Raw genomic sequence first — 115,343 nt, 5'->3', positions numbered from 1 at the left:
TTACTGCCGAAGTTATTCCCTGTTTTAATGGTTGCAGCATTAGCAATGCCCGTAGCCAGCATATAGGTAAATGCTGCCAATGATAATGCTGTAAAATGCGCTGCTTGTTCTACCTTGCCTATGGTGCCAATTAAAATGCCGGCTCCACTAAACGCACTGATTTCGAATGAATATTGCATAGCAACTGGAGCACCAAGTTTGGCAATCTTTTTAATCCGCGAAAAGTCGAAAGAGAGCAATTTAAATTTTGAAAGATAGTCTTTGAAATTTTTAGAGTTGAAAACGTAGGCACCCATTGCAATCGCCATTAAAATACGATCTACTAACGTACTTAAACCTACGCCACTTACACCCATCGGGCTAATCCCAAACATCCCCCTAACGAAAATAATTCCTAAAATAACGTTTACAACATTTCCCCAAATGGAAATCATCATGGCTTGTTTGGTAAAGCCTAAACCTTCTGTAAACTGCTTAAATGCCTGGAAAATCATTAATGGAAAAATAGAAATCCCCATAAACTGCAAATATGGTTTTGCATGTAAAACAACATCAGGAGACTGCCCTAAATGATCTATCACTTTGTAATAAACCAACAGCACCAATCCATATAAGATGATACTAGCAGCTATGTTAATTAATATGCTATTAGAAAGTAACTGTCCGCATTCTTCTTTGTTTTTACTGCCATTAGCTTGTGCTATAAGAGGTGTTAATCCGTATGAGATACCCAAGCCAAGCACCAAAATGAGCATAAACAAACTGTTCACTAAAGAAACTGCTGCTAACTGAACTGTGCCGGCAAAGTGGCCTACAATCATACCATCGGCCATGTGTACCAAAGTATGCCCCAACTGCGACAAAACAATAGGCAAAGCTAAAATAAGATTATCTTTATAGTACGATTTGTACTTGGCAAACGAATAAGTGAACATACGCCTGCAAAATTACGATTTTAGATTTACGAATTACGATTTGACATATTGCAAAGCAGTTTTCAATTGGAAATTTTCCGTTTAAATGCACGATAGATTGTTCACTCTGCTTAAATCTTTTGTGCTATCTCCCCTCCTTTGGAGGGGTTGGGGGAGGCTTTTAATCTGCCAAAACATAATACTCTTCTTTTTCTGTAATGTGAGGTAAAATAATGCCCGATAAAATAAGGTTAACAATAATTTTCTGTGCTTTTTTATATGCACTTCTAGTTAACTTACTAAACTCTTTTAAAGTAATACGGCCATTTTCGCCTAGATATTCGAGCAGCAACTTTTCCTGCTCAGTATAAGCAATAAGCGTCCCTTCGTTGTCGCCGTCTTTTTTGAGTACTTCAATTAATATTTTGCTAGCCAACACACTTTTATCTTGTACCCTAAAATAAACCCACCATTTGCCTTGTTCATCTAAAGCATAATGTGGCTTGGTATCGCTTCTAGGTATTTCCGCAACCAAAACCAGCTTATCATCTACCATATATTCCTCAAAAATTGGCTCGATAGCTGGTTTACAAAACTGATGAGCCGCTTTGTTGATCATGTATTTTTCTTCCTCTTCAGCCTTTACACCTTTAATAGTTCCATCATCGGCTACGCCAATTAAAAGCTTGCCACCTTTATTATTGGCAAAGGCAACTAAGGTTTTTGCAATTTTCTCACAATTGCTAATCGTCTTCTTAAAATCAATGTTTACGTTTTCGCCAGCAAGTATCAGTCTTTTAATGTTCATTTTAGGCAATTCATAATATTAATAAAGCACTTAAACTTACTCTCAGCCTTAGCCTCAATCTCAACTATATGGCTACTCGCTGTTTCTCTCCCGGAAATTTAAGTCGTAAATAAACTTCATTATTCACCGTTGCGCAAAGTTCGCCTTGTTTATTGTAAAGTTCCATAGGGTAAGCCTTCACAAATTTGCCATGTTCGTTTAGCGCTTGTTCCGCCTCTGCAATCATTTCATCAGTTATTCTTATGGTAAAATATAGAGCGGTAAGTCCAGGTTTTAGGTATTGAATAGAAGCACTTTTTAACCAAACCCTACATTTATAACCTTTACGCTGCATTAACTGATCAAACAAAATGGCATAAAATGGGTCGGTGGCTGCGTAAATCGTTCCGCCGAAAATTGAACCATTGTAATTTCTATTAAGTACACTGTTACTAATTTTAACATCGACCCCTCTAAATCCCTCATGGAATTTTTTGACCCAAATGCGTTGAAATAACAAAGGAGGATATAAACTTAAAGCCCATTTTAGGGTACGCTCAGAAACTATCATTATTTTAAATATCAGCTTTTGTATTGATGTAAAAAAGTATTGTGTAAAACTTAAATGAGTGTAACTTCTAGCTACACATGCAAAGATTTTATTTACACGGCAATTCATGAAAATTTTTGACAGTATTAAATCTGCACATGTACGGCTTTTTTCAATCTCAGAGCTATATTTTGTAACATTTATAGCATTCCTAAAACTTTTCCACAATGGTCTTTAAAGTGTATCTTATTTTACTAAATTCGCAAGGTTATAATAAAACATAATAATCTTGCGGTGGTGATTAGCAAATAGCGAATAAAACGCTTAACGCATTACTCCAAACGCAAAACACAAAAAACTTATGGCAGAAGATTTAGAAAATCAAGAAGACGATAAAATTATCCCCATTAATATTGATGAGCAGATGCGAACTGCTTATATCGATTATTCGATGTCGGTAATTGTGAGTAGGGCATTACCCGATGTGCGTGATGGTTTAAAACCAGTGCACCGTAGGGTACTTTATGGTATGCAAGACCTAGGTGTAGGCGCTGGTAAACCATACAAAAAATCAGCACGTATTGTGGGTGAGGTTTTAGGTAAGTATCACCCTCACGGAGATTCATCTGTATATATGACCATGGTGCGTATGGCCCAACCTTGGAGCTTACGTTACATGATGGTAGACGGACAAGGTAACTACGGTTCTATTGATGGCGACTCGCCAGCGGCAATGCGTTATACCGAGGCTCGTTTCCAAAAAATGGCAGAAGAAATGTTGGCCGATATCAATAAAGATACGGTAGACTTTCAAAACAACTTTGACGACTCTTTGCAAGAGCCAACAGTATTACCAGCAAAAGTTCCTAACCTTTTGGTTAACGGATCATCGGGTATTGCGGTAGGTATGGCCACTAATATGGCGCCACACAACTTAACGGAGGTAATTAATGCAACAATCAATTATATCGACAATAGAGAAATTACTATTGCTGAATTGATGAAGTTTATTAAAGCGCCAGATTTCCCAACAGGAGCCATTATTTATGGCTATTCTGGCGTACAAGAAGCGTTTGAAACAGGTAGAGGTCGTATTGTGATGCGTGCCAAAGCCGAAATCGAAAATATTAACGATCGTGAGGTAATTATCGTTACAGAAATTCCTTATCAAGTTAACAAAGCCATGATGATTGAGCGTACTGCTGAATTGGTTGGTGAGAAAAAAATTGAAGGAATTTCTAACATTAAAGATGAGTCTAATAAAGACGGTATCCGTATTGTTTATGAAATTAAGCGTGATGCAAATGCAAACATCGTTCTAAATAATTTATTTAAGCAAACTGCGTTACAAACCTCATTCAGTGTAAATAACATTGCATTGGTGAACGGTCGTCCACAGTTGTTAAACCTTAAAGATCTTATTCATCACTTTGTTGAGCACAGACACGATGTAGTTATCCGCCGTACTCGTTTTGAGTTAGCAGAGGCCGAAAAACGTGCGCACATCTTAGAAGGTTTATTAATTGCTTTAGATCATATTGAAGAAGTAATTAAATTGATCCGTGCATCTAGCACTCCAGATGAGGCTAGAACAGGATTGATGGAGAAATTCGGTTTATCTGATATCCAAGCTCGTGCTATCCTTGATATGACCTTACGTAGGTTAACAGGACTAGAGCGTGATAAGATCAAAGAAGAATACGCAGAATTAATGAAAACTATCGAATGGTTGAAATCTGTATTAGCAGATGAAGGTCTTCGTATGAAAATCATTAAAGATGAGTTGACAGAGATTATGGATAAATACGGTGATGAGCGTAGAACGACCATCATTCACTCGGCAGATGATATGAGCATGGAAGACTTCATCGAAGACGAAGAAGTTGTAATTACCATTTCTCACGAAGGTTATATTAAACGTACACCAGCTACAGAATATCGTACGCAGGGTAGAGGTGGTAAAGGTTCAAAAGGCAGCAACTCTAGAAATGAAGATTTTATAGAGCACCTATTAGTTGCTACTAACCACAATTACATGTTATTCTTTACAGAAGCTGGAAGATGTTTCTGGTTAAGGGTTTACGAAATTCCGGAAGGTACGCGTCAAAGTAAGGGACGTGCTTTACAAAACATCATCAATATCCCTAAAGAAGAAAAAGTTAAAGCATATATTAAAGTTAAGAACCTAAAAGATCAGGAATATTTAGAGAATAATTTTATCATTATGTGTACTAAAAAAGGTACCATTAAGAAAACTTCTCTAGAGGCTTATTCTCGTCCACGTGTTAACGGTATCAATGCAATTAACATTAATGAAGGCGATCAGTTATTAGAAGCTAGCTTAACTACTGGAAGCAGTGAAATTGTAATGGCATTGCGTTCTGGTAGGGCAATTCGTTTCAACGAAAGCACAGTTAGACCGATGGGTAGAACTGCAACTGGTGTTCGTGGTGTAACTTTAGGGCACGATAAAGATGAGGTTGTTGGCATGATTGCTGTAGACAGTAGCGATGCAACTATCTTGGTAGTTTCTGAAAAAGGTTATGGAAAACGTACCGATATAGAAGATTACCGTGTGACCAATCGTGGTGGTAAAGGTGTTAAAACCATTAACATCACCGAAAAAACCGGAGATTTAGTTGCAATTAAAAACGTAACTGATGCAGATGATTTAATGATTATCAACAAATCGGGTATTGTAATTAGAATTGCAGTAAGCGAGTTGAGAGTGATGGGTAGGGCAACACAAGGAGTGAGGTTAATTAGCTTGAAAGGCAATGACGAAATTGCTTCGGTTGCCAGAATTGACCACGAAGATGAGGAAGAAGAAAACCTAGATCAAACAACTAGTGGTGAAGAAAATACTAACGAAGCTGATACACAAGAAAATGCTTCAGAAGAATAAAATAAATATTAACTAAATTTAAAATTAAATCCATCGTGGTAACTAAATAATAATATCATGATGGATTTTACCGTTTAAGAACAATAAATTTATAAGTAAATGAAAAAGTTAATTTTAAGCGTAGGTATCTTAAGTTTATCAGTAGCTGCTTATGCCCAAAAATCAGAAGTAGCAGAAGCGAAAAAATCTTGGGATTTGTTTCAAGCAATGAACAGCGCACAATCTCTTAAGAAAAACCTTGAAAACTTGAATAAAGGTTTAGGTCATACCGATTTAGCTATTGCTCACGAGAAAACGAAAAATACCGTAGAACCTTGGGCTTTAAGAGCTTCTATGTCCTCAGCAATTGCTTTATTAGATACATTAAGTGATGCTAATTCTGTAGCAAAGCAAAAAATTGCAGAAGAGGCAATTGCTAAAGCTGAAGAGTTAGATAAAAAAGGTGATCAAAAAGACAATATTGCCAATGCAAAAATCAATATTGCTAATGCCGTACAAACTAGAGGTATTAAAGCCTATAATAAAAAGGACTTTGCTACAGCCTTTAAAATTTTCACAGAAATTACAGAAAAGAACCCAACTGACACCTCAATGTTTTTAAATGCCGGTGTTGCAGCTAAACAAGCAGGTAATTATGCAGGTGCGGTTAAAAACTTTAAAAAGGTAGTAGAGTTTAATACTCCAGACGCTAAAAGCTTGATGCTAGAAGCTGTAAACATAGAATTAGCAAATTTGAAGGATACAGCTGCTGCAATGGCATCTATCGATCAAGCTTTAAAGAAATTTCCGGATGATCCTGATTTTGTAGGTACGCAAACAGATATCTATATCATTAGAGGAGAAATTGAAAAATCTCAAGAATCTTTAGGAAAGTTAATAGCAAAAGATCCAAATAAAGCAATTTATCACTTTTTATTAGGCGAAACGTACTATAAGCAAGCACTTGCGGTACAAGCGGAAAGACAAAAAATTGATTCGAAAAAAGTAAAGGAATACAATGCTGTAACGGCTAAGATGACTGCCTTAATTGACAAATCATTACCTTTCTATAAAAAGGCACAAGAGTTAGATCCAAAAGCGGTACATACTTTAGAAGCTTTAAAACAGATTTACGGTTTCAAAAATGACACTAAAGGTTATGAAGAAACTAAAAAACTTTTAGATGCTCTTCAAAAGAATTAGTATTGTTTAACAATCTGTAACCATATAAAAAAGGGAGATAATTAAACTTTGTCTCCCTTTTTTAGTTACTTTGTATAAAGTTTTTTTGATGATGCGTAAGATATTCTTTAACATTTTCGTACTGCTTGCAACCAGCAACTTATTATACGCTCAAGGATCGCAAGTAAAAATTGCCAATAATAGTTTAGCAAAATTGCAAAATAGCATTGCAGAAAAGGCCGACGCTAAAAAACAATTAACCATCATAGGAGAGGGGATTAAGGCAATAGAACTTGCTGAAAAGGATAAAAAAACAAAGAATTGGCCAGAAACTTGGGCTATTAAAGCATATATGTGCTCGTACATTGCTTTAATTGATGAAAATGAAGCAAATGCTGATAAATATTTCCAATTTGCTCAAGACGCACTTACGCAAGCTATTAAGTTAGATAAATTCCAGTCAAATACGGAACTTATCAAAGCATCAGATCACAACATTCACGTTAAAAGACAGCGCAAAGGAGCAGAGGCTTTTCAGCAGAATGACTTTGCAACCGCTTATGAATTATTGAAAGATGTAAGCGATTTCTTACCTACAGATACACTTTTGGCTACAAATACTGCTATCTGTGCGCAAAATCTACAGCAATACAATGATGCACTTGAGTATTTTTTAAGAGCAAAAAGCAACGGAGCTAAAAATCCAAGCTTGTATCAGAACATCGCCAATATTTACGCATCAAAGTTTGAGAATGAATTGGCTATTAAAACATTAGAAGAAGGACTAGCACAAAATGCTTATCATCCATTACTCACTAATGATTATATCAATATATTATTAGATACTGAACAATACGATAAGGCTAACAAAGCCATAGAAACTTCGCTTAAAACAGATAAAAGAAGTAAATTACTATTTTTCTTATACGGTTATTTACAGCAAAACCAAGCTAAAAATATAAGTACAGCAGAATTGTCTTATCAAAAAGCTTTAGAGGTAGATTACAATTATTTCGATGCCTTGTACCAGCTAGCCGTCGCATACGTCGAAAATGCTAATGAAGCTTTAAAGCAAAAGGATAATAAAAAGTTTGTTGCTAATATCAATCGTGCCGAGTATTCTTTATTGAGAGCCCACGATATCAATATTAATCACAGAAATACCGTTAAGCTGCTCATAGATATTTATACTAGAAAGAATAGGCTAGATAAGGTACAAGAGCTTAAACGTAAGTTAAACGAATTTTAAATTTCTCAAATTATACAGTAAAAGTATAGGTATTTAAAAAAACAACTTAACATAATGTAAATTATATGACAATTAGAAATATCATTGAAATTGTTAATTTAGCCTAATTCTAACTCAAAATATAAAAATGAAGAATATAGCTGTTATAGGTTCTGGAACTATGGGCAACGGTATTGCTCATACCTTTGCACAATTTGGTTATGCTGTAAATTTGATAGATATCAACGCCGATGCGCTACAGAAAGCTTTGGATACAATTACGAAGAATTTAGATCGCCAGGTTGCTAAAGGAACAATTTCAGAAACGGATAAAGAAAATACGCTAAAAAATTTAAGCACACACACAGATTTAAAAGCTGCAGTTGCTGATGTAGATTTGGTGGTTGAAGCAGCTACAGAAAATATCGAGTTAAAGCTTCAAATTTTTAAGGAATTGGATGCCTATGCCAAACCAGATGCAATTTTAGCAAGCAACACATCTTCTATTTCTATTACAAAAATAGCATCAGTTACCAATCGTGGTGATAAAGTAATTGGTATGCACTTTATGAACCCAGTGCCAATAATGAAATTGGTTGAAGTTATCCGAGGCTACGCTACTAGTGATATAACTACAAATATAGTTATGGAATTATCTACGAAATTAGATAAAGTTCCTGTTGAAGTGAATGACTATCCTGGTTTTGTAGCTAATCGTATATTAATGCCTATGATTAACGAGGCAATTTATTCACTTTATGAAGGTGTTGCAGGTGTTTATGAGATTGATACGGTAATGAAATTAGGCATGGCACATCCAATGGGACCGCTACAATTGGCAGATTTTATTGGTTTAGATGTGTGTTTAGCCATTTTGAATGTACTGCATCAAGGATTTGGAAACCCGAAGTATGCCCCCTGCCCTCTCTTGGTAAATATGGTAACAGCCGGAAAAAAAGGCGTTAAATCTGGCGAAGGCTTTTATGATTACAGCAATGGCGTGAAAGAAGCTAAGGTTGCTGGGAAGTTTACCAAGCTTGCACAGAATTAGCCAAAATCGTCATTGCGAGGCACGAAGCAATCTTAAAGCTAAATAGATTGCTTCGTGCCTCGCAATGACGCACAAAACCTACTTTTTATTATCTTTGCCTTATGAACGAAAACCTTGATCCTTCTTCAGAAAACCTTAGTCCAACTGAGCGTGATATTGAAAAAGTATTACGCCCGCAGGAGTTTGAAGATTTTGCTGGTCAGGATAAAATTCTTGAAAATTTGAGGATTTTCGTGAAAGCGGCCAAATTACGTGGCGAAGCTTTAGACCATGTGCTTTTACACGGCCCTCCAGGATTAGGGAAAACCACGCTTTCTCATATCATTGCAAATGAAATGGGCGTAAATATCAAGGTTACTTCTGGTCCGGTGTTAGATAAGCCTGGTGATTTAGCAGGACTCTTAACTAATTTAGAAAGTGGTGACATTCTTTTTATCGATGAAATTCATCGTTTATCGCCTTTGGTAGAAGAGTATTTGTATTCGGCCATGGAAGATTTCAAAATCGATATCATGTTAGAAAGTGGCCCAAATGCCCGTTCTGTGCAAATTGGTTTAAATCCGTTTACTTTAGTTGGAGCCACTACCAGATCTGGTTTGCTAACCGCACCACTGAGGGCTCGTTTCGGCATCAATTCTCGTTTGCAGTATTACGATGCAAAATTACTGACTACCATAGTTTTACGTTCATCAGCGATACTGAATACACCAATCTCCGACGAAGGCGCTTATGAAATTGCTCGTCGCAGTCGTGGTACACCTCGTATTGCAAATGCTTTGTTGCGCCGTACCCGAGATTTTGCACAAATTAAAGGCAATGGAAATATCGACACCGAAATAGCCCGTTATGCTTTGTCTGCTTTAAATGTAGATGAACACGGTTTGGATGAAATGGACAATAAAATCTTACTGGCCATCATCGACAAATTTAAAGGTGGACCGGTAGGTTTAAAAACTATTGCTACGGCTGTTGGGGAAGATGATGGAACGATTGAGGAGGTTTATGAACCATTCTTAATTCAAGAAGGGTATTTGATGCGTACCGCTCGTGGCCGTGAGGTTACAGAGGCTGCATACAAGCATTTAAACAGAGTAAAATTCGGACAAACTGGGAAATTGTTTTAGTTATACTTCTCTTCATTTTGCTGTGTTCTCTATGCTCTTCCAGATTTGCAATCTGGAAGCATTATCTTAGGATTTTTAATCCGATTTATTAATACTTATGAAGTACGGATTGCAAATCCGTAGATATCAATTCGCGATTACAAATCACGAATAGCAGAATTAATTACGTTCATCTCTAAAAACTTACGAAGTTTTTAAAACTTCGTAAGTTTAATATTTTGCATCAATATGGTATTAGAAAACTGTGCTCTTCCAGATTTGCAATCTGGAAGCCTTATCGCAGGATTTTTAATCCGATCTATTTAAATGTTTATCTGGTACGGTTTACAAATCACGAATAACGGAACATAATTCACTGCAGCAAATAACGTTGTATTTAGCAATGGCCTATGTTAAATAAACCCGGTAGCAGCGATATACTTTTGTGTTGCGTCATTTCGAAGGAGGTACGACTGAGAACTGAAAGAAAGCAACGCTAAATCTGTTAAATAGAAGCTAATCATTCGAGATTTAGCTTCGCTTTCTTTCAGTTCTCACATACGTTCGTATGACGGCAAAAGAAGTCACAAAAGATTAAGCGGATTACGGGACTTCATTTTCCAAAGTATTACTGACATTCTTTTTCTAAATCATTACTCTTATTTGAAGTTAGATTTCTTAACGCTGGTTTAAGCTTCGCTAAACAATCAGTTTGGTTCTTTGTTCTTTAAATATGAATATAGAATTACGTAAACTCACCATCGAAGATTACAACGACCTTAGAGAATCAATGCAGCAAGCCTACTTAGACAGTGGCAACGGCATTTGGAGTAGAGCAAAAATTGGCGATTTATTAAGGATTTTTCCTGAAGGACAATTATGTATTGCTGTAGATGGCAAAGTGGTTGCCTGCTCGCTTTCTATTATTGTAGACTACGACTTATTTGGTGACACGCACACTTATGAAAAGATTACTGGTAAATACAGCTTTTCTACCCACACGCCGCAAGGAAATGTATTATACGGAATTGAAATTTTTGTGCATCCGGAATATAGAGGACTGAGGTTAGCGAGACGTTTGTACGAGGCGAGAAAAGAACTTTGCGAGCTTTTGAATTTGGAAAGTATCATTGCTGGTGGCCGTATTCCGGGTTATCACGAATATGCCGATAAGCTAAGTCCGAGGCAGTATATCGATAAAGTTAAATCAAAGGAAATTTACGATCCAACGTTGAGTTTCCAAATCGCTAATGATTTTCACGTACGTAAGGTATTGAAGAATTATTTGCCTGGCGATGTAGAATCGAAGGAATTTGCAACCTTGATTGAGTGGAACAACATTTATTACCACGATAATGTATCTCCACGCTCTGCACAAACTATTAGATTAGGTTTGGTGCAATGGCAAATGCGTTTGTTTCCAGATATGGACGCTTTTTTTGAACAGGTAGAATTTTTCGTGGATGCCGTAAGTGGCTACAAATCTGATTTTATCATGTTCCCAGAGTTTTTTAATACTCCCCTCCTACAGCCTTACAACCATTTGCCAGAGCAAGAGGCTATGAAAAAGTTGGCAGATAAAACCGAGGAAATTGTGCAGCGACTTCAGGAGTATGCGGTATCTTACAATGTAAACATTATTGCTGGTAGTATGCCTGTAAAAGAGAACGGCAAGTTATACAATGCTACTTACTTATGTCATAGAAACGGATTAACGGAAGACTATCGCAAAATACACATTACGCCGAACGAACAGCGATACTACGGAATGAGCGGTGGTGATAAAATTGGTGTATTTGATACCGATTGTGGGAAAATTGGAATTTTGATCTGTTATGATGTGGAATTTCCAGAGTTGAGCAGAATTTATGCCGACCAGGGAATGCAGATATTATTTGTACCATTTCTGACTGATACGCAGAACGGCTATACGAGGGTAAGACATTGCGCACAGGCAAGAGCGATAGAAAACGAATGTTATGTGGCTATTGCGGGTTGCGTGGGAAACTTACCTAAGGTAAATAACATGGATATTCAATTTGCACAGTCGGCGGTATTTACACCATCAGATTTTGCTTTTCCAACCAACGCCATTAAGGCAGAAACTACGCCAAATACAGAAATGATGCTGGTGGTTGACGTTGATTTGCACCTTTTAGATGAACTTCACCATTTTGGAACCGTGAAGATATTGAAAGATAGAAGGAAAGATTTATACGAAGTAAAGCTGCTTAAATAAGCAGCTTTACACTCAAAATAATAGATTGTTGGTTCTACAAGACCCTACTTTCTATTGTGTGACGTTATTTCTGAAGAAGATAAACCAAACGACTAACAAGATTACCACCACGATCGGAATAATCCATTTCATGGCTTGTCCAGCACCTTTGTTATCAGGTTCGTTTACTGTTGGTGCTGGTTTTGGATTATCTTGATGCGCTTCGTAATCCGTTTCTACATCAGCTGTAGTATGTTTGTTTTGCTCTTCTATATTTCCTGATTGATTTTCCATAATTCCGAGATTTAAATTTAGTAGTAGTTCTCAGCAACCTTTGCTGTCATCATTTAAACAACTAAAGAAGATAAAAGGTTTTTAGCCAAATAGCTATCTTTGCAACATCAATGTTTAGCCAAGCCGCAAAATACAGTCAAATGATTAAGCAAGAAGCCCTGCGGTTGGGTTTCATGAGCTGTGGCATTGCTAAAGCAGATTTTTTGGAAGACGAAGCTCCTCGTTTAGAAAGTTGGCTAAAAAACAATCATCACGGCGAAATGGGCTATATGGAGAACTATTTCGATAAACGCCTAGATCCAAGGTTGTTGGTTGAAGGTTCAAAATCAATAGTTTCGCTAACTCTGAATTATTACACCGAAGAAAAACAAGTTGATTTAGATGCGCCGAAAATATCTAAGTATGCTTACGGAACAGATTATCATTCGGTAATTAAGGAAAAAATGCAAAGTCTGATGGCTTTCATTAGAGAAAATATTGGCGAAGTTGATGGTAGATGTTTTGTAGACTCAGCTCCAGTAATGGATAAAGCTTGGGCGCAAAAAGCTGGCTTGGGCTGGCGAGGAAAAAACTCAAATTTGATCAGTAAGCAAGCGGGCTCTTTCTTTTTTTTAGCAGAGCTGATTATCGATTTAGATTTGGAGTACGATAACCCATTTCCTACAGATCATTGTGGCTCATGTACGCGTTGTATTGACGCCTGCCCTACCGATGCCATTGTAGCGCCTTACACCGTTGATGGCAGCAGATGTATTTCGTATCTTACGATAGAGCTAAAAAACGAAATACCAACAGAATTTAAAGGCAAAATGGACGATTGGATGTTTGGCTGCGATGTTTGTCAGGATGTTTGTCCATGGAATAGGTTTGCCACCCAACACCAAGAAGAAAACTTCTCTCCAAAGGAAAATTTACTTGGTTTAACCAAAAGTGAGCTAGTAGATATGACAGATGAAGTTTTTAAAAAAGTGTTTAAGAACTCGCCAGTAAAGCGTACAAAATTTAATGGTTTGAAACGTAACATCGATTTTTTGCAGCAGCCATGAAACAGTTTTCTATATTCTTCTTATTACTATTGCTTAATCTTGTTTCTTACGGACAAGAACTGAAACTTAAAAAACGTAGCAACAATGCTTTAACTGGAAGCGAGTTCGCTAAATTCATCAGCGATACCACTTTATCTCTTGTAGATAGAGAAGAATTGATATTTAAAGAGGTTAGGAAAGGCAATATTCCAATTTTTTTACAAAGGTTAAGCTCGATAAGAATAGAGAAGGTAATTGATGGAACTGATTATAAGTTAACCTTATTTGTACTACCAGATTATTTAGCTATTGGTGATGATGAAGATTACTTTTACGTGCCGACTACTCCTATGCTGGCGCAACGAATAGCAAACGCTACTAGAACTATGCTGCCAACTAAACTGATGGTTGATGAGATTTATAAACAAGCAAAAATCAAATTCGAGCCCCAACCCATTCCCCCAACCAAAGCCATGACAACTGTGCCGGTTTTTATTGTGCATAACAATATCGTTTTACAACAACTGAAAGATTTTAAGGTACAGCATCTTCAATCTTATTTAACTGCCGGTAACAAGAAAGACATCATTATTTCTAATAAAATTTACGGACAGCCAACAGCTAGAGTAGTCATTTACGGTTGGCACAAATTAGATGGCAAAGCGATACAGCCAGTTTACAATAAACACACCAACACTTGGGCAGATTATAGCCATGGCGTACGCTTAGTAAGCGAAACTGCAATTTTAAATGGCAAAAAAGTTAAATTAGCGAATCTATTAAAACATCCATTATTGCATCAACTAGTTAGCGACGAAGGGGTGATTTTGAATTCGAAATATCCAATTAACTAAAACTGTTTAAATTTCTTTTGCAAAAAATGCGGTTGCAAAGTTGAGCTTCGCAAAATTCGGGACGAAATAGTCTTCGACAAACTCAGACTGACAAGTAAAAAGCTTGATTGAAATTTAAGAAATTTTCAATTATAGCCGTATAAATAAAAAGGTCCCGATAAAATCAGGACCTTAATTCGTTAGTATTCGTCTTCGTTAAAGAAGAAATCATCCTTTGTAGGATAATCTGGCCAAATTTCTTCGATAGTTTCATAAGGCTCACCATCATCTTCCAATGCTTGAAGATTTTCAATTACTTCTACAGGCGCTCCAGAACGGATAGCGTAGTCTATTAATTCATCTTTAGTTGCAGGCCATGGGGCGTCTTCCAAATGCGATGCTAATTCTAAGGTCCAATACATATCTTTAAACAATTATTAATTCGTCAATTATTCTATTTTCGCAAAGCAGATAAAAAAAAACGAGCTATGCAAATATTTTTTTCAACTATTCACACGAGGTATCCAAATATTCTCCTCAGTGTTGGTGTCATTTCCTAATTTTCGCCCTAAAATGAACAAATAATCACTTAATCTATTCAAGTAAACAGTAATTTTAGTGTCAACAAAACTGCTTTCAGCTAAAGCCACAGTTAGTCGCTCTGCTCGTCTACATACACATCTGGCTAAATGGCAATAAGAAACAATGGTATTTCCTCCAGGTAAGATAAAATGTCTCAGTTCTGGTAAAACTTCATTCATTTTATCTATTTCTGTTTCCAATAAGGTAATATCTTCTTCCAACAAATCTGGGATTTTCATTTTAGACTTTTCAGGATCAGCAGCTAAAGACGAGCCAATCGTAAACAACCTATCTTGAATTTCTTTTAGGATTGCTTTGTGATGCGGGTCAATTTCTTGGCAGCCAATTAAGCCGATGTAAGAGTTCAACTCATCTACAGTGCCGTAAGTTTCGATACGGATATGATGCTTGGCAACCCGTGTACCTCCAATTAAGGAAGTAAGTCCTTTATCTCCAGTTTTGGTGTAAATCTTCATACCCCTAGCCCCTAAAGGGGATTTTTTTATGATGGATGCCCAAGTCCCCTTTAGGGGATTTAGGGGTTAATTTATATTCTCAAAATCGTTGCCACTTTCGCGGATAGCCTGCAGACGAGGCGAAACAGATTTGACATCTTCGTTATCGTAGTCCTTTTCTATCAAACCGTCACGCATACGCACAATACGGTGTGCATGTTGCGCAATATCTTCCTCGTGGGTTACTAAAATAATGGTGTTTCCTTTACTGTGTATTTCCTCCAATAGCCCCATAATTTCTATGGAAGTCTTAGTGTCTAAGTTCCCGGTAGGTTCATCGGCCAATATAATAGATGGATTATTGATTAATGCCCTAGCTACAGCCACACGTTGACGCTGACCACCAGATAATTCGTTTGGTTTATGATGTACCCTATTGCCCAAACCTACATTTTCTAAGGCTTGTTGTGCTCTTGTATCGCGTTCTTTTTTACCAGCACCTGCATAAATTAAAGGTAAGGCCACATTATCTAAAGAAGTAGATCTTGGTAAAAGATTAAATGTTTGGAATACGAAGCCAATTTCCTTATTACGAACTTCGGCCAACTCATTATCCGTCATGTGGCTTACGTTAATGCCATTGAGGATATAATCTCCTTTGGTAGGTGTATCTAAGCAGCCTAAAATATTCATTAAGGTAGATTTCCCAGAACCCGATGGCCCCATTAAAGCCACAAATTCGCCTTCGTTAATGGTTAAACTTACTGATTTTAACGCATGGATAACCTCTGTGCCTATCACGTATCTACGGCCAATATCTTTAATGGTGATGAGTTCTTTTTGCATCGCTATTTTTCTTTTTTAGACGTTAGTTTTTGGCCTAATGTTACAAACTAATTTAAGATTGTACCTATTGTTGTCTGGTTAACTGCTTAATTGCTTTTACAGTTTGAGAAAACTACAGGCTGGCTAATTGTAAACTGATAACTACTTCTCAATAATCTTAGGTACCAAGAAGAAACTTTCATTGTGCAAAGCCGAGTTTTTTAATCCATCAGCAACGCTAATTTCGTTTTTAGCTAAATCTTCACGCCACACATTGGCCTCTTCATTCATATAAACTAAGGGCTTTACTCCTTCTGTATCTAGCTCATTAAGTTTCTCCATAAAGGTTAAAATCTTGTTCATTTCCTGTGTCAAATGATCAACTTCGTTATTCTTTATTTCAATTCTAGCTAAATCAGCTACTTTATAAACTGTGTTTTTGTCAATTACCATCTCTAAATTTTAGGATTTACGATTTTAGATATAAACTTTCAGTTAACCAATTAAACAATTCATAAAGCTAACCATCGCTACAACTTACTGTTAATCCGTTTGTAAACCTCGTTCTTTAATACTTCATCATTTTCAACGGCTAAGATACTGGTTAAAATTGGTTCATGCACATAAACATCTATAATACCAGGCCTAGTGCCGTACTTTGCACCATCGTCCCACATCACCTTCCATAAATTTACAATACTAACTGGCACAATAGGGATATTTTTTTCGATAGCCAACCTAAACGGACCAGCTTTAAAATCTTGCAGCACTGGTGGGTATGCATCATCTATCTTTCCCTCTGGAAAAATAATTAAACTCATTCCATTTTCCAGATTTTCAGCTGCTTTTTTAAATGCCCTAAACGACGAAATTTTGCTTTCACGAGATACGGCAATATCAATAGTTTTAAAGAAAATACCCAAAATTGGGTTCTTGGTCAATTCTTCCTTACCCATAAAATGATACCTACCCTTAGCTAAAATGCAGAAAATAATGATATCAAAATTGGAAGTGTGATTAGCACAAAAAATATAAGTTTGGTTCTTATCCAGTCTTTTTTCGAATTTAAAATTGAAAAAAATACCCGAAAGCGCCGATGCTAAGAATGAATGTGCGGTTCTGAATTTATTTAAGATGCCATAATAGCGAGGATGCTTTGTAAACCAATAATAAAATGGTAAAAAAAGCACAAAAAACAACAATAAACAGAAGAGGCACCAAGCCCAATGCAATTTGCGGAGCAATTTAATCATCGAAATCAAAAATACAATTTTAGCGGAAAGCACAAATATTTTTTGAAAACGAAATTGTTGTACTCCTTAGCAGCATACAGTCCTGCTATCCGCTTTATCCCGAAAAAATCGGGATGCTCGCTCCTATCAGGTTTATTTCACGCTAAACAGTGCAAAGCACATCCAGTTCTCACCTTACATTTGTCAAGCAGGAATAATTTAAAATTCCAACTTTCAACATTCTTCACAGTTTTCAGTTTTTTACTTAATTTCGGCCATTATGAACCCGACGTTCTCAAAATTGTATTTTGAGAGCCAAAGGCTCCATCTGACAGATGATAAAAAATAAAAATACACAGATGAAAGAAACAGTTGTTAGCGGAATTAGATCCACAGGAAAATTACATTTAGGTAATTATTATGGTGCGGTAAAAAACTTCATCAAAATGCAAGAAGAGTATAACTGCTATTTCTTCATTGCAGATTGGCACTCGCTAACAACGCATCCAACACCAGAAAACCTACACGGCAATATCAAAAACGTATTGGTAGATTATTTAGCTTGTGGTTTAAATCCAGAAGAAAGCACCATTTACGTACAATCTGATGTTCCAGAAATTGCCGAATTGTATTTGTATTTGAATATGAATGCTTATTTAGGTGAGTTGGAAAGAGCTACTTCATTTAAAGATAAAGTTCGTGCTAGTCCTGATAACGTAAATGCTGGTTTGTTAACCTATCCAGTGCTAATGAGTGCTGATATCTTGATACACAAAGCTACTAAAGTGCCTGTTGGTAAAGACCAAGAGCAGCATTTAGAGATGGCTCGTACTTTCGGTAACCGTTTTAACCGTTTGTACAATCAAGAGTATTTTCCAGAACCTTACGCTTTTAGCTATACCGAAAAGTTAGTGAAAGTACCAGGTTTAGATGGTAAAGGAAAAATGGGCAAATCGGAAGGAGATGCCAATTGTGTTTACCTTTCTGATACACCTGAAGCTATCCGTAAAAAAGTATCTAGAGCGGTAACAGATAGCGGACCTACCGAAGAAAACCAAGCAAAGCCAGAAGCCATTCAAAATTTGTTCGATTTAATGAAAATTGTTTCTCCGGCAGATACCGTAAATCATTTCGACGATTTGTACAATAAAATGGCAATACGTTATGGCGATTTCAAGAAGCAATTGGCAGAAGATATGATTATTGCAACAGATCCAGTAAGAGAAAGGATCAACGATATTGCAAACGATAGCGCTTACTTACAAAAAGTTGCCCGCTTAGGCGCCGAGAAAGCTAGAGAAAGCGCTCAGAAGACAATTAAAGAAGTGCGTGAATTAATAGGTTTTAAAAGTTTTTAATTTTGTAGTATTGTGTACTGCGATTTGTGTAATTAGATAAAACGCCAATCGCAATACGCAATACTCCATACTCAATACAAATATGCATATAGCAGTAGTAGGCAACATAGGTGCTGGAAAAACAACATTAACTGGCTTATTGGCCAAAAATTACGGATGGGAAGCACTCTACGAAGCTGTAGATAACAACCCCTATTTAGAAGATTTTTATAGCGACATGAAGCGTTGGAGCTTTAACCTACAGATTTACTTTTTAAACAGCCGTTTCCAGCAAATTGTTGATATTGAGAACAAACAACGCAACGTTATCCAAGACCGCACAATTTACGAAGATGCGCACATTTTTGCTGATAACTTGCATGAAATGGGCTTAATGACCAGTCGCGATCACGATAACTACCGAGCTATTTTCGATAATATCACTTCATTCATTAAACCACCAGATTTACTGATCTACTTGAGAGCTTCGGTACCAACTTTGGTCAACAATATTCAACGCCGAGGTAGAGAGTACGAAGCGAGTATCCGTATCGATTATTTATCTAAATTAAACGAGAAATACGAAACTTGGATTAAAAATTACAAATTGGGCAAACTATTAATCTTAGATAAAGATAAATTAGATTTTACTAATAATCCGGAAGATTTAGGAGCGGTAATCCAATCTATTGAAGCGGAAATTAACGGTTTGTTTTAAATAAAAAGCATGAGTAAAGATTTCTTTCATGAAGATCCAGAGAATTGGAAATGGGGATTTCTTTACTTCAATAAAAAAGATCATAGGATACTTGTGCCCAAACGAAATCCAATAATGGGTTGGACATTTAATTTTGCGCATCCCGCGGGCTATATCTTTTTAATCATCATTTTGTTATTGATTGTTTTACAAACAGTCTATTCATAATTGCTTCATTTGTATTATTGCTACAAGTCAAAACATCTTCAAAAACTAACGAAATAATTTATTTATATTAAAGCCATAAATACGTTGCTATGAAGAAAATTATTCTACCTGCTTTATTCATCATCTGTTTACTATATGCTTGCAATTCTTCTACAAAAACCAACTCTAACAGTACTGAAGGATTAGAGAAAACGACAACATTTGCGTTTTCTGATACCATTAAACTTGATACTTTCAAGGTGGCTTTGGTAGGAAAAGATACTAAAGACATGCAGTTGTTGTTTACCATTAAATCTTTTGAAGGCAAGGAAATTTACAAACAGGAAATTAAGGCTAGTGAACTGCTTAAAAATTATCTGGCAACTGCCGAAATGAAAAAGGAAAGTGAAAAAATTAAATTCCTAAAAGAAGAAATCGCTTATTTTTTTGAAGAACATCATTTTCTAGAACCTGCAGTTACTTCGGACGAGCAACCAGACAAGAATGTGCCAGATAAGGCGTTTTATGAAGAATTAAAACAGAGCAGCTTAAACGGTTTCGATTATCGCTTAGGTAAAGATCATAACGTTTACATTGCTTGGTCGCCAAAAGAGCAAAAGGTGAAGGTTTATTATAAATGCTGTTAGGCGGTTGGTTATTTGGTTGACTGTTTAAATTGGTTAATTGGTTAATCGTCTCGCAGATTTTGGGGATTTTTACGCTGATTACCACAGATAACTTAAGTCAACCCTAACTAAAATCTGCGGTTCAATCTGCAAAATCTGCGGGTAAAGTTTATCGTTATTAACGCTCGTTTTACTTAAAATTCCTTTGAATAACCAACGTTGTTGCCTACCTTTGCGGCAATGAAAATCTGTAGAAAATTAGTCGCAGGGTTATTGTTGGTTGGTATTTTAGCCAACTGCTTTAACTATTGGATTATTTCTACCTCCTACCATTTCAACAAATCTTACATTTCATCAGTTTTGTGTACCAACAAAGACAAGCCAGAGCGTCATTGCGAAGGTAAATGTTTCTTAGACATCAAATTGAAAGAGCTTGAGCAAAAGAACAAACACGAGCAAGAGCACATGAAACGTGTAATTGAAACGGTAGCTCCGTTAAGAGCCTCATTGGTTTTCAAAACCTTCGAAACTGAGGTAGAAACTACAATCCCAAACTACTTACAGCAAAAACCTGTAGGTAAAACCAGCGTGATTTTTCACCCTCCCAAACAAGCCTAGTTAATTTCTTGGTGGCTTAATAACATTGTCTCAAATTATTGGGATGACTGTGTTATACCCTAAATTTTCATATTTCGTCATTGCGAGGAACGAAGCAATCTTACTATGTGTGAGTTTAGTGTATCGTTTTAGGATTGCTTCGTTCCTCGCAATGACGGATCCAGTCACCCTATTTATTCAATTATCCATAGTATGCACTATCGGTGTCATATTGAGCTTCCCGAAGTTTCGGGACAAGTAGTCGAAATGTAATCTTAGAAGAGGCTTCGACGGGCTCAGCCTGACAACCTGTGTGCTATACATTGTTCCCAACTATTTAAAAAAATGAAAAAGATTTTAACTATCATCACTATAACATCTATCCTATTTTATGCTTGTAAAAAAGATAACCCTACGCCAGAGTTCGACGAACAAAACTTAGCTTCACTATCTGTAGAGTTCGATAATATTGTTGGCGGAAGAACATTTGCTTTAAATAACACAGCCGTACCTTACACTAATGCCAAGGGTGAGAAATTCACCATCAGTATGGTGCAGTATTTTATCAGCAATATTCAAGTAACTACCACAGCAGGCAAACAATACACCGTTCCGCAAGACAGTTCCTACTTCCTCATTAAAGGAGCTGATAAAGCTACTCGGTTTGCTAAAGTAAAAGTGCCAGAAGGCGATTATAGTAAGCTAACCTTTGTTTTAGGAGTGGATAGCCTGCGCAGTACCATGCCTGTAGACAAAAGAACTGGCGTACTAGACCCAGCAATGGGTGGCGGTCATGGTGGAGGCGGTATGTACTGGGGCTGGAATTCTGGTTACATTTTCTTCAAATTCGAAGGAAATTCGGAAGTAATTAGCGATGACCAACAAGGCGACCCAACGGGTAAAAAGCAGTTTAGGTATCACATCGGTGGGTTTGGCGGCTACAGTGCTCCAACCATCAACAACATCAAAACTATTACTGTCGATTTAAACAACGCAGGCATTGCAAAAGTTAGAAAAGATAGGCAAAGTAATATCCATTTATTTGTTGATTTGATGAAGTTTTTTGACGGCACTAATAGCTTCAGTATCAAAGATAGGCCTACGGTAATGTTTAGTGAATATTCAACTAACATCGCTAAGAATTTCAAAGATTTATTTACTCACGACCATACAGAAAATTAATCATGCAAACACGATATATCAAATATCTTTTGGTGATTGTGATTTTTGTATACGCTTGTAAAAAAAGTGAGGATATACACGAAAAAGTAGAAACATTCTTGGGCTTTCAAAAGCCCAAGAATTTCCCTGAAACAGTTTACAACTTTGCAAATAATCCAGTTACGAAAGAAGGTTTCGAGCTAGGAAGGATGTTGTTTTATGAACCTAGATTGTCGAGAGATAACACCATTAGTTGCGGGTCTTGTCACATCCAATCTTCGGCGTTTACCCAACATGGGCACGATGTAAGTCACGGAATTGACGACCGACTAGGTACACGCAACTCTCCTCCTATTATGAATTTAGCCTGGAACAAAGCTTTTATGTGGGGTGGTGGCATTTACGATTTGGATTTATTTCCTATCTCTCCTATTACGGCACACGAAGAAATGGATGAAAGCCTAGAAAATGTGCTGAATAAATTGAAAGCAATGGACAAATACAAAAACAAGTTCAAAGCTGCTTTTAGTACAGAAGAAATTAGCACTGCAAACTTCTTAAAAGCACTATCGCAATTTATGCTAATGTGTGTAAGTAGTAATTCTAAGTATGATAAAGTGATGCGTAAAGAGGATAATGCCAGCTTTACAACAACCGAATTGGAAGGTTACGAACTCTTTAAACAAAAATGTGCCAGCTGCCATACCGAGCCTCTTTTTACTGATAACGGCTTTAGAAACAACGGCCTTGCTCCCAGTCCAATCAACGATTTAGGTCTGTACACTGCTACATTGTTAACTGCAGATAAATACAAGTTTAAAGTCCCATCGTTGCGTAACCTCAAATACACTGCGCCTTTTATGCATGATGGTAGGTTTTTAACGCTGGATGCTGTTTTTACCCATTACATTCACGAAGTACAGGCAACAGAAAACCTCGACCCTTTATTGAACAAGAACGGTGTAAGAGGAATTGCAATTAATAATGAGGAGAAAACAAAGTTGATGGCTTTTCTAAACACACTTAACGACGAAGATTTCATTAATAACAAACTTTTAGCAGAACAATAATGAATTATAGAAATACAATCATACTTGCAATTTTACTCAGTCCTTTAAGTTTGCTAGCTTGTGATATTTGCGGTTGCGGCGTGGGCAGTTACTACATTGGTATTTTGCCAGAGTACAATAAACGTTTCATTGGTTTGCGATACCAGCACAAACAACTGCAAACACATTTAGGTGCGCAAGGCAATGTTACCCCCCTAACCACCGACGAAACCTACCAAAGCACAGAACTTTGGGGCGGTTGGAATTTAAGTAAGAAGTTTAGGGTATTAGCTTTTGTACCTTACAATTTTAACCAGCGAAGTTCGCAGGCAAGTTCTGGTGCCAAAGATGGTTTAGGCGATATTGCTTTAATGGGTTACTACAACCTCTTTACCAAAAGCACAAGCTTTAATAGCAAGCTGTTGGCGCACTCACTTTGGCTGGGTGCAGGTATAAAAGCACCTACAGGAAAATATGAACCAAGTGAGCGATTAGCGGTAACAGAAACACCAAATAACTTTCAGTTAGGCACAGCTAGTACAGATTTTACCCTTAACGCTGCTTACGATGTCAGATTGAATGATTTGGGTGTGAACCTGAATATTAATTACAAAATCAATACTGCTAACAAATACGAGTACCGTTACGGAAACAAACTGACTACCAATGCGCTGATGTATTATAAATTCAGGTTGTTCCACCAATTAACGTTTGCGCCAAATGCAGGTATTTTGTACGAAACCGCCAATAAAGACATCGAAAATAGCAAGTACGAAGTTGATGTTTCTGGCGGTCATTCGGCTTCTTTAGTTACTGGCTTCGAATTGGCAATGAGCAAGTTTTCTTTAGGTGCCAACTATCAAACAATTGTATCACAGGAACTGGCAAATAAACGAGCAAAAGCAGGAAATCGCTTGATGCTTCATATTTCTGTTCCATTTTAATTATCAAGACAATGAAAAAGAATATTTTAAACAAAGAAACTACATCGCAAGGTCGCAGCATTGCTCCTTTTCGCGTCATTGCGAGGAAGAATGACAGCCTGCCCCGACCTTTCGGGGAAGCAATCTATCTTTACAAGTCAGTTCTTCCCTTTTTTACGCTGTTTATTGCAATCATTTTCGCCGCTTGCCAACAAGAAAATAACGAGCAAGCCATCAAGAAAACTATTGATGATTTGCATAACGAAGCGATGGTCATCAACGAAAAAGCCATCAAAACTACGTTCAAATTAGATAGTTTGTTGAAATACAAGCGTGAACATAAAGACCATGATACAATTGAATTAACGCAATCTATCCATCAACTCAACTTAGCAGATGAAAAAATGATGGATTGGATGCACGATTTTCAACTTGATTTTAAAGGTTCTAAAACGGAAGCACTGAAATACTTTCAGAACCAACTGGACAGTGTAAAGCAAGTACAAAGTCAGTTAGAGAAAGCCATTGAGCAAGCAAAACCTTTTTATAAATAATTAGCCAAAAATGCACAGATAGTTTTGAAATAGCTTAAAGATTGCTTCCCCGAAAGGTCGGGGCAGCAATCTTACAACGTTTAAAGTTAAAGAGATTGCATCTATGGCATAAAACCCAGTCAACAACATGAAAACAACTTTAATAATCTGTATTTTTGCCCTAAGTTTTGGAGCATTATACACAAGTAAGGATACAGAGGCAAACAGCTTGGTTATGCTTACCGACAGCGTTAAGATAGACCCTGTTTGCAAAATGAAAGTAAAAACATCTAGTAACCTTAAAAGCACTTACCAAAAGCAAGAATATTTGTTTTGCGGTAAAGGATGTAAATTGAAATTTGATAAAAATCCAGAACAGTATTTAAAAAAATAGAAATGAAGAAGATTTTAGGATATGCAGCCGTTGCTTGCTTAATTACACTCGGTGCAGCTTGTACACAAGAAAAGAAACTCCCTTTTTACGGAGATAGAGAAGCAAAAATCACTAAAGACGCTAATGGAAACGAAAAAATCGATACTATTTACAAGACCATTCCAGATTTTAAGTTTTTAAACCAAGATAGTGTAGAGGTTACGCAAGATGCCTTTAACGGGAAAATTTATGTTGCCGATTTCTTTTTCACGTCTTGCAGCACTATTTGCCCCACCATGCACCGTCACATGAAAACGATTTTTGATAAGTATAAAGACAATAAAGACGTAATGTTCTTATCGCATACCATAGATTTTAAATACGATAAACCTTCTGTATTGAAAAAATATGCTCAAAAATTAGACGTAGACGTGCCGCAGTGGCAGTTTTTATATGGCAGCAAAGAAGAGGTTTACAAATTAGCAGAAAAAGATTATTTGGTTGCTGTACAAGAAGATAACGAAGCTACAGATGGTTATGTGCACCAAGGTTGGTTGGTTTTAATAGACAAGCATAAGCGCATTAGAGGCGCTTATGACGGCACAAAACCGGAAGAGGTAGAAAAGCTAAAAGCGGATATGGATATTTTGTTAGCTGAAAAAGACTAACAGATATGGTTTAAGTGTCGGCTACTACACTAACACCAAACATTGCTCACGTTGGCGTCCTCGCCAACGTGTAATTACGTTCGCTTCCAAGAGGATGAGTGATAAAAATCGATTTAAAGTTATGACAAAACAAAAATTCTTTGTTTACAGCCTATTTTTCGGAGCTATTGCAATGGCTATCAACGCCTGCCAGAGCGCCAGCGAGATAGAGATGTCAAAATACATGTCGAATGGTAAAGATATTTACCAAGCTAGATGCCAAAATTGCCACGGACAAAATGGTGAAGGTTTAGGTGAGTTAGCTCCCCCATTAACTGATACGGTTTTCCTTAAGACCAACAAGCAAAAGTTAGCTTGTTATATTAAAAATGGTGTTAACGAGCCAATGGAAATTCATGGTAAAACCTATCATGAGAAAATGCCTGCGCTAAGCAATATGCACGATATAGACATTGCTCAGGTGATTGTATATATTACCAATTCGTTTGGAAACCAGCAAGGTATGTACACTTACAAGCAGGTGGCAAATGATTTGAAAAACTGTGGTCAGTAGGCAGTTTACAGTAATCGGTTTTCATCAAGCCTCCCTATTTGTTGTCATTGAGGAGCAAAACTTACGAAGTTTAACTTAATTTGATATTTTATCTTTAATAAAGTTGAGGGCTTGGCCGTTTAAAAACTTCGTAAGTTTGATATTTTGTATCGATCTAATATTCGAAAAGCAATTGATAATTTCAATTTACGGCAAGTCGGGCTATCCGCTCAAAGTCCTCTTTTCGCTGCGCTACACTGCGGGCTTTCCGCTGCTATCCCGTTTAGAGAACTTAAAGCACTGCACTAAACAACGTTGTATTTAGCAAAAGCCTATGTAATATAAACCCGGTAGTAGCGATATACTTTTGGTGTACCGCATTAACGCGAAACTTCGTAAGTTTTACAAACTTACGAAGTTTGTTTTTGTAGCAACATACACAAAAGATTAAGCGGATAACGGGACTACCTCTAAAAAGGGCGAAGAATGTGCTTTTCTAAAATCAAATAGAAATAAAAGCGTTACCTTTGTGCTAATGCAAACTGTTCTATCGCCCCGATCTCGCATCGGGGAGGAAAGTCCGGGCAACGCAGAGCATCTCGCTTCCTAACGGGAAGGGGTTTGGGATTGAAGACCTGAACCACGGAAAGTGCCACAGAAAATATACCACCCAGCGCAAGTTGGGAAAGGGTGAAAACGTGAGGTAAGAGCTCACGAACTTTGTTAGTGATAGCAAGGTTGGTAAACCCCGGGAGTTGAAAGACCAAATAGGCTAACGTACGTAGGGCTGCTCGTCCGATGTTAGTGGGTAGGTCGTTAGAGGTAAGCGGCAACGCTTGCAGTAGATTAATGATAGAAACCTAACCTTGTGTTGGGAACAGAACCCGGCTTATAGGTTTGCATTTTTAAAGATTTTAGCCTCGCCTTTTGGTGGGGCTTTCTTGTTTTGCGTATTTCTACTTGAGATATTGGGTATTTAACTTAAATCTATTTCAGTAATTGGCTGTTATAAAATCAATTAAGTTAAATAGAAGTGTTATAAAGCTGTTATGGTTTCAAATAGCAGCTCATTATTGTTAAATCAAAATTTTATAAGATGAAAAAGTTAGCATTATTATTGTTCGCAATGGGCTTGTTTGTAGCTTCATGCGGCACAAGCAGAAGTACAGATTCTACAACAACAGACTCGGTAGGTACCGATACAGTGGCTATAGATACCACCAGAATGGAACGCTAGTAGTAAAGATTAAGCTGTTTAGAAACCAATTTTCTGAACAGCTTATTTATACAAAAACCCAGCTGAGGGGCCGGGCTTAGTTAGAGAGGTTATTTAACTAATTTTTTGTACTTATAAAGTATAATTTTTCTTTGTAGGTGTAGAATCAACAATTGTAATTAAATGCTTTTGTTACAAATATATGGGAAAGTCACCAAATGGTGACCATATTAAGTAATTTATTTTTGTAACATTGCAATCTTTAAGCCAATTGATGGAACAAAAATCGCCCAGTTCTAAGGAACAGAGTAAAGAGAAAAGCAAAAAGAAATTACTGGCTGCTGTAGGTAAAATCCTTAAAACAAAGGGTTTTTCTGCATTGAAAGTAAATGATATTGCTGCTGTAGCAGGACTAGACAAAAAGCTGATTTACAAATACTTTGGCGGAACCGACCAATTGTTAGACACTTACCTATCTACTAAAGATTTCTGGAGTAACGTTAAAGGAGATCGAATACCGAAAGATATTAAGGACGGTGGACAAGAATTTTCAAAGGAATTGGTTTCTGCACAATTCGATTACATGTTTCGAAGCAAAGAATACCAGAAAATTATATTGTGGAGGCTGAGCGAACAACGCAAATCGTTACAAAGATTAACTACTACCCAAGAAGAAGTTGGAGAAGTAATTTTGCAGCATATTACTGATCCGCATTTTGGAGATAACGCAGACTTGTATAGAGCCGTTATGGCGATACTGGTTTCTGGAGTTTATTATTTAAATTTAACTACCGATGTAAACGGGAGTATATTTTGTGGCCTAGACTTGAATGAGAAAAGTGGAAGAGCAAAAATTGAAGAAGCGTTACACTTTTTGATTGATCAAACTTATGCCATTTCAAAAGATTAGTGGTTTTGCATTAACTATTTAAATTTAGTTGGCAGTAACCGGAATGGTAAAACTGAAAGTAGATCCTTTCCCCAGTTCGCTATCTACCCACATTTTACCGCCGTGGTCTGTCACAATTTTTGATGCAATATAAAGGCCCATGCCTAATCCAGAATGAGAGTGAACCACATCTTCGGCACGGTAAAATTTATCGAAAACGGAGCGTTTAGTTTCTTCGCTCAATCCCATACCTTGGTCGGTAACCTTAATAATCACGTTTTCATTTTCGAGTGTACTTTCTAGCAATACCAACGTTTGTTTATTAGAGTATTTGGCAGCATTTCCCAATAAGTTTGAAATTACTTGTTCTAACCTTAGTGGGTCTATTTGCACCATCACATCATCAGCTAGTAATACTTGTAATTGGTGCTCTGGCAGAATGTGTTTCATCATTAAAGCCACATCGTTAATAAAACCATTTAACTGAACCTGTTTCATTTCGTAGGCCATTCTGCCGTTTTCCATATGGGAAATATCTAGCATTTGCTGTACCAAATTAGACAACTTTGCAGTTTGAAAATCTATCTTCTCTATCAAATCTTTAATACGGTCGCTACAATCGTTTTTAGACATTCCAACCAATTGAGTGTATGCCTTAATAACAGTAAGCGGTGTCTTTAATTCGTGGCTTGCCATAGCGATAAACTCATTTTTTTTCTCGTCTATCAACTTTGAGCGTTTAATTTCTTCTTCCTTTTCTTCGCTAATTCTATTTAATTTTAAATTCTTCCTTTTTAATGTTTCATAAGCATTTATAGAGGTGGCATGTTCGGCGTTGGCAATTAGCTCGTCAATTTTAATTTTATCTAAACGAATAGAACGTGGTATACCCATTACCATGCTAATTTTTTTGGTGCTATCTTGCTCCTCTAATTTAAATTCTGGTACCAAGCGTTGCGCATAATGATAGCCCTCATCGTCGGCGGTAAGCATAATGCCTACTGGAAAATTAAGTTCGGCTTTAATGAAATATCGATCTTCCTTTTTGTGCAGACCAATGAACATAACGCCAGAATCGGTATGTTCAATAATGGAACGAGAAATTTCTGATACTGCAGTTGCAAAAGTAGTTTGTGTAGAAATAGTCAGTCCAATTTCCTGTGCTAAATTGAGGCTGCGCTTATAGGCCAACACCAGGTCCATCTCATTTTCGAGCGCAATTTCTAGGATTTTTATCATTTTATTTTGATAACAATAACTGACATATCATCTGTTCTTCTGCCCTGATCTTTATACAATGCCGCTGCTAATATACTAGGATCGTGGTTAAGTACCTGCGGATATTTTGTCAAATCCCATCTGGTTTTTATCCCGTCTGAACAAATAATAGCTGTATTGTAATCTAAACTCGTATAATACTGATCGTTAAGTGTATTTGGAATATTATGTCCAACAATGCCATTATAAGACATGTGGTTTTTATGTAGATGAGGGCCGTGAAGACGTAGCATGATATTACCAATTCCACAACAGATCCATTTCTTTTCCTTATGTTCGTAGTTAAGTATGTGTGCCACTGCTCCACGGGTTTTCTTAATAGCCGGATGCAATATTCTCAAGGTATCTGAAGGTCGCTGAATTGGTTCGGAAATTAGAGTCTTAACGGCAGCATTTACCGCTTCATTAGCTGCAGGACCATGCCCTAAACCATCGGCAAGCAAAACTTGGAACCCTTTTGGTGTAACACGGCACATATAACCATCGCCACTTGTTGTTTCTCCGGGTTTAGCCAATACCAGAGGTCTAACAATAAATGGATCTTTCCTTATACCAGATGGTTTGTTAATATAAATTCGGCTAAGTAAAATAGTACCCCATCCTACTTGGCTATAAATATCAAAAGTATCTGAAAGACGTTTAATGCTGCCCAAACCGTGCCCTAAAGTTGTGCCAGTGGTAACACCATCTTGCATCATTTTACTGGTGTTTGCCATGCCGGGCCCATTATCTAAGCTAATTAATTCGATATAAGTATCCTTACCTTTTCCAAATACGCCTACTAAAATCTCGCCGTCTTTAGCATATTTAGAAAGATTGGAGGTAATTTCCGACACAATAATTTCTAATTCATTAAGTCGGTTTCTTGGTATGCCAGCTTCTTCAGCCATTTTTTGGATTTCCTTTTTGAGCAGAGCGAAGTAACTCCTATCATTAGCAGCAAAACTTATATGCGTACGATCAATTATCTTGTCCATTTTAATAGCATCACGATGGTACCTTCGCCCATTTTGCTTTTTATATCAAATTCATCAACCAAGCGCTTAGATCCTGGCAAACCTAATCCTAAACTTTTACCTGTGCTATAACCATCACGCATTGCCAAAGATATGTCGGCAATACCAGGTCCTTGATCTGTAAAAGTAATTCTAATGCCGTTGTCTCGTCCACGAGAAACCACTTCTATTAGTCCTATACCGCCATCGGCATAGCGCAACATATTACGCACTATTTCACTAGAAGCAGTAATTAAACGAGTTTGGTTAAGCAGCCCCATTTTAATTTTAACGGCAACTTCCTTTAATCTGTTACGAAACAGCACTACATCCTGCTCCCGCTGTATCGATACAGAGTCCTTACTCAGCGACAGAATCATCTTCCTCGCTTTCGTCGGCTTCTTCGTCGCCAATCATGGTTTTTAGCAATGCCATGCCTTTTTCTACATCTAGCGCCGTATGAACACCCTTTAGCGGTAAGCCCAATTCTATTAGTGTAATTGCCACGGCAGGTTGCATCCCTACAACAACGGTTTCTGCATCTAATATTTTCGACATACTTGCTATGTTGCCTACAATGCGTCCCATAAACGAATCGACAATAGACACTGCAGATATATCAATGAGTACACCCTTAGCCTGTGTTTTATTTACCATTTGTACCAGATCAGCTTCCAAGGTTAACGCTAATCTATCATATAAGTCAACTTGGATGGTCACTAACAAAAAACTGCCCATCCTTAGAATAGGTATTCTATCCATTTGGTATTTAGATTTTTGTTAGAACGTTAGCTTTTTTTACCTCTAGTTTTAAACTTTTAAAAGCATAAGCCAGTGCCGATGCTAAAGAAGCTTTGGTTATGATATTAGATAGATCGATACCCAAATGAACTACGGTTTGTGCAATTTCTGGTCTAATACCGCTAATGATACATTCCGCTCCCATCAATCTGGTTGCGCTAACTGTTTTAATTAGGTGCTGTGCTACTAATGAATCTACAGCTGGTACACCCGAAATATCTAGTATTGCAATACCCGAACCTGTTTCTACAATTTCTTGCAGTAAGCTTTCCATTACTACCTGCGTACGCGAGCTATCTAAAGTACCAATAATAGGAAGGGCTAAAATACCATCCCACACACGGATAACGGGTGTAGATATTTCGGCAATTTCGTCTGTTTGGCGCAAAATCACCTCTTCCCTGCCTTTAATAAAGGTTTCGAAAGTAATTACGCTCAAGTGATCCATTATACGACCAATTTTACGGCTTTCCTCAAAAAGTACTTCAGGTTGCGATTTGATTTCTTCGCTTAACACCTGAAGTATCGCTTCTCGTAAAGCGAATACAAAATTACCAGTCTCACGCGGAGAAAAACCTTGGCGGGCACGAGTGATAGATATGCCACCCAAAATCTCAATTACAGGATCCCAACTTTCGGCATGTAGATCTATAGAATTAGTCTCTGATAGATTGTCTACCAAGACATCGATTAATTCTTCAGATTGTATTCTTAAATCTTCATTACTGATAAGGTCTTCTCTAAGCCCATCATCAGATAATTGATGGCTCATCCAATATTCTAAGATGTTTTTCTTCTTTTTTTGAAGTACTTTTTGTGAGGTTGCTGACATATTTGCCTGTTTATATTGTGATGGTAATTTTTGTAAATATAGCTAAAGGTTTTAATAATTTGCTTCATGTGAAATGCTACACATAGCCAATCAATAGACAACAAAAAATGCTATTGAGACCTTTAAAATCTACATATCTACAAATAATTTTGACGAATTGATTAATTCTCAGCAATATAATTTACTTCGAAGCCACGGTAACTTAACATTTCTGCAGTATGACTAACAGATAGGTTAAGATTGAAACGTGAAATTAGATTTTTTGCTTCGGTAACAGCTCTGTGAAGGTCTACAATGCCTCTAACTTCAATTCCGTTAGCTAAAACTTTAAATTTTCTGGGTTCAAATTGTTCTATAAAAGTTTGTAAATCGGAGTGCGCTTGCTTTGATGTTTCTCTCATGGTTTTTAATTAAAATCATACGTATAAACACCAACTAGCTATTTATGTTTCAATGACCTTACAACATAAAGTAGTGCAACAAACGAAACAGCTGATTTTTAAGCCATTAAACGTCCAACTTTTTTAGCCATCTCATCAATATTAAAAGGTTTTGGGATGAAATCGTCAGCTCTGCAAAACCGTTCAACATCGCAAAATGTGGCATTTGCCGACATCATTAGTACCGGAACTTTATTAAAACTTTCACTTGATTTTACCTTATGGCAAAGATGTATGCCATTACCGTCTGGTAACATTACATCCATTACCATTGCATCTATATGACTAGGTTGGCTACGTAACGCCATATTAAATTGCGACGCATTTTCAAAGAGTGACACCTCATAACCTTCATCCTCCAATAATATGGCTATTATTTCCCTAATCCCTGGATCATCTTCAACTACCCAAACTTTTTTCATTTTCTAGACTTTATATGCATCAACATTTTTTGATAGCGAATTGTTTATGGTGCAAAACATTTATGTAATATAGTTGAGCATTTTTAGTAAAAAGAGGTAGTTAACCACAATTAATAGGTACATATACCTCTATCACAACATCAGATAAACAAGCTAAGGAAAGCAGGTGTTTAGCATTCAAATATAGCAACAATGGAAAAGCAGCTTATCATTGGGATTATTGCAGGATGTTTAACTGCTATATCTGCAATACCACAAATTATTAAAGTGTTACAAACCAAGGAGGTCAAGCACATTTCGCCTGTAATGTTCATGATATTAGCCATTGGCAACGCAACTTGGTGCTGGTATGGCTCACTGTTGAAAGATTGGCCAATTATTATTACCAATGCTTTCTCCTTTACCATGGCGCTAACAATGCTTTTGCTAAAATTAATTTACAATAAAAGATGATCCATGCGATTTTAAGGTTAGGGCTTTATCGACCTTTTGGCAAGTAAAAATATAACAGTGTACAAGTAGAAAGAACATACATTTTGTACAAAATACGTGATTTATCTAACAGCTAAACAATTATAGGTTTGATATACTTTCTACTTAGCAAAGTAAAACTTAATGATATGAAAAAGCAAAAAAATGAACAAATGCCTAACGGGCATTTACATGAATTATTTGTAGACGAATTGAAAGACATTTTAGGTGCAGAAAAGCAACTGTTAAAAGGTCTGAAAAAAATGGCTGATAGTGCGAACAGTGCTACTTTGAAGGAAGCTTTTACTGCTCATAGGGCTGAAACCGAAGAGCAGATTGAAAGATTGAAGCAAGTTTTTGAGAGCTTAGGTATGGCTGCAAGAGGCAAGAAATGTAAAGCTATGGAAGGCTTGTTAGCAGAAGCAGAAGAAATTATTGAAGAATTTGAAGGTGACCCAGCGTTAGATGCTGCTTTGATTTCTGCCGCACAGAAAGTGGAGCATTATGAAATTGCCAGTTATGGCTGCCTAGTCACTTACGCTGCATTAATGGAACACACGGAAGCGCAAGAGCTATTGCAAATGACCTTGGCGCAAGAAAAAGAGACTGATGTAAAACTTACGGATATCGCAATGTCTGAAGCTAACGTAGCAGCGTAAAATATTCTGCATCAAAAAATCACTATCATCTCAAAATCAAAAGGGAGATCTGTTCCAAAAGCATTTCTGAAATAGATCTCTCTTTTTTTCGATAGTACTAATGATGGTATTTCTATTTCTGATGCAGCTTTTGTTGTTTAATTTTTCAAGAACCAGAACCTGAGTTAAAAAGACATCGTATCACAGAAAGTCCTTGGCAAAATAATTTTTTGCACAAATGGTCTACATTTAGCACCTGCAACAAAAATGCGTTTGATGTGATTAGTTTTTGGTCTTATTAAAACAGAACTATAATTTGCATTTATCATCATAAATAAAGATTTTAGGTTTTAATAAACTAAATTCATTAAAACAATCATCTATCCTTGTTGTTAATTTGGATATACTTTTCAGTTTAGCGCAATGAATAAAAAAATATGGATTATCGAAGATGATCCTGATATCAGAGATGTTATTTCCTTTCTGCTTCAAGAAGAAGGCCATGAAGTTAGGCTATTTGAGAATGCAACTCTATTTAAAGCTGCTTTAACTGAAAATAATAACCCAGACCTATTTCTTATGGATGTGATGCTTCCAGACGGAAATGGTTTAGATCTTTGTGAACAAGTTGTAAAGAAAGATGACTTGCTGAAAGATATTCCAATTATCATTATGTCGGCGCACATCGGTTTGGCTAAATTTAAACAAGTGAGCAGCGCTGATGATTTTATTCCCAAGCCATTTGATATTAATACGCTTTTAGAAAAAGTTGACAAGTTGTTAAGCTGAAATACGCAAATTGAAACCTCTCTTCCATTAACAGATAGATTTTGGATAAAATAATCCAACTACAATCCGTCTATTGATCACTGCAAAAAAGTTTCAATCCATAAAATATTGATGTCATCTTTAAAGTTTCTTATTTCACTGAACATCAATTATTAGTTCCTAAAGGCAATTTAAACCAAAAGATACTTCCCTTTCCAATTTCCGATTCTACCCATATTTGTCCATTATGCCTAGAAATAATTTCTTTGGATAAGTAAAGTCCTATGCCAAGCCCTGATATATTCGGTGTATGTTCATCTATGCGATAGAACCTAGAAAATAGGTTAGAAATTTTCTCTTGTGGAATACCCATACCAAAATCTTTTACACCTACTAAAGCATAATTCCCAACAATTTCTAGCAAGACCTCTATCCTATTTGTTCCAGGAGAATATTTAATAGCGTTAGAAAGCAGGTTGTTCAGCACTTGTTCCATCCGTTGCCCATCAGCTATAATTATACACTCTTTAAAAGCTGTATTAAAGTTAATTTGATAACTGTTGTTAGTTTCCACTACCATTTCTATAGTATCTGAAATAACTTTAACAAGGTCTATCTGGTCAGTACTAAATTTAAGTTTACCTGCCTCAATCTTAGAAACATCAAGTAAATCGTTAACTAGTGCTGTAAGTTTCTGTACCTGCTGGTATGTTTTGCCTAAGTATTTACCCGGCTGCTCCTCCCGCACTAAACGCATCAAAATTTGTATGTATCCATTGATACCAGTTAGCGGCGTTTTAAGCTCGTGGCTAGCCAAGCTGATAAATTCGTCTTTTTTCTGGTTAAGGTCTAATACTTTTTCGTAAAGCAAAGCCTTTTCTACTCCCAAAGAAAGGTGAGCAGCAATTGAAAGTAACAGATTTCCGTGCTCGCTGTTAAAAAAATCTGTTTCATGATGTCCAAAATAAAGCGTTCCGATGTTTTCTTTCTCCGCAGAAGAAACATTAACCGTAATCAGACTGTTTAGCGAACGCTTCTGCTCATCAATTTTATATTGCAAACCGAGTGTATGTAGTTTTCCCCAATAAAAAACCGGATCCATTTCTTGCTCTTTTTCTAAACTGGAGATGGTATTAGGAAGTAACTTGATTACATCTTCAGACAAACTGTTTAGTGGTGCAGCATAATTGCTCAGTATTCCTTTCTGTTTTTCTGATGCCAAAAAGCCGCCAAACTCTGCACCAATTAGATGAATAGTTAGTTGAATTACACTTACCAACATATTGTCGGCCACTACTTCTCTAGAAATAGCGTTAATTACTAAATTAATAGCCTCAACACGTTCGGTATATTTAGCGGTAGCAACTTTGGCAGCCAATTGTAAGGAAATATCTCTAGCTATTTTAGAAGCACCAACAACGTTTCCACTACCATCAGTAATTGGAGATACTGTAATAGACAGGTGTCTAGGAGATCCGTCTTTTGCCTGCCTTACGGTATCAAAATGATCCACTTTCTGGCCTGCTCTAATTCTCGAAATAATCAGCGTTTCTTCATTAAGCCTATCTTCTGGTATAATTATAGAAATATGTTTGCCAATTGCTTCTTCGGAGGTATAACCAAACATACGTTGTGCCGAAGGATTCCAACTAGCAATGACACCGTTAAGATCTTTACTGATAATCACGTCATCGGAAGATTCTACAATAGCCGCCAATTGGCTTTTTCGCTCTGCAGATTCTCTGGCTTGCTGCTCAGCAGATTTAGCATCGCTGATATCTGATACTACACCAACAAATCTGCTAGGTTGTCTTTGTTCATCGAAATAAACTTTCCCTACTGCTCTGATCCATCTTACTTGCCCGTTATTGTGCGCCACCGTACGATACTCTTGTACAAAAGTACCGTCGCTAGAAGGTTCCATTGCCTTCTCTACAGCGAGTATAGTATGCTCCACATCTTCTGGATGCAAACCTTTAACAAAATCTCGTTCGTATTCAATGTCTTGGTCAGCATCAATACCGAAGAAAAACTTGCAACGTTCATCCCATTCTAACTTTCCAGACTTTACATCCATATCGAACAGTCCTAAATTAGCGGCAGATGCTGCAAGGTTCAATCGGCTGTAGGTTTCTTCTACCTGTCTCCTAGAAATCACCATTTCGGTAACATTAACTGAAATTGCTAGGATACCTATCACTTTTCCTTCTCCATCACGATATGGTTGATAAACGAAGTTCTGATAAACAACCTCGGGCTTTCCATGCCTCATTAATAAAACAGGCTGCTCTGAAGCATTAAAAGATTTGCCACTCAAATAAACTTGATCCATTGCTTCTTCCAAGCCTTGCGCCTTAGCGTCTGGCAGGGCTTCAAAAACAGGTAAACCGATTGTTTCTGCTGCTGATCTTCCCCAAATGTCTAACATAGCCTCGTTGGCTAATTTAATATGATATTCTGGCCCCTCTAATAAGCACATGGCTACTGGCGCCTGCGAAATCATATTTTTAATATTCTTTTCGCCTTGTTCTACCTTTTGCTTTGCTACAAACAAATCAGTAACATCGGCAGCGGTATTCATTACTCCATAAACATTACCATCTAAATCGTGCAACGGCGTAAAACTATAATTGAAATAGAATGTCTTAAGTTCCCCGTACATAACCAAATCGATACGTTGGTTACGAGCATGAAAAGGAATTCCGGTGTCAAACACACCCGTTAGCTGATCATAAACCGATTGGCTTTCTAGCTCGGGCAAAACTTCGCTGTAGGTTTTTCCAATTACATCTGGTCCTTTTCCCCAAACATCTATCAAGGCCTGGTTAGCTTCTACAACTCTCATTTCTCTGCCTACATAAAGTGCAATTGGAAAGGGAGCATTAGAAACCATTTGACGAATTTGCTGTTCCTTTTCGCCCAGTCTTTCTAAGGATGTTGCTAAATTACGCCTAGCTAAATCTAGGTCTTCGTTGGTAGCAGTTAATTCTTCGTTAGATGCAGCCAGCTCTTCGTTCGCTGCTGCAATTTCTTCATTAACCTGATAAAGAGATTGATTAGCTTCAACACGATCTGTTACATCTATTACCAAGACAGTTAAGCCACTAGTATGTCCTGTTCGATTCTGAAATGGCGAAACCATAAGGTCAATGTAGCGCAACTGTTTTCTGCCGTCTACTAGTTGTTCTTGAGAAATTTCACGAAGATATTGTGGAATACCTTCATCCATAAAGGTAGACAAATCACCTAAAAGGTCATTTAATGTCGGCAAAATATTTCCATTACGATTGCTAAAACCTAACAAACGAAAACATTCATCGTTAATTTCTTCTACTTGTAATGGATGCCCTCCGATAACACAAATTCCAATTGGCGCATTGCCAATCATACTGCGCATGTGTTGTTGGCTTGCTCGTAGAATATCGCCTGCAACTAACTCGTAAGTTTTTTCCTGACAGATACCCCAAGCGCCAAAAATCTCGCCATCTAACTCAAATAGCGTCCCCATTGAGATGTCTAAGTAACGCTGGCCCAGCCTACCATGCGTGCCAATACGAACGCCTTTAACTATTGTTCCTTTATTTTGATAAGCATTTTCAATAGCGGCAGAAACCTTACCCCAGTGTAGTCCAAATGCAAGAAAACCAGCATCTTCGCTACCTTGTTTTATATCCAGATCTGGAAACAGAGTTGCAAAAGCTGCATTATAAATAAAAATTCGTTGCTTTCCCCAGCAAACAAAAGACGGGCAAGGGTTTACCAGCTGTGCGCTAATTGCATACTTTAGACGTAGTGGCCAACTTGATGGATGCCCTACTTCAGTTCCTTCCCAATTTTGGGATAGAATAAGTTGTGCGATATGTTCGCTTCCTCTGAGAAATGCTAAAGGATCTTTTTCAGAATACGTAGGCATCCGTTAATTAGGTTAAAATGAAATAAGCTTAGGCTGATAATTTGGCTATCAGACACAACAAGTCGCTGAATTCAAAAGGCTTGGCAATCGCTCCATCCGCTCCTGCTTTCTCAGCAAGCTTCTCCACATCATTATTTGCTGAAACCAAGATAATAGGAATATGACGAAGCTCCTCTTCTTTCCTAATTTCTTCAATAGCAGCTACACCGCCCATTACAGGAATCCAATTATCCATCAATATGATGTTTGGAAGTAATTCCTTCATCTTGGCAACAACATCATTACAGTTGCTGTATAAAACAACCTCGTAGCCATCTTCTTCTAACAAATATGAGTAGATATCCAACAAATCACGATCGTCATCAAAAACAGCGACGATTTTTTTTCTCTGCCCAAAAGTTGCTTCCATGTCCGAAATTAATTATAATATCCGAACCAACCAACAAACTGAAACCATGCCGAATTACTCCATAAAGCTAATCCAATTTGCAGGGTATTTAACATTCATGTTAAATAGACAATTGGCTTTCGTAAGTACCACAAGCAATGGTTTATAACACCAAAGCAACATTTTTAAATTTCACAGTGTGTTTAAAACACTTTTATAAAACAAGTATTTTTCTTCATAAAAACACGTATTTAACCCCAATGTAAGAAAATTTTAATCATTCTACCGTTTATTTTCAAATTCAGCAAAACATCTTTACGAATTAAATATCATGTATCTACGTGATTTACAAAAACTTAATAACTTCATTTATAAATGATAATTATAATCTATGTTTTGAAACAAGTAGTCCTATAAAATTTAGATATCAACTGATGTTGCTACCGTTTCTTCCCTCAATTATAAATTTAAAGCAAACTTTTTTTTAGTGTTTGAGTTAAATTAATACAATTTGATACTATGCAGAAAAAGCTATTTAAACTCTTTACAAATTATTGGGAAACGGCAAAAGAACGTGCTAAAACAAAATTAAGAATACATAAGTACCGTCTTGTATTGAGCGTGTGTAAACTAATTGCCGACCTAATTACCAACGCTGTAATTGTTGTGGGTATCCTTCTGGTCATTTTCTTGACTAGCATTACCTTATCATTTTCGTTATCGGTATTTTTTAGCAGTCATGTTTTAGGATTTTTAGCTTCTACATTGATACTCTCTCTAACAGCCCTTATTGTTTTGTGGAAAAGAGAAGCTGTTAACAGATATTTTGCTGGGCTTACCATTGCACGCTATTTCGAAAAGCGACAAGAAACTGAGGACGAAGAGGCGGATGAAAAAGTAATAGACCGTAATGCATTGTTGGAACTATTGAATGATAGAAGAAAAGTATGAAAAAGAACAAACTAACCTTTAAAGGTGCTTTTCAGGTATTTAAGAACGCTTTCAGCGGATTTAGCGACCACAACGTTACCAAATTGAGTGGTTCACTCGCTTATTATACGGTCTTTTCAATGGCTCCGTTATTAGTGGTAATCATTTCGCTATGCGGCATTTTTCTCGGGCAAGAAGCCGCAGAAGGGCAAATCTATCAGCAATTAAGTGGTTTTATGGGTAAGGAAACTGCTCTACAACTTCAAGATATCGTTAAAAAAGCTGCTATTGGAAACAAGGGCAATATTGCCTTCATTATTGGTATTGTTACGCTATTGGTTGGTGCCACAACTGTATTTGCGGATATTCAAGATTCTATTAACACCATTTGGGGCATTAAACCTAAACCTAAAAGAGGTTGGTTAAAAATGCTGCAAAATAGGTTTCTATCGTTTTCGGTGATCATTAGTTTGGGTTTCCTACTATTGGTTTCCTTAGCTGTAACCTCATTATTAGATGGTTTTAGCAGACAGTTAGAAATACGTTTTTCTGAAGTTTCGGTTATCGTATTTTACATCATCAACCAAATTGTCACTTTACTTGTGATTGCACTAATTTTTGGTGTAATCTTCAAAGTGCTACCCGATGCAGAAATTAAATGGCGTGATGTTGCTCTAGGATCGTTAGTTACAGCCATTTTGTTCATGATTGGTAAGTTTGCTATCTCCATTTATATTGGGCAGAGCGATGTTGGCAGTACTTATGGGGCGGCAGGCTCGTTAGTTATTCTGCTGTTGTGGACTTATTATTCTGCCATTATTCTTTATTTTGGTGCAGAATTTACAAAAGCATACGCCATTACCTACGGTTCAGAAATTCGACCTTCGCATTATGCTGTAAGTACGAAACAGGTAGAAATAGAAACTGGAAACACACCTGTAGATCAGAATACACAAAGCGGATAACAGGTTTTCTATTACACGCAATGAAGAAATTTGTATTATGCATAGCGATGATGATGTCCTGTTTGCTGTTAAGGGCTCAATATAATGACAGCACTTTTTATCATTTGGGACTAAATGCTGCTGGTTCGGTAAACAAAACCAATACTTCCGACGCTTATCTTTTGAACAACGGGGTTAATTTTGGGATCAAGAAAAAAAGTATTGTACTCAATTCAACTACGAGTTGGTTGTACGGTAAGCAAAATGATGAAGTAAGCAATAACGACTTCTCTTCAACACTTAATTTCAACCTCTATAAGACTATCCCACATTTCTATTATTGGGGATTATTGAACTACACCAGTAGTTTTTCTTTGAAAATTAATCACCAAGTGCAGGCTGGTTTAGGAGTAGCTTACAACATTGTTGATAAGGAAAATTTTTATGTAAACATTAGCGATGGTGTTTTATACGACACAAGCAATCTGCTGGCTGATACGCGTTACGATACCTATAGAAATTCTTTACGGCTGCAATATCGATTGATGATTAAAGATATCATCATATTTGAGGGCAGTAATTTTCTACAGAACTCGTTTTCTAACGGTAGAGATTACATCATCAGAAGTTTCAATAAGTTAGGTGTACAACTAAAAAAATGGATTAACCTAAACACTGCACTAACTTACAATAGAATGAATATCACAAGTAGGGAAAATTTAAATATTACCTACGGTATTACCATAGACAAATATTTTTAAGCACTAAACCTTCACCACTTTTGTAGGCGTGATGGCAAAAATTAGTTCGTTTTCCTTTGGTTTAACTATTTGCAATCCGGTAAAGGCACTAAACGCTGGCAGCAAAGCGTAGGTTTCGCCAAAATAAAAGCATGGAAATCGTAAGTGCTGCTTGGCTTTGTTATAAACGCTTACGCCTGGATGGATATGGCCTCCAATAGAATAAAGCTCAGATTGGCATTTTAAACTGTCGTGGATAAAGCAAAAGCTATCGGTACTGTATGTTGGGTCATGAACGTCCACATTCATGTTAGCATAAATCTCCTCCTTTTGCTTATCGTGGTTTCCTTTCACTAAAACAAAGTTGATTTCCTTAAATCCTTCCCGCCAATTGGCAAATTCTTCAATCTCAGAATTATGATCACTATGAAACATATCTCCATTGATTAATAATATTTTAGGCTTATATTTTTGAAGCAATACTTCTAGCCTATTGACATCATTTTGCGAAACTGTAGTGGGAATAGCCAAACCCGCTTTGCGAAAATGAGCTGCCTTGCCTAAATGTAAATCGCTAATCGCTAAAAGCTGTTCTTTTGGAAGGAATACAGCTCGCTCTTTATCTAAAATTAATTCTTCGCCTCTAATTTCGATGTTCACACTGTAAATCTACGCAGAATATGAAACATTAAGAAACTGATTAAAATGACCACTAATAAATCTAATTAAAATCCCAATAATACCTAGTCAGGCAATATCAAAGCTATAAAATTCAATTTTTGTAGTGTCAAAAATTTACGAAAATGTTTGTCAATCCCACTATGTGCCTTTCCGACGCTCCCCTTTCTATCAAAAAATCCCCAACCCGCTTAGGCATTTTTCGCAGATAGCCAAAACTATTTAAAGAATTATAATGGTTAATTAAGATGTATATTATTTTTAAATTAATCTTAATTCCTTAATGTATTAAATTCAAAACAACTTTACCTGTTCTTCTATCCTATTCCTAACCTTAGGTTCACGAAAATTAGAGAAACTTACACCCAATAAACGTACTGTCTTGCCATCAAAATCGGCGGTTTCTACCAAAGTTCGTGCTGCTAGAATTGCTTCATCTTCGCTAACAATTGCATGCTCGAAAGAATTGCTTCTAGTAATCTGCTTAAAATCTGCAAATTTCACTTTAACGGTGATGGTTCTTCCGAATAACTGGTATTGGTTTACACGCTTAAAAGCCGATTGTGTAATGTGTAACAAACGTTCGTACAGTTCATTTCCTTTGTCCAAATCGTAGCCAAAAGTATCTTCAGAACTGATGGATTTAATTTCTCGGTCTGGTTTTACAGCTCGATTGTCAATTCCACGAACAATGTTGTAAAAAAACTTTCCCGATTTACCAAACAGCAAAGTCAATCGTTCTTCAGTAAGTTTCTTTAAATCACTGCCTTTTCTAATTCCCTGCATTTTCATCCGCTCTGCGGTAACTTTACCTACGCCATGAAATTTTTCTACAGGCAGTTTTTCCATAAACTTCTCAATTTTTGAAGGACCAATGAAAGTCAAGCCATCTGGTTTATTCATATCTGAAGCAATTTTTGCCACAAACTTATTGATAGAAACTCCTGCCGATGCGGTTAAATTCAATTCATCTTTAATGGCTTTCTTAATTTCTTCTGCAATGGTGATGGCAGAGCCGATATTAAGTTTGTCTTCGGTTACATCTAAGTAAGCTTCATCTAAAGAAAGTGGTTCTATTAAATCGGTGTAACGACTAAAAATCGCTCTAATTTGTTTTGAAACTTCTTTGTAGGCATTAAATCTGGGATATACAAAAATAGCGTAGGGACAAAGTTGCTGTGCTTTTTTAGAAGACATTGCCGATCGGATACCGTAAGCCCTCGCTTCATAACTACAAGTTGCTACTACTCCGCCTCTTCCTTCTGGCGAACCACCCACTACCAAAGGTTTGCCCCGCAATTCCGGAAAATCTCTTTGCTCTACAGAAGCATAAAAGGCATCCATATCGATATGAATGATTTTCCTATGTTTTACTGCTTCCTTTTCCATTACTCCAATATAAAATTTTCGTAGGCTCTTTTATCCCAAAACAAATAATTTTTGTTGGCGAACTTTGTTCCGTTAAAGATAGAATGAATAAAACCGTTCTTCTCTACCAAGACGGTGTGGTAAATTTTAGCTTCCGGATTTTTAATTAAGATGAAAGAGGCCGATTTATGTTGCAAAATGAACTGATCTTCAGTTTCTTGTAATCTGGATGCTTCTAAATCTCTAGCCATTAATTTGCTTCTGTACCAAGTTCCTCCCGTTGGCGATACTAGAGGTTTACCGTTGTAAACCACTACACTATCATTATACGATATTACTTGTAAAGATTTTGCTTTTTTCGACAACCAATTATTTAACTTTCGTTGATGTTTTTCTGTTTCGTAACCATAGGTTGCATCTAAAAAACTGATACGTTCAATATAATTTGGTAGCTCTGGTTGCGAATTAATGAAACCAAAAATGAAACTTCCACCACCGCTGTGCCCATTCAAAATAATCGTAGGTTTTAAGCCTCTGTATTTAAAATAGATATTTTCAACAATTTTAAGGATGATACTATCTGCATTTTTGGTTTGACGGCGCCACGTAGGCCAACTTTTTAAGGAATTTTCTAGGTAAACGACAATGTAATTGAGCTTTTTGTCTTGTATTCTGATGAAACTTGTTTGTGCACCAATATGCTGTATGTCGAAATGCCAATCATCGCCTTCGGCTAGCTTTTTACCAAATGTTTGAGCAGTAGTATTGCCATTTGGTAATGCATAAATAATAACTTTTGCAGGTTTTGAATTTAAATCTTTTGGTTCATCGAATGTAAGCTTTACACCATTTTCTAAATTAGCAACAGGCATTGCCTTCATCTTTTGCTCGAAAGTTTGGGCAAAAACTGAAAATGGTAGCAACAGAAGAACTAAGAAGTATCTGGTCATACTTCAAATTTAGTATTTTAATTTTTTGGCTTTCGACCAATGTTGATTACTGCACCAATGCTAAAAACTGAATGTCCCGCATTTAGAAACTTCCTGTTTCTTAAACCAATGTTACTGCCGCTGGTGTATTGCAGCTGGAATTGCTCGCTAAGTATCATCCTGGTAAAGAAAACAGGCTCTATAAAAATGTTATCTTCATTAACTTGTGGTACACCATTCAGTGTAAAATCTTTGGTAGATGCAAAACTTAAACGCCAAGCAGTACCGTAATTCAACCCGAAATCTACACCCAATAACCTCAATTTGCTTACCTTTTTAGAACTATAGTTGGCTTGCACAAACATTTTGGTATAATTAGCATCGTATATATCGGTACTCATTAAGATGCCATCATCGTAATCTCTTACCACACGTTTGCTGCTTGCAGTTCCCATACCTGCGTAAAATTCCAGAATGCGGTTGTCTTCTGGTCCGAAGGTTTTAAAATAACCACCACCAAACTCGAAATAGTTGTGCTTAACATCTCGTTTTCTGCGTTCGTTGTTCATAGAACCGAAGTTTACCATTGCCGCCAAGTTATCGCTAACAGCATATGCAGTATTGATGTTTATGTTTCCACGAAGAGAAATATGGCCGCCGGCAGCAATCTCACCTTTAGTAGTTAACATTGGCGTATTTGGAACGCCTGGCATATAAATAGATGAACAACCGCTGCACAATAAAGTTACAGCAAAGATTGTAAGTAGCTTATATTTTAATGGCATATTGTAGTAATAACACAAATAACGTTAGAAAATTGTTTTAAATGCTGAAATTCATCAAAGTCATCATTCTCTTAAATTCATCTTGTACATTGGCTTTAATGGTGATTTCTTCTTCCGTAACTGGATGAATGAAAGTCAAATCTAAAGCATGAAGCATCATGGTGTTCATTTGTAGATGTTCCTTAAAATATCGATTTTGCTTATTACAGCCATGTGGCCTATCGCCAATAATGGGGTGAAAAATGTGCGCAAAGTGTTTGCGTAGTTGGTGCATTCTCCCCGTTTTAGGATTGGCTTTCACGAAACTATACCTCGATGTTGGATGTTTACCAATCTCTAATGGAATTTCTGATTGCTGTAGTGTAACGAAACTAGTTTGGGCTTCTTGCAGTGTTCCGTTTTCCTTAGCCAAGGGATAGTCAATTTCCATTTCTAAAGGCGCATATCCCCTCACAATGGCTAAATAATTTTTATCTACTAAACTTTCTTGAAACTGCTTTTGCATGGCAATTTCAGTTTCTTTATCAAAAGCAAAAAGCAGTACCCCTCCAGTTTTTCTATCTAATCTATGCGTTGGATTTACATGACAACCAACTTGATCCCTCAACATTTGTAATGCAAATTCTGTAGCATCATCAGCTATTTTAGAACGATGCACCAACAAACCGTGCGGTTTATTAATGGCGATAAGATATTCGTCTTGGTATACAATTTCTAACACAAGGCGAAGATAAAAATTAATTCAAATCAAAAGGAATTGCGTGCTGCATTAAGGTTACCTTTAAAAAATTTAGAAGCTGTTTAAATTTCAGTAAAACTTTTTACTTGTCAGTCTGAGCTTGTCGAAGACTACTTGATGAAGAATGTTTCGACGAGCTCAACATGACACCAGCATTTTTTGCAAAGGAAATTTAAACAGCTTCTTAAATAACTGATGCTGAAATAAATTCAGCATGACGGAACACACCTTAACGTCACCCTGAATTTATTTCAGGGTCTGCTATAATTTGAAAAATCATCAACCAAACAAATCAAAAGCTGTTCTGAAGGTATTGCAATGTGCGTCAACTATGATTTTGATATCTTCAGAATAGCCTCCGCCCATACTTACTTGAACGGGCAAACCAAGCCTAAAACAAGTTTCAAAAACGATTTGATCACGTTGTTTACAAGCAGATTTACTTAACGCTAATTTACCCAGCTTATCGCTTTCTAAAATATCAACCCCCGAAAGATAAAATACAAAATCGGGATTGTGTTTTCTTATTATCGCTGGTAAGTTTTCACTTAAAACTGATAGAAATTCTTGATCTTGTGTTCCGTCTGACAAAGGAATATCCAAATCAGATTTTTCTTTGCGGAATGGAAAGTTTTTATCGCCATGCATAGAAAATGTAAATACACGATCTTCATTTTGGAAAATTTCTGCAGTTCCATTTCCCTGATGCACATCCAAATCGACAATTAAAACTCGTTTGGCTAATCCATTCCTCAGCAAGTAACTCGCCGCAATAGCCTGATCGTTTAACAGACAGAAGCCTTCGCCCCAATTACTGCCAGCGTGATGTGTGCCGCCTGCCACGTTAAAGGCAATGCCATTTTTTTGTGCATAAATTGCGCCGTCTATCGTTCCCTGCGCTATTCTAATTTCTCTTTCAACTAGCTGTGTATCTAAAGGAAAACCTATTCTGCGTTGCTCTTGATAGGGCAAAGTTAACTTTCTTAGTTGCTCCCAGTAAGCTTTCTCGTGTACACTTATGATGTTTTCTTCTTGGGTTGGTTTTGGTGCAAATAAGTTGCTTGCCTCAATTGTTCCTTCATGTAATAATTGAGCAGGTATTAGCTCGTACTTCACCATGGGGAAACGGTGTCCTTCTGGTAAAGGATGCGCATAAATGGGATGATAAGCGATTTTAATCATTGGAATTGCTGACGTAGTCTAAGCGAGTGTTGGTTCTGTTAAACAATTAAACGGTTTCAACAATTAACCAAGAATTTCCCCTACGTGCTTCTCAATATTATCAGCAATTTGATCTACAGGTAAATCGTTTGCATCTGTACCAAAGGGATTTTCAATTTCCTCGGCAATAAGCTCTAAACTCGCTAATACATAGAGTATAAAAGGAACAATAGCCACAACGAAATATCCCAAGCTAAACACCCATCCAAACGGAAGCGTGATGACGTAAACGAAGATAAATTTCTTGATAAAAGCACTGTAAGAGTAAGGAATTGGCGTGTTTTTTATCCTTTCGCAAGCACCACAAACATCAGTAAATTGTGTAGTATCAGTATTTAAGGTAATTAGCTGCTCGCCAGTAATTTTACCTTCCCGTTGTAAATCGAAAAGCTTATTCGTAATACTTACCGCCACCTGATTTGGAATGTGTTTACCGCCATCAATTTCAATTAAAATGCTGTTTTTCCCAAAGTATTGTTTCTCACGCAAATGCTCCTTTAATGCAAAAGCATATTTAGCAATAGCGTACTTAAAAAACTCCTTGTCTTCGTTGCTTAAATTTAATGCATTAATCCTAATGGCAAAATTTCTACTTACGTTTACCAATTGTCCCAACAATCTCCTGCCTTCCCACCATCTATCGTAAGACGTATTGGTTCTGAAAACCAACAACATAGAGATTACAAAACCTAGCAAGCTATGCATCATTCCCACATTTTTAATGTAGGTTGTTTCTGCCAATTTAATATGGTTAAGCTCCAGATAAGCTATAATCCCAGAAAAAATTGACACACTAAGCATCAACTTCCAGAGCTTATAAAAACTGTCGGCTTTATGAAAGCGAAAAATAAAACCAATCCACTCTTTTGGGTTGTAATTAATCATTTTGTAGGGATTTACTTACGGTTAAAAGCAATTCGCCAGTTCTGAAAATATCTTCAAAACTATTATACATTGGGACGGCACTTAATCTGATGACGTTAGGTTCACGCCAGTCGCCTAAAACATTGTTTTTCACTAAGTGGTCGAAGATTTTCTTTCCATCGTTTTTAGCAATGATAGAAACCTGCGCACCTCTTTCATCTGGATTTTTTGGAGTGATGATTTTAAACTGTTCAAATCCAAGCGCAGTGTTTACTTTCTCAATGATATAAATTAAATAGGCAGTCAATTTTTTGCTTTTTTCTCGCAGTGGTTCCATAAAACCAACTTTTTCGAATAATTGTAACGAAGCGTGATACAATGCCATTGGCATCACTTGCGTGCAGCTTACCTGCCAACCATCTGCACCAGCTTCGGGCACAAATCCTTTTTCCATTAGGAAGCGATTGTTTTCTTGGTAGCCCCACCAACCAGCAAAGCGATGTAAGGATTGGTCGTTAAAATGCTTTTCGTGCACAAAAATTCCACTTATGCCACCCGGGCCAGCATTTTGGTATTTATAGGAACACCAACAAGCAAAGTCAACATTCCAAGCGTGTAACTGCAAAGGCACATTTCCTGCAGCGTGCGCCAAGTCGAAACCTACTTTTGCACCTGCTTGATGACCTGCTTTGGTAATAGCTTCCATATTAAACAATTGCCCCGTAAAGTAGTTGATACCACCAAATAGCACCAGCGCAATTTCATTTGCATTAGCTTCAATTTCGGCAATAATATCCTCCGTTTTTAAAGTGTATTCACCTTCTTTTGGCGCTACTTCAATAATTGCTTCCTTTGGATCGAAGCCGTGAAAACGAACCTGACTTTCTATGGCATATTGGTCTGATGGGAAAGCACCAGCTTCCATAATGATCTTAAAACGTTCTTTGGTAGGTCTGTAAAAACTTACCATCAATAAATGTAAGTTAACCGTTAAGGTATTCATCGGGCAAACCTCCGCTTCACTGGCCCCTACTATTGGTGCCATTAATCGTTTAAGTTCTTTGTGATAAAACATCCAAGGTTCATTGCCCTCAAACCAGCCCTCTACTGCTAAGTTTTGCCAATTATCTAATTGTTTCCCTAAAACCTGTTTGGCTACTTTAGGTTGCAATCCTAATGAATTACCACACAAGTATATAAACGGTTTCTCATTTTGTTGAGGAAATAGATACTCATTACGCATTTCACCCAAAGTATCTTGCTGATCAAGAGACTGGGCGAATGCTAAATTATTTTCGAAAGTCATTTTTATAATAAAAGCGTGTTAGTTGAATGCTTGTTTTATCACCTTAGGACACATTAAAACTAAAATGTACTGGGTGGTTAAAATTTAAATACCACCTTAGTCACCTAAGAAAACCTAAGGCTTAAATGTACTAAGGTGTCTTAGGTGGTTAAAATAATTAAATGTTTGTCACTTAATGTATAATATCAATAGGCTTAAACTATTTTCCAAACTTCATTTTTAACTGGTCAAGCATATCATTGGTAACCGGTTTAGCAGGCTCTGATTTTCTTGGTTGAGGATTTTGCCTTTGCGCTGGAGCTTGTTGCGTACGGCTTTGCTTTTGGTCTTCCTTTTTCTTACTCCAACGTTTCCAAATCTCCTCCATTTTTTTCTTTGTAAACAAAGGAAAATCGCCTTGCATCATCCAAGAATAATAACTTGGTTCTGTATCAAAAATACTTTCTACAGTTTTTCCTTTGTGCTTGCCGAAATTAATACACTCTTCGCCGTTTTCATTATAAACTAATCTACCAGCATAATCTACCGATTTGTTCATGTTGGTAAAACTATGTAAAGCATCTACATCGTTTTTTACAGGAACAGAAATATTGCCCTGTTTATCTTCAAACTCAGTATTTTTATACTTATCTAACTGCGCCAATAGCACTTCATACGTAGCTCTAATATCAGCTTCTGCCGAATGCGCATTAACTAAATCCTTTGCACAGTAAAATTTGTAAGCCGCTTTTAAAGTGCGTTGTTCCATTTGATGAAAGATGTTCTGTACATCTACAAACTTTCTATCGGTCATATCTAAATCAACACCAACCCTTAAAAACTCTTCCAATAGCATCGGTATGTCAAATTTGTTAGAATTATAGCCTGCCAAATCTGCATCACCAATAAAATCTGCTATCTCCTGCGCAACATCTCCAAACTTTGGTGCATCCTTTATATCTTCATCATAAATACCATGAATTAATGAAGTAACCAACGGGATTGGTATTTCTGGATTGATACGTTTTGTTAAAATTTGCTCTGAACCATCTGGCATTGCTTTTAATATAGCAATTTCAACAATTCTATCTATTCCAACATTTACACCGGTTGCTTCTAGGTCAAAAAATGCTAATGGACGCTTTAAGTTTAATTTCATCAGTTTATATATTTTTTTCATTGGATGATGGGCGCTCTACCTACAATTATTGGTATCGTTTCATACAAGAATTAATCAAGCCAAATTTGCTAAAAACAAAGCGTACTTTCTATTTTTTAGTTAAAAAAGCTACGAATATTTAGTTAATTCTAATGGATGGGTTATATTGCATTATCAAACTATCGGCTATGTTAAGAATCTTCATTTTCGCTTTATTACTCTCCCCAATTGTTACTATTGCCCAAGACTTTACCTTTGGACAGCTCAGCAATAACGATCGAATTTTTGACCGAAAGCAGCTTGACAGCAATGCCAATGCCGTTTATTTGAACGAAGCTGGTTCCACACGCTTCAGTTATGATTCGGAAACCGGCCACATGAGATTAATACACCAATACCATGCCCGTATTAAACTTTTTAATAAAGAGGGGTTTGATGCGGCAAATATAGTGGTGCCTCTTTACAAAAGTGGAACAGGAAACAATGAGCAAGAAACTATTTCAGATATTAAGGCGACTACTTTCAACTACCAAAATGGCAGGTTGGAAGAAACAGCCATGTCTGAAAAAGCTGTTTTCCGCGAAGAAAAATCCAAATACCTAACGTTGGCAAAATTTACCTTACCTAACTTAAAAGACAATTCTATCATAGAATATAGCTACATGATCGAAACACCATTCTTATTCAACTTTAAGACTTGGAATTTTCAATCTGATATACCGAAAGTAAACAGCACCTACGTGGCATATATTCCGGCTAATTACAGATATAATGTTTCGTTAAGAGGTTTTTATAAACTTACGGATACAAAGGCAGAACTAAGCAGAGAATGTTTACGTATTGCAGGCAAAGAAATGGATTGTTCTAAGCTTACCTATAATATGAAAAATATGCCTGCATTTATAGAGGAAGACTATATGACAGCTCCTACCAATTATAAATCGGCCGTTTACTTTGAGCTTGAAGAAGTTTTCTATTTGAACGGTTCTAGCCAGAAATATACTAAAACCTGGCGAGATGTAGACTACGAACTAACCAGCAACAGAGATTTTGGTGGTCAGATGAAAAGAAAGGATGTTTTTAAAAGTATAGTACCTAGTCTTACTACTAATGCAACAACTGATTTGGATAAAGCGAAAGCAATATTTGAATACATAAAAAAACAAATTAGGTGGAACAATTACTATGGCAAGTATAGCGAAACCAGTGTTAAAGAGGTTATCGATAGAAGAAGTGGCAATGTAGCGGATATTAACTTTGCATTAATTTCTGCCCTTTCTGCAGCAGATTTAGATGTAGAAGCGGTAATTCTTTCTACAAGGGAGAACGGAACTCCGAATAAGCTCTACCCTATCATGAGCGATTTTAACTATGTAGTTGCAAAAGTGAATATCGGAGAAAATAGTTATCTGTTAGATGCTTCGGAGCCATTATTACCTTTTGGCTTACTTCCATTAAGGTGTATTAATGATCAGGGCAGGGTAATCAATCTTAAGAAACCTTCTTATTGGATTGATTTAAAAGCAGCCAAAAAAAGTGCTACCACGCATAGTTTAATTGGTAAAATGACTGAAGATGGTAAAATTATAGGTACTGTTACTTCGATAGCTCTTGGCCTTAATGCACTCAATATCAGAAAGGACATTAAAAAATACACTTCTGTAGATGAGTATGTGGAGAAACTAGATGAACGTTTAACGAATATTAAAATCAAAAACTTTAAGATAAAGAACGTTGATAGTGTAGAAAACGCATTGATAGAGGAATACGAAGTGGAGCTTACCATTGCTAGTAACGAAAATAATGCTACTCATTTTAATCCGTTTTTCATCAACCCCGTTAGAAAAAACCCATTTAAGTTGAGTGAAAGGAACTATCCGGTTGATTTAGGCGCCGCCAATGAAGAGAGAATCTCGATCAACTTGGTACTACCAGAAAATTACGTACTGAAAGAACAGCCAAAAGATTTATCTATTGCACTTCCCAATCAGGGTGGCAGATATATTTTACAAACCACTTTGGTAGATAAAAATCTAATGGTTAACCAACAGTTATTGCTCAGTAAGGCCATTTACACTTCAGAAGAATATCATTATCTCAAAGAATTTTATAACAGGGTGATACAAGCACAAAAAGCTGATGTGTTGATTTCAAAAAACAACTAATGAAGAGATTTCACTTTATTTGGGCTTTACTGTTAATAATAAATGCTGCTAAAGCTCAAAACTATACGATAGAAAACATTCCTGCTTCCTTAAAAAACCGAGCACATGCAGTTATTAGAGACGATAAGACAATAATTGATATGCGCTCGCCAGAAAATGTACTGCTTAGTGTTGACAAAGCAGTTACAGTATTTAACAAAAATGGAGATAAACATGGGCAGCTGGTATTGTTTTACGATAAAAACACAGCTATTAGATCTGTTAAAGGCGAGATTTACGATGAGTTTGGGAAACAGGTCAGTAAATTTTCGTTAAGTAATTTCAAGGACGAAAGTGCCATTAATGATTTTTCTTTATTTGAAGATAGCCGGGTGAAATATTACATCCCGCAAATTAATACTTATCCTTATACTATTGTTTATCACTACGAAATTAGGAACAAACAAAATTTAATTATTCCCGAATGGCGACCAGTTCCAGGGTTTGATGTTTCGGTGGAGAAAAGCAGCTATCAGTTTATCAGCAATCCGACAGACGAAATTAGGATCAACACCAAAAACTATAAGGGAACAAAGGAAGAACTTAACGTTGATAAACAAAAAGCCATTTTATGGAAAATAGAGAACATTAATGCACTAAAACATGAGCCTTACGCTCCAAACCCTGATATCTATTTCCCATCTATTAAAGTTGCTCCCGTAAATTTTAGCTACTACAATTTTAAGGGTACATATACCGACTGGCAAGGCTTGGGCAAGTTGAGCTACGATTATTTACTGAAAGACAGACGAGCTTTGCCACTTGAAACTGTGTGGTTAATTGAGGAGTTGGTAAAAGGCGAAACTACCGATAGAGCCAAAGCAAAAAAGATTTACGAGCACTTCCAAAAGAAAACACGCTACATCAGCGTGCAAATTGGTATCGGTGGTTTTCAGCCAATTAAAGCAACTGAAGTAGATAAATTAGGTTATGGAGATTGTAAAGCATTGGTGAATTATATGCAGGCACTTTTAGAAGTTGTAGGTATTGAATCTTATTACTGTGTGGTTGCAGCTGGAGATGAAAAAACAGATTTGATGCCTTCGTTTGCTAGCATGGAGCAAGGAAACCACGTTATTTTGTGCTTGCCATTAAACGGTGAGCCAACTTGGTTAGAATGTACTAGTCAAGATGCACCGTTCGGCTACTTAGGCTCGTTTACAGATGACAGATGGGTGTTGGCTTGTACAAAAGAAGGCGGAAAATTGATGAAAACCCCGAAATTTGAAGCTGCAAAAAGTGTTCAGCTACGCACTGGAGAACTTTCTCTATCAAAAAATGGAGCTATTTCTGGTAAAATTGAAACAAAGTTTACCGGATCTCAATTCGACAACCATTACTTTTTGCTTAAAAAATCGCCTACTGAAAGAGAAAAGCAATTAAAGTATTTGTACGATATCAACAATATCGAGTTTGCCTCTATGGCTTTTGATGTTGATACAGAGCAAGCTCAATTTACAGAGCAACTAGCTGTTGAAGTTGGTAATTATGCGGCCATTAACAATGGAAAAATTGTGTTTACGCCCAATTTATTTAACGTAAAACGATCTGTTCCCGCTGTGCGAAATAGAGTTTTAGCTTTAGATTTAAAGCGTGGTTATGTAGATGTTGATAGCATCAGTTTTAAGCTTGATGATGGAATAATTCCTGTTATCGTTCCCAAAGAAGTAAAAATAGATAATAAGTTTGGACAGTATGAGTTAGCAATAAAAATGAAAGAAGGCAAACTGATGTACTACCGAAAGTTGGAAATGAAAGACGGGCAGTTTAAACCAGAAGAGTATGAAGCTTTTGAGAACTTTGTAAACGAGGTGGCTAATAATGATAGAATTAGAGCAACATTGTTGCTGAAGCAATAAACAAAAAGCCCCAACAAATTAATGCTGAGGCTCCTGCTAAGAATATCTTAACTACTTGCTAACTTCTTTTTTCCATTTTATGGTGCAGCCAATTGCTTTTGTAGAAGCTACACTTGGCTTCTCTCCTTTTAATAATTGATTTACTGCGTTTTGCACGTAATTATCTCTTTGTGGATTAGCCAATTGTTGATCGTTGTCAATAGCTCCTATATACACTACTTCGTTACCTTTAGCTGTTTTTTGTAATACGAATACATGCGGTGTACGCATAGCACCATATTTTTTCGTAAAAACATGATCTGGATCTAGTAAATATGCAAAGCTGAAGTTTTTCTCTTTGGCTCGTTCCTGCATTTTTTCGTAAGTATCGCCTGGTGAAGCTACGGGATCATTTGTATTGATAGCTACTACCGGATATCCTTTTGCAGCGTACATTTTGTTCAATTCTTCTTTACGGCTCTCATAAGCTTTAGAAACTGGACAAGTGTTGCAAGTAAATATTACAATGTACCCCTTGGCATTTTTGTAGTTAGCCAAAGAAACATTTTTACCGTCAACATTCTTCAAATTAAAATCTGACGCTAAATCGCCGACTTGATAGCCGGTTTGATTTTGAGCATTTACGGCAGTAACCACAAACAAGGTTAAGCACGCTAATAATAACTTTTTCATACATTATTTAATTAATTGATTTTTATACCGCCTAAGAAACTTTAGCACATTTTAGTCTTTATTTTCTTAGGTGTCTAAGGTGGTTCATTTTTTATTTAGAACTTTCAATAGTTCATCATAGGTGAATGCTTTTTCGTAAAAAGACCTCACCTTCTTATCTGTGTTCAGTATTAAAGTAGCTGGTAAAGCACCAGACCAACTCTTGTCTACACGGTCAATAAATTTCTGTTGGTCCATTTCATTCACTACAAAAACTTCAGATTTTAACTTGTGCTTAGCAACAAAAGGTTCTACATCTGTCTTTAATTTTGATTTAAAATCTAAGCTCATTAATATCACTTTAAATGGCTTCTTCGCATTTTCGCTAGTCAGTCTTTCAAAATAAGGCAGTTCCTCTACACATGGCCCGCACCAAGTTGCCCAAAAATTCACAACATAGGTAGTATCCTTTCCCTTGGCTACTCTTTGTTCTAATTCATTTAAAGTTAATAATTTAACTTGTGCATTTGCTCCATATCCTACTAAGATTAATAGAATTGTTACGATGTATCTTTTCATCTATTAAAGGTTTAGATTCTGTAATTCGGATAACCTATTAAGTTAAAAACAAACAATTAATTCAGCGTTCCTGTTTTAACAATGGCTCTTTGGTACACAGGTAAAGTCAAATCATCCACAATTACGCCTCTAGTAGTTGAGGCATGCACAAAAAAATCACCATTTAAATAAACACCAACGTGATCTACCTCTCTACCTCCAAAAGAAAAGAATATCAGATCTCCTTCTTTTAAATTATTGTAGCTACGTTTTTTTACCGCATCTGCTTGATCCCTCGATCTACGTGGCAACGATTTGCCGTAGATATCTTTTTGTAACAATAACGCAAAACCAGAGCAATCTATCCCACTTTTATCTAAGCCACCAAGCTTGTATTTAACACCAGTCCAATTGTTAATGAAACGATAAAGCGGTTTGCTTTTCAAATTGGCCATTGCATCTGCAGCACGGGCGGCTTTAGTATTGCTGGTATTTTTTCTGCTACCGCAGGATGCCAATATTGACAAGAAAATCACACAAATCCATAATAAATAACTTCGTCTAACTGCTACCATATTTACTATTTAAAGTTATAAAGCACTGCATAGAAAGTAATAGATCTCTCCTATCGTCGAGATGACGGCAAAAGTTCACTTCATTTCTAAAGAATGCTTATTAATTCTTTATCAACCTTTGGATCTCGTCCAGTTTTAATAACGCCTCTACCGGAGTTAGCGTATTCACATCTAAGTTATTCAGCGAATCACGAATTTTAACCAACACAGGGTCATCAATTGCGAACATTTGTAGTTGGTAAGCTTGATTTTGAACTTTCTTAATGCTATCCTTAACGCTTTGCCCTTCGGTACGGTCTATCTCCAAGCGCTTTAATATTTCATTTGCCCTTCCTATCAGCTTTGCTGGCATGCCCGCCATTTTAGCCACGTGGATACCAAAACTATGCTCGCTACCACCAGGAACCAACTTACGTAAGAAGATAATTTTGTTCTGTAATTCTTTACTGGTCACGTTAAAGTTCTTAATGCGGCTCATGGTATTTTCCAAGTCGTTAAGTTCATGGTAATGCGTAGCAAATAACGTTTTTGGTCTAGCCGTTGGATGCTCATGCAAATACTCTGCAATTGCCCAAGCAATCGAAATACCATCGTAAGTACTCGTACCACGTCCAATTTCATCTAACAAAATCAAGCTTCTGTCAGAGATATTGTTTAAGATGCTGGCAGTTTCGTTCATTTCTACCATGAATGTACTTTCTCCACTCGAAAGGTTATCAGAAGCACCAACTCTGGTAAAGATCTTATCTACAATACCGATAGTTGCCGATTTTGCAGGTACAAAACACCCCATCTGTGCCATCAAAACTATCAATGCACTTTGGCGTAAAATAGCCGACTTACCCGACATATTCGGACCAGTAATCATCATGATTTGCTGTGTATCATTGTCTAAATACACATCGTTGGTAATGTATTCTTCGCCAACTGGCAAGCGCTTTTCAATAACCGGGTGGCGGCCACCTTTTATATCTAATTCTTTCGAATTATTTAGCTCTGGTTTAGTATAGTAATTCTTAACCGCCAGTTGCGAAAAGCACAACAAAACATCTAATTGTGCAATTAAATAAGCGTTTAACTGTATTGGTTTAATGAAATGAGCCACTTGGTACATCAATTCATTATACAATCTTACTTCTATCGCTTGTATCTTCTCTTCAGCACCTAAAATTTGTTCTTCGTATTCCTTTAATTCTGGCGTAATATATCGCTCTGCACTAACCAAAGTCTGCTTACGGATCCAACTTTCTGGCACTTTATCTTTATGTGTATGGGTAACCTCTAAATAGTACCCAAAAACGTTGTTGAAAGAAATTTTTAAAGATGGAATGCCCGTGTTTTCAATCTCACGACGTTGAATTTCTACCAGAAACTCTTTACCGCCGAAGGCAATTTTACGTAACCTATCCAATTCTTCATCAACGCCATCAGCAATTACGTTGCCCTTTACCAACAAAGCGGGTGGATCTGCCTGTAACTCTCTCTCCAGTTTCTCTTTAATATTAGTGCAAGGGTTTAACTGCGATGCCAAAACCTCCAAATATTGGTTTTTGCTATTCGCCGCTAACTTTTGTACTTCTTCTATATGACCCAAGGCTCGTTTTAGTTGCAACAATTCCCTCGGGCCAGCCTTTTGCAGACCAACCTTAGAAATCAGGCGTTCTAAATCGCCGATAGGTTTAATGTGCTGTAAAAACTCATCTGCCAGCACTTCATTTTTCACCAAGAAATCTACCATACCCAGGCGCTCCTGAATTGGCTTCAATTCCTTCAATGGCATGATAATCCATTTGTGCAACAACCTAGCTCCCATTGGTGTACAAGTATGATCTAGCACATCAAATAAAGTTACAGCATTATCGTGAGGCGAACTCACCAACTCCAAATTACGGATGGTAAAATGATCTAACCACATATACTTTTCTTCCTCTACACGAGAAATCGAAGTAATATGTTGCAAGTTTCTGTGTTCGGTTTCGCCTAAATAGTATAACACCACGCCTGCCGCAACAATTCCAGCGGTCAGTTTATCCACCCCAAATCCTTTTAAGGAGTTAACCTCAAAATGCTTGGTTAAAACTTCGGTAGCATAATCTTGGGTAAAGGCCCAATCATCAATATGGAAAGTGTAAAATTTATCGCCAAATAGCTGTGGAAATTCAGAACGTTTGCTTTTTTGATAAACAACCTCTGTAGGCTTAAAACTTTGTAAAAGCTTGTCGATATATTCTGCATTGCCCTGTGCAACCAAAAATTCGCCCGTAGAAATATCGCAAAATGCCACCCCCATACTTGTCTTTTCGAAGTATACAGCAGCAAGGTAGTTGTTAGATTTTTGACTTAAAATATTATCACTGTACGCAACTCCTGGAGTAATTAACTCTGTAACACCACGTTTCACAATGGTTTTGGTCATTTTAGGGTCTTCCAACTGATCGCAAATAGCAACCCTTTGTCCGGCCCTAACCAATTTAGAAAGGTAGTTTTCTAACGAATGATGCGGAAAACCTGCCAATTCTAACGCACCGTTAGGTCCAGTGCCACGTTTGGTGAGTACAATCCCTAAAATTTGTGAAGTTTTAATGGCATCCTCGCCAAAAGTTTCGTAAAAATCTCCTACTCTAAATAACAATAACGCACCAGGATATTTCGCCTTAATGGTATTGTATTGCTGCATTAACGGGGTAACAGTTTCTTTTGCTTTGGCCAAAATCTTAAAAATTTACTAAAGTGTAAAGATAGCATCTTGCACCGTAGCCTAGCAGTTTTTGTGGAGAAATTATCGTATTGTGGAGAGGAAAAATGCAGTGTTTTTTGAAAAGCATTTCCATCGCTTTTATTAAAGTCAGTCCTGCTGTACATTATAGCCCTCATACTTCGGGGCTGCCATTTCCATCAGGTTTAGAAAACTTAATCCTTTGCCAAAAACCAAATTTAAAAAAGACTTTGCTGTGCAGCTTGTTCTGGTGGTAACCCTAAAAACTTAAAATCATCAGAAAACTTATCATATTGCTTCCGTTCTGGGTTAAACTTTCTCAAAACTAGATTTTCACAAGTAAATTCAAGTTTGGCATCTGCAAACATTTCCAAAGCTATTTCAACATTTTCTTCACTCAGTTTCCTACCAATAGAAATGTGAGGGTCTTTACTTTTGTACGAGTTTTTGATATTCAGTTTTTTCTGAATTCTAGCCATTAATTCAGTAAGTGGAACTTTTATAGCTTCGTCTGGTTTAAGGAAAACAGCCCCATTTGGGTAGCTGTCAACGCCATCAAATCTTAAATATAAAGGATTTTCATAGCTAGTAATTTTTTTAAAAGCAGATATTACCTCTTCAAGTTCATCTTCATCAGCGGTAAATTCAATAATTGTAAGATGAGCCTTAGAGTTCCTACTATTGTACCAACCTATTTTTGTATTTAACTCATTTTTTAATTGGTCTACGTATCTAACCCCATCTTCTGAAGGTGCAATTACAATAGAATATTTGAATTTCTCTGAGATCATATTTAATTAAAATTTAAAAACATGAGCCGAATAAAATCGTTAATCGGCTCACTTTTATACCATTTCATGAGCCGATTAGTTATTGTTATATTTGTACACTCACAAAATACAATATGGCAATTTTACATCGCAAAGAAGAAAAGATACAAGTAGTTTTAGGTAGATTGCCTAAGAAATATACGCACGAGGAATTTGTGCAAATGTTTATCAAACTTTACTCTAAAGACTGGGGTAAGATCAAATCGGCGTACATTAAGCAAAATCAAGATAGAGAGCCCGGAACGGTAGTTAATATGCCTAAACCAGAATTGTACTTACAGCAACTTTTAGATACCTACCTTGCTACGGCACCATCTAAAAATGTGGCTAATGTAACATCCGATGTTAAAACTGAAGAAAAATCATCGGCAAAAGCCAAGTCTGTAGCAAAGAAAAAAGAAGAAACACCAGCTACAAAGACTAAGGCCGCTCCTAAAAAGCAAAAAGAAGAAAACATAGCTCCTACTGAGGAAATAAAGAAAAAGGCAACCGCTAAAAAGAAAGTAGCTGCCGAAAAACCTACAGTAGCTAAAAAATCGAAATCTGCAGATAAATAATTTTACAGTTACGCAATAAAACTGAATTTCTACTGTTTTATATTCAGAGAGCGTTAATTTAGATGGCGGGGATCAGATCTTTAATGATTTGGTCCCCGTTTCTTTTGCACTAATCCCGCTGCTCAAACTTCCTCAAAGGTGGATAACTCTTCTCTTGTGAATAAATAACATAAACTACTGATTTACAAGTTTCGTTTATATATCGAACTAAAGTTTATAGTTATGGAAGCAACAGATAAAAAATGTGTCTATGTGTTGGAAGACAACGCTAACATAGCCGACATTATTGAGTTTTTGTTAGTGGAAGAACTCTACGATGTAAAAGTTTGTAAAAATGCGAACACCTTCTGGAAAGAAATGCAGCAGCATACGCCAGATATGATTGTGCTAGATGTGATTTTGCCAGATGCAAATGGACTAGACATCTGCACAAAGTTGAAACGTGATTTAAGAACCCATCACATTCCAGTAATGATGATGTCGGGGAATAACCATTTGAGCAAGGTAAAATCTAAATGCGATGCGGATAGTTACATTAACAAACCGTTTGACTTGAACGATTTTATGCAACGCGTTGACTATTATAGTCATATCGCTTAGTAAACGTTAGCCACAGATGCAATGATTAAATCCATGTATCTGTGGCGTTATATGCTGAGAACAATCATCTTTTTTAGTGACTACCGTTACTAACAACACAAGCTAAAACAATCATATTTGATTAACAATTTAAACAACATCGAATATGAAACAACGTGTGCCTATTTCCGAAATTATGACCAAAAATTTGGTTACTGCTAATGTAACTGACAGCTTAAAACACATCAGTACGTTATTAAAAGATAACAACATTAGGCATCTACCTATTGTATCTGGAAGAACGCTGGTTGGCATTATCAGTAAAACAGATATTTTAAGATTAAGCTTTGCTGATATCTACGAAGGTCAAGAGAATATTGATGAAACCGTTTTTGAAATGCTAAGAACAGAGCAAGTGATGGTACACAATCCAACCACGGTAGATGTACACGATACAGTTAAAGAAGTGGCGGATATCATGAGTAAAGTCGAGTTTCATGCATTGCCGGTACTAGATGAGGGTAAAATTGTAGGAATTATTTCTACCACAGATTTAATTAAGTATCTATTAGCACAATATCACTAAGCAACGTTTAAAAACAAAATAATAGTTAATTAAGGAAACAGGCCGTCTGCTCAATGTCTAAGCAACTCAAGAGCAGATGGCTTTGTTGTTTCTGAGAGGTTTTAGTCATTTTTAAAGAAATTAACTAAACCAAGTAGTGTAAGGGAAGGTATTTTTCTGATAAAAAAGCATCTTGACTACGCCGCTATTACTTTTTTATCAATTTTCTAGTTTCAACATCGTTATCGCCTTTTAAACGAACAAAATAGATACCTGAAGAATAATTTGCCAACGACACCATAGTGCTACGTTCCTGCGCTGCGATTGTATTTTTAATTAGGTTTTTACCACTGGTATCTGTAATGGTTAATGTTTTATATCTTCCCTCGGCAAAAGTTACAGTCAACAAATCTGACGTTGGATTAGGGTAAAATCTAATATCAGTTGAAATCTGGAAATTCAATGCCTTAATCCCTAACACTGTTGTTGTACCATCTTTATCCTCTTGTAAGAGTTTGTAATAATTATTGCCATCTAATGGATTACTATCGAAAAACGAATAATTTTTAAAAGTTAACGATGCTGTCGCTCCTCCCACTACTACTTGTCCAATTTTTATAAAGTTTACATTATCGTCGCTTCGGTATATTATAAAACCCTTGTTGTTATGTTCTAAGACTGTTTGCCAAGCAAGTTGCGCACCGTTAGCTTTTTTTTGAGCCCAAAACCAATTTAAGTTAACTGGAAGCACACTTGGCATACCTTGGTATTCGTACGCTCCCAAGTCTATTACGCCACCTGTATTAAAATTATACACACGAGGATTGCCTAATAAATCTGTAGTAGTGCGAGTTAAGTTCTGAAAAAGTGCATTATCTCCCATGTTAATTGCCCCACTAGCATTGCTAAGTGTGTAATCGCCATTTGCAGCATTAGTAAAAGCCGGGTTAATATCAATATTAAATCCTCCATCTATACCAAATAAGTTATTCCAGTTACCACTTGAACTTCCGTGAACTAATGAATTGACAAAACTTGGCTTAAAATCATTCCCTCCCAAATTATGGATGTTTACATTACCAGTAGAAATATTGTCGAACAGGATGCTATTATAAATTTTTGGAGTAGCTCTATTATTATAAATAGCCCCGCCGTTGTCAGTTGCCTTATTTGAAACTACGGTAACATTTAAAAAAACTGGTGTAGAAGTATCATTTGATATACCACCTCCTAATGCGCCAATATTTTGAGTTATTAGAACATTAATATAATTGGCATTTGAGATATCATCATTATAAACCCCGCCACCTATGGAACTTGCCAAATTATTTTTAACTATAACATTTTTCAAAAACGGAGAAGACCTTCTACAATAAACTCCCCCTCCGCAATTTTTATATATGGCATACCCACTTAAAGTTATAGAACCTGATGATTGTGCAATTCCGCCACTAATGGTAAAACCATTAAGTAACGCACCTCCTACATCTCCAACAGAAACAACAACATGATGTACATTATCAGCAATGTTACCAATAGACAAGCTGCTACCAGTACCGCTTATAATGTCATCACCATTAATGTCTCCACTCAATATACTAATATTAGAGGCCACACTCAAATTCCTACTATCCAAATCATACTCTGTTCCTGCAAAGCCTCCGTATATATGCGTATTTTTCACCACTCTAAATGCATTATTTTGCCCATCAGCCAAATTATTTATCGGACTGTAAAGTGGTTTATAAACACCTTTGGCCACCCATATTTCCAACGGATTATCTAATGTCCACTTGTTGTCATTTTCCTTTGCTACCTTCAAAGCATCTGCAAGTTCAGAAAAAGCATTTGCCCACCTGTTGCCAGAACCATCGCCACCTATAACGCCCTTATTTACATACAATATATTGGTTTGGTATACCTTCCAATCTTTATGAGCGGTATAGTTTGTAGAGCTGCCGGTGGTAGCTTGTAAGCCAACCTTCAATTCAGCTAAATTAGTACCACCATCAAAATACATTACATTATTAAAATTGCTTTCTGTGCTTCTCTTTACGTAATAGGTAGCACCTTGCGAATGCAATACAATTTTATAGTCGAACCAACTGCCAGGCGAAGTATTATTAACATACGAATTAGTAGGCATATTTTGAGAATTATCTTGGTTTCTAGCAGATATGGTTACATTACTTCCAGTACCATTGTCAAAAAAATACAGACCATGCACAATACCGTCGGTACCGTTTGTTTCATTACGAAAACCTACCATTATAGCCTTATAACCACTAAACGGAATAAACACGCTTCCTTCAAAGGTCAACCCTTCCGTTCTTGTGAAGCTTTCTTTGGTCCATAGACGCGACTGCCAACTCGAGTTTGAGGCCTGTAATCTAGTTTCTATTAGTGTACTTACATTATTTAATCCGTTCACTTCAAAAAGATTATTATCTAGTGCCCCACCAAAACCATACTCAAATTTGTTATCATCTACCTGAAATATTTTAGGGCTTTTGACGGTGTTTGCTAACGCAAATAGGTTCGCAGTAAAGAACAGAAAAAGGAATAAAAAGTAGCTTTTCTTCATAATTTAAATGGATAAGATATGTTGCTGATATAAAGGTGGATTGAATGACAAGTCAAAACTAGAGTATAAAACTTATAGGAGTATCCCCCAAATTGGGGGATATTTAAATAAAACAAAGTAAATAGTTGTTGTACTATGTAACTTAGAGCTAACAAATGTTTGCAGATGTTACCTGAAAAAATAATAGCTTACTTTTTACCTTTAAAACTACAGAACAAGCTACACCCAAAGTACGATGAGGTTTGCGTAATACTTAGTGGCATGTTGGTGGCTGCAGTTTTACTAATTGTACTACCCCTTCCCTTGCTCTATTTTTCTGTATTGCCAGCATATTTTATCATTATTGGGATATCGGCCTTTATCACTTGCTATGCAATTAAAGTCAACATAGATTATAGAATACCAACCTACATAACTTTTACCATTTGTTTTGCCGTTTATATCCATATATGTGATAGCTCTGGCAATATACTTTCTCCATATATGTCGGCATTTTACGGTATACTTTTAACAGGTTCGTGGGCAGGCAAACAGTTTGGTTACTTTACCCTCGCTGGTTGCATAACAAGTTTTGCAATACTTGCTTTTTTACAATACCAAAGTTCTGCCGAAGACCATATATATAGTATTTTCTTTTTTCATTGTTGCCTTACCATTTTTATGCTCATTTTCTTCAACATGTTAAAAGCGCAAAATGAATATGCCAGACAACAGGTAAGAAAAGAACAACATTTAAGAATTAATGAACTAAATACGGCTATTAGGGAAAGAAATCAGCAAATAAATAATATGCGGCAAATGCTGGCTTCTGATTTTCACGACGAAACAGGAAATATTCTATCTGCAATAACACGCCAAGCCATACAGCTAAAAAACAAAGTTGATGATCAACATGAAACAATGCCAATTATCGAAAACATTATCATTAACAGTGAACATTTATATGAGTCTAGTAGAGATTTTTTATGGGGCATTAACCATCAAAATGATGAGCCTGAAGTTTTATTTGGCTACCTAACTTCTTTTGGGCAATTTTTTTACAACCAATTTGACACTGCATTTTCTGTACAACAGAAACAAAATCTTGTTGAGAATATCGGATTACTAGCTCCTTTTGCTTCTAGGCACATTATTTTGATTTTTAAAGAAGCAATGAACAATGTGATTAAGCATGCCAATGCCAACGAAGTTATACTTGCCATGGAAAAAAAAGACAATGAGGTAACATTTACACTTATAGATGATGGAAAGTGGAAAAAGCCATCAGTTAATGAACCTCATAATGGTTTGGCCAATATGAAAAAGAGAAGCAGCGATAATGGTTTCGAATTGGAGGTTGCGGGCAATGCCAACGGAACTAAAATAATACTCACTTGCCCTCTTATATACCCAATTTAAATACAACAATGAACAGCAGAATAATTATTGTAGAAGATAACCCGGCTATACGAAGCGGTTTTTTTATTACGTTACAGGCTATAGGCAAATATGATGTTGTAGGACAATATAGCAATTGTGAAGACGCGATTACCCATTTACAAGAAGACAAGCCAGATGTGGTACTTATGGATATTGAGCTACCTGGAATGAGTGGTATTGAGGGTACAATACTAATTAAGAAACAGGTGCCAAAATGCATAGTCTTAATTATTACGGTGCATGAAGACAGCGAGAAGGTTTTTAAATCTTTATGTGCTGGCGCTGGTGGCTATATCATAAAAAACTCTAACACAGCTAGTATTGTACAAACTATTGATGAAGCACTAAACGGCGGCGCACCAATGAGCCTTTCTATAGCAAAAATGGTGGTAAATTCATTTAGCCGGCAAGGCAATTCGCCGCTATCAGACCGTGAAACAGAAGTGTTACAAAGTATTGCCGAGGGCAAAAGTTACTCTAAAATTGCTTTAGATTTGTTTATTAGCAAAGAAACCGTTAGAACGCACATCAAAAGTATATACCGCAAGTTAGAAGTAAACAGCAAAGTAGAAGCCATTAAAATTGCACAAAACAACAATTGGACTAATAAAATGTAACTCGTTAAAGTTGGCCTACCAAGTCTAAAAACAAGTCTTTAGCCTTCAATTTTTCTTCGGTAAGCTCGAAATTTAATTTGTGTAAAAGATAATCCTCGATATCGATCCCCTCAATAACCGATAATTCATTAATCACAGTTGGAATATTTTGAATGCCTTCGCCTAGCGCTATATCAAAATCTTTTAAAAAATCTTCTGGAATAGGTTTGTTAGCCACCCAAGCGGCATACATGAAAGGCAATCCTGTAAAGTTCATCCACTCCTCTCCCATATCGTAGGCATATTTAAAATCGGCTTTACGACCAAAAGTTCTATCACCAATTAAAACAATTGCATCAGTCGTAGCAGATTGGTCATTTACAAAATTAACCTCAACCTTAAAATGATTTTTCAATAATACTTTGGCAAGATTGTTAGAAGTACGAGATTGTGGGTCTAACTTTACGGTTTTAATCTCCTCAACAGGAACATCAGAAAAGATAAAAACAGAATTAACCGCCCCAACCGAACCTATGCAATACGAACTGATAATTTGCGCATTAGGCACAAAAGGAATTGCAGCTACAGGAATTAAACCGATATCTACTTGGTTTTCTATCAGTTTTTTAGCGCAATCGGCGGGAATATCTAAACTGAGGTCAATTTTTTCTAATATAGAAGAATGTTTTATTCCGTAAATAAACGGCTTGGTATTGGTATAAGAAACTGCAGAAATTTTAATCTTATTCAAGGTATTTTATAATTGCGCTAAGTGAGAAATGTTGTTAGAATCGATTAGCGTAAATTTATTATCATCGTATTGCAAACGATAAAGCGTGGTGTTAGAATGAGGAAACTCCTCCATATCGCTAAAAGGTTTTTCTAGCAACATACAAAGAATTAAACGCATTGCTCTGCCGTGCATACAAATCAGAATACATTTTTCTTCAGTTTGCTTTTTGATGTGCTCCATAGCTTTTGCCATACGAGCACCAACTTCATTCGGACTTTCGCCGCCGCCAAACTTAGCATCATAATTGCCTATTTGCCATTCTCTTACTACAGCTCTAAATGCCTCTCTAGCTTCTTCGGTATTGGGCTTTCCTTCCCATTCGCCCCAAGCTAATTCGTCCAAACCATCTAATTGTTCCCAAGGCAAACCTAAATCTATAAACCCTTTAACTGTTTGATGTGTTCTGACTAAGGATGAAGTATATATTTTATCAAACTTAACAGAACTATACTTGCTAAAGAAAGCTGCTGCTTGTGCAATTCCAGTATCATTTAAATCGGCGTCTACACCTCTTCCTTGTACTATGCCTAATCTATTAAGTTCTGTTTCGCCGTGGCGGATGATGTATAGTTCCTTCATACCCCAAACCCCTAAAGGGGCTTTTTTATTTTATTGATTAATTTTTAAATGTGCTTTATGCTAAAGTCCCCTTTAGGGGATTTAGGGGTTTACTACTGGCAATTTATAATAAGACGGTTTTACATCATCTTCAAAAACGTGTTCGGTGTAATCGGTAACTACGTTGTAAAGGGTATCTCTTTCAATTGGCTTACGTTTTACGTATTTAATTAAGTCTACCAACTCTTTGGTGCTCATTGCTGGCGTCTGCTCTTCGGCACCTGCCATCGAATAGATTTTAGTAGTATCATCTAAAGTGCCGTCTATATCGTCTACTCCAAAATTCAAACTTAGCTGCGCAGTTTCTCTACTAATCATTGCCCAATAAGCTTTGATATGCTCAAAATTGTCTAAATAAATACGAGCAATAGCATAGTTACGTAAATCTTCTACCACAGAAACTTCTGCTACATCACTCATCTGATTGTTTTGGTTTCTGAACTTCAAAGGAATGAATGCTTGGAAACCACCAGTTTTATCTTGTAATTGGCGCAAACGCTCCATGTGGTCTACCCTGTGCCAAAACTCTTCGATATGTCCGTAAAGCATAGTTGCATTGGTACGCATCCCTAATTTATGGGCTTGTTCATGAATATCTAACCACTGCTCTGCAGTACATTTATCGTGGGCAATTTTTTCTCTTACCTCCGGATGGAAAATCTCTGCACCACCGCCGGGCATTGAGTCTAAGCCTGCTTCTTGCAAAAATTTCATCCCATCATAGTGGCTCAATTTCGCCTTCTTGAAGATGTAGTAATACTCTACCGGAGTTAATGCTTTGATATGTAAATCAGGACGATGTGCTTTTGCTTTTCTGAAAAAACTAGCGTAGAAATCTAGATTTTGCTTTGGCACTACACCGCCGGTAATATGTACTTCGGTTACAGGTTCGTCATCGTATTTCTTAAGGATATCAATCATGCCATCCACATCCATTTCCCACCCCTCTTCACGTTGCTTAATCATGCGGCTGTAAGAGCAAAACTTACAATCGTAAACACAGATATTGGTAGGTTCAATGTGGAAATTCCTATTGAAATAAGTCAAATCTCCATGTTTCTTTTCACGAATGTAATTTGCCAAAACGCCTAAATAACTTAGTTCTGCATTTTGATAGAGGTAAACACCTTCGTCAAAACTGATACGCGTACCATCTTTTACTTTGGTAGCGATATCTTTTAATGGTTGAGCTAAGTTTGGGTTTTGTATCAGTATATCTAACGATTGCACTATTGTTCTCCTTAAGATTTATGCAAAAGTACGTTTAAATGTTTAATTGCTGAATTGTTTAATTGTCGAATTGTTGTAAAGTTGGTTAACTGTTTAATCGGTTAATTGTTGAAATACTATAAGATTGATTATCTTATGGTCAATAGTTGATGTGGTTTGAAGATATATTTTCAACATAACTTCTTAGTGTGCTTTGTGTCTTGGTGGTTTAAACATACTTTTGTAGCATGATACAAAACCAGTATAGCATTTTCGAAAGCGAGTTAAATGTCCGTCCAGATGATATTGATATGTTTAACCATGTACACAATAGTAAGTACTTGGATTACGTATTAGCTGCCCGTTACGAGCAAATGTATAAATTTTACGGTATGAGCTGGGAGAAATTTGAGGAGCTAGGCTTTGGTTGGGTAGTTTCTAAGGTAACTATTGCCTTTAAGCGTCCGCTAAAAATGGGCGACCAAATGATTATTAGAACTGGTATCTTAGAAATGAACGAAAAAGGAAGTAATGTGCAGTTTGAAATCGTTAACAAAAAAACAGGAAAAGTGGCTTCAGATGGTATTTTCGAATATGTAATGATTGATTTGAAAACCCAGCGTTCTTGTAAAGTCACACCAGAGATGATTGAGGCTTATAGTATTTAAAGCAAGATTTTTTTTATTCAGTACTTATTTTTGATTTTCAGGTTTTTTGCTACTTTTGATTATCAAATATCACGAACCATGAAGTTTACTGCAGTCCGTATCAGAATAGCTTAGCAAAGCAAGGGCTCTTACATCAGAAAACAAATTAACGGTGCTAACTTCTAGCATCCCATGGTAATTCTTTTTTACTTTTTTATATGACAAAACCAGTTGAGGCAAAATCACGTTTGTCTAATTTTTTTAATGTAATTGTTCAGTCTTTTAAAGGCGAAGAAATCGATTATACTTCAATCAGTATCAGAAAGGCTATCGTGCTTTTAGCAGTTCCAATGATGTTGGAAATGATGATGGAATCTGTATTTGTATTGGTAGACCTTTATTTTGTTGGTCACCTGCCAAATAGTGCAGAAGCTATCCAAATTGTAGGTTTAACCGAATCGGTATTAACCATTATCTACTCGCTAGCTATGGGATTGGGAATGGCGGCAACGGCGGTGGTAGCCCGTAGAATTGGAGAAAAAAACACAGAAGCTGCGTCGAGAGCTGGCATGCAAACTATTGCCATTGCGGTAAGCATTTCTGTTTTAATCAGTATAGCTGGATTGATATTTGCAAAAGACATTCTCCTGCTAATGGGAGCAACAGAAAGTACAGCATCGCAAGGGGTAACTTTTGTGAGAATAATGATGGGAACAAGCATTTTCATCATGCTACTGTTCTTGATTAACGGAATTTTTAGAGGTGCAGGAAATGCTGCTATCGCGATGCAGAGTTTAGCCTTAGCAAATACGCTCAACATCATTTTATGCCCAATATTAATTCGTGGTTTTGGCCCCATTCCAGCTATGGGATTAACAGGTGCCGCTTTAGCTACGGCAATCGGCAGAGGTACAGGGGTACTGTATCAGATTTATCATTTGGCAAAAGGCAGTGGTAATTTAAAGGTTAAGCTCGCGTACTTGATACCTCAAATAGAACAGATTAAAGCTATCGTAAAAATTGCAGCACCTGCAGTGCTTCAGTTCGTTATTGCTTCGTGCAGCTGGATTTTCTTGGCAGAATTAGTGGCAACAACTGGTGGCGACCACGGCTCGGCTGGTTACCAAACGGCATTGAGGTTAATGATGTTCTTTATGCTACCAGCCTGGGGATTGAGTAATGCAGCAGCTACTTTAGTTGGGCAAAACATGGGCGCTGGCAGAATGGACAGAGCTGAGAAATCGGTATTCGTTACCATCAAATACTCCATGATTTTTATGGGTGTTGTAATGGTGCTGTTCTTAACCTGCGGACATCTATTTGCAGCTTTCTTCACCGAAGATACTCAAGTGATTGCAGTTGCCAGCGAGGCATTAAGAATATTGAGTTTGGGCTTTATTCTTTATGGTATTGGAATGGTATTGGTAAGTGCCTTTAACGGAGCTGGCGATACTTGGACACCGACAAAAATTAATGTCATTGCATTTTGGTTGTTCCAAATTCCTTTTGCATATTTTTTAGCGAAGTATTTGGCAATGGGTCCAACAGGTGTGTTTATTGCTATTCCAGTTGCCGAAGTAGGAATTACAATTGCCGCTTATTTGATTTTTAAGAAAGGTAAGTGGAAGACAACAGCGGTTTAATCTTTTAAGCGTTTCCTCGTCATTTCGACGAAGAATGAGGAGAAATCTAGCAACTATTTTAACTAACTGTTAGATTTCTCCCTATGGTCGAAATGACTAAATAGTTCTATATAGTCTCCTCTAAAACCTGCGTATAAAAATCTTGTAATTTTATGCCCATGGCGGCCACTTGTTGAGGAATAAAGCTCGTTGCAGTTTGTCCCGGAATGGTGTTAATTTCTATAAAGTAAAAGTTTCCTGTGTTGTGCTCTAAGAAATAATCGATACGCACAATACCACGACAGTTTAGTTTTTGATAGACATCAGCAACGATCTGCTCTACCCGAGTCTTTTCTTCTTCTGTCATATCACCAGGCGTAATTTCTTCGGTAACTCCTGGCGTATATTTTGCATCAAAATCAAAGAACTCGTTCTTGGTTTTTACTTCGGTTGTTGGTAATACTACAATCTTTCCCTTTGTTTTAAAAACACCGATAGAAAATTCTCTTCCTTCTACAAATTCCTCAACTAAAACCTGTGTATCTTCATTAAATGCCTTGTCAAGTGCGGCTTGCAAATCATCAAAGTGTTTAACTTTACTCATGCCAATACTGCTTCCACCATTGTTTGGTTTTACAAAAAGTGGCAATTTCAATTGTGATTTTACATCTTCGATATTATAATCTTCTCTAAAAAGCTGTAAAGACTTAGCCACATTTAGGTTTTTAATTCCGTTAACAATAGCTTTTGTGTAGCCTTTGTTCATGGTAATAGAACTGGTAAGCGCATTACAAGTTGTGTAAGGAATACCGATCATATCAAAATAGCCTTGTAGTTTGCCATCTTCTCCAGGTGAGCCGTGTATCACTATGAAAACGCCATCAAAAACTATCTTCTTACCTTTAATGTTTAGCGAAAAATCATTCTTGTCTACTTCTATCTTAACAGAATCTGCAGGCTCGTAAAACCAACCATTTTCGGTAAGCATAATTTTGTAGACGTCGTATTTATTGGTATCGATATTTTGGGCAATAGTTGCAGCACTTTTTACAGATACTACCCATTCTCCTGTAGTTCCGCCGGTTAGCAATGCGATGGTTTTCTTCATAATTATTTTGATTGGCTCAATTGCACTATTTTTGGTTTCAATTATATTTATCTTCCCAAAAATAGACAGATTTGTTTTTAATTTAAGATAAATATTTTTTTAAGCTAAATTTGAAACTTATTTAAAACTAAAAGCGAATGGGCAACTTTACCGAGTACCTTAAAACCAAATCATTCAGAAGAAATATTATAGCCGCTATCTGCACCTTTTTTGGTCTGTTACTCATCGCTTTCTTTAGTCTACGTTACTACACTAAACATGGCGAGGGCTTAAATGTACCCAATCTTAGAGGACTTAAGGTTGAAGACGCCATTAGTAAGTTAGAAGGACTTGGCTTGCGTTACGAGATAGATTCAGTATATATTCAAGACCAACCTCCGGGTATTGTTACCGATCAAGATCCTGATCCAGAAACTTTTGTAAAGGATAATAGAACGATCTATTTAACCATCAATACCAACCAAGCACCAAACGTTAGGTTTCCGGATATAGAAATGAAGTCACTTCGTGAGGCTAAATCAATTATCGAAAGCTATGGTTTAAAATTGGGAGACACAACTTACAAACCCGACGTGGCGAGGGATGTTGTTTTAGAAGCTTTATTTGGTGGTCAGTCAATTAAACCTGGCGAAAGTTTACCAAAAGGTTCTAGAATTAGCTTTGTTTTGGGCGATGGACGTGGCAGCGAAGAAGTAGAATTGCCGAATTTAACTGGATTTACCATAGATGAAGCTAGATTTTCGCTAAAAGGCGCTATGTTAGCTGTAGGAACCATTACTTACGAAGGAACAATTACCGATACTGCTAATGCGGTCATCATTTCGCAATTCCCTTTACCGGCCGATAGCATTACAAAAGTACGTATTGGCACACCAATCAATTTAACGCTTGCTAATAAACCATAAATATGAGCACAAATCAATCTAAAAAGAAAAACTTAAAGATAATCATTATCGTTTTGGCTATTGTTTTAGCCATTGGCGGATATTTTGGCATTAAGTTTTATAACACTTACTTCGCTCCTAACGTAACCGATAAAGAGAAGTATTTGTATGTAAAAACAGGATACGTTTTTGAAGATTTAGTAACAGATCTTCGTTACAAGGAAATTTTAAATGATATTGGTACATTTTGGCAAGCTGCCGAAAAAATGAACTTACAAGGTACTTTAAAGCCAGGTAAATATCGTTTAAAAGAAGGAATGACTAACCGAGCGTTAATCAACATGCTTAAAGCCGGTAATCAAGAACCTGTTAAACTGAAATTCCAGAACATTAGAAAAATTGAAGGTTTAGCAAGTTTATTAGCAAAGAATTTAGAACCAGATTCTGTAGCATTTATGCGCTTGTTAGATTCTGCGGCTTTTGTAGAAAAATACGGTTTCACTACAGAAACGGTGTACACTATGTTCATCCCAAATACCTACGAAATGTATTGGAGCACTTCTAGAGAAGAATTTTTCAAGAAGATGAATGCAGAATACTTGAAGTTTTGGAACGATGAACGCAGAAAGAAAGCTGCTGCAATAGGTTTAGATCCAATTAAAGCTACCATTTTAGCCTCTATTGTAGATGCAGAAGCTTTGTATGATAGAGAAATGCCAACTATCGCAGGTCTTTACCTTAACCGTTTAGAAAGAGGTATTTTATTGCAAGCAGATCCAACAGTGATATTTGCCAATAACGATTTTACCGTTAAACGTGTAACTGGGCCGTTGTTGAGAGTAGACTCTAGATACAACACCTACAAATATGCTGGTTTGCCTCCGGGGCCAATTAATATGCCAAGTATTAGTGCCATAGACGCGGTGTTAAACAAAGAAGACAATAATTACCTGTACATGTGTGCAAAAGAAGATTTTTCTGGTTACCATAATTTTGCGGCAACCGTTCAAGAACACAATATCAACGCAAAGAAATACAGAGAAGCCTTAAATAAGAGAAATATATTTAGATAATGTTTACCTACGAAACCCAAGTTAAAGTTAGATACGCCGAAACCGATCAAATGGGTGTTGTTTACCACGGCAACTACGCTCAGTATTATGAAATAGCACGTACCGAATGTTTCGAGGCCTGTTCTGGTATGACATACGCTTCTATGGAAGCTGATGGGGTAATGCTACCAATTTTAGAACTGCAATCTAAATATTTAAAACCTGCACTTTACAATCAAGTGCTTACTATCAAATCTATTGTAAAAGAGTTACCTACAGTGCGTTTACATGTAGAATACGAGATTTATAACGAAGCGAAAGAATTGATCAACATCGGTAAAACTACCTTGGTATTTGTAGACAAAGAAACTCGTAGGCCGTGTCATCCGCCAGAGAACTTTATGAAAAACGTAAGACAGTACTTTTAAACCCCCGTTCCCCCTAAAGGGGGCAATGGGACGATATGCAGATAAAACAAAATTCCCCTTTAGGGGTTAGGGGTTAATGAATTGGCTACACAAACAACTTTTAAAATTTAGGCCCTACTCTATGCTAATCGAGTGGACTAAAGTTTGTGTGCTTCCAGGTTTCAGTCCTCTACCAATTTATACCGTAGCAACGTTCTTTTTTAGAGAAATTGGAAAAGACACACTAGTTAACAAGGCCTCTTCACTAGCCTACAACTTTATGTTGGCCATATTTCCTGGCATCATTTTTTTGTTTACCCTAATCCCTTACATACCAAAAAGAATTGGATTTCAGGAAGGTTTAATGTCTTTGTTAGCACTCGTATTGCCAGACAATGCCTTTTTAGCTTTCGAAGCAACTATCAATGATATCGTCAACATTCAAAATGGCAGTTTGCTATCTATAGGTTTCTTTCTGTCCTTGTTTTTCGCCACTAATGGCATCCATAATTTAATGATGGCCTTCAATAAATCGTCATTAATTGTAGAAACAAGAACCTTACTTAAACGAAGGTTGGTAGCGCTAGTCCTTACCATCGTCTTAGTTGTTTCCATGATTTTGTGCATCGCTGCCATGACTTTGGGAGAAATTACCATCAACTACCTTAAAAAAGAAATCGAATACGATGGCAATTTGACTATTTACCTTATCAAATTCACCCAATTTGCACTTTTAGGGGCGCTGTACTTTATCAACGTATCTATACTTTACCGTTATGGTCCGGCACATGCCAAAAAATGGAAATTCTTTAGTGCCGGCTCATGGCTAGCTACTATTTTGGCTTTCCTAACCATTTGGGGCTTCTCGTTTTACATCAATAATTTCGGCGCCTACAATAAAATTTACGGTTCTATCGGTACTTTAATGGTCATGATGATCTGGCTTTATCTCAACTCCCTCATTTTATTGATCGGTTTCGAGCTGAATGCCAGCGTAGATTTATCAAAACGGAGCGTAAAAATCATTAGACCAAACTTCAATTTGTTTAAGAGCAAAAGTTCTGACGATAAAAAGTAATTAGAAAATCAGCATCGCATTTCCATCTTTACGTTGGTCCCGTTATCCGCTCATACTCCTCGCCCAACGCCAAGCCCTCCGCTCGGCCTTAGCCACTAGGCCGGTATCCGCTACTACCGGGTTTAATTAACAAAAGCCTGTTCAAGCAACTCAAAAAACTAACCACCAATATAGACTTGCGAAGTTTTAAAACGGCAAAACCCTCAAATTTCTCTTAAATATATAAGAAGGCTTGAGTTAAACTACACAAATCATATCAGTCCAGACTTACGAAGTTTCCAAAACTTCGTAAGTCGTTCACAATCGAGACAAAATCGACGGTTTTTGAAGTACTATTCAATTTTTTCGACCTGATAACTAGTCCATTAAAACAAAGTTTACAAAATACCTATTTTCCAGTTTGCAGAATTGCCTAGAGTTTGTACTTTTGCAGCGGAGAGCTGGCAGAGTGGTCGAATGCGGCAGTCTTGAAAACTGTTGACTGTAACAGGTCCGGGGGTTCGAATCCCTCGCTCTCCGCATTAAAAAACACAGAAAATCCTACATCGAAAGATTGTAGGATTTTTTGGTTTTATACAAGTTCATCATCTTACCAACTATCAAAGCTAAAACCCTAACGCTAGAAAATAAGGAAAATAGATAATCACGGCACATATAGCAGCGAAACAACAAATCACAAGTACTGCACCCGATGCCAAATCTTTTGTCTTAGCTATTAGTGGGTCTTGCTCTTTGGTAACTCTATCGGCTAATGTTTCAATGGCGGTATTAAATATCTCTGCTGTAATAACTAGTCCAATAAGTATCAAGGTAATTAGCCAATCCGTTTTATCTATTTTCAGTATGATGTTTAAGGTTACAACAGCAATAGCTGCAAGTAAATGAAATAACATATTATTTTCATACCTAAATGCTAAGTATATTCCTCGTAAAGCATACCTATAACTCCTTAAATGTTTATTTATCCTATTCATGTCTTCTACTATTTTAAAACGTGAGCCAAATACACAATACCATAGCTCGCCAAACAAACAAAGGGTTTTGAATTAGACCAAGCAAGAATATTTTCCTTTTCAACCTTATCTCTCAAAATTAATATACCTAATATCCAAAATACAATACAAAACCATATATCCATAAAATCAAATCGTCCATTAGTAATATGAAAGAATTGAAATATTTCTAATGTAAAACAAAATATGAGCGGGATAAATACGCAGTCAAAATGCCAATTTCTAATATTTATAAAATATGATTTAGACGTAAGCGTAATACAAAATACCCATAAACCTTCTGGTAAAGAATAAACAACAATGTTATTCAAAGGCAATGCATTAACAATACTTGCTTTTAATGCCAAAAAGCTATCATATGAAATTATTTGAATAAAAATATTGGTGGCAACAGTTTTTTCTGTTCTGTAAAACAAGTAGATAAATAGGCTGATGAGCAATGCTACACCAATAAAAATATACTTCTGCTTCACTACTTTTTGTAGATTAAAAGTTTGAAATAAGAACCTAATCCAAAATGAATTTCTTTAGAAAGTCTGAACTTTTTTATGCTTTCCAAATCTTCAATATAAAAAACAGATCGAAAATGAAAAGCTTTTGATACTATAGCAAATGACTGATCGATGTACTTTAACCAATTGTTGGGCGTAAAGTGATTAAGTATAAACATTTTTCCTCCAGGCTTTAATACCCGATAAGCCTCAGAAATCAATTGCTCTGGACGAGTAACTACAGCAATAACGTGTGAAAGCACCACATAATCGAATTTCTCATCATCGAACAAAAGTAGTTCACCATCCATCTTCAACACTTCAATGTTTTCGGCGCTGTTTTTTCTGGCAGTTTTAACCATGGCTTCAGATGTGTCTATAGCTGTTATTTTATGTTTATTATAATATTTAAAGTGGGTACCATTACCTACGCCAATCTCAAGTAAATTACCATCCGTTAAGCGATTAACTTCGTTAAACAAGACCTTCTTTTGTGGTTTAAGCAAAACATCTACCAATGGATAGAAAAGCGAAAATTTATCATAAAAGGAATTTGTTTGCTTATTCATGTATGGTAAATTAATATGCTAACTTTATCATTTCTTTTCTGAGTTCATAATTTCACAACCTTATAAACTATGAGTTACTCCTACTCAACAACTGCTATACAAAGTTATTGATTTACTTTTTATTTCAAAGTACTTTGATTTTAAAATAACATGATTATAGAACTTAGGCTTTAGTATTTAATTAAACTTAAACTAGTAATAGCAGCGCTAATTTCTCCTTCCTTAAATTTTATTTAACATTTTTTTAATCAAAGTTTGCAGAATTGATTAGAGTTTGTACTTTTGCGGCGGAGAGCTGGCAGAGTGGTCGAATGCGGCAGTCTTGAAAACTGTTGACTGTAACAGGTCCGGGGGTTCGAATCCCTCGCTCTCCGCCTGAAAACAAGCAAAACAAGCCCTTAATATTTAATGGGCTTTTTTTGTGGATTTTAGTTTCGTTTTTAATATTAAGATATGAGTATTGAGATGTGAGTATAGAGATCTAGCGCTGACTTTTAACTTTCAACTCTTAACTTTCAACTTTATCAATGGCAAAGAAAAAGGTTAGAACCTTCATCATCCTTCTCACTTTACTTATACAATTACTTTTCTTGTTCGCCATCTTTATAGAGAAATTTCAAAGCATCTACACTCCTATTATCATTATCGTTTTAAGTTTGCTTGTTTTGGTATCTTACGTAAAAGCGCCAATACATCACAGAACTAATTTGTACGAGCACAGGCTCATTGTAATTTGGATTCCAGCTGGCGCACTAATCTGTTATTTGCTTAATCATATTTGTCATTTAGGTCCAGTAATATCTGCCGGCATAGTTGGAACAGTGGCATCGTTTATACCATCAATTAACAAGCAATCTAAATATCTGAAGCAGCTACCAGGCATGTTTTACTGTGGCGCTTTCATTGGCATGACCAGTTTATCTATCGCCTATTCCTTCTATTTTGTGTTAGCAGCTTCGTTTTTTGCAGGTGTGCTCCTACTAGTTTCTAAAAGTCTCTTCAACGGGCTTGGTGGTAAACTCGGCACCGTAGCTTTCACGGCAGTTACCATCACTTCGTTCATCTTCTTTTTATTATTTAAGAAATGACATCGATTATTATCATTATCACGGCAGTTATAGCGGCAATGGTTACTTTTTATGTAAACCACCAATTAAAACAAGGCCCAATACGTTCATCAGCTTTGCTTTCTCTTTTAGTCGCTTTACCTTTTTATTTCTTTCCGCACATGGCGGATATAGAATTAGCGAAAAATATTCCAGTAGCTTTTATTGGAGGTTCTTTTATTGGGATGGTGTCAAAAAAAATTGTTGATAGTTATATCAAATTGGCGGTTTCTGGTTTAGTGTTTGCTATTATCTATCTCAATACCAGTAGTTTCTTTAATGGTTATGGCGGTGCTTTAGGTGCTTCGGCTGGTATCTCACTCCTATCAGTTTTAAGCTTACCTTTTTTCACTCCAAAGAAACATCACCTCACTAATGGCATTTTACAGCTACGAAAAATCATTTTCAAAAGGAATAAACATTAATTCTTAGTAAATTAGCCACATGTTTCATACAACTCGAAAATCAATTCTATTACAGCACATCTGTCATAAATTTGATTTTCAGCCGACTTTATCGCTTTCTAAACTAGCTATCTTTATTCATCCATTTGATCTGAACATTTATGCCCGTAAAGAAAATCTCTAAAAAAGGAAATGTACTCACCATAGATATTGGTGGAACGAATATTAAAGCTTGTATATTAGATGAGAACGGCAAAATCATTACCGATTATATTTCGGAATCTACTCCAAAAAATGCCGGTCCAGATGATGTGATTTCTACCGTCAAAAAACTGACTAGCGGCTTAAAAGATTTTGAAAAAGTCTCTGTTGGTTTCCCTGGTTACGTAAGAGATGGCGTGGTACAAACTGCACCTAATTTGGGCGAGAACAAATGGGCAAACATAGATTTAGCAGATAGAATTAGTGACCTTTTTGATAAACCCGTGAGATTGGTTAACGACGCGGATTTACAAGGTTTGGGAATTGTGAAAGGCAAGGGATTGGAAATTGTGTTCACTCTAGGAACTGGTTTCGGCACTGCCCTACTTTTTGATGGTGACTTGTTACCGCATTTTGAATTAGCACATTTACCCATCACAAAAGGAGAAAGCTACGACGAATATATCGGGAAAAGAGGTTTCGAAAAAGTGGGAAAAGAAGAATGGAACGAGCGACTGAAATATATCATCGAAATTTATAAAACCGTTTTTAACTACGACACACTATATATTGGCGGTGGCAACTCTGCGAACATTAATTTTAAACTAGATCACAATATTAAAATCGTTTCTAATCAGGACGGTATTAAAGGTGGCGCAAAACTTTGGAAAGCTAAAGAGAAATTCTTGGTTTGCACCAACCTTCACGATTAATAGTAATTATTTAGACAGACAAGATTAAATACCATATAAATGAGCAATACAAATAACACCTACAGTTTCGGCATGATTGGTTTGGGAACCATGGGCAGAAACCTTCTATTGAATATGGCCGATCATGGTTTTTCTGTAACTGGGCATGATAAGAGCGAGAAAATGCTTGCCTTGTTAGAAGAAGAAGGTAAAGCGCATAACTTAAAGGGATTTGCTAAGGTTGATGAATTTATCGAAAGTTTAACATCGCCAAAAACGATTATTTTATTGGTGCCAGCCGGTAAAATTGTAGATGATGTAATTGCTGAAATCACGCCGCTGTTAAGCGAAGACGATATCATTATTGATAGTGGAAACTCTTATTATACAGACACAACTAGAAGATCTCAAGAATTGAAAGAGAAAGGTTTTCATTTCTTTGGGATGGGAATTTCTGGCGGTGAAGAAGGTGCCCGTTTCGGTCCTAGCTTAATGCCAGGCGGAGAAAAAGCAGCTTATCCTGTAGTTAAAGATTTACTAGAAGCTGTTTCAGCTAAAGTAAACGGCGAACCTTGCGTAGCTTATATTGGTCCAGGTGCGGCTGGTCACTTTGTAAAAATGACACATAATGGTATCGAATATGCTATTATGCAGTTATTGGCAGAAACCTATGATATCCTTAAAAACGGCTTAGGTTATGACAACGCTCAAATTCAACAAGTATTCGAAAAATGGAATAATGGTCGTTTGAAATCTTTCTTAATGGAAATTACCAAAGATGTTTTCTTATTTAAGGATGAAAAAACCGGCAACTTGCTAGTTGATGAAATTAAAGATCAAGCTAAATCTAAAGGTACCGGAAAATGGACCTCGCAAATTGCAATGGATGTTGAAGTTCCTTTAAATACCATTGATGCTTCGGTGGCAGGGAGAAACCTCTCTAAATTGAAAGATTTACGTGTAGAATTAGAGGGTTCATTCGGTAAAGCTGCACAGATTGAAAATAAAACAGGTTTCGAAGATCAGCTAGAAGAGGCATTTTATTTCGCAATGGTTTCGGCTTACGCACAAGGAATGCACTTGTTATGGAAAGCTTCTGAAGAATATGGTTACGAACTGAACATGGCAGAAATTGCTAAGATTTGGAGAGGTGGCTGTATCATTCGTGCAGAGTTTTTGCAAGACATTTACGAGGCTTACCAAAAGAATGCCGATTTACAACACTTGTATCAAGATGCTGCTATCCAACAAAAGCTTCAAGCTGGTTTAAAAGATACCAGAAATGTAATTGCTTCGGCTATTAGCGCTGGTATTGCAGTACCTTGTTATGCGGCTGCCATTACTTATTTCGATACTTTAAAAACAGGTAGAATGCCATCGAACTTAATCCAAGCACAACGCGATTATTTTGGTGCACATACTTTTGAGCGTATCGATAGCGAAGGTGTGTTTCACGCTGAATGGAATAAATTAAGTTAAAAGTAATGATATAACCACCAAGAACACCAAGTCCTTTTTGGTAATAATAGCTTTTAGCTTTGTGTTCTTAGTGCCTTAGTGGTAAGAAAAAATAAAAATGAAAAAATCAAGTAAACTTAATCCAACCATATTTGTCATTTTTGGCGGTACTGGCGATTTAAACAAACGCAAACTAGCACCAGCTTTATACAACCTTTATACCGAAGGCTATATGCCATCGAAGTTCGCTATTATTGGTACTGGTAGAACAGCATTTACCGACGAGAAATATCAAAAGGAATTACTGCATAGCGTTAATGAGTTCTCTAGAAACGGCAAGGTTAAAAAAGAAAAATGGGATGTTTTCAGCAAGAACATCCACTACAGTTCTATTGATGTTAAATCTCAAGAAACGTTTGAGAAACTAAAAACGGAAATTGAAAAATATCAGGCCGACTTTGGAGAAAAAACTCAAGTAATATTTTATTTAGCGGTAGCACCTAACCTATTCCCTTTAATTGCGCAGTGCTTACACGAGTACAAGCTTACTGGCAACGAAGAAAATTGCAGAATTGTAATCGAAAAACCGTTTGGTCATGATTTAGAAAGCGCAAAAGAACTGAACCTACTTTTAAGTGGCATCTTTACCGAGAAACAGATTTATAGAATTGATCACTATTTGGGTAAGGAAACCGTACAAAACATGATGGCTTTCCGCTTTGCGAACTCATTATTTGAGCCTTTGTGGAACAGAAATTACATCGAACACATCCAAATATCGGTTACGGAACAGTTAGGAGTTGGCGATAGAGGCGGCTATTACGAAGGCGCAGGTGCATTACGTGATATGATCCAAAATCACCTGTTGCAATTATTGTCTATTGTAGCAATGGAAGCTCCTATTTCATTCAATGCTGATGAAATTAGAGATAGAAAAGTGGAAGTGTTGAGAGCTGTTCGTCCGTTTAAACCTGAAGAAATTAGTGCACATGCAGTTCGTGGTCAGTATAGCAAAGGTTGGGTTGAAGGCCAGGAAGTACCCGGTTATCGCACTGAAAAAGGTGTAGATGCGCATTCAAACACAGAAACGTTTGCAGCCGTAAAATTCTTTATCGATAACTGGCGTTGGCAAGGCATTCCTTTCTACCTACGTACTGGTAAAAGGATGAACCAAACTTCGTCTATCATTACCATACAGTTTAAGGATGTTCCCCATCACATTTTCTCTAATAACGTCGCCGAAACTTGGCAGCAAAACAGATTGATTATAAGCATTCAGCCTGAAGCAAGTATTAGATTGCAGGTACAATCTAAACGACCTGGCTTAGATATGGTGTTAAATCCTGTGGATATGGTGTTTAATTACAAGGGTACTTACGAGAATGATTCGCCAGAAGCTTATGAAACTTTGTTGCTAGACGCAATGACAGGCGATCAAACCTTATTTATGCGTGGTGATCAGGTAGAGGCGGCTTGGGAATTGGTAATGCCGATCATCCATCTTTGGGAAAATAAAACATCATTGGGCTTTCCTAATTATGCAGCAGATAGTTGGGGGCCAGAAGATGCCGAAGCATTAATTGCTAAAGATGGTTTCCACTGGTTTACACTGCCGATTAAGGATTAACCCCTAAATCCCCTAAAGGGGACTTTTAGTACGGAGGTTATAACAATTTATTAATTAGACATTATAAAAAAAGCCCCTTTAGGGGTTTGGGGTATGAAACTAAACATATTTAAAAGTCAATCTGAGTTAAACGAGCAACTAGCACAATACGTTATTAAAATTGCGAATGATGCTATTGCCGAAAAAGGTCGTTTTGATTTTGTATTAACTGGCGGAAGTTCGCCAAAGGGATTGTACAGCTTATTATCTACTACGTATAGAGATCAAATAGATTGGGATAAAACCTATTTCTTTTTTGGTGATGAAAGAACTGTTCTTCCTTTTGAGAAGGATTACAACGGTTTGATGGCTAAAGAAAGTTTCTTCGATAATTTGGAATTACAAGATGGTCACGTTTTTTATGTAGATACCAATTTGTCTCCACAAGAAGCGGCTGCCGATTATAAGCAGAAATTGGATGAGCATTTTGCAGGTGCTTCAATAGTTTTTGATCTGATTTTACTAGGTATGGGGGATGATGCGCACACAGCATCAATTTTTCCGCAAACTGATTTGGTTGACAATAACGAAGCTACTGTTGCCAATGTTTGGGTAGAAAAATTGAACACCAATCGTGTGAGTTTAACAGCACCTTTAATTAATCAGGCTAAAAATATTGCTTTCATTACCTTTGGTGAAAATAAAGCACAAGCTTTGGCCAAGGTTTTTGGCGAAGAGAAAGATTACGCCAACTATCCATCACAATTGATAAATCCTGTAAATGGTGATTTGCAATGGTTTGTGGACGAAGCTGCTGCAAGTTTGGTGAAGTAGTAACTTTGATATTTCGCTGTTTTGCGATGCAGACTTACGAAGTTTTAAAAACTCTTCGTAAGTCTTGTCTTATAAATCAATAGTTTGTTGATGACGCAGCAACGAGCTCGGTTAAGCAGGAACATTAATATCCCGTCATTTCGAACGCAGAGAGAAATCTAACTATTGAATGAATTATAATTCGTTAGATTTCTCCTCATTCTTCGTTCGAAATGACGATTAATATTAGTTGGTCGGGATTTGTAATCCCGACCTCCTATCTGTGGATTTAAAATCCACGGCTATAAAAGTCGAGATTGCAAATCTCGACTAGCGAAATTAAATAGATTCCTCGTTCCTCGTAATGACAAAGGTGCTTACAAATTCTCCTCCATCAACAGATTAATAATCCCATCAACCATACCAACTTTGGGTACAAAAATTTGCTTAATTCCTGCCCATTTCATTACGGTTAGGTAAATTTCGCAAGCTGGAATAATTACATCTGCCCTATCTGGATTAAGTTTTAGTACCGAAATACGCTCTTTCAAAGAGTAAGCATTCAGTTCGTTATACATATTTTTCAATTTCAGGAAAGTTAGCGGCATTTCATCTTTTTCACCACTCATGCGGAACAACTTATTGATATTTCCGCCGGTGCCGATACCTGCAATTTGCTTTAAATCTTTGGTGTTTTGCTTAATCCACTCCTTCATTTCGTTCCAAGTTTCTTCTTTATCCTGGTTATCCAAAATGCGAATGGTTCCTAAATTAAACGATTTTGAAGCAATAGGTTGTCTGTTTACAAATACTGAAAGTTCTGTGCTTCCGCCACCCACATCAATATAAAGGTAACTTCTTTTAATATCCAGATTTTCTTCAATATGGTTAGAATATATGATGCTTGCCTCACGCTGCCCTTCCACAATTTCGATATCGATATTGGCCAATTCCTTTACTTTCTCAATAACTTGCTTCCCATTTTTAGCCTCACGCATAGCCGATGTAGCACAAGCCAAATATTCGCTCACGTGGTAAACATCCATCAGGTTTCTAAACGCAATCATCGTTTTTACTAAATCATCAATTTTTTTATCAGACAATTCTTGATCTAAAAAAGCATCATCACCCAAACGTAAGGGCACACGCACTAAAGTATTCTTTTTAAAACTACTTAAGCGGTCTCCATTTTGGGTGATATCTGCAATTAGTAATCGTACTGCGTTAGAACCTATATCTATAGCGGCGTATCTGAGCATATTATTGATGTTTATTTTTTAGATAACTGTAAGATTGAAATTGTGACCTTACTTTGGTAGCTAATCTGTTTTTATGGTATCTGTTATCGTTTGTTTTGTTAATATTTCGAGCTTTAACGTTATCTTGCAGTTGAAGATCGATGATATCTCTAATCTCTTGCCTAACTTCATCATCCAAAATTGGAAATCCAACTTCTACCCTATGTTCAAAATTACGCGACATTAAATCTGCCGATGAAAGATACATTTCCTCTTTGCCTGCATTAGCAAAAATAAAAATCCGAGCGTGCTCTAAAAATCTATCTATAATACTTATTACTGTGATGTTTTCACTAAAATCTTTCACTCCTGGAACTAGGCAGCAAATGCCTCTCACAATTAGCTTAATTTGAACACCAGCATTGCTTGCATCATAAAGTTTTGCAACAATACCTTCATCGGCCAAACTATTTACCTTTAAAATCATGTAAGCGGTTTTGCCAGCTTTGGCGTTTTTAATCTCCCTATCAATTAAACTATACATTCTATTTCTAGAATCAATTGGCGATACAATTAAATGTTTAAAACCTTTGGCTACGGTGCGCTTGTTTAAAGCAGCGAATAATTTGACAAGCTCTGAAGTTATTTCTGTCTTCGCTGTGAAAATACTGTGATCGCAATAAATACGAGCTGTTTTTTCGTTAAAATTTCCAGTTGCTAAGTTGGCGTAGTAAGTGGTTTTTCGCTTGTCGATGCGTTTAACCAAACATATTTTTGAGTGAACTTTAAAATCGGTTAAACCATAGTTTACATTTACGCCTTCTTCCATTAAACGATTGGTCCAGAAGATATTGGCACTTTCATCAAAACGAGCCTTTAACTCTACCAAACAGTTCACAATTTTACCATTCTTAGCTGCATTAATTAAAGCATTAACTACTTTAGAATTTTCTGCTAAACGATACAAAGTGATATTTATTTCCGTAACCTTCGGATCAATAGCGGCTTCTCGTAAGAACAATATGATATAATCGTACGACTGATATGGCAAATGCACCACAAAATCTTTTTCTGCAATTTTTTTGAACAGACTTTCTGTTCTGTGGATATCTTTTACCTTTAACGGAGGCATTGAGGGGTATTCTAACTCTTTTGCGCCCACATTCGGAAAGGCAATAAAATCACCAAAACGATGGTATTTATTACCAGGAATTAGACCATCTGCACCAACCTTTAATTTACTCACTAAAAAACTAAGCATATCAAAAGGCATATCACTATCATAAAGCAAACGCATTGGCTTGCCTTTTTTACGTTTATCTATGCTTTTGCGAAGTTCTTCGATAAATTTATCGCTTACATTTTTGTCAATATCCAATTCGGCATCTCTTGTTAACTGAATAGAATAAGCTTGTATTTCCTTATAATTAAAAACGTAGAAAATATCATCCAAACAATATTTAATAATATCTTCTAAAAGGATGATAAATTTTAAATCGTTAGTTTCTGGTAGCACCAAAAATCTCGATATACTGTCTGGAAGCTCTAAGATGGCGTATTTTCTATTTTTACCAGAATTGTTGGATAGCTGCACGAAGAAATACAAAGCTCTATCCTTTAATTCGGGAAAAGGCTTGTTAACATCAATCATAATCGGCACCAAGTTAGATAGGATTTTATCTCTAAAATGCTGGCGCACAAACTCCCCTCTTGCTACGTTAAGCTGGGTATGATTAAGAATAAAAATACGTTTTTGGGCTAGTTCGGTAATTAAGATATCCTGAAAAAGCGTTTCAAAGCGGCGTTCTAACTTTACTACAATATTCTTGATTTCATCTAGAACTTTCTTTGGGTTAAACCCCAATAAAGCCTTTGCTTTCTCATTTAAGTTAACCAATCGGTTTAACGAAGCTACCCTAACACGATAAAACTCATCAAGGTTAGAAGAGAAAATAGAAAGGAACTTAATACGCTCAATTAGGGGTACATTTTCATCGGCTGCTTCTTGCAACACCCGCTCGTTAAAATATAACCAACTTATTTCTCTATTTAAAAACGGAAGCTTCTTTTTGGCCATTAGGTAAATTAAAAAAATCCCAATAAGCAGTCTTAATTTTATAACCACATAGACACATAGATTTCAACAAGTTTGAAATTGTTATTTCTAAATAAATCTATTTTAATTTATACCTATGTGTCTATGTGGTTTAGTTTAGCCAACCTCAAAGGATTTCCAAATTGAAAAATTTAGTGTTAAGTTATGATTAATTAAAGATTAACAAAAATCAATTATTTAACATTCGTCTTTTTAATTGTTGTAGCTCTTGGTGTTTTTGTTGTGGTGGCGCCAGCTTTAGTAGGTTCTTCTTGCAGTACAGCTTTCGTAACAGGAACTTTCTTCACCACTGCTTTAGCTTCCGAAGCTTTATCAGCAATTTTATTAACCATAGTTTTTGTAGATGCCCTTCTAACAACTGGCTTGGTAGGCATATCTTCGTTTTTTTTAACTACTGCTTTGGCTACAGCTACTGCTTTTTTAACTGGAGCTTTTACCGCTTTAGCAACTTTTTCTTCAGTTTCTAATGCTGCAACTTTCACACTGCTTACTACAGGTTTAGTTTTTTTAACTGCCTTTTTAACAATTTTAGTAGCAGCTTTATCTGTCTTACTAATTAGTTTTGGCAATTCTTTCTTTATAGCTTTTGTTTTCTTAACAGCTACGTCTTTTTTCGATGAAGTGATATCGTCGATTTTATGCCCTACCACTTCTTTAACTTCAGTAAAAGTTTTAGCTATTTTCTTAGCTACAGCTTTGCTTGCTTTAGCTACATCTGCACCTAAAGCCTCTGCATTGTGTCCTAAGCCTTTTATTGCCTCTAAGAATTTTTCAGTTAGGCTTTGTTCTAATTGTTTTTTAGCAGCTTTTTTCACTGCCTTTTTAGAATTTTTTTTCGATGCTTTTGATTTATTGGTTTTCATGCGTTTAGGGTTTTAGAAGGTGAAAGAAATCATCATTAAATGATTACAGATGATGATGGTTTGCTATATTTTGTGTTTTTTTGTGTATAAATAAAATTATCAATTCTTTTTATAATTTAAGCACTACAATATGCCAAGTTTCGATATAGTAAGTAAAATAGACGCACAAACACTAGACAATGCGATAAATAATGCTAAAAAAGAGATTTTAAATAGATACGATTTTAATACATCTAAAAGCACTATCGAACTAGATAAAAAAACAAATCTCATTACCATTGTAACTGAAGATGATATGCGCTTAAAAGCAATTATCGACTCTATCATTTCTCGAATGATGAAACAAAATTTAGATGCAAATAGTTTGGATTTTGGCAAGGAAACCATCGCTTCTGGCAATATGATTAGAAAAGAAATTACCGTAAAAGAAGGAATTGACAGAGAAACTGCGAAGAAAATTGTTGCTAAAATTAAAGACAGCAAACTTAAGGTTCAACCTTCTATGATGGATGATCAAGTACGTGTACAGAGCAAAAATATAGACGATTTACAGAAAGTAATTCAATTATGCAGATCAGAAGATTTTGGTCAGCCGCTGCAGTATATTAATATGAGGAACTAGAGAAATGATTGAATTTTGAATGAGTAAATGAGTAAATGAGTAAATATTTGAATCCAATCCGTCTATTCTTTCATTTAATCATTCAAAATTATTGAAAGCTAATAAAATCCTATTTTATCATTCACTCATTTAATCATTCAAAATTATCAAGCTTGGAAATCAAAGAAAACGGATTTATTTTCTCAGACGATGGCAACTTAGTTGATGTTAAAGCAGTGCATCACTATTTAAGCACGCAATCGTATTGGGCTAAAGATATTCCGTTAGCCTTGGTGCAGCGTTCCATAGAAAACTCGCTTTGTTTCGGCATCTACAAAGAACAGCAACAAGTTGGTTTTGCCCGCTGGATAACCGACAAAGCTACTTTTGCTTACCTATGCGATGTTTACGTAGAAGAAGAATTTCGTGGTTTAGGTTTGTCCAAAAAACTGATGGCCTTAATGTTATTTCATCCCGATTTGCAAGGCTTACGCCGTTATCATTTAGCCACCTTAGATGCGCACGGTCTGTACGAACAGTTCGGTTTTAAGCCTATCGAAAACCCCGAAAGGCACATGGGCATTGTTTTTAAAGATTTGTACAGCCAACCTCAACCTTAACCTTAACTCTCCAACTACAACTTACTCTTACTTACACCTTCGTTCGTAATTTTCACAGGATTAATCAAACCATTCTCATCAAAAGTCATCATATCTATACAAGTCACTCGATGATTACCATCTTTTTCTCCCAATGGCCTGCGATGATAAACAATATACCAAGAATCTTTTTTGGCGTTGTGAATTACGGAATGATGTCCGGCACCTGTAGCTACGGCAGGATCTTGCTTTAAAATCTTTCCAATTCTTTTGAAGGGACCTAAAGGCGAATCGGCAATGGCATAGGCAACTGAATAATCGGGACCAGTCCAACCGCCTTCGCTCCACATAAAATAGTACTTACCATCTTTTATAAACATAAAAGAACCTTCTACATAACCTTCTGGAGTAATTTCTTTAAAAGTTGTTCCGTCTTCAAAAGCTACGAAACCTGTAAAATCATTATTTAATTTAGCAATGTTACAGTGCCTCCAACCTCCGTAAATTAAATAATACTGTCCATCCTTATCTTTAAACACAAACTGATCAATAGGTTGTGCCTTATTATAAAACTTATCTATTAACGGCTTACCCAACAAATCTTTGAAAGGACCTTGTGGCTTATTTGCTACTGCTACTCCAATACCGCCAACTTCATTATCGCTTTGGATATCATTCGCTCCGAAAAACAAATAATATTTCCCGCCCTTTTTGGTGATAGACGGAGCCCACATTGCTTTCTTTGCCCATTTTACAGCTGAAGTATCAATAATTCGATCATGCTTCTTCCAAGTAACTAAATCTTTTGATGAAAAAGCATCCATAAAAACTTGCTCTTTATATTTAGCAGAGTAAGTTGGGTAAACCCAATACGTTTTATCAAATATTATTGCCTCCGGATCTGCGTACCAACCTTTAAAAATTGGATTGCCCGATGATTGCGCTTGAGACACCATCGGAAGTGCGATTAACAAGTAAATAAATCGTTTTAGTTTCATAGCTGTAAGATAAACAAAAATATTTTGTTTTGCTATTCACTAAACTGTTTTTACTTCTCCTTCCGCATAATCCTTAATATCGGTAATGTAACCATTCATAATTAAGAAATCGAATAAAGGTTTTGCTTCTGGCGATACTGGCATATTTTGGGTAGTAATTACCGTATTGCTTTTCTTATCTAAGAACGGATAAGCGAATAACCTCACATTTCTGCTAAACATGTCATTTACGTAGCTCAACAAATGACCAGTATAGTTTTCGCCAAAATTAGCCGAGTTAAATACAAACTTTAAGTTGTTGATATTGGTAGACATGCCAACGCTTTTCGGTCTGCATCTATCTAAATATTTCGCTAACCTATTTTTACGGGTAAAGTTAGATACAATAACGAAGTTACCCGTTTTGCACATCTCCTCTGCCCTTTTAGCAACCACTTCTAAATCAATATCATCTGGCGTTTCTTGCGCAGCAGTTAAAACATTGGTAATCAAAACCTCAATCATCACAATTAAGTTATTGTCGTCAACCTTGTTCACCAGTTTAAACTGATCTGCCGCCTTGTTAAATAAACTAAAGTTAGGGTTAGATTTCTGTCCGTATTTGGTCCGCAAAATCATCACATCCTTTTTGTAAAGCAAATCCTTTGCTTGTCGCGGATGCGAATCAGAATCGAAAATTGCAGCCGTAGAAAAGTCTTTAACAATTAGATAAAGGTTAAGCAGCAAGTTGTTGACTTCTCCAAAAGCAGGACCTTGTACAGAGATTAAATCAATTTCAACAGAGCCAACATTCAGGTTATCAACCAACGATTCGATCATCTTCTTAGGATCGTTGGCGTAGTAAAATGCCGCATAAACCAAGTTCACACCAATCATTCCCAACACACGTTGTTGCATCTGCACATCGGTATCTAGCAAACGTACGTGAAAATAAATCTCATTTGGCAAACCTCCTGGTTCGCTCTGAAAACGCAAACCAACCCAACCATGCGGATCATTGGTACGGGCAAAATTTAAGGTGGTTACCGTATTAGCAAACGCGAAGAAAGTTTTATCGCTGTGCTTCTCACCTTTTAAACGCTCAATCAACAACGTATATTCGTGGTCGAGCATTTTCAACAAACGAGTTTGGCTTACATATCTCCCCGAATCTTCGGCACCGTAAATCTCGTCGCTAAAAGTCATATCGTAAGCCGAAATGGTCTTTGCAACCGTACCCGAAGCTGCACCAACGTTAAAAAAAGCTCTCGAAACTTCCTGTCCGGCGCCTATTTCTGCAAAAGTACCGTAAATTTTGGGGTTCAAATTAATCTTAAGTGCCTTACGCTTGATGTCGATGATTTCTTGTTGCATAACGCAAAATTACTAAAAACGGTCAAATCGCAAATTTAGGCTTGTAATTTGGTTTGTTTCTAAACTAAAATGCCTCAATTTATTTGAAAAGCAATGTATGTAGCATTGTTATTTGGTAGTCCCTGCTTTCCGTTTCAACATCCCGATAAAACCTGGGCAACAAGCAAACAAACCGTAAAACAATAAAAACAGATGCATAAATCGGGATTTGTTTCCACTTCAATACAGGTTTATTTAACTTAAAACAGTGCTATTTTGAACCTTTTAAAACTGCTAAAAAGCAAAACCTCGTAGGTTTTTGAAACCTACGAGGTTGTTTTTACTATCAAGTTCTTTAATGACGTGGTACCCTTTATCTCGTCCAGAGCTTATTAATCGTCAAGCCTATTATCACTTCCAAAAAGTATTGCAGTTCCTTCTTTATTTCTTGCCAAATTAAAGAGTGCTTTTCGAAAGTTATCAATAGCACTTGGTTCAACAACTATTTCTAGTTTTAGCTTGCCTTTTTCTTCCTGTCTGTAAATTGTTGGTACATTACTTTCGATATGTATTTCTACTCCAATGTGCCCTACATTATCAATTGGATAATACTTCATCGAAAAATAAGAGTAACTATCTTTTTCTCCAGCTTTATAAAAAAGAATTTTGTTCTCTCTAGGGTAATCAGTCAATTCCTTTGCAAATTCAGCTATACGCTCATACTGGTCGTAAACTTCTGTTACACCCGAAAATATATTGTTTGACACTGTCACTTTTAGTTCAAACATATGTTCGTCTTTCCAAATTGATTTTAGTTCAAGAAACGATTTTCGATTGTTTAAAGCCATTGTGTCTTTTTTGTGTTTTTATTCTTGCCGTAAAAGCCCCTTTAGGGGTTTGGGGCTAGTCCTCCCTACTCCCATCATCCGCCATTCTTACCATTTTAGGTTCAAATTTAGCAACCACATCAACCAATTCGGTTTGTGCAGCCATTACTTGATGAATATCTTTATAAGCCATTGGTGCTTCATCTAAGCCAGCACCAATTAAAGTTACACCGTGGTCTTTCAAAATAGCCTTCATATCCGACTTTGTAATGCTTTGGATAGCTTTGGTTCTACTCATCAACCTACCAGCACCATGCGATGCCGAATTAATCGAAGACACTTCGCCTTTACCTCTCACCAAGAAACCCGGCGCAGTCATACTTCCTGGAATAATGCCCATCACACCCTTTCCTGCCGGTGTTGCACCTTTTCTGTGCACAATCACTTCTTCGCCGTTCAAGGTTTCTTTCCAAGCAAAATTATGATGGTTTTCTACCTTCGCTAAAACTTTCGCACCAATAGCTTTGGTTAATCTTTTATGGATAACCTCGTGACAAGCAGAAGCATAATCTCCCGCTAAATTCATGGCAATCCAGTATTCTTGACCTTCGGCAGAGTTCAAATCTAAATAAGATAAGTTCACCGCTTCCTTTGGCAGCTTGCAAATTTCCTTTGCTATTTTGGTATAATGACCTGCGATAGTCGCACCCAAGCCTCTAGAACCAGAGTGTGTCAACAAAGCTACATATCGACCTTTATCAATGTTCAAAGCCTCATCTCTTTCGGCAAATTCAATAATCCCCCATTCCACAAAGTGATTTCCACCACCCGAAGTACCTAATTGCGCCCAAGCTTTACCATGTAAGTTTTTCAAAAATGGTGTAGCGTTGAAAGCTTCACTATCCATCACGTCATGGTCCGCTCTTTCCAATCCCCTAAACTCCCTTCCTGCACCAAATCTGGTAAAAGCAAGCAGTTCTCTTTTGTACATCGCGTCTTTCCCAAAATAATGCTTTTCTGGAATATCGAAGATGCTTAATGCCATTCTACAACCAATATCCACGCCAACACCATAAGGAATAATTGCATTTTTTGTAGCCAAAACACCACCAATTGGCAAACCATAACCTTGGTGCGCATCTGGCATTAAAGCGCCAGCTGCTGTAACTGGTAACTTCATGGCAATATCCATTTGGTTTCTTGCACCTTCCTCAATATAGCTTTCACCAAAAGTGATGTAAGATTTTGCATCAGCTTGCGACACTAAATCGATGGTGTCTTTTGTTTTTGGCAAAGCATCTTCAATCATTGTTTTTGCTAATTCGGCCAATATTGGATCATCCAAAAAACTTTCTGGATAATCTTTTACTTTTTTAAATAAGGCTAATAACTCTACTTCTTCAATTTCTTTGAAGTTTTCCTTCAAAATATCTAAAGCTAAGCCCACTATTTTTCCTTCGGAGTAACCAATTGCCAAAAGGTGAGTTCCTGTTATATTTGTTTTCATTGTTCTTAATCTAACCTCGGCAAGCATCGTTCACTTACCGAGGGCGTCTAAATTTAATTTATTTTGAGAGCATTTCGTCATTGCGAGGCACAGTTCATCTCGACCATTCGGGAAAGCAATCTTAAAGCGAATACTTAAACAAACTAGCTATAGTTGTAAGATTGCTTCGCAAAGCTCGCAATGACGATAGAGCCTATTACTTCACAAAAATTTGTTTCAATTGATCTACAATTTGCCCGCTGCCAGATAAACTGATGGTATTAATTTTCTCTGCAATTTTCTCCACGTATTCCATCTCTTTCAATTTGTACAACATGGCGTTATCTTCCATCAATTTTGCGGTATTCAACAAACTTCTTGTAGATGCCGTTTCCTCTCTCCTCGTAATCATGTTAGCTTGTGCTCTTTTTTCGGCAACCAACACTTGGTTCATGATGTCTTTAATTTCGCCAGATAAAATGATGTCTTTCACACCCGCATCGGCTAATTTCACACCCAACTCTTCCGCTTTAGCCAAAGTAGCTTCCAAAACTGCGGTGCCAATTTTTTCCTTGCTTTCCATTAACTCGTCGAAAGTCATTAAACCTACAGCTGACCTTAAAGCCAATTGCATTGTAACATATAATTGCTTTTCGAAATCTTTGTTCATCAACAAGGCTTTAACCACATCTTCCACTTTGTATTGGATGGTAAAATTCACCCTCAATTGCGCTTTATCTTTCGTCAAAATCTCTTGACCAACAATCTCCATGTTCAATTGCCTCAAATCGGCTTTCAAAACGTCAATTGTGATATTGTTTTTCCAGTACAAATAAGTTCCAGCTTCTAAAATTCTATCAAATTTTCCATCAATTAACATGATGCCTTTTTCATAAGCTTCAATTTTATACATTCTGATAAAGTTGAACAACGCACCTTTCTCAAATAAGTATTTATCGATGGTGTTTTCAATTTCTATCTTGCTGATGTCAACAGTTACAAACTCGTAAGCCGATAAACCTTTCCAAATCACATATCTGCCAGCTTTTAAAACGTTTTTAAAGTTTCTGTTTTGATAAACTAAAGTCAATTCATTATCGGCCACGCTTACCAAGTAAATTAAGTTTACAAAGTCTTCATTCAACAATAACACATCTAACTCGGCAGTTGAGAAATCGTAGTCTTTGCTTTTATCGTACAAAGTCACATTTTCACCGAAACCCAACCAGTAAGTACCTGTTGTTAATACTCTTTTAAATTCTCCGTTTTTAAACACCAATCCAACATAATTGGTGTTAACTGTAATTCTTTTCATGTTTTTTGATGTTTAAATTATTACTGTTTAATTATTTACATTTTAAAAAGCGTTGCCAAAACATTCATTTGTTTTCTGCGGAAGTAAATTGTGTCTGGTTGTTTTTAAAAATGAAATCAGCTTTTAGCTATTGCGATATTCATGCGAATTTTGCTTTAGTAGCCAGATAATTTGATTTTTAAATCAGCACCTTTTTCGTTTTACTTACAAAGCAAAAGGCAAATTTGCTCTTCAAGATTTTGCAACCTTTACAAGCCGAGTGCTTTTGCAACGCTTTCGGTTTGAGAAATTTGAAGTATCTCTTCTTTCTAGATGGAACCCTAATCCATTGCATTACCAATTTTGCTATTCCAATTTGTGGTTGGAAGCAGGATTCGAACCTGCATATTTGGTTGTTACTCTACCCCTGAGTTATTCCGCTTAACGGAAGCGGGATTCGAACCCACGACACACAACGTGTTTAGACAAAAAATCGTTCTCCTATCAGTATATGATCATGCAGTGCAACTCATACTTTGGCGCCATTTGAAACCCTCAACTAAGGATAGGTTTAAACTTTAATTTGCCATCCCGATTTTTACATCGGAATTTCTTTATATCTATTTTATATTTAATCAAAGAACTATTATCGACCAGCGACATTACAAAGATGCAAGTACCTATACGCAGCATATTTGCGTAATTAAATATTTACGAGAATTTTTAATCAACAATCTGATTTACAGATAAATAATTTAAAAATAAAATTCAAAACAGCTAAGCAATAGCTTAAATACGTAGATACAATGCGTAGTTAAGGTGAAGTTTTAACAAAATTATTATAGCTTTATGCTTAGATTTCTGAATAACAATAAAACCATAGCGAAATGGCCGCAAATAAGCTCGCATTAATTAGATACAAAACCATCGACGATTGTTTAAGGAACCGTTATAAAAAATGGACCTTAGAAAACTTGATTGAAAAGGTTTCTGAAACACTTTACGAACTTGAAGGAATTACTTCTGGCGTGAGCAAGCGTACCATACAGGCAGACATCCAATTGATGCGAAGCGATAAATTAGGTTATAATGCCCCTATTATCGTAAAAGACAAAAGATTTTACACTTATGAAGATGATAGTTTCAGTATTACCAAAGCTCCAATAAACAATGCCGACGTTGATAAAATGAAAGAAATTGTAGGTGTTTTAAAGCAATTCAATGCATTCAACTACTTCGACGAAATGAGCGATATGATTACTCGCTTAGAAAACAATCTCTACAAATCAACCCATGAAGGCGGCAATTATATCCAATTAGAAAGCAACAATCAGCTAAAGGGAATGGATTACATTCCGAGATTATATCAGGCTATTTTAAAAAAATCAGCTTTACTGATAGAGTACAAATCGTTTAAGGCACAACAATCGCAAAACATGATTTATTACCCTTATTTGCTAAAGGAATACAGAAATAGGTGGTTTTTGATTGTTAAAGCTAAAAAAGGTGGTATGCTTTTAAACCTTGCTTTAGATAGGATTATCGAATTTCAGGAATTACCAAATGAACATTTCAAAGCACATGATGGAATTGATTTTGAACGATACTATAACGATCTAATTGGTGTAACCAAAAGCAGTAATGACAGACCACATAAAGTACTACTTGAGTTTGATGCTGGAAACGTGCCTTACGTAATCACGAAACCTCTGCATCATACACAACAGCTTGTCGCGGAAAAAGAAAGAACATCCATATTTAGAATAGATGTGATATTAAACTACGAGTTGGAACGGGAAATATTAGGTTTTGGTGAATGCGTAAAGGTTTTAGGGCCAAAAATATTGGCACAGCGAATTAAACGTAGGTTAAAAGGTGCGCATGGTTTGTACGCTAGTGAGGAGAAAGAAAAAGAACAGACGCAGCAGCAATGGAAGTTGGAGTTGTAAGGATGGACAATCATTGATACTCTAAATCAAATTCAACAAATCTGTTTTTGATAGCGACTTGAAAATCGAATTATCGGTTTTAATTAGATCAGCAGCTAAATCTCGCTTTTTATCCTGCATCAACATGATCTTTTCTTCGATGGTATCTGGGCAGATCAAACGAACAGCCATTACATTTTTATGCTGACCGATACGATAAGTTCGGTCGATGGCTTGGTTCTCTACCGCTGGGTTCCACCAAGGATCAATCAGATAAACATACTCGGCTTGGGTAAGGTTTAGTCCCACACCACCAGCTTTTAAACTCACCAAAAACACCCTTATCTCCTCATCCTGCTGAAAAGAATTAACTACAGCTTCTCGGTTTTTGGTTTGTCCGGTGAGGTATGCAAATTTGATCTTCCTTTCTTCTAAAGTTGTCTTCACCAAATCTAACATGCCTACAAACTGTGAAAACACCAAAATTTTATGGTATGGCGATTTACTTTCAATTTGTTCTAACAACACATCCATTTTGGAAGAAGCATCGCCGTAAAATTCTTCTTTGCTGATGAGCGATGGAGCGTTGCAGATTTGTCTTAATTTGGTGATGCCCTGCAATACGAACATGCTGGTTTTGGTCAGTTCATCTTCCGAACGCCCCATCAAATAATCTCTGATTTCGTTTCTACTACTTTCGTAGATTTCACGCTGCTTCGCTCCCATTTCGCAATAAATCACCATTTCGATTTTATCTGGCAGTTCTGTAGCTACTTGGGTTTTAGTACGACGTAAAATAAATGGCTTAATGCGTTGTTGCAGTTCTTCTGCTTTTCGGCTGTCGTTAAATTGATCTATTGGCACCGAATACTGCTGCCTGAAATGTTCTCTGTTACCTAATAAACCGGGGCAAGCAAAAGATAATTGTCCATACAAATCGAAAGTATTATTCTCTACTGGCGTACCCGTTAGCACCAGCCTGTTTCTAGACTGCAGCAAACGCACAGCTTTGTAACGTTGCGCATCTGGATTTTTGATCAGCTGCGATTCATCTAAAATAATGTAGTTGAAACGATAAGATTTTAACCAAACTACATCGGCCAACAAAGTGCCGTAAGACGTAAGGACGATGTGATATTTATCGAAATCTTTGATTTGCCTATCCCTATTTGCTCCGTAAATTGTTGTTACCTTTAAGCTTGGCGCAAACTTCTTAATTTCCTGCTGCCAATTGAAAACCAAAGATGCAGGTACTACGATTAAATTGGTGTTTTGTCCTATTTTTTCTACTTGCGATAGAATAAACGCAATGATTTGGATGGTTTTCCCCAGGCCCATATCATCTGCCAAACAGCCGCCGAAGTTAAATTCGTCGAGGAAGTTTAGCCAGTTCAGTCCTTCTTTTTGGTAAGGCCGTAATGTGGCTTTTAACGCTGCAGGCACTTTAGTTTCGTTGATCTGATCGAACGTTGCCAATTTAGAACGGTACAATTGCAAGCGCTCTTTAGCGTCGATACTGAGCAAGGCTTCTTCGTACAATTCTTCCACTGCAGCATAGCTGATGTTTGGCGTACGCAATGTTTCTTCCACAATTTCACCCGCAGCAAAATACTTTTCAAACTTTTGTAGCCATTCATCGGGCAAAATACCTTGCGTGCCATCATCTAACTGAACAAACTTATTTTTATTTCTGATGGATTTATGTAGATGTTTAAGCGATACCGTTTGTTTATTGAACTGCACCTTCACTGCGGTTTCGAACCAATCGATACCGCTAATAACCTCTATAGATATATTTGCTTTGTACGAACTTAGCTTGTTGTCTTTTAAATTATTGAAGCCTAAAATAGCAATCCCCTTACTCCGCCAAGTTTCAAATGCAGCTAAGAACCATTCTGGCGATAGGAAATGCTTACGATGGATGTAAAAACAGTCGGCATGACGTTGCTCCCAAAACGCTGCTGCCTGCTCTTCAAAATAAGGGTGCATTTTTGCAATATCAGTAATGAATTGCAGTTCTCGTTGCTCATCACGATGCACGGTAAAAAGCTGCCCACGTTTATCTTTCGCCTTAATCTGTTTTTGCGAAATCACTGGAATTTCCAAAGCTCCGTACAGCATTACCGGCGTGAGCAATACGTAATCTTCCGATTCGGTAAGGTAAATCAATTTTTCCTTATCTAAATCAAACCCTTGCTCGGCAATTTGCTTTTGTGTGGCAGGTTTGAGATAAGCATAATTGATTTTTATTTTCTCTTCTAACAAGTTAAGGATATTTTCTTGAAACTCTTCGTAAGCAGAACGCTCTAAGATCAACTGGTTACGGTTTTGTTTAAAAAAATCTATTAACGATAGAAAATAAGGGTCTTTTATTAAAAATAGCTGCTGTTTTTTCTGTAGAAAATATTGAAACTTCAGATCTACCGTTTCAAGTGGAAGGGATTTGTTATCGAGATAAATGATTCCATTTAAAGAGAAATGTCCTGCTCTTTGATCTACGTTGAGTTCAAAATCTGGCTGTAGATTGGTTAATTCTACGTTTTGGAGTGAATTGGCATTGACTGTTGACGAAGCCTTTTCATCATGCAAATAAACCGATAAGTTAAGCGGATTTTTCACGATGGCTTTCAGTGCATCTAAATCTGAATTTGCTTGGCTTTCTTGATAATGATTTTTGAACTTACTTACCGCAGCAAAGAATTTTAGTTCGTCTTTTGCTTCGGTTTTCCAAACTAAATCTAATGGATCTACAACTTGCAACGGATTTTTAAGCTTGCCTTGCTTGGTTTGCTCGGCACTCATTAGCTCTACTACCAAATGCCTGTAATGGCGGTGGCGACTAAACACCAACACCATATTTGCAGGTTTTTGAGTTGAAGCGACTAAACTAACTTTGCTTTTTTTAACGATTGGCAGCAGCTTATCGTAATTAAAGTCAGTTGTTTGATCCGTTTCTTTTTCCTGCATTGTTATTAATGGAGAGATAAAGATAGGGATTTTCGATCTTTAATTGTTCATTAGCTCATTGGTTCATTAGTTCATTTAGTAGTTGCATTTTCTGCTTATAGAAACAAAAATCCCTAGTAAATTTTACTAGGGATTTAGCTTTTGCTAATCCGGATTATTTCATGAGCTCGCTTTGCTCGGTTTGTAATCCGGAATTACCTATCTGCGGATTTTAAATCCCGACTAGCAAAAAGATTTAGCTTTTATTTCAATTCAAACGAGGATTTAAGTTTGATATCGTTAGAAGCTGTGCCGACCATTACCTTAAACTCTCCTGCTTCAGTAATCCAACCCTTCTCTTCGTGATAAAATGATAATTTTTCTGGGCTAAGCTCGAAAGTAATTTGTTTACTTTCTCCGGGTTTAAGTTTTACTTTTTCGAAACCTTTCAATTCCTTTACTGGCCTAACCACCGATGCAAAAGTGTCTTGTATATAAAGTTGAGCCACCTCTTCTCCTGCTACTTTACCAGTATTAGTTAGCGTAAAGCTTACTTTCACCGTTTCATTTTTTTGTGGATTGGTATTGGATAATTTTAGATCGCTATAAGTAAAAGTTGTGTAGCTTAAACCATGTCCAAAGGCATATTGCGGATCGTTTGGCGCATCTATGTAGGCAGATTTGTAACGAATGTCCGTTGGTTTGGTAACCGGTCTTCCCGTGTTATAGAAATTATAGAAAATAGGAATTTGCCCCACATTTCTTGGAAAGCTAATTGGCAGTTTTCCCGACGGATTGTAATCTCCAAACAGCACATCTGCAATGGCATTGCCACCCTGATCTCCCAGAAACCAAGCATAAACAATGGCATCAGCTTGTGCTGAAATACTATCGAAAACCAAAGGTCTGCCTGCCATTAAAACCACAATTACAGGTTTCCCTGTTGCTTTAACAGCTTTGAAAAGTTCTTCTTGTTTGCCTGGCAATGAAATATCTGTACGAGATTTTGCCTCGCCACTCATGTCCCAATTTTCTCCCAAAACCATCACTACCGCATCTGCATTTTTAGCTGCATTCACGGCATTTGCAAAACCGCTGGTTACAGTATCAGTTATTGAGGTTCCTTCGGTATAATTAAGTTTTGCATTTTTAACTTTCTGTTTTACGCCTTCGTAAACACTTACAATGTTCGTCGTATCAGCATAAACTACCCAACTTCCCGCTTGGTCTCTTTTTGCATTTACCAACGGACCAATGAGTGCAATGTTTTTTAGAGATTTGTTTAGAGGTAATATAGCATTGTTGTTTTTCAATAGAACGATGGAACCTTGCGCTGCAGCCCTGGCAACATCTTTATATTTAGGATCGTTCATCACCTTTTTTTCCCGTTTTTCGTCAGAGAATTTGTAAGGATTATCGAACAGCCCAAGCTCAAATTTCTTGTACAAAATCCTTTTAACGGCTTCATCAATGTATTTTACATCTACCTTTCCGCTTGCCACCAATTTTTCCAATTCTTTTTTGTAGGCCTCGCTTTCCATATCCATATCGCTACCCGCAATAATGGCTTTTTCTGCAGCTTCGTTTAAGTTTTTGGCAAATCCCCAAGGTGTCATTTCTTTGATAGAAGCCCAATCGCTCACTACAAAACCCTGGTAGTTCCATTGTTTTTTAAGGATATCACGCTGTAGATAAGCATTTCCAGTTGCGGGAATACCATTTAACGTATTGAAAGAATTCATGAACGTGGCTACACCTGCATCTGCAGCAGCCTTAAAAGGCGGCAAATAAATTTCGTGCAATTGTTGTTTGCTGATATCCACTGGATTGTAATCTCTACCGGCCATTGAGGAGCCATAAGCTGCGAAGTGTTTGGCACAAGCCATAATCCGATCTACCCCTCCCAATTTATCTCCCTGAAATCCTAAAACCCTAGCTTTGGCAATTTGCGAGCCGAGATAAGTGTCTTCTCCTGCACCTTCCATTACACGTCCCCAACGCGGATCGCGGGCAATATCCACCATTGGTGCAAAAGTCCAGTGAATACCAGAAGCCGCAGACTCTTCTGCTGCCACCTCTGCCGTACGTCTAATGATGCTTAAATCCCAAGAAGCCGACTCTGCCAATGGAATTGGAAATACGGTTTTGTAGCCATGTATCACATCTAAACTGAACAGCAAAGGAATTTTTAGGCGAGATTGCAATGCAATGGCTTGTATTTCGCGGGTGTCTTTTACGCCTTTTACGTTCAGCATAGAACCTACCATCCCGTTTTTGATATCGTTCAGTAAATAATTTTTCCTATCGCTAGCTGGTCCTGTAACTTCCCTACCCGAATATTGGTTCAATTGTCCTATCTTTTCGGTTAAAGTCATCAATTTCATTACAGAATCTACTCGCTGTTCTATAGTTTTACGTTGTGCATGTACATGAGTGACTATTGAGGCGCTCAGCAAAAGGGAAAGGCTAAAAAATTTGTTCATGATTTTGATTTTGTAATGAAATTGATGTTAAAATTTATGGTGTAAGTTGAAGGTTTAATCCGTCTCTAAAATTCCAAAAGTTCTGTTTTACCTGATATGAGGTATCAAACAAGGTAGCTTCGGCATTTAAGCCCCAGGCAGAATCGGCATCGCCAATATTCCATAGGGTAATTCCCCAGCGTTGGTTGATAGGTACTATTTCTTGATAGGCTTTTGCTATATTATAGTATAGTGATTTTTGCAGGTTACGGCGGTTGGTTAAATCTCCAGAAGGAACAGATGTTTCATTAGGACCCAATAAGGAAATATCCAGCTCGGCAATATGTACCAGCAAACCTGTTTCTTTCATTTTTTGTATAGCTGCCCTTATATTGCTCAAAGGTGTGTTGTATCTTACGTGCATTTGTAAGCCCACTCCGTTTATAATTGGGTCGCCTCCTTCTCTCATTGGCTTTAATTGCATCACTTTGTTATAAATGGCATTAAGTTTTGCTGTAGAGTACTCGTGTCCGTAATCGTTATAAAACAATTTTAGCGTCCAGTTTTGGTTGGCTCTAGCAGCTAATCTGGCATAACGAAATGCTTTTTCGATATAAATTTCGCCCATGTATCTTTTCCAAATACTACCTATATCATTACCATTGGCATCTAAGTTAATGTCGCCTCTTAAAGTTCCATTATCATAATAGGCCTCGTTAACCACATCCCATGATTTTAATAGTGGCACCAATGGGCTTCCACCTTTATAATACAGGCTGTAAAAACCTACTGACTTATCAATATGCCTTTTCATTATCGCATTTAAAGTATCGGCCCTTGCGGCAACAGGCGTAGCGTTTACATTGGTAGCTAGCCAGTTGGGTAATGCCCTATGCCAAACGAGCGCATGCCCGTGAATACGCTTGTTGCCGTAGTCTTTTGCCAAGTTGGGGATCTTTTCGTTTTTTTCTTCTATTCCATTGCCTAAAATACCAAAATCCCAGGTGTACTTAGCTGGATTAAGGCTGTTCATTTTCATATCATTTTCGGCTGTTATGCTATTGTAATGCAACTTTGCCAAATCTTTGTAAGCTACTATATTAAATTTGTTGGAATTTACAGCAGCGCCTATAATTACGTTAGGGTTTACTTCCTGCAATATAGTACTCACACTCATGGCACCAACCGACATTACTTTTTCTGGAGCTAGATCAGTGGTTTCTAAAACTGCTTCATTCTCTTGTTTTTTGCAAGTACCAAGCAAACTGCCCAATACCAGTACGGCGATAGTTACTTTTTTGTTCATGACTTATATTTGGTTAAGGTTGACTATAAAAAAAGACCATCCAATAATTATCCAAATGTTTATTGGATAGTCTTTTTGAACGTTTTAGATAATAGTCTTCTTAGATAGATAAGTGTATTCAATAAAAGAAACTTGAGAGCATCGAGAAAGCGTTGAGAGAGCGTTAATTCTTGATTACAAAATTGTCTTCTTAGCTACTTTTCCTTCTGTTGTATTAAGCACCACTACATTTAATCCCTTTGGTAGTTTAGACGAAGAAATATTTACTCTGTTATATCCTTTTTCGAGCGATATAGACTGCGTATAGTTGATCTTCCCGTTCAGATCTGCAATTTCTATTTTTCCTTTAGTTGTTTTAGCCGAGTAAATATTTACAGTTACGTTAGCACCATCTTTAGCAATGCTGAAATCTGTTTTCGCAACCGGAATAGTAGCACTTACTGGACCAAAAGTTTCATTATCGCCATTAAAATCTACCTGCTGTAGTTTGTAGTAATTAGTTCCTGGCAAAGGAGTTTCATCAACAAAACTGTAATTTGAGGTAGTATTTGTAGTTCCTTTGGCACTTACCTGATCTATTTTAACAAAATCACTGGCAGTAGAAGAACGTAATATATTGTAATGTGAGGCATCTGTTTCGCTAGCGGTACTCCAGTTTAAACGGATAGTTCCATTTTTCTCGTTCGCATTAAATGCGGTTAGTTTTACCGGTAAAACACTAGTGCCTGTAGGCGCCATAGTTACTCCACGGAAAGTAGTGTTAGCTGGTGCAGTTGCAATAAGGGTTGGTGTGCCAGACAAAACTTTTGACGCTGCATTTGCCGAAGTAAAATCATCATTCAATACATATAATTGAGAATTTTGGCTTCCAGCAGTTCCAAGAGTGGTGAAATAAAGTTTTACCCCAGTAGCTGCATCAAATTTTGCTGTAAAGCTTTTAGTGTTAACAGGAACACCCACAAATCCAAATTCGTTTACCCAATCATTTCCTCCTCCATTTGAACGGTATTTCCTAATTACCGGGCTACCGTTGTTATCATCTATAATGTATAGATATGTTCTCCCATAAGCTTTGAAAGCCATTGCTTGATGTATATTGTAAGGCCTATTAGTTGTACCTGGCATATTTGGAGTAGTTCCAAAGCCAACTGGTGAAGTAGGTAATTCTACATTGGCAAGCGTTGCTTGGTTAGCCCCTCCAATTGGCGCAAAAATCCTAACACTTTCATTTGTACCATATATGGTTTCAGCAATGGTTAAAACACGTGGCGCATCCTGACCTGTTGAAACTCTAATTGATGCATCAGTTGTGCCTAGAGCTTTATATCTAACACCGCCATCGTAACCGTTAAAATAAACGTTAGTTCCTTCTACAACGGCAGAACGAGGCGCACCAATGGCATCAACCACCAATGTATTAGCCAACCAGTTGCCTGTGGCAGTTAAAGTGCCTATTACAAATTGACCAGACTGCTCAGGATTGTATCCTATGATAGACAATACATTTCCATCTTTTGACAATACTGGAAAACCTTCCGCTTCGAAACCTCCACCTGTTGTTAAACCTAAACCTTCGAAACCATAATTGCCATTGGCGGCAGTACGAGGAATGGTAATGGTTTTTACAAAAGTTCCGGTTGGGGTGTATTCGTCAACAAATACAGGAACACGGGTTCCGTTGGTCATTGCTGTACCATCGCCATAACGATATACAGCTAAATTACCAGCGGTAAATTGAGCAAAAGCACTAAAAGCGCCAAATGCTGTTAATACGATTGTAAGTAGTCTTTTTTTCATACACTATTTATTTTTGGTTATTTAAATTGATTGATATCCGATAGTTATTTTTTTGTTTATTGGATAATTGGTTATTGATGGTTCAATACTTTTCTACTATTTCTTTCCGCCCAAGGTCCAGCCTAAGCCTATTTCAAAATCGCCACCGGTAAATGAACGTATAGCCGACGGACCGATGCTGTAAATGCCAGTCAGCTTAAATTGTTCATATTTAAAGCCCATACCAACAGTAGCATTGTTAGTGCTATGGTATAATCCGAATAAGTTGAAATGCTCTTGATAAGTTAAACCTATTCCACCTTCAACTATGTTATCCATACCTTTAATACCTCTATAAACTACCTTTGGTTCTACTGCAAAATCTTTACCTGCTGCTATTTTATACGAAGCGGATGTAAAGAAGGTGGCATAATTGATACCTGTAATAAAATTTGGATCAGTATTTAATTGATTATGAAGGTTAAGCCAAGTACCCTGTAGGTTTAGTTTGCTATCTGTGTAAGCCATGCCAAAATCACCATCTAACCTATAGCCTCTATCGTTAAAGCGATTAACTACCGGATCATAATTTTCGGCAGTAATAGCTTCCCTGTCTACAAATTCCTTCGCAACACCAGCAGATAAGCCAAAATGCAATTTACCTGTTGCCGATACTGGCAAATGGTATGCATAGGTACCCATTATCCTGTTATAATTAATTAACCCGCTTTTTGATAAATCTACATTTAAACCGAAGGAAGCTCTATCTGTATAGGCATATTCGCCAGTAAAAACCTGATAAGTAGGTGCATTTGGTACTTCATTAAACTGCTTACGATATAGGAGGTTTAGATTTAACTTATCTGTAGCCCCAGCCATTGCCGGATTGCCCAAATACTGGTTATAGAAATACATGTTTCCCATTGGACTAAGCTGTGCAACGCTATGCAAACTTAGACCCATTAACGCAAATAGGAACAGCAGACATTTTATTTGTATAGTTTTGTTCATTACAATAGGTTTAGTTGTTAAGCATGGTTAGTGAGCCTTTTTTCTTTGGTAAGCCTGCCCCAAAATCAATGATATAATAGTAGGTGTCTTCTTTTAAGGATGAACCTGCTACCCTGCCATCCCAATCGTTTTGATAGCCTTTTTTATTAAAGATTACCCTTCCGGCTTTATCAAATACCCTTACCACACTTTCTGGATATAAATCGATGTTTTTGATGACCCAAAAATCATTAACGCCATCTCCGTTTGGAGATACCAAATTTGCCGCTGTAACCAAATTATAGTTGTCGGTTACATTTAAGGTAAACTCGGTAGTAGAAGCGCAGCCCCCTTCATTAGACACTACTACCCTGTAAGTTGTATTTACTTGTGGCCTTACCGTTATGGTAGCAATATTGGTTGCGCCAACAATGCTGCCGTTACTTTCCCACTGATAGGTAGTACCTCCAGTTGCTGTTAGTCTTACTGCAATTCCCTTATCAACACTGCTTCCCATATCTGAAACGATGGTTACCGTTGGAAATGGAAAAACTCGTAGCTTAAAAGTTTCTATGTGGGTATCTACCCCGCCATTGGCTGTGCCTCCGTTATCGGTAAGTGTTAGCGAAATTTCGGGCTCTCCAGTTGCATTAGCACTTAAACGATAACGAATTTCGCCAGCACCACCTGCCAGCAAGTTTACTTGCAGACTTTGGAAAGCCGTAGGCTGATTTGAACTTATGGTAGCCGTTAAAGTCTGGCCAGTTTCTGGTCCTGCGGTTATTCCGCTAAGCGTAATTACTTTCTCCTCGGTTCCGGCGCAAGTACTTTGATTACCGATAACTGTTATGGTTGGTTTTTCGTTTACATCGTTTATAGTAACCTGAAAAGTTTGCTCGAAGCTAAAATTTGATGGCGATGTAGCCCTAACCCTTACGTTATAAACTGCCTGCGTCTCAAAATCAAGCAGGGCATTTGTTCGTAATTGATTTCCAACTATCTGAAACTTTGCATTATCTGTATCTCCGGTTCCCGGTATAAGAGTATAAGTTACATTAGAGATACTGGTGGGAAGTACGGAAAACTCTCCCGCAGTTGTACCTACAGCCTGATTTTCATAAATGGTTTGGGCACTAAAATTAATACCTGTTATAATGCCAGACCCTGCGGTTACATTTACTGTATTTGAATAAACAACTGGACCACCTGGTTCTATACCCCTTACCTTATAATAATAAGTTGTACCAGCAACAACCGTATTGTCTGTGTATGTAGTTACATTTTGAGCTACTGTTGCCAAGCTGCTAAAATTAACATTGTCTGTAGATCTACTTATTTCAAAACCAGTTTCAGTAGTAGAATTATCCCTCCAGTTTAACCTAACTTCATTAAGCGATATTACGTTTGCCGTCAAATCAGATGGTACTTTGCCGTACACAGGAGCCATAGTTACGCCTCTAAATGTTGTATTTGCCGAAGCGGTTGCTAATAGTACTGGGCTACCTGTCATGTTTGCAGCAGTTTCGCCTTCATTTGCGGGGGTGAAACTATTAGTGAAGGCATACAATTGTGAGGCATTGCCAGCACTAGGGTTGGCATAAGTAGTAAAATACAAGGTTACACCCGTATTAGAATAAACACCGCTAATACTTTTGGTGTTAACTGGTACTGCAACATTACCAAACTGTACCCAATCACTTCCACTTGCATTTGAGCGATATTTCTTAATTAAGGGAGCGCCTCCATTATCATCTAAAACGTATATTAAAGTACGGTTGGTAGCAGATCTAAAAGCCAATACCTGATGTGCACTAACCAAGGGAGCGCTACCGGGTATGTTTGGCGATGTAGGAAAAGTAACGGATGTTGTAGGTAGCGCCGCATTAGGAACATTAGTACTTGCATAGGGCGCAAATATTTTTGTACCGTTGTTTGAGGCAGAAAAATAAGTATCGGCAATAGTTAGTACCCTTGGCGAATTTATTGGACTAGATGATACCCTCGTAGATGCGGTTGTTGTACCTAACAGTTTATATCTTGCACCATTACTATGACCATTAAAATATACCGCATTGCCTTCTACCACTGCAGAGCGTGGTGCACCTATGGCATCTTCTGAAGCTACTAATGTAGTCGTATTTACATCGCCATTGGCATTTATAGTTGCAATTACAAATTGTCCAGTTTGAGCAGGATTGTAGCCTATAACAGATAATGTTTCGCCATTTCTAGAAAGTACCGGAAAGCCTTCGCCTTCAAAAGTACCACCGCTTGTAAGGCCCATTCCTTCTAGCCCAAAATTAGCACCATTGGCTGTTCTAGAAACGGTAATAGTTCGTACTCTTTGCCCGGTAACAGGATTATATTCATCTATAAAAACAGGAACTCTGCCCGCATTTACCATTGGAGTACCATCTCCGTAACGATAAACTGCCAAATTACCAGCTGTAAACTGTGCTGAAGCAGTAGTAAATATTGCCAAAGCACATGTCATTAAAAATAGAAGTTTTCTCATTAGCATTCGTTTGTTTTAGGCTATGAACTGAGCATAAATAAAGTTTATGCTCAGTTCATAGTTTTATTTTTATCTGTTACTTAACACCATCAAGAATACCTTGATAAGCAGCTTTTCTTTGATAGTTATTGTCAAATGGCAGTGGCCAATCTGGGCGCTTATATTCTGAAGGTATCCAACTATCAGAATCGCCTACATTCCAAGTGGTAATACCAAACTGTTGGTTTTTAGGTATAGCATTGTAGGTCCGTACAATAAACTCGTACTTAGCTTTATGTTGCTCTGCCAAACCAGAACTGTAGGTTAAATCTTGAATGCCGTCTGGGTTTAAAGCAATATCGAGCTCAGCTATGTGTACTTGTAGCCCTGTAGCTGCTGCAGTATTTATAGCCGCCGCTAAGTTGGTATTAGATTGAGTATAACGAGTGTGAAATTGCATGCCTATACCATGTATTGGCACACCCTTAGCACGTAAATTACTAACTAAATTGAGGATAGCTGTACGTTTGGTAGGTCCATATTCGTGCCCATAATCATTGTAGAACAAAAGTGCATCTGGATCTGCTTGGTGTGCATAAATAAAAGCTTTTTCTATAAACTCTGGTCCCAGTTTTTGATACCATATACTTTCTGTACGATAGCCCCCGCCTTCGTTCGCAATAGCCTCATTCACTACATCCCAAGAGGCCACTTTGCCTTTATAACGTGACATCACAGTTTGTATATGCGTTTTCATTAAATTGTCCCAAGCGGCGGCATCGCCTTGAAAATTTTGAACCCAAGCAGGTGGATTTTTATGCCATATTAAAGTGTGACCGTGTACCCTTTTGCCATGTGTTTGAGCAAAATCAACTAAATAATCAGCCTCGCTCCAGGTGTATGTGTTTTCCCCTGGATGCAACTGTGCAAATTTCATCGCATTTTCAGAAGTAAGGCTGTTAAACTCTTTGATAACTACATCTCTATATGCTGCCCTAGTTCTTAATATGTTGTTATTTACTGCCGCTCCAAATTTAAAAGGCAAGGCATTTTGCAAGGTTATGCTTTCGTCAACCGGAATGGTTAATTCTGGAGATGGAAAAACAGGATCATTTTGACCTTTGAGGCATCCTCCAAAAATCAATCCTGTTGCAATTAAAAATAAGCTATACTTTTTCATTTTCTTCTTTATTTGAGATTGAGGTTAAGATTGAGATTTGATTAATAAACTTATCTCAACCTTCTTGACCTTAAACTTTACTTCTACTTATATTTAGCTTGTGTTTGATCGTAAAAATCCTTCAACACATAAAATGCTTTCTTTTTCTTGCCCGTTTCCGAGATCAATCCTTTTCTATTCCAGAAATCCTGAAAGAAAGGATGCTGACGGCGTGGAGAACGGAAATCAGTTAAAATCCATGGGGTCATACCGCGTAAGCCACTCATTGTGTTCATAAAAGGAATTTGATATTTGTACAACGATTCTTGATATTCTTCTGACCAGCGAGTATCTTCATCAGCGTGGAAACCACCTAGGGCATCGCCACCTACTTCGGTAATAATTACCGGCTTATTGTACTTAATCTCGAATTTATATTTTGGCAACTCTTTTGGTGTTTCCCAATACCAGCCACCATATTGATTAAAGCTAACCAAATCCAGTTTTTCGCCAAGAGGATCGTCTACTATTACAGTGTACCCTTTTCTATGAACCTCTAAAGCAGCACCAACCAAACGGGTATTATCGAGTTCTCTTACCTTATCGGCCAATTTGCTCATAAACTTAAAACGTGGCTCACTTAATGGTGTTTCGTTGCCTATAGACCAAATAATTACTGCAGCTCTGTTTTTATCTCGCTCTATTAAATCTGTTAATTGTTGTTCTGCATTGTTGTAAGTTTCTTGGTTTTCCCATGATATGGTCCAGTACACAGGTACTTCGCCCCAAACTAGCAAGCCCATTTCATCAGCCAAACGGTTCATTTCTTCGTTGTGAGGATAGTGCGCCAACCTTACATAGTTACAATTCAACTCTTTTGCCCATTGCAACATCATGCGCATATCACCTTGTCCACGTAACCTTCCAGGGATAAGTGGATTTTCATCGTGTAAAGAAATACCTCTTAAAAAGATTGATTTTCCGTTTAGAAGAATATCCTGTCCTCGGGTTTCGATGGTTCTAAAGCCAATTTTCTCTTCTACTTTATCGCTAGCAGACGTAATTACCACTTGGTAAAGTTTTGGATTTTCTGGGCTCCATAGCGATAAATTCTTTACAGGAATGCTAATTTTAGCTAAACCATTTGCATCTGTAGTTGCTGTTGTTTTTAAACCAGCTTCTGGGATATTCACTTCAACTTTTTGATTTGCAGAAGCACTGCTCAATTTCACATAACCTTCTATCTGTTTTGCATTAGATTTAGCTAGCTGAATTTTATAATCGTTGATGTAGTTGTTTGGCAATTCGGCCAAAAGCACATCACGGGTTATACCACCATAGTTCCACCAGTCGGTATTTACCGTAGGAATTTCATCTTGCTTGCGGGTGTTGTCGGCTTTAACTACTACAAAGTTTTGTCCGTCTTTTAATTTACCAGTTACATCAAATTGGAATGGTGTAAATCCACCTTTGTGAACACCCAATTTTTTTCCATTTAAGTAAACGTGTGCTTCGTAATTTACCGCCCCGAAATAAAGGATGTATTTCTTGTCGGCCACCGGATTAGCTAAAAACTTCTGTCTGAACCAAACTGTCCCTTCATAAAATTCTAATTTCTCCACTTGAGAGTTCCAATCTCCAGGAATTTTAACCGTTGGTGATAATTCGAAGTTATATTCAATCAGTTCCGATTTGTTGATCTGTTGTCTGTCATCGTAAAAACCTCCCTTGCCAGATTTAGATTGATCAAATGGTTCGTGGCGATAATCGTAGTAGCCCATTTCATAAGGATCGATGATGTAATTCCATCGGCCATTTAAGCTGAGGTGTTTGCGACCAAAAATGTTTTGTACCAATTGTGCATCGGCAGATAAGAAAGCAACGGAAAGTATTGCAAGTAATAAGTATTTATTTAGCTTAATCATATTAAATATTTAATAGCCTGTATTTTGTATTAAAGCTGGCTGGCGGTTAACGGTATTTTGTGAAAATGGATATAAGTTATTTTTAGGTTGAAAAACGCGGTTCTCTACCGTGAACCGATCATAGAAAATTGCACCAGAACCATCAATGGTAATACGCATACCGGTTACGGGCTTGTTTAAGAAGAGTTCACCCTGCTGCCATCTTCTAACATCGTAAAAACGATGACCTTCGAAGCACAACTCTACTCTTCTTTCGTTGTGGATACGCTCTCTTATTGCCACCTGCGTTAACGCCACATAACCATTGCCTGCGGGATTAGTGGTTTGTAAAGCTGGCATGCCAACACCTGAACGAGCTCTAATCAAGTTTACTACACGCAGTACCTCGGTAACAGCCGCAATGCCCTGCGCCTCGTTTAAGGCTTCCGCATAATTCAATAATATTTCTGCATAACGCTGTACTACCCAAGGCCTACGAGCCAATGTATTAGATTGTTGGTTCCATGTTGCAGCTTCACTTAAGAACTTACGCATGTAATATCCGGTTTTGGTAGCGTTTATATTTCTGTTTAAACCATCGGCACCGCCAACAAATGTTTGTACTGCTCGGCCTTTAAATATCCTGCCGTTGTGGTTAATGGTAAGCCCTAAACGCGGATCTCTGTTGAGGTAAGGGTTACTTTCGCTATATTGTGTATTGGCAGGATCTGTAATTAATCTTCCGTTGGCAGTTTCAAAGGCATCTACCATTTCCTGCGTTGGATTTGTTCGTCCATTGGCACCATCAAAACTAATTGGCGCTTGTTGTTGCTCAATATCGTTACGGTTTTGCGCCCTGGTAGCAAACAAAACTTCTACGTTGTAAGAATCGGCTCCAAAATTGAAGACATTGGCATAGTTTGTACGTAAGCTATGTACGTTTAAGTCGATGATTGCTTTGGCAGCATCTGCCGCTTGCTGCCAAGTTACACCGCTTTGCGCTGCAAACTGCGGACTAGCTGCATACAGCAACAATCTTGATTTGACACCCATTGCGGCAGTTTTGGTAGCACGACCATAATCACCAGTACGCCAAGCAAATTTATTAGCAGTAGTTTCTCTGGTAAAAACTGGAATGTTAGTTGCTACCGCCCTATCACAGTCTGCAACTATAAAATCTACACATTCCTTATAGGTATTTTTAGGAAGATTTAAGTTTTCTTCTCTGCTGAAAACACGGGGAGCTAAGGTAATTGCACCATAGCGTTTAACCAATTCAAAATGAAGCGACGCTCTTAAAAAATAAGCCTGTCCTTCGAGCCTACTTTTGTCCTCAGCAGCGGTTAAACCATCAGTTGGAATAATTTCGGCATTAGGCAAATTCTCTAAAAAGAGGTTAACTTTTCGTAGGCCATCGTAAAGATTGCTATATTCATCATCTACGGTACGCACTGGTCCCCAAGTACCATTGGTAAAAATACTCATGGTGGCATTAATGCCCGAGTTAACCGCCTCGTCTGTACCAGAGGCCAGCATACCGCCGCCGCCATCAATACTAAATCCTTCTGGCACATGGAAATATGCGCTATTGAGTACGCCACGGGCATAGGCATCGTTCTTCCAAACCTGTTCTCCGGTAATTGCGCCATCGGTAATGCTACCATCTTGCAAGAAATCTTTCTTACATGAGGCCAATGAGATAGCAAGTAATGCAACAAACCCTATTTTTGAAAATAAGCCCATTTGCTTTTTTAATGATATGATATGTATGTAGTTAATTGCCATTTCTTAAAATTTAAGATTTAAACCTAATGCAAATGTGGCCAACGCTGGGTACTGTGAGTTATACCCTGCTTCTGGCATTTCAGGATCTATCGGTAAGCCATTTAACTTATCGAAAGTGAGTAAATTGAAGCCAGTTACGTAAAACCTACATTGCGAAATTTTTAATTTCTTTAATGAATTGGCTGATAAAGAATAACCCAATTCAACATGTTTAAGTCGTAAGAAATCGCCGTTGCGCAACCAAAAATCTGAGTTTTGGGTATTGTTGGTTCTATCAGTCAAGGTTAAACGAGGATAAAGAGCCTCATCTGCGCCAGCTTGTGTCCAACGGTGCACACTAAATTGATTAATGTAGCCAGTATTTGAGGTACCTGCATTTACCAAATTATTGATTTGGATAGTTCTGCCCGCCACACCATGAAAAAGGAAGTTTACATCAAAACCTTTGTATTTTGCCGAACCACCAAAGCCGAAATAAGAGGTTGGAATATCAGAATAGTCGGTGCTCACGAAATCCAGGTTATCAATTACCCCATCACCATTAACATCCTTATATCTGATATCGCCCGGCTTAACCGCTCCCGAAAAACGTTGTACCGGAGCAGCAGCAATCTCTTCTTCGCTTTGGAACAAACCTTCGGAAATTAAAAATCTCCTTACTGATCCGCTTCCGTGCACTACGCCACCAATTGGAAAGCCAACCTGACGCTGATAAGATGGTAAACCTGCCTCTTCATTTAACTGCAGTATTTTACTTTTTGCATAGGTATAGTTTCCGTGTACTCCAAAAGTGAATTTATTGATGGTTTTGTTATAGCTAAGATTAGTTTCTACACCTTGATACTGCGCCTCACCTGCATTGATATTAACCAATGCCTGCCCAATAATAGACGGAGCTAAATCTGTAGTAAGCAAGTTTTTTCTACGCTCACGGAAAACATCGGCAGTTAAGGTTAGTGATTGTTTTAAAAACTGTGCATCAAAACCTATACTAGATTTAATAGATTTTTCCCAAGTTAAGTTAGGGTTGGCCAAAACTAGCTCATCAGTATTAGGCACTGCACTGTATCCAGTTCCAAAAAAGTATTGTGAACCGCCACGGGTAAAATAATTGTTAAAGGCAAAACGACGAGAAGCGCCGATGGCATCGTTACCAACTATACCATAAGAACCGCGTAGTTTAAAATAATCTATTACTTTATTGCCTTTTAAGAAG

109 protein-coding genes, 3 tRNA genes and 1 other RNA gene (1 of these 113 only partly in view) are annotated in these 115,343 nt (G+C 37.1%); 54 read left to right on the top strand and 59 right to left on the bottom strand.

The window, feature by feature from the left end; all coding sequences use genetic code 11:
• From REI64_RS11625 to REI64_RS11615, 3 genes are all read right to left on the bottom strand, one after another.
• Positions 1–935, bottom strand: partial view of an MATE family efflux transporter gene (locus REI64_RS11625; protein ID WP_308850289.1) — the 5' portion only. 445 nt of this gene lie to the left of the window's left edge; 935 of the gene's 1,380 nt are visible here — the first part of the coding sequence; it begins with the start codon at positions 933–935; the stop codon falls past the left edge of the window.
• Positions 936–1,095: 160 nt separating this feature from the next.
• Positions 1,096–1,722: an ATP-binding protein gene (locus REI64_RS11620; protein ID WP_308850288.1), complete on the bottom strand. Its 627-nt coding sequence runs from the start codon at positions 1,720–1,722 to the stop codon at positions 1,096–1,098.
• Positions 1,723–1,786: 64 nt separating this feature from the next.
• Positions 1,787–2,272, bottom strand: a complete 486-nt coding sequence (locus tag REI64_RS11615) for a DUF4442 domain-containing protein (RefSeq protein ID WP_308850287.1) — start codon at positions 2,270–2,272, stop codon at positions 1,787–1,789.
• 340 nt (positions 2,273–2,612) lie between these two features.
• On the opposite strand from REI64_RS11615, the gene gyrA reads away from it, so the two are divergent.
• The 6 genes from gyrA (at position 2,613) to REI64_RS11585 (ending at position 11,938) form a co-directional block, all read left to right on the top strand.
• Entirely contained in the window at positions 2,613–5,156 is a 2,544-nt protein-coding gene (gene gyrA / locus REI64_RS11610) for a DNA gyrase subunit A (RefSeq protein WP_308850286.1), read from the top strand.
• Positions 5,157–5,255: 99 nt separating this feature from the next.
• Positions 5,256–6,338: a tetratricopeptide repeat protein gene (locus REI64_RS11605; RefSeq protein WP_308850285.1), complete on the top strand. Its 1,083-nt coding sequence runs from the start codon at positions 5,256–5,258 to the stop codon at positions 6,336–6,338.
• An 88-nt stretch (positions 6,339–6,426) separates the two neighbouring features.
• Positions 6,427–7,566: a hypothetical protein gene (locus tag REI64_RS11600; protein WP_308850284.1), complete on the top strand. Its 1,140-nt coding sequence runs from the start codon at positions 6,427–6,429 to the stop codon at positions 7,564–7,566.
• Positions 7,567–7,687: 121 nt separating this feature from the next.
• The gene (locus REI64_RS11595; protein ID WP_375141996.1) at positions 7,688–8,596 is read left to right on the top strand and encodes a 3-hydroxyacyl-CoA dehydrogenase family protein; all 909 of its coding nucleotides are present in this window, start codon (positions 7,688–7,690) and stop codon (positions 8,594–8,596) included.
• Positions 8,597–8,697: 101 nt separating this feature from the next.
• The gene (ruvB, locus tag REI64_RS11590; protein WP_308850282.1) at positions 8,698–9,720 is read left to right on the top strand and encodes a Holliday junction branch migration DNA helicase RuvB; all 1,023 of its coding nucleotides are present in this window, start codon (positions 8,698–8,700) and stop codon (positions 9,718–9,720) included.
• Positions 9,721–10,432: 712 nt separating this feature from the next.
• Complete coding sequence (locus tag REI64_RS11585; protein ID WP_308850281.1) at positions 10,433–11,938, top strand: bifunctional GNAT family N-acetyltransferase/carbon-nitrogen hydrolase family protein; 1,506 nt, start codon at positions 10,433–10,435, stop codon at positions 11,936–11,938.
• Between the two features lie 51 nt (positions 11,939–11,989).
• Here REI64_RS11585 and REI64_RS11580 read toward each other — a convergent pair whose 3' ends face one another.
• Positions 11,990–12,211 (bottom strand): hypothetical protein, encoded by a 222-nt coding sequence (locus tag REI64_RS11580; protein ID WP_308850280.1) that lies wholly within the window; start codon positions 12,209–12,211, stop codon positions 11,990–11,992.
• A gap of 110 nt (positions 12,212–12,321) precedes the next feature.
• Here REI64_RS11580 and queG point away from each other — a divergent pair, with 110 nt between their 5' ends.
• Both queG and REI64_RS11570 read left to right on the top strand, forming a co-directional pair.
• Positions 12,322–13,257 carry a tRNA epoxyqueuosine(34) reductase QueG gene (queG, locus tag REI64_RS11575; RefSeq protein ID WP_308850279.1) on the top strand — a complete coding sequence of 312 codons (936 nt, stop codon included), beginning with the start codon at positions 12,322–12,324 and terminating at the stop codon, positions 13,255–13,257.
• A complete protein-coding gene (locus REI64_RS11570; RefSeq protein ID WP_308850278.1) occupies positions 13,254–14,090 on the top strand; it encodes a hypothetical protein in 837 nt (278 codons plus the stop codon). Before queG ends, REI64_RS11570 begins: the two co-directional genes overlap by 4 nt.
• Before the next feature lie 179 nt (positions 14,091–14,269).
• Here the strand turns inward: REI64_RS11570 and REI64_RS11565 are convergent, their stop codons facing one another.
• From REI64_RS11565 to REI64_RS11545, 5 genes are all read right to left on the bottom strand, one after another.
• On the bottom strand, positions 14,270–14,491 hold the full coding sequence (locus REI64_RS11565) for a DUF2795 domain-containing protein (RefSeq protein ID WP_097129232.1): 222 nt from the start codon (positions 14,489–14,491) through the stop codon (positions 14,270–14,272).
• A gap of 81 nt (positions 14,492–14,572) precedes the next feature.
• On the bottom strand, positions 14,573–15,127 hold the full coding sequence (locus REI64_RS11560) for a cob(I)yrinic acid a,c-diamide adenosyltransferase (RefSeq protein ID WP_308850277.1): 555 nt from the start codon (positions 15,125–15,127) through the stop codon (positions 14,573–14,575).
• 66 nt (positions 15,128–15,193) lie between these two features.
• Positions 15,194–15,952, bottom strand: a complete 759-nt coding sequence (locus tag REI64_RS11555; protein WP_308850276.1) for an ABC transporter ATP-binding protein — start codon at positions 15,950–15,952, stop codon at positions 15,194–15,196.
• 141 nt (positions 15,953–16,093) lie between these two features.
• Positions 16,094–16,384: an Asp-tRNA(Asn)/Glu-tRNA(Gln) amidotransferase subunit GatC gene (gene gatC / locus REI64_RS11550; RefSeq protein ID WP_308850275.1), complete on the bottom strand. Its 291-nt coding sequence runs from the start codon at positions 16,382–16,384 to the stop codon at positions 16,094–16,096.
• A 77-nt stretch (positions 16,385–16,461) separates the two neighbouring features.
• Entirely contained in the window at positions 16,462–17,184 is a 723-nt protein-coding gene (locus tag REI64_RS11545) for a lysophospholipid acyltransferase family protein (protein WP_308850294.1), read from the bottom strand.
• 338 nt (positions 17,185–17,522) lie between these two features.
• Between REI64_RS11545 and trpS the strand changes: the two genes are divergently transcribed.
• From trpS to REI64_RS11470, 15 genes are all read left to right on the top strand, one after another.
• Positions 17,523–18,521 carry a tryptophan--tRNA ligase gene (trpS, locus tag REI64_RS11540; protein WP_308850274.1) on the top strand — a complete coding sequence of 333 codons (999 nt, stop codon included), beginning with the start codon at positions 17,523–17,525 and terminating at the stop codon, positions 18,519–18,521.
• An 82-nt stretch (positions 18,522–18,603) separates the two neighbouring features.
• Positions 18,604–19,218 carry a deoxynucleoside kinase gene (locus REI64_RS11535; RefSeq protein WP_308850273.1) on the top strand — a complete coding sequence of 205 codons (615 nt, stop codon included), beginning with the start codon at positions 18,604–18,606 and terminating at the stop codon, positions 19,216–19,218.
• Between the two features lie 9 nt (positions 19,219–19,227).
• Positions 19,228–19,425: a DUF5808 domain-containing protein gene (locus REI64_RS11530; RefSeq protein WP_308850272.1), complete on the top strand. Its 198-nt coding sequence runs from the start codon at positions 19,228–19,230 to the stop codon at positions 19,423–19,425.
• A gap of 89 nt (positions 19,426–19,514) precedes the next feature.
• The gene (locus tag REI64_RS11525) at positions 19,515–20,051 is read left to right on the top strand and encodes a hypothetical protein (protein ID WP_308850271.1); all 537 of its coding nucleotides are present in this window, start codon (positions 19,515–19,517) and stop codon (positions 20,049–20,051) included.
• 219 nt (positions 20,052–20,270) lie between these two features.
• Positions 20,271–20,648 carry a hypothetical protein gene (locus REI64_RS11520; RefSeq protein ID WP_308850270.1) on the top strand — a complete coding sequence of 126 codons (378 nt, stop codon included), beginning with the start codon at positions 20,271–20,273 and terminating at the stop codon, positions 20,646–20,648.
• A 324-nt stretch (positions 20,649–20,972) separates the two neighbouring features.
• Positions 20,973–21,809, top strand: a complete 837-nt coding sequence (locus tag REI64_RS11515; protein ID WP_308850269.1) for an MbnP family protein — start codon at positions 20,973–20,975, stop codon at positions 21,807–21,809.
• Between the two features lie 2 nt (positions 21,810–21,811).
• Entirely contained in the window at positions 21,812–22,858 is a 1,047-nt protein-coding gene (locus REI64_RS11510) for a cytochrome c peroxidase (RefSeq protein ID WP_308850268.1), read from the top strand.
• Positions 22,858–23,781: a transporter gene (locus tag REI64_RS11505; RefSeq protein WP_308850267.1), complete on the top strand. Its 924-nt coding sequence runs from the start codon at positions 22,858–22,860 to the stop codon at positions 23,779–23,781. Before REI64_RS11510 ends, REI64_RS11505 begins: the two co-directional genes overlap by 1 nt.
• Positions 23,782–23,792: 11 nt before the next feature.
• Positions 23,793–24,314 carry a hypothetical protein gene (locus REI64_RS11500; RefSeq protein ID WP_308850266.1) on the top strand — a complete coding sequence of 174 codons (522 nt, stop codon included), beginning with the start codon at positions 23,793–23,795 and terminating at the stop codon, positions 24,312–24,314.
• A gap of 127 nt (positions 24,315–24,441) precedes the next feature.
• A complete protein-coding gene (locus tag REI64_RS11495) occupies positions 24,442–24,687 on the top strand; it encodes a YHS domain-containing protein (RefSeq protein ID WP_308850265.1) in 246 nt (81 codons plus the stop codon).
• Between the two features lie 2 nt (positions 24,688–24,689).
• A complete protein-coding gene (locus tag REI64_RS11490; protein ID WP_308850264.1) occupies positions 24,690–25,334 on the top strand; it encodes an SCO family protein in 645 nt (214 codons plus the stop codon).
• A gap of 121 nt (positions 25,335–25,455) precedes the next feature.
• Complete coding sequence (locus tag REI64_RS11485) at positions 25,456–25,887, top strand: cytochrome c (RefSeq protein ID WP_308850263.1); 432 nt, start codon at positions 25,456–25,458, stop codon at positions 25,885–25,887.
• A 513-nt stretch (positions 25,888–26,400) separates the two neighbouring features.
• Positions 26,401–26,774, top strand: an RNA gene (gene rnpB / locus REI64_RS11480) — RNase P RNA component class A.
• 188 nt (positions 26,775–26,962) lie between these two features.
• Positions 26,963–27,103 (top strand): hypothetical protein, encoded by a 141-nt coding sequence (locus REI64_RS11475; protein ID WP_308850262.1) that lies wholly within the window; start codon positions 26,963–26,965, stop codon positions 27,101–27,103.
• Positions 27,104–27,356: 253 nt separating this feature from the next.
• Positions 27,357–27,992, top strand: coding sequence for a TetR/AcrR family transcriptional regulator (locus REI64_RS11470; RefSeq protein ID WP_308850261.1), 636 nt, complete (start codon positions 27,357–27,359; stop codon positions 27,990–27,992).
• A gap of 24 nt (positions 27,993–28,016) precedes the next feature.
• Here the strand turns inward: REI64_RS11470 and REI64_RS11465 are convergent, their stop codons facing one another.
• The 7 genes from REI64_RS11465 to REI64_RS11435 form a co-directional block, all read right to left on the bottom strand.
• Entirely contained in the window at positions 28,017–29,210 is a 1,194-nt protein-coding gene (locus REI64_RS11465) for a sensor histidine kinase (RefSeq protein WP_308850260.1), read from the bottom strand.
• Entirely contained in the window at positions 29,207–30,226 is a 1,020-nt protein-coding gene (locus REI64_RS11460) for an anti-sigma regulatory factor (protein WP_308850259.1), read from the bottom strand. Before REI64_RS11460 ends, REI64_RS11465 begins: the two co-directional genes overlap by 4 nt.
• The gene (locus REI64_RS11455) at positions 30,214–30,624 is read right to left on the bottom strand and encodes an anti-sigma regulatory factor (protein ID WP_308850258.1); all 411 of its coding nucleotides are present in this window, start codon (positions 30,622–30,624) and stop codon (positions 30,214–30,216) included. Before REI64_RS11455 ends, REI64_RS11460 begins: the two co-directional genes overlap by 13 nt.
• On the bottom strand, positions 30,605–31,006 hold the full coding sequence (locus tag REI64_RS11450; RefSeq protein WP_308850257.1) for an STAS domain-containing protein: 402 nt from the start codon (positions 31,004–31,006) through the stop codon (positions 30,605–30,607). The genes REI64_RS11455 and REI64_RS11450 overlap by 20 nt, the downstream gene beginning before the upstream one ends.
• Before the next feature lie 7 nt (positions 31,007–31,013).
• Positions 31,014–31,877, bottom strand: coding sequence for an STAS domain-containing protein (locus REI64_RS11445; RefSeq protein ID WP_308850256.1), 864 nt, complete (start codon positions 31,875–31,877; stop codon positions 31,014–31,016).
• A 161-nt stretch (positions 31,878–32,038) separates the two neighbouring features.
• A complete protein-coding gene (locus tag REI64_RS11440) occupies positions 32,039–32,278 on the bottom strand; it encodes a hypothetical protein (protein ID WP_308850255.1) in 240 nt (79 codons plus the stop codon).
• 98 nt (positions 32,279–32,376) lie between these two features.
• Entirely contained in the window at positions 32,377–32,739 is a 363-nt protein-coding gene (locus REI64_RS11435; protein WP_308850254.1) for a response regulator transcription factor, read from the bottom strand.
• Positions 32,740–32,931: 192 nt separating this feature from the next.
• On the opposite strand from REI64_RS11435, the gene REI64_RS11430 reads away from it, so the two are divergent.
• The 3 genes from REI64_RS11430 (at position 32,932) to REI64_RS11420 (ending at position 34,637) form a co-directional block, all read left to right on the top strand.
• Positions 32,932–33,192: a SemiSWEET transporter gene (locus REI64_RS11430; RefSeq protein ID WP_308850253.1), complete on the top strand. Its 261-nt coding sequence runs from the start codon at positions 32,932–32,934 to the stop codon at positions 33,190–33,192.
• Positions 33,193–33,359: 167 nt separating this feature from the next.
• Positions 33,360–33,869 (top strand): ferritin-like domain-containing protein, encoded by a 510-nt coding sequence (locus tag REI64_RS11425; protein WP_308850252.1) that lies wholly within the window; start codon positions 33,360–33,362, stop codon positions 33,867–33,869.
• A 402-nt stretch (positions 33,870–34,271) separates the two neighbouring features.
• A complete protein-coding gene (locus REI64_RS11420; RefSeq protein WP_308850251.1) occupies positions 34,272–34,637 on the top strand; it encodes a response regulator in 366 nt (121 codons plus the stop codon).
• 145 nt (positions 34,638–34,782) lie between these two features.
• On the opposite strand, the gene REI64_RS11415 is transcribed toward REI64_RS11420, so the two are convergent.
• Positions 34,783–38,529 (bottom strand): PAS domain S-box protein, encoded by a 3,747-nt coding sequence (locus REI64_RS11415; protein ID WP_308850250.1) that lies wholly within the window; start codon positions 38,527–38,529, stop codon positions 34,783–34,785.
• Between the two features lie 28 nt (positions 38,530–38,557).
• Positions 38,558–38,938 carry a response regulator gene (locus REI64_RS11410; protein ID WP_308850249.1) on the bottom strand — a complete coding sequence of 127 codons (381 nt, stop codon included), beginning with the start codon at positions 38,936–38,938 and terminating at the stop codon, positions 38,558–38,560.
• On the opposite strand from REI64_RS11410, the gene REI64_RS11405 reads away from it, so the two are divergent.
• The 4 genes from REI64_RS11405 (at position 38,937) to REI64_RS11390 (ending at position 41,552) form a co-directional block, all read left to right on the top strand.
• A complete protein-coding gene (locus tag REI64_RS11405) occupies positions 38,937–39,086 on the top strand; it encodes a hypothetical protein (RefSeq protein WP_308850248.1) in 150 nt (49 codons plus the stop codon). The genes REI64_RS11410 and REI64_RS11405 overlap by 2 nt on opposite strands.
• 350 nt (positions 39,087–39,436) lie before the next feature.
• Positions 39,437–39,868: a hypothetical protein gene (locus REI64_RS11400; RefSeq protein WP_308850247.1), complete on the top strand. Its 432-nt coding sequence runs from the start codon at positions 39,437–39,439 to the stop codon at positions 39,866–39,868.
• Positions 39,865–40,812 carry a YihY/virulence factor BrkB family protein gene (locus tag REI64_RS11395; RefSeq protein WP_308850246.1) on the top strand — a complete coding sequence of 316 codons (948 nt, stop codon included), beginning with the start codon at positions 39,865–39,867 and terminating at the stop codon, positions 40,810–40,812. The genes REI64_RS11400 and REI64_RS11395 overlap by 4 nt, the downstream gene beginning before the upstream one ends.
• 20 nt (positions 40,813–40,832) lie before the next feature.
• Entirely contained in the window at positions 40,833–41,552 is a 720-nt protein-coding gene (locus REI64_RS11390; protein WP_308850245.1) for a DUF481 domain-containing protein, read from the top strand.
• A 3-nt stretch (positions 41,553–41,555) separates the two neighbouring features.
• On the opposite strand, the gene pdeM is transcribed toward REI64_RS11390, so the two are convergent.
• The 9 genes from pdeM to REI64_RS11345 form a co-directional block, all read right to left on the bottom strand.
• Positions 41,556–42,191 carry a ligase-associated DNA damage response endonuclease PdeM gene (gene pdeM, locus REI64_RS11385; RefSeq protein WP_308850244.1) on the bottom strand — a complete coding sequence of 212 codons (636 nt, stop codon included), beginning with the start codon at positions 42,189–42,191 and terminating at the stop codon, positions 41,556–41,558.
• 312 nt (positions 42,192–42,503) lie between these two features.
• The gene (dinB, locus tag REI64_RS11380) at positions 42,504–43,598 is read right to left on the bottom strand and encodes a DNA polymerase IV (RefSeq protein WP_308850243.1); all 1,095 of its coding nucleotides are present in this window, start codon (positions 43,596–43,598) and stop codon (positions 42,504–42,506) included.
• Complete coding sequence (locus tag REI64_RS11375; RefSeq protein WP_308850242.1) at positions 43,598–44,527, bottom strand: hypothetical protein; 930 nt, start codon at positions 44,525–44,527, stop codon at positions 43,598–43,600. The genes dinB and REI64_RS11375 overlap by 1 nt, the downstream gene beginning before the upstream one ends.
• Positions 44,528–44,544: 17 nt before the next feature.
• Positions 44,545–45,291 (bottom strand): hypothetical protein, encoded by a 747-nt coding sequence (locus REI64_RS11370; protein WP_308850241.1) that lies wholly within the window; start codon positions 45,289–45,291, stop codon positions 44,545–44,547.
• Positions 45,292–45,328: 37 nt separating this feature from the next.
• Positions 45,329–46,012: a pseudouridine synthase gene (locus tag REI64_RS11365; RefSeq protein ID WP_308850240.1), complete on the bottom strand. Its 684-nt coding sequence runs from the start codon at positions 46,010–46,012 to the stop codon at positions 45,329–45,331.
• Positions 46,013–46,309: 297 nt separating this feature from the next.
• Positions 46,310–47,212, bottom strand: a complete 903-nt coding sequence (locus REI64_RS11360) for a histone deacetylase (protein WP_308850239.1) — start codon at positions 47,210–47,212, stop codon at positions 46,310–46,312.
• Positions 47,213–47,275: 63 nt separating this feature from the next.
• Positions 47,276–48,136, bottom strand: a complete 861-nt coding sequence (locus REI64_RS11355; RefSeq protein WP_308850238.1) for a bestrophin family protein — start codon at positions 48,134–48,136, stop codon at positions 47,276–47,278.
• Positions 48,129–49,421 (bottom strand): kynureninase, encoded by a 1,293-nt coding sequence (gene kynU / locus REI64_RS11350; RefSeq protein WP_308850237.1) that lies wholly within the window; start codon positions 49,419–49,421, stop codon positions 48,129–48,131. Before kynU ends, REI64_RS11355 begins: the two co-directional genes overlap by 8 nt.
• A gap of 199 nt (positions 49,422–49,620) precedes the next feature.
• Complete coding sequence (locus REI64_RS11345; RefSeq protein WP_308850293.1) at positions 49,621–50,559, bottom strand: exonuclease domain-containing protein; 939 nt, start codon at positions 50,557–50,559, stop codon at positions 49,621–49,623.
• Between the two features lie 188 nt (positions 50,560–50,747).
• On the opposite strand from REI64_RS11345, the gene REI64_RS11340 reads away from it, so the two are divergent.
• Positions 50,748–52,724: a DUF3857 domain-containing protein gene (locus REI64_RS11340; RefSeq protein ID WP_308850236.1), complete on the top strand. Its 1,977-nt coding sequence runs from the start codon at positions 50,748–50,750 to the stop codon at positions 52,722–52,724.
• Complete coding sequence (locus REI64_RS11335) at positions 52,724–54,622, top strand: DUF3857 domain-containing protein (protein WP_308850235.1); 1,899 nt, start codon at positions 52,724–52,726, stop codon at positions 54,620–54,622. The genes REI64_RS11340 and REI64_RS11335 overlap by 1 nt, the downstream gene beginning before the upstream one ends.
• 51 nt (positions 54,623–54,673) lie before the next feature.
• Here REI64_RS11335 and REI64_RS11330 read toward each other — a convergent pair whose 3' ends face one another.
• The 5 genes from REI64_RS11330 to REI64_RS11310 all read right to left on the bottom strand — a co-directional run bounded on the left by REI64_RS11330 (position 54,674) and on the right by REI64_RS11310 (position 59,913).
• Entirely contained in the window at positions 54,674–55,294 is a 621-nt protein-coding gene (locus REI64_RS11330; protein WP_308850234.1) for a thioredoxin family protein, read from the bottom strand.
• Positions 55,295–55,378: 84 nt separating this feature from the next.
• Entirely contained in the window at positions 55,379–55,852 is a 474-nt protein-coding gene (locus tag REI64_RS11325; RefSeq protein ID WP_308850233.1) for a TlpA disulfide reductase family protein, read from the bottom strand.
• A 56-nt stretch (positions 55,853–55,908) separates the two neighbouring features.
• Positions 55,909–56,406 (bottom strand): NlpC/P60 family protein, encoded by a 498-nt coding sequence (locus tag REI64_RS11320; protein ID WP_308850232.1) that lies wholly within the window; start codon positions 56,404–56,406, stop codon positions 55,909–55,911.
• 100 nt (positions 56,407–56,506) lie between these two features.
• Complete coding sequence (gene mutS, locus REI64_RS11315) at positions 56,507–59,116, bottom strand: DNA mismatch repair protein MutS (protein ID WP_308850231.1); 2,610 nt, start codon at positions 59,114–59,116, stop codon at positions 56,507–56,509.
• Between the two features lie 224 nt (positions 59,117–59,340).
• On the bottom strand, positions 59,341–59,913 hold the full coding sequence (locus REI64_RS11310) for a 2'-5' RNA ligase family protein (RefSeq protein ID WP_308850230.1): 573 nt from the start codon (positions 59,911–59,913) through the stop codon (positions 59,341–59,343).
• A 113-nt stretch (positions 59,914–60,026) separates the two neighbouring features.
• Between REI64_RS11310 and REI64_RS11305 the strand changes: the two genes are divergently transcribed.
• The 3 genes from REI64_RS11305 (at position 60,027) to REI64_RS11295 (ending at position 61,674) form a co-directional block, all read left to right on the top strand.
• Positions 60,027–60,509 (top strand): hypothetical protein, encoded by a 483-nt coding sequence (locus REI64_RS11305; RefSeq protein WP_308850229.1) that lies wholly within the window; start codon positions 60,027–60,029, stop codon positions 60,507–60,509.
• Positions 60,510–60,731: 222 nt separating this feature from the next.
• Positions 60,732–61,109 (top strand): response regulator, encoded by a 378-nt coding sequence (locus tag REI64_RS11300; protein WP_308850228.1) that lies wholly within the window; start codon positions 60,732–60,734, stop codon positions 61,107–61,109.
• Positions 61,110–61,254: 145 nt separating this feature from the next.
• A complete protein-coding gene (locus REI64_RS11295) occupies positions 61,255–61,674 on the top strand; it encodes a CBS domain-containing protein (protein WP_308850227.1) in 420 nt (139 codons plus the stop codon).
• Between the two features lie 187 nt (positions 61,675–61,861).
• Here the strand turns inward: REI64_RS11295 and REI64_RS11290 are convergent, their stop codons facing one another.
• Complete coding sequence (locus REI64_RS11290) at positions 61,862–64,237, bottom strand: T9SS type A sorting domain-containing protein (RefSeq protein ID WP_308850226.1); 2,376 nt, start codon at positions 64,235–64,237, stop codon at positions 61,862–61,864.
• 165 nt (positions 64,238–64,402) lie between these two features.
• Between REI64_RS11290 and REI64_RS11285 the strand changes: the two genes are divergently transcribed.
• Positions 64,403–65,635, top strand: a complete 1,233-nt coding sequence (locus tag REI64_RS11285) for an ATP-binding protein (RefSeq protein WP_308850225.1) — start codon at positions 64,403–64,405, stop codon at positions 65,633–65,635.
• 8 nt (positions 65,636–65,643) lie between these two features.
• Positions 65,644–66,273: a response regulator transcription factor gene (locus REI64_RS11280; protein ID WP_308850224.1), complete on the top strand. Its 630-nt coding sequence runs from the start codon at positions 65,644–65,646 to the stop codon at positions 66,271–66,273.
• A gap of 4 nt (positions 66,274–66,277) precedes the next feature.
• On the opposite strand, the gene REI64_RS11275 is transcribed toward REI64_RS11280, so the two are convergent.
• The 3 genes from REI64_RS11275 to mqnE all read right to left on the bottom strand — a co-directional run bounded on the left by REI64_RS11275 (position 66,278) and on the right by mqnE (position 68,893).
• Positions 66,278–67,003, bottom strand: coding sequence for a menaquinone biosynthesis protein (locus REI64_RS11275; RefSeq protein ID WP_308850223.1), 726 nt, complete (start codon positions 67,001–67,003; stop codon positions 66,278–66,280).
• 6 nt (positions 67,004–67,009) lie between these two features.
• Positions 67,010–67,624 carry a histidine phosphatase family protein gene (locus REI64_RS11270; RefSeq protein ID WP_308850222.1) on the bottom strand — a complete coding sequence of 205 codons (615 nt, stop codon included), beginning with the start codon at positions 67,622–67,624 and terminating at the stop codon, positions 67,010–67,012.
• 81 nt (positions 67,625–67,705) lie between these two features.
• Entirely contained in the window at positions 67,706–68,893 is a 1,188-nt protein-coding gene (gene mqnE / locus REI64_RS11265) for an aminofutalosine synthase MqnE (RefSeq protein WP_308850221.1), read from the bottom strand.
• Positions 68,894–69,120: 227 nt separating this feature from the next.
• Here mqnE and REI64_RS11260 point away from each other — a divergent pair, with 227 nt between their 5' ends.
• Positions 69,121–69,540: an acyl-CoA thioesterase gene (locus REI64_RS11260; protein WP_308850220.1), complete on the top strand. Its 420-nt coding sequence runs from the start codon at positions 69,121–69,123 to the stop codon at positions 69,538–69,540.
• 197 nt (positions 69,541–69,737) lie between these two features.
• On the top strand, positions 69,738–71,162 hold the full coding sequence (locus REI64_RS11255) for an MATE family efflux transporter (RefSeq protein WP_308850219.1): 1,425 nt from the start codon (positions 69,738–69,740) through the stop codon (positions 71,160–71,162).
• A gap of 106 nt (positions 71,163–71,268) precedes the next feature.
• On the opposite strand, the gene REI64_RS11250 is transcribed toward REI64_RS11255, so the two are convergent.
• Positions 71,269–72,249: a D-alanine--D-alanine ligase gene (locus REI64_RS11250; protein ID WP_308850218.1), complete on the bottom strand. Its 981-nt coding sequence runs from the start codon at positions 72,247–72,249 to the stop codon at positions 71,269–71,271.
• A gap of 137 nt (positions 72,250–72,386) precedes the next feature.
• Between REI64_RS11250 and REI64_RS11245 the strand changes: the two genes are divergently transcribed.
• The 5 genes from REI64_RS11245 (at position 72,387) to REI64_RS11225 (ending at position 76,189) form a co-directional block, all read left to right on the top strand.
• Positions 72,387–73,154 (top strand): PASTA domain-containing protein, encoded by a 768-nt coding sequence (locus tag REI64_RS11245; RefSeq protein ID WP_308850217.1) that lies wholly within the window; start codon positions 72,387–72,389, stop codon positions 73,152–73,154.
• A gap of 2 nt (positions 73,155–73,156) precedes the next feature.
• Complete coding sequence (mltG, locus tag REI64_RS11240; protein ID WP_308850216.1) at positions 73,157–74,206, top strand: endolytic transglycosylase MltG; 1,050 nt, start codon at positions 73,157–73,159, stop codon at positions 74,204–74,206.
• Positions 74,206–74,613 (top strand): thioesterase family protein, encoded by a 408-nt coding sequence (locus REI64_RS11235; protein ID WP_097129321.1) that lies wholly within the window; start codon positions 74,206–74,208, stop codon positions 74,611–74,613. The genes mltG and REI64_RS11235 overlap by 1 nt, the downstream gene beginning before the upstream one ends.
• 76 nt (positions 74,614–74,689) lie before the next feature.
• Positions 74,690–75,670 (top strand): YihY/virulence factor BrkB family protein, encoded by a 981-nt coding sequence (locus tag REI64_RS11230; protein ID WP_308850215.1) that lies wholly within the window; start codon positions 74,690–74,692, stop codon positions 75,668–75,670.
• 434 nt (positions 75,671–76,104) lie between these two features.
• Positions 76,105–76,189: transfer RNA gene (locus REI64_RS11225), tRNA-Ser, on the top strand.
• Between the two features lie 86 nt (positions 76,190–76,275).
• Here REI64_RS11225 and REI64_RS11220 read toward each other — a convergent pair.
• The 3 genes from REI64_RS11220 to REI64_RS11210 are packed head-to-tail and all read right to left on the bottom strand — an operon-like array spanning position 76,276 to position 77,743.
• Positions 76,276–76,644, bottom strand: a complete 369-nt coding sequence (locus REI64_RS11220) for a diacylglycerol kinase family protein (protein WP_308850214.1) — start codon at positions 76,642–76,644, stop codon at positions 76,276–76,278.
• A gap of 8 nt (positions 76,645–76,652) precedes the next feature.
• Positions 76,653–77,156: a hypothetical protein gene (locus tag REI64_RS11215; protein ID WP_308850213.1), complete on the bottom strand. Its 504-nt coding sequence runs from the start codon at positions 77,154–77,156 to the stop codon at positions 76,653–76,655.
• Positions 77,156–77,743, bottom strand: a complete 588-nt coding sequence (locus tag REI64_RS11210) for a methyltransferase domain-containing protein (RefSeq protein ID WP_308850212.1) — start codon at positions 77,741–77,743, stop codon at positions 77,156–77,158. The genes REI64_RS11215 and REI64_RS11210 overlap by 1 nt, the downstream gene beginning before the upstream one ends.
• A gap of 289 nt (positions 77,744–78,032) precedes the next feature.
• On the opposite strand from REI64_RS11210, the gene REI64_RS11205 reads away from it, so the two are divergent.
• The 7 genes from REI64_RS11205 (at position 78,033) to pgl (ending at position 84,044) form a co-directional block, all read left to right on the top strand.
• Positions 78,033–78,117 (top strand) — tRNA-Ser (locus REI64_RS11205).
• Between the two features lie 153 nt (positions 78,118–78,270).
• Positions 78,271–78,831, top strand: a complete 561-nt coding sequence (locus REI64_RS11200; protein ID WP_308850211.1) for a hypothetical protein — start codon at positions 78,271–78,273, stop codon at positions 78,829–78,831.
• Entirely contained in the window at positions 78,828–79,274 is a 447-nt protein-coding gene (locus REI64_RS11195; protein ID WP_308850210.1) for a hypothetical protein, read from the top strand. The genes REI64_RS11200 and REI64_RS11195 overlap by 4 nt, the downstream gene beginning before the upstream one ends.
• A 140-nt stretch (positions 79,275–79,414) precedes the next feature.
• Positions 79,415–80,167 (top strand): ROK family protein, encoded by a 753-nt coding sequence (locus REI64_RS11190; protein ID WP_308850209.1) that lies wholly within the window; start codon positions 79,415–79,417, stop codon positions 80,165–80,167.
• A 39-nt stretch (positions 80,168–80,206) separates the two neighbouring features.
• A complete protein-coding gene (gndA, locus tag REI64_RS11185; RefSeq protein WP_308850208.1) occupies positions 80,207–81,625 on the top strand; it encodes an NADP-dependent phosphogluconate dehydrogenase in 1,419 nt (472 codons plus the stop codon).
• A gap of 97 nt (positions 81,626–81,722) precedes the next feature.
• Complete coding sequence (gene zwf, locus REI64_RS11180; RefSeq protein ID WP_308850207.1) at positions 81,723–83,231, top strand: glucose-6-phosphate dehydrogenase; 1,509 nt, start codon at positions 81,723–81,725, stop codon at positions 83,229–83,231.
• 93 nt (positions 83,232–83,324) lie between these two features.
• A complete protein-coding gene (gene pgl / locus REI64_RS11175) occupies positions 83,325–84,044 on the top strand; it encodes a 6-phosphogluconolactonase (RefSeq protein ID WP_308850206.1) in 720 nt (239 codons plus the stop codon).
• Between the two features lie 356 nt (positions 84,045–84,400).
• Here the strand turns inward: pgl and REI64_RS11170 are convergent, their stop codons facing one another.
• The 3 genes from REI64_RS11170 to REI64_RS11160 form a co-directional block, all read right to left on the bottom strand.
• A complete protein-coding gene (locus REI64_RS11170) occupies positions 84,401–85,282 on the bottom strand; it encodes an exopolyphosphatase (protein ID WP_308850205.1) in 882 nt (293 codons plus the stop codon).
• A 1-nt stretch (position 85,283) separates the two neighbouring features.
• On the bottom strand, positions 85,284–87,338 hold the full coding sequence (gene ppk1 / locus REI64_RS11165; protein WP_308850204.1) for a polyphosphate kinase 1: 2,055 nt from the start codon (positions 87,336–87,338) through the stop codon (positions 85,284–85,286).
• Between the two features lie 212 nt (positions 87,339–87,550).
• A complete protein-coding gene (locus REI64_RS11160) occupies positions 87,551–88,240 on the bottom strand; it encodes a hypothetical protein (RefSeq protein ID WP_308850203.1) in 690 nt (229 codons plus the stop codon).
• 130 nt (positions 88,241–88,370) lie between these two features.
• On the opposite strand from REI64_RS11160, the gene REI64_RS11155 reads away from it, so the two are divergent.
• Together REI64_RS11155 and REI64_RS11150 are read left to right on the top strand one after the other, a co-directional pair.
• Positions 88,371–88,862: a YajQ family cyclic di-GMP-binding protein gene (locus REI64_RS11155; protein ID WP_308850202.1), complete on the top strand. Its 492-nt coding sequence runs from the start codon at positions 88,371–88,373 to the stop codon at positions 88,860–88,862.
• Positions 88,863–89,014: 152 nt separating this feature from the next.
• Positions 89,015–89,461, top strand: coding sequence for a GNAT family N-acetyltransferase (locus REI64_RS11150; RefSeq protein ID WP_308850201.1), 447 nt, complete (start codon positions 89,015–89,017; stop codon positions 89,459–89,461).
• A gap of 14 nt (positions 89,462–89,475) precedes the next feature.
• Here REI64_RS11150 and REI64_RS11145 read toward each other — a convergent pair whose 3' ends face one another.
• From REI64_RS11145 to REI64_RS11120, 6 genes are all read right to left on the bottom strand, one after another.
• Positions 89,476–90,438, bottom strand: a complete 963-nt coding sequence (locus REI64_RS11145) for a glycoside hydrolase family 43 protein (protein WP_308850200.1) — start codon at positions 90,436–90,438, stop codon at positions 89,476–89,478.
• A 39-nt stretch (positions 90,439–90,477) separates the two neighbouring features.
• The gene (locus REI64_RS11140) at positions 90,478–91,791 is read right to left on the bottom strand and encodes a nicotinamide mononucleotide adenylyltransferase (RefSeq protein ID WP_308850199.1); all 1,314 of its coding nucleotides are present in this window, start codon (positions 91,789–91,791) and stop codon (positions 90,478–90,480) included.
• A gap of 371 nt (positions 91,792–92,162) precedes the next feature.
• On the bottom strand, positions 92,163–92,537 hold the full coding sequence (locus tag REI64_RS11135) for a hypothetical protein (RefSeq protein WP_308850198.1): 375 nt from the start codon (positions 92,535–92,537) through the stop codon (positions 92,163–92,165).
• Positions 92,538–92,673: 136 nt separating this feature from the next.
• Positions 92,674–94,104 (bottom strand): RtcB family protein, encoded by a 1,431-nt coding sequence (locus REI64_RS11130; RefSeq protein WP_308850197.1) that lies wholly within the window; start codon positions 94,102–94,104, stop codon positions 92,674–92,676.
• Between the two features lie 196 nt (positions 94,105–94,300).
• Positions 94,301–95,398 carry a slipin family protein gene (locus REI64_RS11125; protein WP_308850196.1) on the bottom strand — a complete coding sequence of 366 codons (1,098 nt, stop codon included), beginning with the start codon at positions 95,396–95,398 and terminating at the stop codon, positions 94,301–94,303.
• A gap of 358 nt (positions 95,399–95,756) precedes the next feature.
• Positions 95,757–95,817 (bottom strand) — tRNA-OTHER (locus tag REI64_RS11120).
• A 447-nt stretch (positions 95,818–96,264) separates the two neighbouring features.
• Between REI64_RS11120 and REI64_RS11115 the strand changes: the two genes are divergently transcribed.
• On the top strand, positions 96,265–97,326 hold the full coding sequence (locus REI64_RS11115) for a WYL domain-containing protein (protein WP_308850195.1): 1,062 nt from the start codon (positions 96,265–96,267) through the stop codon (positions 97,324–97,326).
• A gap of 21 nt (positions 97,327–97,347) precedes the next feature.
• On the opposite strand, the gene REI64_RS11110 is transcribed toward REI64_RS11115, so the two are convergent.
• The 10 genes from REI64_RS11110 to REI64_RS11065 form a co-directional block, all read right to left on the bottom strand.
• Positions 97,348–100,272: a DEAD/DEAH box helicase gene (locus REI64_RS11110; RefSeq protein ID WP_308850194.1), complete on the bottom strand. Its 2,925-nt coding sequence runs from the start codon at positions 100,270–100,272 to the stop codon at positions 97,348–97,350.
• A 242-nt stretch (positions 100,273–100,514) separates the two neighbouring features.
• Positions 100,515–102,734, bottom strand: coding sequence for a glycoside hydrolase family 3 N-terminal domain-containing protein (locus tag REI64_RS11105; RefSeq protein ID WP_308850193.1), 2,220 nt, complete (start codon positions 102,732–102,734; stop codon positions 100,515–100,517).
• Between the two features lie 34 nt (positions 102,735–102,768).
• Positions 102,769–104,019 carry an endo-1,4-beta-xylanase gene (locus REI64_RS11100; RefSeq protein WP_308850192.1) on the bottom strand — a complete coding sequence of 417 codons (1,251 nt, stop codon included), beginning with the start codon at positions 104,017–104,019 and terminating at the stop codon, positions 102,769–102,771.
• A gap of 174 nt (positions 104,020–104,193) precedes the next feature.
• Positions 104,194–105,816, bottom strand: a complete 1,623-nt coding sequence (locus REI64_RS11095; RefSeq protein WP_308850191.1) for a hypothetical protein — start codon at positions 105,814–105,816, stop codon at positions 104,194–104,196.
• A gap of 96 nt (positions 105,817–105,912) precedes the next feature.
• Entirely contained in the window at positions 105,913–106,806 is an 894-nt protein-coding gene (locus REI64_RS11090) for a PorP/SprF family type IX secretion system membrane protein (protein WP_308850190.1), read from the bottom strand.
• 10 nt (positions 106,807–106,816) lie between these two features.
• Entirely contained in the window at positions 106,817–109,300 is a 2,484-nt protein-coding gene (locus REI64_RS11085; RefSeq protein ID WP_308850189.1) for a gliding motility-associated C-terminal domain-containing protein, read from the bottom strand.
• A 76-nt stretch (positions 109,301–109,376) separates the two neighbouring features.
• The gene (locus REI64_RS11080) at positions 109,377–110,459 is read right to left on the bottom strand and encodes an endo-1,4-beta-xylanase (RefSeq protein ID WP_308850188.1); all 1,083 of its coding nucleotides are present in this window, start codon (positions 110,457–110,459) and stop codon (positions 109,377–109,379) included.
• A gap of 83 nt (positions 110,460–110,542) precedes the next feature.
• Positions 110,543–112,363, bottom strand: coding sequence for a glycoside hydrolase family 2 TIM barrel-domain containing protein (locus REI64_RS11075; protein WP_308850187.1), 1,821 nt, complete (start codon positions 112,361–112,363; stop codon positions 110,543–110,545).
• Between the two features lie 9 nt (positions 112,364–112,372).
• Complete coding sequence (locus REI64_RS11070) at positions 112,373–114,127, bottom strand: RagB/SusD family nutrient uptake outer membrane protein (RefSeq protein ID WP_308850186.1); 1,755 nt, start codon at positions 114,125–114,127, stop codon at positions 112,373–112,375.
• A 3-nt stretch (positions 114,128–114,130) separates the two neighbouring features.
• A partial coding sequence (locus REI64_RS11065; protein ID WP_308850185.1) for a TonB-dependent receptor domain-containing protein occupies positions 114,131–115,343 on the bottom strand: 1,213 nt, incomplete at its 5' end.

The organism is Pedobacter sp. (assembly GCF_031119335.1).
In the GTDB taxonomy this organism is placed as follows: Bacteria; Bacteroidota; Bacteroidia; order Sphingobacteriales; family Sphingobacteriaceae; genus Pedobacter.
Note: the sequence above shows the minus strand (reverse complement) of the source record. Positions and strands in the feature narration are given on the sequence as shown.

Bases quoted from the DNA above. Each gene is read 5' to 3' on its own strand.
- REI64_RS11105 (WP_308850193.1), bottom strand. From the start codon at position 102,734: ATGAACAAATTTTTTAGCCTTTCCCTTTTGCTGAGCGCCTCAATAGTC.
- REI64_RS11495 (WP_308850265.1), top strand. From the start codon at position 24,442: ATGAAAACAACTTTAATAATCTGTATTTTTGCCCTAAGTTTTGGAGCA.
- REI64_RS11405 (WP_308850248.1), top strand. From the start codon at position 38,937: ATGTCCGAAATTAATTATAATATCCGAACCAACCAACAAACTGAAACC.
- REI64_RS11555 (WP_308850276.1), bottom strand. From the start codon at position 15,952: ATGCAAAAAGAACTCATCACCATTAAAGATATTGGCCGTAGATACGTG.
- REI64_RS11195 (WP_308850210.1), top strand. From the start codon at position 78,828: ATGACATCGATTATTATCATTATCACGGCAGTTATAGCGGCAATGGTT.
- REI64_RS11340 (WP_308850236.1), top strand. From the start codon at position 50,748: ATGTTAAGAATCTTCATTTTCGCTTTATTACTCTCCCCAATTGTTACT.
- REI64_RS11400 (WP_308850247.1), top strand. From the start codon at position 39,437: ATGCAGAAAAAGCTATTTAAACTCTTTACAAATTATTGGGAAACGGCA.
- REI64_RS11305 (WP_308850229.1), top strand. From the start codon at position 60,027: ATGGCAATTTTACATCGCAAAGAAGAAAAGATACAAGTAGTTTTAGGT.
- REI64_RS11410 (WP_308850249.1), bottom strand. From the start codon at position 38,938: ATGGAAGCAACTTTTGGGCAGAGAAAAAAAATCGTCGCTGTTTTTGAT.
- REI64_RS11465 (WP_308850260.1), bottom strand. From the start codon at position 29,210: ATGATAAAAATCCTAGAAATTGCGCTCGAAAATGAGATGGACCTGGTG.
- REI64_RS11290 (WP_308850226.1), bottom strand. From the start codon at position 64,237: ATGAAGAAAAGCTACTTTTTATTCCTTTTTCTGTTCTTTACTGCGAAC.
- REI64_RS11270 (WP_308850222.1), bottom strand. From the start codon at position 67,624: ATGAAGGAACTATACATCATCCGCCACGGCGAAACAGAACTTAATAGA.
- trpS (WP_308850274.1), top strand. From the start codon at position 17,523: ATGAAAGAAACAGTTGTTAGCGGAATTAGATCCACAGGAAAATTACAT.
- zwf (WP_308850207.1), top strand. From the start codon at position 81,723: ATGAAAAAATCAAGTAAACTTAATCCAACCATATTTGTCATTTTTGGC.
- ruvB (WP_308850282.1), top strand. From the start codon at position 8,698: ATGAACGAAAACCTTGATCCTTCTTCAGAAAACCTTAGTCCAACTGAG.
- REI64_RS11390 (WP_308850245.1), top strand. From the start codon at position 40,833: ATGAAGAAATTTGTATTATGCATAGCGATGATGATGTCCTGTTTGCTG.
- REI64_RS11330 (WP_308850234.1), bottom strand. From the start codon at position 55,294: ATGAAAAAGTTATTATTAGCGTGCTTAACCTTGTTTGTGGTTACTGCC.
- REI64_RS11090 (WP_308850190.1), bottom strand. From the start codon at position 106,806: ATGAACAAAACTATACAAATAAAATGTCTGCTGTTCCTATTTGCGTTA.
- REI64_RS11360 (WP_308850239.1), bottom strand. From the start codon at position 47,212: ATGATTAAAATCGCTTATCATCCCATTTATGCGCATCCTTTACCAGAA.
- REI64_RS11505 (WP_308850267.1), top strand. From the start codon at position 22,858: ATGAATTATAGAAATACAATCATACTTGCAATTTTACTCAGTCCTTTA.
- gatC (WP_308850275.1), bottom strand. From the start codon at position 16,384: ATGGTAATTGACAAAAACACAGTTTATAAAGTAGCTGATTTAGCTAGA.
- REI64_RS11515 (WP_308850269.1), top strand. From the start codon at position 20,973: ATGAAAAAGATTTTAACTATCATCACTATAACATCTATCCTATTTTAT.
- REI64_RS11160 (WP_308850203.1), bottom strand. From the start codon at position 88,240: ATGAAAACCAATAAATCAAAAGCATCGAAAAAAAATTCTAAAAAGGCA.
- REI64_RS11345 (WP_308850293.1), bottom strand. From the start codon at position 50,559: ATGAAATTAAACTTAAAGCGTCCATTAGCATTTTTTGACCTAGAAGCA.
- REI64_RS11615 (WP_308850287.1), bottom strand. From the start codon at position 2,272: ATGATAGTTTCTGAGCGTACCCTAAAATGGGCTTTAAGTTTATATCCT.
- REI64_RS11510 (WP_308850268.1), top strand. From the start codon at position 21,812: ATGCAAACACGATATATCAAATATCTTTTGGTGATTGTGATTTTTGTA.
- REI64_RS11490 (WP_308850264.1), top strand. From the start codon at position 24,690: ATGAAGAAGATTTTAGGATATGCAGCCGTTGCTTGCTTAATTACACTC.
- REI64_RS11260 (WP_308850220.1), top strand. From the start codon at position 69,121: ATGATACAAAACCAGTATAGCATTTTCGAAAGCGAGTTAAATGTCCGT.
- REI64_RS11375 (WP_308850242.1), bottom strand. From the start codon at position 44,527: ATGACCAGATACTTCTTAGTTCTTCTGTTGCTACCATTTTCAGTTTTT.
- mltG (WP_308850216.1), top strand. From the start codon at position 73,157: ATGAGCACAAATCAATCTAAAAAGAAAAACTTAAAGATAATCATTATC.
- REI64_RS11485 (WP_308850263.1), top strand. From the start codon at position 25,456: ATGACAAAACAAAAATTCTTTGTTTACAGCCTATTTTTCGGAGCTATT.
- REI64_RS11245 (WP_308850217.1), top strand. From the start codon at position 72,387: ATGGGCAACTTTACCGAGTACCTTAAAACCAAATCATTCAGAAGAAAT.
- REI64_RS11420 (WP_308850251.1), top strand. From the start codon at position 34,272: ATGAATAAAAAAATATGGATTATCGAAGATGATCCTGATATCAGAGAT.
- REI64_RS11560 (WP_308850277.1), bottom strand. From the start codon at position 15,127: ATGAAGATTTACACCAAAACTGGAGATAAAGGACTTACTTCCTTAATT.
- REI64_RS11230 (WP_308850215.1), top strand. From the start codon at position 74,690: ATGAATTGGCTACACAAACAACTTTTAAAATTTAGGCCCTACTCTATG.
- REI64_RS11220 (WP_308850214.1), bottom strand. From the start codon at position 76,644: ATGAATAGGATAAATAAACATTTAAGGAGTTATAGGTATGCTTTACGA.
- REI64_RS11425 (WP_308850252.1), top strand. From the start codon at position 33,360: ATGAAAAAGCAAAAAAATGAACAAATGCCTAACGGGCATTTACATGAA.
- REI64_RS11075 (WP_308850187.1), bottom strand. From the start codon at position 112,363: ATGATTAAGCTAAATAAATACTTATTACTTGCAATACTTTCCGTTGCT.
- REI64_RS11115 (WP_308850195.1), top strand. From the start codon at position 96,265: ATGGCCGCAAATAAGCTCGCATTAATTAGATACAAAACCATCGACGAT.
- REI64_RS11620 (WP_308850288.1), bottom strand. From the start codon at position 1,722: ATGAACATTAAAAGACTGATACTTGCTGGCGAAAACGTAAACATTGAT.
- REI64_RS11565 (WP_097129232.1), bottom strand. From the start codon at position 14,491: ATGTATTGGACCTTAGAATTAGCATCGCATTTGGAAGACGCCCCATGG.
- REI64_RS11280 (WP_308850224.1), top strand. From the start codon at position 65,644: ATGAACAGCAGAATAATTATTGTAGAAGATAACCCGGCTATACGAAGC.
- REI64_RS11155 (WP_308850202.1), top strand. From the start codon at position 88,371: ATGCCAAGTTTCGATATAGTAAGTAAAATAGACGCACAAACACTAGAC.
- REI64_RS11325 (WP_308850233.1), bottom strand. From the start codon at position 55,852: ATGAAAAGATACATCGTAACAATTCTATTAATCTTAGTAGGATATGGA.
- REI64_RS11580 (WP_308850280.1), bottom strand. From the start codon at position 12,211: ATGGAAAATCAATCAGGAAATATAGAAGAGCAAAACAAACATACTACA.
- REI64_RS11535 (WP_308850273.1), top strand. From the start codon at position 18,604: ATGCATATAGCAGTAGTAGGCAACATAGGTGCTGGAAAAACAACATTA.
- REI64_RS11460 (WP_308850259.1), bottom strand. From the start codon at position 30,226: ATGGACAAGATAATTGATCGTACGCATATAAGTTTTGCTGCTAATGAT.
- REI64_RS11520 (WP_308850270.1), top strand. From the start codon at position 20,271: ATGAAAATCTGTAGAAAATTAGTCGCAGGGTTATTGTTGGTTGGTATT.
- REI64_RS11600 (WP_308850284.1), top strand. From the start codon at position 6,427: ATGATGCGTAAGATATTCTTTAACATTTTCGTACTGCTTGCAACCAGC.
- REI64_RS11525 (WP_308850271.1), top strand. From the start codon at position 19,515: ATGAAGAAAATTATTCTACCTGCTTTATTCATCATCTGTTTACTATAT.
- REI64_RS11435 (WP_308850254.1), bottom strand. From the start codon at position 32,739: ATGAAAAAAGTTTGGGTAGTTGAAGATGATCCAGGGATTAGGGAAATA.
- REI64_RS11200 (WP_308850211.1), top strand. From the start codon at position 78,271: ATGGCAAAGAAAAAGGTTAGAACCTTCATCATCCTTCTCACTTTACTT.
- REI64_RS11605 (WP_308850285.1), top strand. From the start codon at position 5,256: ATGAAAAAGTTAATTTTAAGCGTAGGTATCTTAAGTTTATCAGTAGCT.
- REI64_RS11295 (WP_308850227.1), top strand. From the start codon at position 61,255: ATGAAACAACGTGTGCCTATTTCCGAAATTATGACCAAAAATTTGGTT.
- REI64_RS11080 (WP_308850188.1), bottom strand. From the start codon at position 110,459: ATGAAAAAGTATAGCTTATTTTTAATTGCAACAGGATTGATTTTTGGA.
- REI64_RS11545 (WP_308850294.1), bottom strand. From the start codon at position 17,184: ATGATTAAATTGCTCCGCAAATTGCATTGGGCTTGGTGCCTCTTCTGT.
- REI64_RS11190 (WP_308850209.1), top strand. From the start codon at position 79,415: ATGCCCGTAAAGAAAATCTCTAAAAAAGGAAATGTACTCACCATAGAT.
- REI64_RS11440 (WP_308850255.1), bottom strand. From the start codon at position 32,278: ATGAGAGAAACATCAAAGCAAGCGCACTCCGATTTACAAACTTTTATA.
- REI64_RS11500 (WP_308850266.1), top strand. From the start codon at position 23,793: ATGAAAAAGAATATTTTAAACAAAGAAACTACATCGCAAGGTCGCAGC.
- REI64_RS11140 (WP_308850199.1), bottom strand. From the start codon at position 91,791: ATGCAACAAGAAATCATCGACATCAAGCGTAAGGCACTTAAGATTAAT.
- dinB (WP_308850243.1), bottom strand. From the start codon at position 43,598: ATGGAAAAGGAAGCAGTAAAACATAGGAAAATCATTCATATCGATATG.
- REI64_RS11445 (WP_308850256.1), bottom strand. From the start codon at position 31,877: ATGTCAGCAACCTCACAAAAAGTACTTCAAAAAAAGAAGAAAAACATC.
- REI64_RS11145 (WP_308850200.1), bottom strand. From the start codon at position 90,438: ATGAAACTAAAACGATTTATTTACTTGTTAATCGCACTTCCGATGGTG.
- REI64_RS11335 (WP_308850235.1), top strand. From the start codon at position 52,724: ATGAAGAGATTTCACTTTATTTGGGCTTTACTGTTAATAATAAATGCT.
- REI64_RS11235 (WP_097129321.1), top strand. From the start codon at position 74,206: ATGTTTACCTACGAAACCCAAGTTAAAGTTAGATACGCCGAAACCGAT.
- REI64_RS11470 (WP_308850261.1), top strand. From the start codon at position 27,357: ATGGAACAAAAATCGCCCAGTTCTAAGGAACAGAGTAAAGAGAAAAGC.
- REI64_RS11570 (WP_308850278.1), top strand. From the start codon at position 13,254: ATGAAACAGTTTTCTATATTCTTCTTATTACTATTGCTTAATCTTGTT.
- queG (WP_308850279.1), top strand. From the start codon at position 12,322: ATGTTTAGCCAAGCCGCAAAATACAGTCAAATGATTAAGCAAGAAGCC.
- REI64_RS11430 (WP_308850253.1), top strand. From the start codon at position 32,932: ATGGAAAAGCAGCTTATCATTGGGATTATTGCAGGATGTTTAACTGCT.
- REI64_RS11395 (WP_308850246.1), top strand. From the start codon at position 39,865: ATGAAAAAGAACAAACTAACCTTTAAAGGTGCTTTTCAGGTATTTAAG.
- REI64_RS11530 (WP_308850272.1), top strand. From the start codon at position 19,228: ATGAGTAAAGATTTCTTTCATGAAGATCCAGAGAATTGGAAATGGGGA.
- REI64_RS11170 (WP_308850205.1), bottom strand. From the start codon at position 85,282: ATGCTCAGATACGCCGCTATAGATATAGGTTCTAACGCAGTACGATTA.
- REI64_RS11095 (WP_308850191.1), bottom strand. From the start codon at position 105,816: ATGAAAAAAAGACTACTTACAATCGTATTAACAGCATTTGGCGCTTTT.
- REI64_RS11415 (WP_308850250.1), bottom strand. From the start codon at position 38,529: ATGCCTACGTATTCTGAAAAAGATCCTTTAGCATTTCTCAGAGGAAGC.
- REI64_RS11130 (WP_308850197.1), bottom strand. From the start codon at position 94,104: ATGAAAACAAATATAACAGGAACTCACCTTTTGGCAATTGGTTACTCC.
- REI64_RS11100 (WP_308850192.1), bottom strand. From the start codon at position 104,019: ATGAACAAAAAAGTAACTATCGCCGTACTGGTATTGGGCAGTTTGCTT.
- kynU (WP_308850237.1), bottom strand. From the start codon at position 49,421: ATGACTTTCGAAAATAATTTAGCATTCGCCCAGTCTCTTGATCAGCAA.
- REI64_RS11125 (WP_308850196.1), bottom strand. From the start codon at position 95,398: ATGAAAAGAATTACAGTTAACACCAATTATGTTGGATTGGTGTTTAAA.
- REI64_RS11250 (WP_308850218.1), bottom strand. From the start codon at position 72,249: ATGAAGAAAACCATCGCATTGCTAACCGGCGGAACTACAGGAGAATGG.
- REI64_RS11210 (WP_308850212.1), bottom strand. From the start codon at position 77,743: ATGAATAAGCAAACAAATTCCTTTTATGATAAATTTTCGCTTTTCTAT.
- REI64_RS11070 (WP_308850186.1), bottom strand. From the start codon at position 114,127: ATGGCAATTAACTACATACATATCATATCATTAAAAAAGCAAATGGGC.
- REI64_RS11455 (WP_308850258.1), bottom strand. From the start codon at position 30,624: ATGATTCTGTCGCTGAGTAAGGACTCTGTATCGATACAGCGGGAGCAG.
- REI64_RS11585 (WP_308850281.1), top strand. From the start codon at position 10,433: ATGAATATAGAATTACGTAAACTCACCATCGAAGATTACAACGACCTT.
- REI64_RS11300 (WP_308850228.1), top strand. From the start codon at position 60,732: ATGGAAGCAACAGATAAAAAATGTGTCTATGTGTTGGAAGACAACGCT.
- REI64_RS11450 (WP_308850257.1), bottom strand. From the start codon at position 31,006: ATGGATAGAATACCTATTCTAAGGATGGGCAGTTTTTTGTTAGTGACC.
- REI64_RS11285 (WP_308850225.1), top strand. From the start codon at position 64,403: ATGTTACCTGAAAAAATAATAGCTTACTTTTTACCTTTAAAACTACAG.
- REI64_RS11310 (WP_308850230.1), bottom strand. From the start codon at position 59,913: ATGATCTCAGAGAAATTCAAATATTCTATTGTAATTGCACCTTCAGAA.
- REI64_RS11475 (WP_308850262.1), top strand. From the start codon at position 26,963: ATGAAAAAGTTAGCATTATTATTGTTCGCAATGGGCTTGTTTGTAGCT.
- pgl (WP_308850206.1), top strand. From the start codon at position 83,325: ATGAAACTAAACATATTTAAAAGTCAATCTGAGTTAAACGAGCAACTA.
- REI64_RS11085 (WP_308850189.1), bottom strand. From the start codon at position 109,300: ATGAGAAAACTTCTATTTTTAATGACATGTGCTTTGGCAATATTTACT.
- REI64_RS11110 (WP_308850194.1), bottom strand. From the start codon at position 100,272: ATGCAGGAAAAAGAAACGGATCAAACAACTGACTTTAATTACGATAAG.
- ppk1 (WP_308850204.1), bottom strand. From the start codon at position 87,338: ATGGCCAAAAAGAAGCTTCCGTTTTTAAATAGAGAAATAAGTTGGTTA.
- gyrA (WP_308850286.1), top strand. From the start codon at position 2,613: ATGGCAGAAGATTTAGAAAATCAAGAAGACGATAAAATTATCCCCATT.
- REI64_RS11255 (WP_308850219.1), top strand. From the start codon at position 69,738: ATGACAAAACCAGTTGAGGCAAAATCACGTTTGTCTAATTTTTTTAAT.
- REI64_RS11320 (WP_308850232.1), bottom strand. From the start codon at position 56,406: ATGGTAGCAGTTAGACGAAGTTATTTATTATGGATTTGTGTGATTTTC.
- REI64_RS11370 (WP_308850241.1), bottom strand. From the start codon at position 45,291: ATGCCATTAAAATATAAGCTACTTACAATCTTTGCTGTAACTTTATTG.
- REI64_RS11355 (WP_308850238.1), bottom strand. From the start codon at position 48,136: ATGATTAATTACAACCCAAAAGAGTGGATTGGTTTTATTTTTCGCTTT.
- gndA (WP_308850208.1), top strand. From the start codon at position 80,207: ATGAGCAATACAAATAACACCTACAGTTTCGGCATGATTGGTTTGGGA.